Origin of the sequence: Brachybacterium sp. SW0106-09 (genome assembly GCF_001293905.1) — a bacterium.
GTDB lineage: Bacteria > Actinomycetota > Actinomycetes > Actinomycetales > Dermabacteraceae > Brachybacterium > Brachybacterium conglomeratum.
The window spans coordinates 1-112,629 of the sequence record NZ_BCAK01000008.1 but is presented as its reverse complement, the minus strand read 5'-3'; the positions used below and the strand labels follow the sequence as shown (position 1 = coordinate 112,629).

General features: G+C 72.5%; 106 protein-coding genes, 4 tRNA genes and 1 pseudogene (1 of these 111 only partly in view). 74 read left to right on the top strand and 37 right to left on the bottom strand.

The annotated features are described in order from the left end of the window. The 5 genes from narH to Y09_RS05890 form a co-directional block, all read left to right on the top strand. On the top strand, window positions 1-1,181 hold the 3' portion of the coding sequence (gene narH / locus Y09_RS05910) for a nitrate reductase subunit beta (protein ID WP_053916816.1). The gene continues 454 nt to the left of window position 1, outside the view; only the last 1,181 of its 1,635 coding nucleotides appear in the window; its start codon lies beyond the left edge, outside the window; the stop codon is at window positions 1,179-1,181. Further along, complete coding sequence (gene narJ / locus Y09_RS05905) at window positions 1,181-2,026, top strand: nitrate reductase molybdenum cofactor assembly chaperone (protein WP_053916814.1); 846 nt, start codon at window positions 1,181-1,183, stop codon at window positions 2,024-2,026. Before narH ends, narJ begins: the two co-directional genes overlap by 1 nt. Then, entirely contained in the window at window positions 2,023-2,754 is a 732-nt protein-coding gene (narI, locus tag Y09_RS05900) for a respiratory nitrate reductase subunit gamma (protein WP_053916811.1), read from the top strand. The genes narJ and narI overlap by 4 nt, the downstream gene beginning before the upstream one ends. Beyond that, a complete protein-coding gene (locus Y09_RS05895; RefSeq protein WP_053916809.1) occupies window positions 2,754-3,038 on the top strand; it encodes a DUF6457 domain-containing protein in 285 nt (94 codons plus the stop codon). The genes narI and Y09_RS05895 overlap by 1 nt, the downstream gene beginning before the upstream one ends. Window positions 3,039-3,138: 100 nt before the next feature. Then, the gene (locus tag Y09_RS05890) at window positions 3,139-3,468 is read left to right on the top strand and encodes a hypothetical protein (RefSeq protein WP_053916806.1); all 330 of its coding nucleotides are present in this window, start codon (window positions 3,139-3,141) and stop codon (window positions 3,466-3,468) included. 111 nt (window positions 3,469-3,579) lie between these two features. Here Y09_RS05890 and Y09_RS05885 read toward each other — a convergent pair whose 3' ends face one another. After that, the gene (locus Y09_RS05885; protein ID WP_053916804.1) at window positions 3,580-6,135 is read right to left on the bottom strand and encodes an RNA helicase; all 2,556 of its coding nucleotides are present in this window, start codon (window positions 6,133-6,135) and stop codon (window positions 3,580-3,582) included. Window positions 6,136-6,213: 78 nt separating this feature from the next. Here Y09_RS05885 and Y09_RS05880 point away from each other — a divergent pair, with 78 nt between their 5' ends. Beyond that, entirely contained in the window at window positions 6,214-6,471 is a 258-nt protein-coding gene (locus Y09_RS05880; protein ID WP_053916802.1) for a hypothetical protein, read from the top strand. 146 nt (window positions 6,472-6,617) lie between these two features. After that, window positions 6,618-7,556 carry a serine protease gene (locus tag Y09_RS05875; RefSeq protein ID WP_053916800.1) on the top strand — a complete coding sequence of 313 codons (939 nt, stop codon included), beginning with the start codon at window positions 6,618-6,620 and terminating at the stop codon, window positions 7,554-7,556. Between the two features lie 60 nt (window positions 7,557-7,616). Here the strand turns inward: Y09_RS05875 and Y09_RS05870 are convergent, their stop codons facing one another. Together Y09_RS05870 and Y09_RS05865 are read right to left on the bottom strand one after the other, a co-directional pair. Continuing rightward, window positions 7,617-8,549, bottom strand: coding sequence for a hypothetical protein (locus Y09_RS05870; RefSeq protein WP_053916798.1), 933 nt, complete (start codon window positions 8,547-8,549; stop codon window positions 7,617-7,619). After that, entirely contained in the window at window positions 8,546-9,064 is a 519-nt protein-coding gene (locus Y09_RS05865; protein ID WP_148639545.1) for a hypothetical protein, read from the bottom strand. Before Y09_RS05865 ends, Y09_RS05870 begins: the two co-directional genes overlap by 4 nt. Before the next feature lie 160 nt (window positions 9,065-9,224). On the opposite strand from Y09_RS05865, the gene Y09_RS05860 reads away from it, so the two are divergent. Beyond that, window positions 9,225-10,271: a WXG100 family type VII secretion target gene (locus Y09_RS05860; RefSeq protein WP_053916795.1), complete on the top strand. Its 1,047-nt coding sequence runs from the start codon at window positions 9,225-9,227 to the stop codon at window positions 10,269-10,271. Here the strand turns inward: Y09_RS05860 and Y09_RS05855 are convergent. Further along, entirely contained in the window at window positions 10,264-11,022 is a 759-nt protein-coding gene (locus Y09_RS05855; protein ID WP_053916793.1) for a hypothetical protein, read from the bottom strand. The genes Y09_RS05860 and Y09_RS05855 overlap by 8 nt on opposite strands. A 475-nt stretch (window positions 11,023-11,497) precedes the next feature. Here Y09_RS05855 and Y09_RS17465 point away from each other — a divergent pair, with 475 nt between their 5' ends. Beyond that, window positions 11,498-12,028, top strand: coding sequence for a DUF2199 domain-containing protein (locus Y09_RS17465; protein WP_053916791.1), 531 nt, complete (start codon window positions 11,498-11,500; stop codon window positions 12,026-12,028). Between the two features lie 24 nt (window positions 12,029-12,052). Here Y09_RS17465 and Y09_RS05845 read toward each other — a convergent pair whose 3' ends face one another. The 3 genes from Y09_RS05845 to Y09_RS05835 form a co-directional block, all read right to left on the bottom strand. Further along, window positions 12,053-13,129 carry an LLM class flavin-dependent oxidoreductase gene (locus tag Y09_RS05845; protein WP_053916789.1) on the bottom strand — a complete coding sequence of 359 codons (1,077 nt, stop codon included), beginning with the start codon at window positions 13,127-13,129 and terminating at the stop codon, window positions 12,053-12,055. A gap of 122 nt (window positions 13,130-13,251) precedes the next feature. Next, window positions 13,252-14,037 (bottom strand): enoyl-CoA hydratase-related protein, encoded by a 786-nt coding sequence (locus Y09_RS05840; protein WP_053916786.1) that lies wholly within the window; start codon window positions 14,035-14,037, stop codon window positions 13,252-13,254. Next, on the bottom strand, window positions 14,034-14,795 hold the full coding sequence (locus Y09_RS05835) for an SDR family NAD(P)-dependent oxidoreductase (RefSeq protein ID WP_053916785.1): 762 nt from the start codon (window positions 14,793-14,795) through the stop codon (window positions 14,034-14,036). Before Y09_RS05835 ends, Y09_RS05840 begins: the two co-directional genes overlap by 4 nt. Before the next feature lie 110 nt (window positions 14,796-14,905). Between Y09_RS05835 and Y09_RS05830 the strand changes: the two genes are divergently transcribed. The 6 genes from Y09_RS05830 (at window position 14,906) to Y09_RS05805 (ending at window position 18,622) form a co-directional block, all read left to right on the top strand. Further along, a complete protein-coding gene (locus tag Y09_RS05830) occupies window positions 14,906-15,685 on the top strand; it encodes a fumarylacetoacetate hydrolase family protein (protein WP_053916783.1) in 780 nt (259 codons plus the stop codon). A 32-nt stretch (window positions 15,686-15,717) separates the two neighbouring features. Continuing rightward, window positions 15,718-17,235 (top strand): glutamate--tRNA ligase, encoded by a 1,518-nt coding sequence (gene gltX, locus Y09_RS05825; RefSeq protein WP_053916781.1) that lies wholly within the window; start codon window positions 15,718-15,720, stop codon window positions 17,233-17,235. Between the two features lie 189 nt (window positions 17,236-17,424). Then, a tRNA-Gln gene (locus Y09_RS05820) sits at window positions 17,425-17,496 on the top strand. Window positions 17,497-17,529: 33 nt separating this feature from the next. Continuing rightward, window positions 17,530-17,602 (top strand) — tRNA-Glu (locus Y09_RS05815). Window positions 17,603-17,631: 29 nt separating this feature from the next. Further along, a tRNA-Glu gene (locus Y09_RS05810) sits at window positions 17,632-17,704 on the top strand. A 99-nt stretch (window positions 17,705-17,803) separates the two neighbouring features. Then, window positions 17,804-18,622: a universal stress protein gene (locus tag Y09_RS05805; RefSeq protein ID WP_053916779.1), complete on the top strand. Its 819-nt coding sequence runs from the start codon at window positions 17,804-17,806 to the stop codon at window positions 18,620-18,622. A gap of 11 nt (window positions 18,623-18,633) precedes the next feature. Here Y09_RS05805 and Y09_RS05800 read toward each other — a convergent pair whose 3' ends face one another. Next, on the bottom strand, window positions 18,634-19,368 hold the full coding sequence (locus Y09_RS05800; protein WP_053916777.1) for an IclR family transcriptional regulator: 735 nt from the start codon (window positions 19,366-19,368) through the stop codon (window positions 18,634-18,636). A 138-nt stretch (window positions 19,369-19,506) separates the two neighbouring features. Here Y09_RS05800 and leuC point away from each other — a divergent pair, with 138 nt between their 5' ends. From leuC to Y09_RS05765, 7 genes are all read left to right on the top strand, one after another. Further along, the gene (gene leuC / locus Y09_RS05795) at window positions 19,507-20,919 is read left to right on the top strand and encodes a 3-isopropylmalate dehydratase large subunit (protein WP_053916775.1); all 1,413 of its coding nucleotides are present in this window, start codon (window positions 19,507-19,509) and stop codon (window positions 20,917-20,919) included. Between the two features lie 11 nt (window positions 20,920-20,930). Beyond that, entirely contained in the window at window positions 20,931-21,545 is a 615-nt protein-coding gene (gene leuD, locus Y09_RS05790; RefSeq protein ID WP_053916773.1) for a 3-isopropylmalate dehydratase small subunit, read from the top strand. Between the two features lie 119 nt (window positions 21,546-21,664). After that, the gene (gene murA / locus Y09_RS05785; RefSeq protein WP_053916771.1) at window positions 21,665-22,987 is read left to right on the top strand and encodes a UDP-N-acetylglucosamine 1-carboxyvinyltransferase; all 1,323 of its coding nucleotides are present in this window, start codon (window positions 21,665-21,667) and stop codon (window positions 22,985-22,987) included. Then, window positions 22,984-23,565 carry a hypothetical protein gene (locus Y09_RS05780; protein WP_053916769.1) on the top strand — a complete coding sequence of 194 codons (582 nt, stop codon included), beginning with the start codon at window positions 22,984-22,986 and terminating at the stop codon, window positions 23,563-23,565. The genes murA and Y09_RS05780 overlap by 4 nt, the downstream gene beginning before the upstream one ends. Continuing rightward, the gene (locus Y09_RS05775; protein ID WP_053916767.1) at window positions 23,565-24,368 is read left to right on the top strand and encodes a 1-acyl-sn-glycerol-3-phosphate acyltransferase; all 804 of its coding nucleotides are present in this window, start codon (window positions 23,565-23,567) and stop codon (window positions 24,366-24,368) included. The genes Y09_RS05780 and Y09_RS05775 overlap by 1 nt, the downstream gene beginning before the upstream one ends. Continuing rightward, the gene (locus Y09_RS05770; protein WP_053916765.1) at window positions 24,365-25,372 is read left to right on the top strand and encodes an NAD(P)H-dependent glycerol-3-phosphate dehydrogenase; all 1,008 of its coding nucleotides are present in this window, start codon (window positions 24,365-24,367) and stop codon (window positions 25,370-25,372) included. Before Y09_RS05775 ends, Y09_RS05770 begins: the two co-directional genes overlap by 4 nt. 14 nt (window positions 25,373-25,386) lie before the next feature. After that, the gene (locus Y09_RS05765; protein WP_053916763.1) at window positions 25,387-26,502 is read left to right on the top strand and encodes a D-alanine--D-alanine ligase family protein; all 1,116 of its coding nucleotides are present in this window, start codon (window positions 25,387-25,389) and stop codon (window positions 26,500-26,502) included. A gap of 23 nt (window positions 26,503-26,525) precedes the next feature. On the opposite strand, the gene Y09_RS05760 is transcribed toward Y09_RS05765, so the two are convergent. Further along, window positions 26,526-27,026 (bottom strand): DUF3515 family protein, encoded by a 501-nt coding sequence (locus Y09_RS05760; protein ID WP_010552245.1) that lies wholly within the window; start codon window positions 27,024-27,026, stop codon window positions 26,526-26,528. Window positions 27,027-27,079: 53 nt separating this feature from the next. On the opposite strand from Y09_RS05760, the gene thiL reads away from it, so the two are divergent. Both thiL and Y09_RS05750 read left to right on the top strand, forming a co-directional pair. Next, complete coding sequence (gene thiL / locus Y09_RS05755) at window positions 27,080-28,084, top strand: thiamine-phosphate kinase (RefSeq protein WP_053916761.1); 1,005 nt, start codon at window positions 27,080-27,082, stop codon at window positions 28,082-28,084. A gap of 81 nt (window positions 28,085-28,165) precedes the next feature. Next, complete coding sequence (locus Y09_RS05750) at window positions 28,166-29,242, top strand: NAD(P)-dependent alcohol dehydrogenase (protein WP_053916759.1); 1,077 nt, start codon at window positions 28,166-28,168, stop codon at window positions 29,240-29,242. A gap of 287 nt (window positions 29,243-29,529) precedes the next feature. Here Y09_RS05750 and rpmB read toward each other — a convergent pair whose 3' ends face one another. Continuing rightward, the gene (rpmB, locus tag Y09_RS16790) at window positions 29,530-29,727 is read right to left on the bottom strand and encodes a 50S ribosomal protein L28 (protein ID WP_082358657.1); all 198 of its coding nucleotides are present in this window, start codon (window positions 29,725-29,727) and stop codon (window positions 29,530-29,532) included. 193 nt (window positions 29,728-29,920) lie between these two features. Here rpmB and Y09_RS05740 point away from each other — a divergent pair, with 193 nt between their 5' ends. From Y09_RS05740 to Y09_RS05725, 4 genes are all read left to right on the top strand, one after another. Further along, the gene (locus Y09_RS05740; protein ID WP_234695648.1) at window positions 29,921-32,203 is read left to right on the top strand and encodes an ATP-dependent DNA helicase RecG; all 2,283 of its coding nucleotides are present in this window, start codon (window positions 29,921-29,923) and stop codon (window positions 32,201-32,203) included. Window position 32,204: 1 nt separating this feature from the next. Next, entirely contained in the window at window positions 32,205-32,801 is a 597-nt protein-coding gene (rsmD, locus tag Y09_RS05735) for a 16S rRNA (guanine(966)-N(2))-methyltransferase RsmD (RefSeq protein ID WP_053916755.1), read from the top strand. A 661-nt stretch (window positions 32,802-33,462) separates the two neighbouring features. Further along, complete coding sequence (locus Y09_RS05730; RefSeq protein WP_053916886.1) at window positions 33,463-35,019, top strand: HNH endonuclease signature motif containing protein; 1,557 nt, start codon at window positions 33,463-33,465, stop codon at window positions 35,017-35,019. 19 nt (window positions 35,020-35,038) lie between these two features. Next, window positions 35,039-35,599 (top strand): GNAT family N-acetyltransferase, encoded by a 561-nt coding sequence (locus Y09_RS05725; protein WP_053916753.1) that lies wholly within the window; start codon window positions 35,039-35,041, stop codon window positions 35,597-35,599. 4 nt (window positions 35,600-35,603) lie between these two features. Here the strand turns inward: Y09_RS05725 and Y09_RS05720 are convergent, their stop codons facing one another. Next, window positions 35,604-36,023 carry a VOC family protein gene (locus Y09_RS05720; protein WP_053916751.1) on the bottom strand — a complete coding sequence of 140 codons (420 nt, stop codon included), beginning with the start codon at window positions 36,021-36,023 and terminating at the stop codon, window positions 35,604-35,606. An 81-nt stretch (window positions 36,024-36,104) separates the two neighbouring features. Between Y09_RS05720 and Y09_RS05715 the strand changes: the two genes are divergently transcribed. The 7 genes from Y09_RS05715 to Y09_RS05685 all read left to right on the top strand — a co-directional run bounded on the left by Y09_RS05715 (window position 36,105) and on the right by Y09_RS05685 (window position 40,827). Further along, window positions 36,105-36,947, top strand: coding sequence for a helix-turn-helix domain-containing protein (locus Y09_RS05715; protein ID WP_148639542.1), 843 nt, complete (start codon window positions 36,105-36,107; stop codon window positions 36,945-36,947). After that, entirely contained in the window at window positions 36,944-37,324 is a 381-nt protein-coding gene (locus Y09_RS05710; RefSeq protein ID WP_053916745.1) for a DUF3224 domain-containing protein, read from the top strand. Before Y09_RS05715 ends, Y09_RS05710 begins: the two co-directional genes overlap by 4 nt. 31 nt (window positions 37,325-37,355) lie before the next feature. Beyond that, a complete protein-coding gene (gene coaD, locus Y09_RS05705) occupies window positions 37,356-37,847 on the top strand; it encodes a pantetheine-phosphate adenylyltransferase (RefSeq protein ID WP_053916742.1) in 492 nt (163 codons plus the stop codon). 4 nt (window positions 37,848-37,851) lie between these two features. After that, window positions 37,852-38,439, top strand: a complete 588-nt coding sequence (locus tag Y09_RS05700) for a DUF177 domain-containing protein (RefSeq protein WP_053916740.1) — start codon at window positions 37,852-37,854, stop codon at window positions 38,437-38,439. Continuing rightward, a complete protein-coding gene (rnc, locus tag Y09_RS05695) occupies window positions 38,439-39,191 on the top strand; it encodes a ribonuclease III (protein ID WP_053916737.1) in 753 nt (250 codons plus the stop codon). The genes Y09_RS05700 and rnc overlap by 1 nt, the downstream gene beginning before the upstream one ends. A 4-nt stretch (window positions 39,192-39,195) precedes the next feature. Beyond that, the gene (gene mutM / locus Y09_RS05690) at window positions 39,196-40,134 is read left to right on the top strand and encodes a bifunctional DNA-formamidopyrimidine glycosylase/DNA-(apurinic or apyrimidinic site) lyase (protein ID WP_053916735.1); all 939 of its coding nucleotides are present in this window, start codon (window positions 39,196-39,198) and stop codon (window positions 40,132-40,134) included. A gap of 63 nt (window positions 40,135-40,197) precedes the next feature. Next, on the top strand, window positions 40,198-40,827 hold the full coding sequence (locus Y09_RS05685) for a response regulator transcription factor (RefSeq protein WP_053916733.1): 630 nt from the start codon (window positions 40,198-40,200) through the stop codon (window positions 40,825-40,827). 16 nt (window positions 40,828-40,843) lie between these two features. Here the strand turns inward: Y09_RS05685 and Y09_RS05680 are convergent, their stop codons facing one another. From Y09_RS05680 to Y09_RS05660, 5 genes are read right to left on the bottom strand one after another with little or no spacing between them, the layout of a single operon-like run. Further along, window positions 40,844-41,953 carry a sensor histidine kinase gene (locus tag Y09_RS05680; RefSeq protein ID WP_053916731.1) on the bottom strand — a complete coding sequence of 370 codons (1,110 nt, stop codon included), beginning with the start codon at window positions 41,951-41,953 and terminating at the stop codon, window positions 40,844-40,846. Next, window positions 41,950-43,599, bottom strand: coding sequence for a thiol reductant ABC exporter subunit CydC (cydC, locus tag Y09_RS05675; protein ID WP_053916729.1), 1,650 nt, complete (start codon window positions 43,597-43,599; stop codon window positions 41,950-41,952). Before cydC ends, Y09_RS05680 begins: the two co-directional genes overlap by 4 nt. Beyond that, on the bottom strand, window positions 43,596-45,221 hold the full coding sequence (cydD, locus tag Y09_RS05670) for a thiol reductant ABC exporter subunit CydD (protein ID WP_345742685.1): 1,626 nt from the start codon (window positions 45,219-45,221) through the stop codon (window positions 43,596-43,598). Before cydD ends, cydC begins: the two co-directional genes overlap by 4 nt. A gap of 53 nt (window positions 45,222-45,274) precedes the next feature. Then, window positions 45,275-46,357: a cytochrome d ubiquinol oxidase subunit II gene (gene cydB / locus Y09_RS05665; RefSeq protein ID WP_053916727.1), complete on the bottom strand. Its 1,083-nt coding sequence runs from the start codon at window positions 46,355-46,357 to the stop codon at window positions 45,275-45,277. A gap of 18 nt (window positions 46,358-46,375) precedes the next feature. Beyond that, on the bottom strand, window positions 46,376-47,932 hold the full coding sequence (locus tag Y09_RS05660) for a cytochrome ubiquinol oxidase subunit I (RefSeq protein WP_053916725.1): 1,557 nt from the start codon (window positions 47,930-47,932) through the stop codon (window positions 46,376-46,378). A 335-nt stretch (window positions 47,933-48,267) separates the two neighbouring features. Between Y09_RS05660 and Y09_RS05655 the strand changes: the two genes are divergently transcribed. The 5 genes from Y09_RS05655 to proB all read left to right on the top strand — a co-directional run bounded on the left by Y09_RS05655 (window position 48,268) and on the right by proB (window position 54,597). Continuing rightward, entirely contained in the window at window positions 48,268-50,961 is a 2,694-nt protein-coding gene (locus Y09_RS05655; protein ID WP_053916723.1) for an Rne/Rng family ribonuclease, read from the top strand. A gap of 249 nt (window positions 50,962-51,210) precedes the next feature. Continuing rightward, entirely contained in the window at window positions 51,211-51,519 is a 309-nt protein-coding gene (gene rplU / locus Y09_RS05650; protein ID WP_053916721.1) for a 50S ribosomal protein L21, read from the top strand. 34 nt (window positions 51,520-51,553) lie between these two features. Continuing rightward, window positions 51,554-51,808 (top strand): 50S ribosomal protein L27, encoded by a 255-nt coding sequence (rpmA, locus tag Y09_RS05645; RefSeq protein ID WP_010551799.1) that lies wholly within the window; start codon window positions 51,554-51,556, stop codon window positions 51,806-51,808. Window positions 51,809-51,919: 111 nt separating this feature from the next. Then, window positions 51,920-53,455: a GTPase ObgE gene (gene obgE / locus Y09_RS05640; RefSeq protein ID WP_053916719.1), complete on the top strand. Its 1,536-nt coding sequence runs from the start codon at window positions 51,920-51,922 to the stop codon at window positions 53,453-53,455. Next, entirely contained in the window at window positions 53,452-54,597 is a 1,146-nt protein-coding gene (gene proB, locus Y09_RS05635; protein ID WP_053916717.1) for a glutamate 5-kinase, read from the top strand. Before obgE ends, proB begins: the two co-directional genes overlap by 4 nt. Here the strand turns inward: proB and Y09_RS05630 are convergent. Further along, window positions 54,579-55,199 carry a DedA family protein gene (locus Y09_RS05630; protein WP_053916715.1) on the bottom strand — a complete coding sequence of 207 codons (621 nt, stop codon included), beginning with the start codon at window positions 55,197-55,199 and terminating at the stop codon, window positions 54,579-54,581. The genes proB and Y09_RS05630 overlap by 19 nt on opposite strands. 120 nt (window positions 55,200-55,319) lie before the next feature. Here Y09_RS05630 and Y09_RS05625 point away from each other — a divergent pair, with 120 nt between their 5' ends. The 7 genes from Y09_RS05625 to Y09_RS05595 all read left to right on the top strand — a co-directional run bounded on the left by Y09_RS05625 (window position 55,320) and on the right by Y09_RS05595 (window position 59,153). Beyond that, window positions 55,320-56,600: a glutamate-5-semialdehyde dehydrogenase gene (locus Y09_RS05625; protein ID WP_053916713.1), complete on the top strand. Its 1,281-nt coding sequence runs from the start codon at window positions 55,320-55,322 to the stop codon at window positions 56,598-56,600. Window positions 56,601-56,688: 88 nt separating this feature from the next. Continuing rightward, complete coding sequence (locus Y09_RS05620; protein ID WP_010551794.1) at window positions 56,689-56,883, top strand: hypothetical protein; 195 nt, start codon at window positions 56,689-56,691, stop codon at window positions 56,881-56,883. Window positions 56,884-56,918: 35 nt separating this feature from the next. Then, the gene (nadD, locus tag Y09_RS05615; protein ID WP_053916882.1) at window positions 56,919-57,494 is read left to right on the top strand and encodes a nicotinate-nucleotide adenylyltransferase; all 576 of its coding nucleotides are present in this window, start codon (window positions 56,919-56,921) and stop codon (window positions 57,492-57,494) included. After that, on the top strand, window positions 57,491-58,021 hold the full coding sequence (locus Y09_RS05610; protein ID WP_053916712.1) for a hypothetical protein: 531 nt from the start codon (window positions 57,491-57,493) through the stop codon (window positions 58,019-58,021). Before nadD ends, Y09_RS05610 begins: the two co-directional genes overlap by 4 nt. After that, complete coding sequence (gene rsfS, locus Y09_RS05605; RefSeq protein ID WP_010551791.1) at window positions 58,018-58,395, top strand: ribosome silencing factor; 378 nt, start codon at window positions 58,018-58,020, stop codon at window positions 58,393-58,395. The genes Y09_RS05610 and rsfS overlap by 4 nt, the downstream gene beginning before the upstream one ends. Further along, window positions 58,392-59,027, top strand: coding sequence for a histidine phosphatase family protein (locus tag Y09_RS05600; RefSeq protein WP_053916709.1), 636 nt, complete (start codon window positions 58,392-58,394; stop codon window positions 59,025-59,027). Before rsfS ends, Y09_RS05600 begins: the two co-directional genes overlap by 4 nt. Window positions 59,028-59,080: 53 nt before the next feature. Next, window positions 59,081-59,153 (top strand) — tRNA-Ala (locus Y09_RS05595). 266 nt (window positions 59,154-59,419) lie between these two features. Here Y09_RS05595 and Y09_RS05590 read toward each other — a convergent pair. The 6 genes from Y09_RS05590 to Y09_RS05565 are packed head-to-tail and all read right to left on the bottom strand — an operon-like array spanning window position 59,420 to window position 64,076. After that, on the bottom strand, window positions 59,420-60,034 hold the full coding sequence (locus Y09_RS05590) for an endonuclease III (protein ID WP_053916707.1): 615 nt from the start codon (window positions 60,032-60,034) through the stop codon (window positions 59,420-59,422). Then, window positions 60,031-61,038: a sulfate/molybdate ABC transporter ATP-binding protein gene (locus Y09_RS05585; protein ID WP_053916705.1), complete on the bottom strand. Its 1,008-nt coding sequence runs from the start codon at window positions 61,036-61,038 to the stop codon at window positions 60,031-60,033. The genes Y09_RS05590 and Y09_RS05585 overlap by 4 nt, the downstream gene beginning before the upstream one ends. After that, window positions 61,035-61,805, bottom strand: coding sequence for an ABC transporter permease (locus Y09_RS05580; protein ID WP_053916703.1), 771 nt, complete (start codon window positions 61,803-61,805; stop codon window positions 61,035-61,037). Before Y09_RS05580 ends, Y09_RS05585 begins: the two co-directional genes overlap by 4 nt. Next, on the bottom strand, window positions 61,802-62,572 hold the full coding sequence (gene modA / locus Y09_RS05575; protein ID WP_053916701.1) for a molybdate ABC transporter substrate-binding protein: 771 nt from the start codon (window positions 62,570-62,572) through the stop codon (window positions 61,802-61,804). Before modA ends, Y09_RS05580 begins: the two co-directional genes overlap by 4 nt. After that, a complete protein-coding gene (locus tag Y09_RS05570) occupies window positions 62,569-62,967 on the bottom strand; it encodes a molybdopterin-binding protein (RefSeq protein WP_053916880.1) in 399 nt (132 codons plus the stop codon). The genes modA and Y09_RS05570 overlap by 4 nt, the downstream gene beginning before the upstream one ends. A 47-nt stretch (window positions 62,968-63,014) precedes the next feature. Then, entirely contained in the window at window positions 63,015-64,076 is a 1,062-nt protein-coding gene (locus tag Y09_RS05565; RefSeq protein WP_082358654.1) for a YeiH family protein, read from the bottom strand. Between the two features lie 62 nt (window positions 64,077-64,138). Between Y09_RS05565 and Y09_RS05560 the strand changes: the two genes are divergently transcribed. Beyond that, window positions 64,139-65,047 (top strand): LysR substrate-binding domain-containing protein, encoded by a 909-nt coding sequence (locus Y09_RS05560; protein WP_053916697.1) that lies wholly within the window; start codon window positions 64,139-64,141, stop codon window positions 65,045-65,047. Between the two features lie 87 nt (window positions 65,048-65,134). Beyond that, window positions 65,135-65,479 carry a cupin domain-containing protein gene (locus tag Y09_RS05555; protein WP_053916695.1) on the top strand — a complete coding sequence of 115 codons (345 nt, stop codon included), beginning with the start codon at window positions 65,135-65,137 and terminating at the stop codon, window positions 65,477-65,479. A 43-nt stretch (window positions 65,480-65,522) separates the two neighbouring features. Here the strand turns inward: Y09_RS05555 and Y09_RS05550 are convergent, their stop codons facing one another. After that, on the bottom strand, window positions 65,523-67,157 hold the full coding sequence (locus Y09_RS05550; protein ID WP_053916693.1) for an HNH endonuclease signature motif containing protein: 1,635 nt from the start codon (window positions 67,155-67,157) through the stop codon (window positions 65,523-65,525). A gap of 524 nt (window positions 67,158-67,681) precedes the next feature. On the opposite strand from Y09_RS05550, the gene Y09_RS05545 reads away from it, so the two are divergent. Genes Y09_RS05545 through Y09_RS05535 form a run of 3 tightly spaced genes read left to right on the top strand, consistent with a single transcriptional unit; the run spans window position 67,682 to window position 70,055 of the window. Further along, window positions 67,682-68,779: an NYN domain-containing protein gene (locus tag Y09_RS05545; RefSeq protein WP_053916690.1), complete on the top strand. Its 1,098-nt coding sequence runs from the start codon at window positions 67,682-67,684 to the stop codon at window positions 68,777-68,779. A gap of 16 nt (window positions 68,780-68,795) precedes the next feature. Next, window positions 68,796-69,626, top strand: coding sequence for a uroporphyrinogen-III synthase (locus tag Y09_RS05540; protein WP_053916688.1), 831 nt, complete (start codon window positions 68,796-68,798; stop codon window positions 69,624-69,626). 54 nt (window positions 69,627-69,680) lie between these two features. Further along, window positions 69,681-70,055 carry a DoxX family protein gene (locus tag Y09_RS05535; RefSeq protein ID WP_010551775.1) on the top strand — a complete coding sequence of 125 codons (375 nt, stop codon included), beginning with the start codon at window positions 69,681-69,683 and terminating at the stop codon, window positions 70,053-70,055. Window positions 70,056-70,059: 4 nt separating this feature from the next. Here Y09_RS05535 and Y09_RS05530 read toward each other — a convergent pair whose 3' ends face one another. Continuing rightward, on the bottom strand, window positions 70,060-71,106 hold the full coding sequence (locus Y09_RS05530; RefSeq protein WP_345742683.1) for a benzoate/H(+) symporter BenE family transporter: 1,047 nt from the start codon (window positions 71,104-71,106) through the stop codon (window positions 70,060-70,062). Window positions 71,107-71,294: 188 nt separating this feature from the next. Here Y09_RS05530 and Y09_RS05525 point away from each other — a divergent pair, with 188 nt between their 5' ends. From Y09_RS05525 to Y09_RS05500, 6 genes are all read left to right on the top strand, one after another. Next, entirely contained in the window at window positions 71,295-72,257 is a 963-nt protein-coding gene (locus tag Y09_RS05525; RefSeq protein ID WP_053916687.1) for a hypothetical protein, read from the top strand. 176 nt (window positions 72,258-72,433) lie between these two features. After that, entirely contained in the window at window positions 72,434-74,080 is a 1,647-nt protein-coding gene (locus tag Y09_RS05520) for an ABC transporter substrate-binding protein (RefSeq protein WP_082358653.1), read from the top strand. Then, window positions 74,077-75,162, top strand: a complete 1,086-nt coding sequence (locus Y09_RS05515; protein ID WP_053916684.1) for an ABC transporter permease — start codon at window positions 74,077-74,079, stop codon at window positions 75,160-75,162. Before Y09_RS05520 ends, Y09_RS05515 begins: the two co-directional genes overlap by 4 nt. 1 nt (window position 75,163) lies before the next feature. Beyond that, window positions 75,164-76,189, top strand: coding sequence for an ABC transporter permease (locus Y09_RS05510; protein WP_053916683.1), 1,026 nt, complete (start codon window positions 75,164-75,166; stop codon window positions 76,187-76,189). After that, the gene (locus tag Y09_RS05505) at window positions 76,186-77,877 is read left to right on the top strand and encodes an ABC transporter ATP-binding protein (RefSeq protein WP_053916680.1); all 1,692 of its coding nucleotides are present in this window, start codon (window positions 76,186-76,188) and stop codon (window positions 77,875-77,877) included. The genes Y09_RS05510 and Y09_RS05505 overlap by 4 nt, the downstream gene beginning before the upstream one ends. Before the next feature lie 120 nt (window positions 77,878-77,997). Then, window positions 77,998-79,191: a metallophosphoesterase family protein gene (locus Y09_RS05500; RefSeq protein WP_053916678.1), complete on the top strand. Its 1,194-nt coding sequence runs from the start codon at window positions 77,998-78,000 to the stop codon at window positions 79,189-79,191. 3 nt (window positions 79,192-79,194) lie between these two features. On the opposite strand, the gene Y09_RS05495 is transcribed toward Y09_RS05500, so the two are convergent. After that, window positions 79,195-80,334 (bottom strand): hypothetical protein, encoded by a 1,140-nt coding sequence (locus tag Y09_RS05495; protein WP_053916677.1) that lies wholly within the window; start codon window positions 80,332-80,334, stop codon window positions 79,195-79,197. 57 nt (window positions 80,335-80,391) lie between these two features. Further along, window positions 80,392-82,281 carry a DNA helicase RecQ gene (recQ, locus tag Y09_RS05490; RefSeq protein WP_148639541.1) on the bottom strand — a complete coding sequence of 630 codons (1,890 nt, stop codon included), beginning with the start codon at window positions 82,279-82,281 and terminating at the stop codon, window positions 80,392-80,394. A gap of 155 nt (window positions 82,282-82,436) precedes the next feature. Here recQ and Y09_RS05485 point away from each other — a divergent pair, with 155 nt between their 5' ends. From Y09_RS05485 to Y09_RS05475, 3 genes are read left to right on the top strand one after another with little or no spacing between them, the layout of a single operon-like run. Continuing rightward, on the top strand, window positions 82,437-83,462 hold the full coding sequence (locus Y09_RS05485; protein WP_053916674.1) for a hypothetical protein: 1,026 nt from the start codon (window positions 82,437-82,439) through the stop codon (window positions 83,460-83,462). 46 nt (window positions 83,463-83,508) lie between these two features. After that, window positions 83,509-84,342 (top strand): hypothetical protein, encoded by an 834-nt coding sequence (locus tag Y09_RS05480; RefSeq protein WP_053916672.1) that lies wholly within the window; start codon window positions 83,509-83,511, stop codon window positions 84,340-84,342. Further along, window positions 84,339-85,049 carry a hypothetical protein gene (locus tag Y09_RS05475; RefSeq protein ID WP_053916669.1) on the top strand — a complete coding sequence of 237 codons (711 nt, stop codon included), beginning with the start codon at window positions 84,339-84,341 and terminating at the stop codon, window positions 85,047-85,049. Before Y09_RS05480 ends, Y09_RS05475 begins: the two co-directional genes overlap by 4 nt. A gap of 4 nt (window positions 85,050-85,053) precedes the next feature. On the opposite strand, the gene Y09_RS05470 is transcribed toward Y09_RS05475, so the two are convergent. Then, entirely contained in the window at window positions 85,054-86,595 is a 1,542-nt protein-coding gene (locus tag Y09_RS05470; protein WP_053916667.1) for a DHA2 family efflux MFS transporter permease subunit, read from the bottom strand. Window positions 86,596-86,795: 200 nt separating this feature from the next. Here Y09_RS05470 and Y09_RS05465 point away from each other — a divergent pair, with 200 nt between their 5' ends. Both Y09_RS05465 and Y09_RS05460 read left to right on the top strand, forming a co-directional pair. Continuing rightward, complete coding sequence (locus tag Y09_RS05465) at window positions 86,796-88,178, top strand: short-chain fatty acid transporter (RefSeq protein WP_053916666.1); 1,383 nt, start codon at window positions 86,796-86,798, stop codon at window positions 88,176-88,178. 19 nt (window positions 88,179-88,197) lie between these two features. Beyond that, window positions 88,198-89,061 carry a CorA family divalent cation transporter gene (locus tag Y09_RS05460; RefSeq protein ID WP_053916664.1) on the top strand — a complete coding sequence of 288 codons (864 nt, stop codon included), beginning with the start codon at window positions 88,198-88,200 and terminating at the stop codon, window positions 89,059-89,061. Here the strand turns inward: Y09_RS05460 and Y09_RS05455 are convergent. After that, window positions 89,045-90,697: a nuclease-related domain-containing DEAD/DEAH box helicase gene (locus tag Y09_RS05455; RefSeq protein WP_053916663.1), complete on the bottom strand. Its 1,653-nt coding sequence runs from the start codon at window positions 90,695-90,697 to the stop codon at window positions 89,045-89,047. The two genes, Y09_RS05460 and Y09_RS05455, sit on opposite strands and share 17 nt — an antisense overlap. Before the next feature lie 108 nt (window positions 90,698-90,805). Here Y09_RS05455 and Y09_RS05450 point away from each other — a divergent pair, with 108 nt between their 5' ends. The 4 genes and pseudogenes from Y09_RS05450 to Y09_RS05435 all read left to right on the top strand — a co-directional run bounded on the left by Y09_RS05450 (window position 90,806) and on the right by Y09_RS05435 (window position 94,645). Then, on the top strand, window positions 90,806-92,050 hold the full coding sequence (locus Y09_RS05450; RefSeq protein ID WP_053916661.1) for an ATP/GTP-binding protein: 1,245 nt from the start codon (window positions 90,806-90,808) through the stop codon (window positions 92,048-92,050). Next, a complete protein-coding gene (locus tag Y09_RS05445) occupies window positions 92,047-92,388 on the top strand; it encodes a hypothetical protein (RefSeq protein WP_053916659.1) in 342 nt (113 codons plus the stop codon). The genes Y09_RS05450 and Y09_RS05445 overlap by 4 nt, the downstream gene beginning before the upstream one ends. Window positions 92,389-92,724: 336 nt before the next feature. After that, a pseudogene (locus tag Y09_RS05440) lies at window positions 92,725-93,474 on the top strand (Ltp family lipoprotein). Window positions 93,475-93,691: 217 nt separating this feature from the next. Then, window positions 93,692-94,645, top strand: coding sequence for an endonuclease/exonuclease/phosphatase family protein (locus Y09_RS05435; RefSeq protein ID WP_053916657.1), 954 nt, complete (start codon window positions 93,692-93,694; stop codon window positions 94,643-94,645). 49 nt (window positions 94,646-94,694) lie between these two features. Here the strand turns inward: Y09_RS05435 and Y09_RS05430 are convergent, their stop codons facing one another. From Y09_RS05430 to Y09_RS05420, 3 genes are all read right to left on the bottom strand, one after another. Further along, window positions 94,695-95,039, bottom strand: a complete 345-nt coding sequence (locus Y09_RS05430; RefSeq protein ID WP_053916656.1) for a hypothetical protein — start codon at window positions 95,037-95,039, stop codon at window positions 94,695-94,697. 49 nt (window positions 95,040-95,088) lie between these two features. Next, a complete protein-coding gene (locus Y09_RS05425) occupies window positions 95,089-95,841 on the bottom strand; it encodes an alpha/beta hydrolase (RefSeq protein WP_053916654.1) in 753 nt (250 codons plus the stop codon). 204 nt (window positions 95,842-96,045) lie between these two features. After that, entirely contained in the window at window positions 96,046-97,596 is a 1,551-nt protein-coding gene (locus Y09_RS05420) for a DUF1846 domain-containing protein (protein ID WP_148639539.1), read from the bottom strand. Between the two features lie 472 nt (window positions 97,597-98,068). Here Y09_RS05420 and Y09_RS05415 point away from each other — a divergent pair, with 472 nt between their 5' ends. Further along, the gene (locus Y09_RS05415; RefSeq protein ID WP_053916652.1) at window positions 98,069-98,536 is read left to right on the top strand and encodes a hypothetical protein; all 468 of its coding nucleotides are present in this window, start codon (window positions 98,069-98,071) and stop codon (window positions 98,534-98,536) included. Next, window positions 98,533-100,428: an FAD/NAD(P)-binding domain-containing protein gene (locus Y09_RS05410; RefSeq protein WP_053916650.1), complete on the top strand. Its 1,896-nt coding sequence runs from the start codon at window positions 98,533-98,535 to the stop codon at window positions 100,426-100,428. Before Y09_RS05415 ends, Y09_RS05410 begins: the two co-directional genes overlap by 4 nt. 212 nt (window positions 100,429-100,640) lie before the next feature. Here the strand turns inward: Y09_RS05410 and Y09_RS05405 are convergent, their stop codons facing one another. From Y09_RS05405 to Y09_RS05395, 3 genes are all read right to left on the bottom strand, one after another. Next, window positions 100,641-101,258, bottom strand: a complete 618-nt coding sequence (locus Y09_RS05405) for a TetR/AcrR family transcriptional regulator (RefSeq protein ID WP_053916648.1) — start codon at window positions 101,256-101,258, stop codon at window positions 100,641-100,643. Window positions 101,259-101,332: 74 nt separating this feature from the next. Then, a complete protein-coding gene (locus tag Y09_RS05400) occupies window positions 101,333-102,868 on the bottom strand; it encodes a UDP-N-acetylglucosamine 1-carboxyvinyltransferase (RefSeq protein WP_053916646.1) in 1,536 nt (511 codons plus the stop codon). Between the two features lie 83 nt (window positions 102,869-102,951). After that, entirely contained in the window at window positions 102,952-103,479 is a 528-nt protein-coding gene (locus Y09_RS05395) for an HNH endonuclease (RefSeq protein ID WP_053916645.1), read from the bottom strand. A 257-nt stretch (window positions 103,480-103,736) separates the two neighbouring features. Between Y09_RS05395 and Y09_RS05390 the strand changes: the two genes are divergently transcribed. After that, window positions 103,737-104,267, top strand: coding sequence for a hypothetical protein (locus Y09_RS05390; protein ID WP_053916643.1), 531 nt, complete (start codon window positions 103,737-103,739; stop codon window positions 104,265-104,267). Between the two features lie 39 nt (window positions 104,268-104,306). Then, complete coding sequence (locus Y09_RS05385) at window positions 104,307-105,623, top strand: hypothetical protein (protein WP_234695646.1); 1,317 nt, start codon at window positions 104,307-104,309, stop codon at window positions 105,621-105,623. 201 nt (window positions 105,624-105,824) lie between these two features. On the opposite strand, the gene Y09_RS05380 is transcribed toward Y09_RS05385, so the two are convergent. Continuing rightward, window positions 105,825-107,369 (bottom strand): peptide MFS transporter, encoded by a 1,545-nt coding sequence (locus tag Y09_RS05380; RefSeq protein ID WP_371440347.1) that lies wholly within the window; start codon window positions 107,367-107,369, stop codon window positions 105,825-105,827. A 96-nt stretch (window positions 107,370-107,465) separates the two neighbouring features. Next, a complete protein-coding gene (locus Y09_RS05375) occupies window positions 107,466-108,983 on the bottom strand; it encodes an NAD(P)/FAD-dependent oxidoreductase (RefSeq protein WP_053916639.1) in 1,518 nt (505 codons plus the stop codon). Between the two features lie 111 nt (window positions 108,984-109,094). On the opposite strand from Y09_RS05375, the gene Y09_RS05370 reads away from it, so the two are divergent. From Y09_RS05370 to Y09_RS05360, 3 genes are all read left to right on the top strand, one after another. Then, window positions 109,095-109,958 (top strand): siderophore-interacting protein, encoded by an 864-nt coding sequence (locus tag Y09_RS05370; RefSeq protein WP_053916638.1) that lies wholly within the window; start codon window positions 109,095-109,097, stop codon window positions 109,956-109,958. 166 nt (window positions 109,959-110,124) lie between these two features. Beyond that, window positions 110,125-111,429, top strand: coding sequence for an O-acetylhomoserine aminocarboxypropyltransferase/cysteine synthase family protein (locus Y09_RS05365; protein WP_053916636.1), 1,305 nt, complete (start codon window positions 110,125-110,127; stop codon window positions 111,427-111,429). 50 nt (window positions 111,430-111,479) lie between these two features. After that, window positions 111,480-112,595 carry an FAD-dependent oxidoreductase gene (locus Y09_RS05360; RefSeq protein ID WP_053916634.1) on the top strand — a complete coding sequence of 372 codons (1,116 nt, stop codon included), beginning with the start codon at window positions 111,480-111,482 and terminating at the stop codon, window positions 112,593-112,595. Window positions 112,596-112,629 lie beyond the last annotated feature (34 nt).

Below are 112,629 nucleotides of genomic sequence, written 5' to 3'. Positions count from 1 at the left end.
TCCACAAGGACAAGGACCCGATGCTCAAGGGCATCGAGGACAAGGTGCAGTTCGAGTTCGACCAGACCTTCATGTTCTACCTGCCCCGCATCTGCGAGCACTGCCTGAACCCCACCTGCGTGGCCTCCTGCCCCTCCGGCGCGATCTACAAGCGTGAGGAGGACGGGATCGTGCTGGTGGACCAGGACGGTTGCCGCGGCTGGCGGATGTGCATCACCGGCTGCCCGTACAAGAAGATCTACTTCAACCACCGCACCGGCAAGGCCGAGAAGTGCACCTTCTGCTACCCCCGCATCGAGCAGGGGGAGCCGACGGTGTGCGCGGAGACCTGCGTGGGCCGCCTGCGCTACATCGGCCTGGTCCTCTACGACGCCGACCGCGTCACCGAGGCCGCCTCGACCCGGGACGAGAAGGAGCTCTACCGCGCCCAGCGCGACATCATCCTCGACCCCCACGACCCCGAGGTGATCGCCGGGGCGAAGGCCGCGGGGATCCCGCACGACTGGCTGCTGGCCGCGCAGAGGTCCCCGACCTACAAGCTCATCAAGGACTACGAGGTCGCACTCCCGCTGCACCCCGAGTACCGCACGATGCCGATGGTCTGGTACATCCCCCCGCTCTCGCCCGTGGTCGACGTCGTCCGCGACACCGGCTACGACGCGGAGGACGCCGAGAACCTCTTCGCCGCGATCGACGCGCTGCGCATCCCGGTGGAGTACCTCGCGAACCTCTTCACCGCCGGGGACGTCCCCACCGTGGAGCGGGTGCTGTACCGGATGGCGGCGATGCGCTCCTACATGCGCGACATCAACCTCGGACGCGAGCCCCGGGAGGGGATCGCGAACGCCGTCGGGATGGACGGCGAGACGATGCAGGAGATGTACCGCCTGCTCGCGATCGCGAAGTACGAGGACCGCTACGTCATCCCCGTCGGGCACCACGAGTCCGCGCACGACCTGGAGGGCGTCGGCACAGACTGCCCGCTGAACGCCCCCGGCGGCCCGGGTATGAGCATGTCCCTGCCGGAGGAGTCGATGGGGATGTCCGGGCCCGGCTACGCCACCAAGCGTCAGCAGAACGGGCCCGAGCGCCCCGAGGGCGTGCGCATCAACCTGCTGAACTGGGACGGCCGCGGCCGCCCCGACGGGCTCTTCCCCGAGCCGGCGACAGGAGGTGCCTGATGGGCGCCCTCGCCCGCCTGCTCGGCAGGCGCTCGGCCGACGGCGCGACCGCGGCGGACGGCGGGGGAGCGGGCACCGCGACCCTCGCCCCGAAGCGGGTGCGCTCGCCGAAGCACCTGCTGCACGCCTCCGGCCTCACGACCCCGCAGCTGCGCGCCACCTGGCTCGCGGTCTCCTGGCTGCTGACCTACCCCGACGAGGCGACCGTCTCGCGGCTCGGGCAGGTGGCCGAGCTCGTGGAGCACCTGCCCGAACCGGGCCGCACCCAGCTGCGCAGCACCCTCCACGCCCTGCGGGAGGCGGACCCCGTCCTCGTGCAGGAGCAGTACGTCGACACCTTCGACACCCGCCGCCGGGGATGCCTGCACCTGACCTACTTCAGCCACGGCGACACCCGCCGCCGCGGGATGGCGCTGCTGCGCATCAAGCAGGACTTCCGCACCGCAGGGGTCGAGGTCGGCGAGCAGGAGCTGCCCGACCATCTGCCGCTCGTGCTCGAGTTCGCCGCGGGCCACGACCCGGAGCGCGGCGCGAAGATCCTGCGCGGCAACCGCCCGGGCGTGGAGCTGCTGCGCCTCCACCTGGAGGAGATCTCCTCGCCCTGGCACGGTGCGCTGCTCGCCCTGTGCGGGACGCTGCCGCCGCTGGACGCCGACGACCGCGCCGCCGTGCTCCGCCTGGCCGAGGAGGGCCCCGAGGAGGAGACCGTGGGCCTGGACGGTTACGGCCTCGACGCCGACGCCGGGGCGCTGGCCGGTCAGACCTTCGCCGCGAACGGCTGCGACTCCCGTGCCACAGCCCCCGGACCCGTCCCGCTGGACCTGCTGAGAGGACGCCCCTCATGAACGACACCTCGACCCTCGACCTGCTGCTGTGGGTGGTGCTGCCCTACATGGTGCTGGCGGTCTTCGTGCTGGGGCACGTGTGGCGCTTCCGCGCCGACCGCTTCGGCTGGACCACCCGCTCCAGCCAGATCTACGAGTCGAAGCTGCTCTCGATCGGCTCGCCGATGTTCCACTTCGGGATCATCGGGATCTTCGTCGGCCACGTGGTGGGGCTCGGGATCCCGAAGTCCTGGACCCGCTTCGTCGGCATCTCCGATCACGTCTACCACCTCATGGCGGTCACGATCGGCCTCGCCGCGGCGGTCGCCTGCGTCGGCGGGCTGCTGATCCTGATCTACCGGCGGCGCACGAACACGCGCGTCTTCGGCGCGACGACCGTCGGCGACAAGATCATGTACCTGCTGCTCTCCCTCGTGATCGCCTTCGGCGTGCTGGCCACCCTCGTGCACACCACCTTCGGCGACTACGACTACCGCGAGGGCGTCTCGATCTGGTTCCGGCAGTTCTGGACCCTGCAGCCCTCGACGGAGCTGATGGGCCAGGCGCCGATCTTCTTCCAGCTCCATGTGCTCAGCGCTCTGCTGCTGTTCGCGGTCTGGCCGTTCACGCGCCTCGTGCACGTCTTCGCGGCACCGGTCGGCTACCTGACCCGTCCCTACATCGTCTACCGGAGCAAGGACCCGCGCCGCGAGTCCGAGCGCCGCGGCTGGGAGAAGGTGGACTTCTGATGTCGACGAGAGAACCGGTGACGCTGCAGAGCGACTGGGAGACGACGCTGCTGCCGTGGATGCGGGACATCGCCGCGCACCTCGAGGTGGGTGGCGTGGACCTCGACGTGGACCGGGTCCACGTGATGACGGGAGTGGTCGCCGACGGGGTGCAGCGCTCGATGGCGCCGATCTCCGCGTTCCTCGTCGGCGCCGCGGTCGCGCGCGGCGCCGGGCTCGAGGAGGCCTGCGCGGCGGTCGAGTCGCTCACGCGGATGAGGGCCGGGCAGCGCCGGCCCGGATGACACGCATGTCACCTCTTGTGATCGCGTTCACAGACGGTAGTCTGGTACCTGCGGGCTCCCCCATCCAGCCGCCCCCGTCACCACCGAGAGGACCTGTCCGGTGATCAGCTTCCGTCCTTCGCAGTCCAAGAACACCCTTCACGCCGGCCGTGCGGCGAGGTTCGCCGCCGGCCTCATGCTCGCCGGCGCGCTCGGCGTCGCCGGTGCCGGCGCCGCCGGCGCCATCGAGGCCAATCCGCAGAAGATCGAGGCCAACCCCCAGGCCGCGGTCTCCGTGCAGAAGATCGAGACCAACCCGCTGAAGCGGATCGAGACCAATCCGCTGAAGATCGAGACGAACCCTCTGATCGAGACGAACCCTCTGATCGAGACCAACCCTCAGATCGAGACCAACCCGCAGAAGCGGATCGAGACGAACCCGCAGTACTGAGCGTCTCCGCTGCAGGTCGCTGCTGACCACGACGACGGCCGATGCCCCGCACGGGGCATCGGCCGTCGTCGTCCCTGGTCGTCGACTGGGGCGGCGCGCCGGGGCGGGTCCTCAGCGGTCCGCGATGTCGCCGACGTGGGTGATCGTGAGCACCGGCTCGCCGGCCTCGTCGGTCGCCTCCAGGTCGAGCTCCGCCTCGATCGCCCAGTCGTGGTTCCCCTCAGGGTCGTCGAGCACCTGCCGGATCCGCCACAGCCGGGACTCCTCGGTGATCTGCAGCAGCTGCGGGGAGCGGGCGGGGCCGTCGATGCCGACCTCGTCATAGGTGTCGTAGTAGGCGTCCATCGCCTCCGCCCAGCGCTTCCGGTCCCAGCCGGAGGCGCCGTCGAGCTCGGCGAGCCGCTCCTCGCGCTCGAAGGCGAAGTGCTCAACGCGCTGCCACAGGGCGGCCCGCACCATCGTGCGCAGCACCTTCGTCTGGGCGGAGAGGCCGCGGGGGCTCGTCGGCCGGATCTCCGAGGCCCCGTCGCCCAGGTCCTCCGGATGGGTCAGCGCCTCCCACTCGTCCAGCAGCGAGGAGTCGATCCCGCGCACCAGCACCCCGAGCCACTCGATCATGTCCTCGAGCTCCTCGGTGCGCAGGTCCTGCGGGACCGTGCGCCGCATCGCCTGGTAGGCGTCGGAGAGATAGCGCAGCACGATCCCCTCGGAGCGCTGCAGGCCGTAGCGCTGCACGAACTCGCTGAAGGTCTGCCCGGTCTCGTGGATCTCGCGCACCACGGACTTGGGGGAGAGGTCCTCGGCCCGCACCCAGGGCCGGCTGCGGGCGTAGATCTCGAGCGCGGCCTCGAGGTCCTCCTCGAGCGGCTTCGGCCAGGTGACCTCGTCCAGGCGGGCCATCCGCTCGGTGTACTCGACCCCGTCGGCCTTGAGCTCGGCGAGCAGCTCGCCGCGGGCGGCGTTCTGCTGGGCGAGCAGGATCTGGCGCGGATCCTCTAGGATCGCCTCGAGGATCGAGACGGTGTCCAGGGTGAGCGTCTCGGACTCCTCGTCCAGCGAGTCGATCATCGCGATCGCGAAGGGGGCCAGCGGCTGGTTCATCGTGAAGTCGAGCTGGAGGTCCTCGACCAGGGAGAAGCGACGCCCCAGATGGTCCACCTCCTCGAGCACTTCGATGATCTCCGCGTCCCGCAGGCCGCGGAAGATCTCCACCGCCTCGCGCACCAGCTTCAGCTTCTGGGCGCGGGTCTGGTGGCTGGTCATGATCAGGTGGCGCCCGGCGGCGACCGCATCGCCCGGCCGCGCGATCAGCGCGAGCACCATCGAGGCGGTGATCCGCAGGTGCGGGCGCAGCGCCTCGGGCGGGTTCTCGACGAGCTTGGTGAGGTTCTCCTCGGACCAGCTCACGGCGCCCTCGGGGATGCGGGGCTTCGGCTCCTTCTTCCGCTTCTTCGCGCTGTTGGGGGCCTTGCCGGCCTCCTCGCGGGCCCGCTGCTTGGCGCGCTCCCGCTCGAACTCGATGGTCCACGTCGGCGCCTGCACCACGACGTGACCGACGGTGTCGTAGCCGGCTCGTCCCGCCCGCCCGGCGATCTGGTGGAACTCGCGGGCGTTGAGCAGGCGCATCCGCTTGCCGTCGAACTTCGCCAGCCCCGTCAGCAGCACGGTGCGGATCGGCACGTTGATGCCCACGCCGAGGGTGTCGGTGCCGCAGATGATCTTCAGCAGCCCGGACTGGGCGAGCTTCTCCACCAGGCGCCGGTACTTCGGGAGCATGCCGGCGTGGTGCACGCCGATGCCCTCGCGCACCAGGCGGGAGAGGATCTGTCCGAAGCCCTTGGAGAAGCGGAAGTCGCCGATCAGCTCGCGGATCCGCTCCTTCTCCTCGGCGCTGAGGATCTTCCCGCCCTGCAGCGCCTGCGCCTGCTCGAGGGCCTCCTTCTGGGTGAAGTGGACGATGTACACCGGGGCGTCGCGGTCCTCGAGGATCGTCGTGATCGTGTCCGGCAGCGGTGTGAGCGACCAGCGGAAGTCCAGCGGCACGGGCCGCGGCGCATCGGCCACCACCGTCACGGCGCGCTCGGTGCGCTCCTCGAGGTCCTCCACGAAGAAGGAGACGTCGCCGAGGGTCGCGCTCATCAGCACGAACTGGCAGCGGGGCAGCTCCACGAGCGGCACCTGCCAGGCCCAGCCGCGCTGCGAGTCGCCGTAGAAGTGGAACTCGTCCATCACCGCGAGCCCCACCTCGGAGCCGGGACCGTCGCGCAGGGCGTGGTTGGCGAAGATCTCGGCGGTGCACACGATGATCGGCGCATCGTGGTTCACCGCGGAGTCGCCGGTCATCATGCCCACGTTCTCGGCGCCGAACTGCGCGACGAGGTCGAAGAACTTCTCGCTCACCAGCGCCTTGATGGGGGCGGTGTAGTACGAGCGCTCACCGCGGGCCATCGCGGCGAAGATCGCGGCGTAGGCGATCGTGGTCTTGCCCGAGCCGGTGGGGGTCGCGGCGATCACGTGGTCCCCGGCCGCGATGGCGAGCAGCGCCTCCTCCTGGTGGGGGTAGAGGGTGCGGCCGACCGATTCCTGCGCGGAGACGAACCCGTCGACGATGGCGTCCTGAGCGTTCTCGGCGGTGCGCGGGGGGAGGAAGGGCGTCAGGCTCGGCATGGGCCCAGTCTGCCAGGGTGCTCCGCAGGCGGACGGCGCTACGCTCGACGCGCACGCCCCGCCGACGGAAGGACGACGATGCCTGCACGACGCTCCGAGGACCCCTCCCTCACCGATGCCGAGAAGCGCAGCGAGGGGGCGCGGGAGCACTGGGACGAGGCCGCCCGCGCCGCCGCCCGCCCCACCCCGCTCCAGCGATCGTTACCTGATCGTGACAATGCTGCGGATGACACCTCCGGGGCCCTGTCGGCCGACGATGCCGAATCCGCCGCGGCCTGCGAGGACGACGGGGACGCCCTGGGAGCTTCCAGCGGTCAGGAAGCTACCGACCAGTAGTAAGCGTCCCGGACGTCGAACCGGACAGAAGCGGACGACCGGGAACTCTCGGGCGGAGTGACCTCGCTCACGTCGCGTAGCGTGCCGTCACGGCCCTGCAGGGTCGTCATCCCACCCTCGTTGTCCCGCTGTCGAAAGGCACTCTCGTGACGCACTCCACCGTTCTCCGTCGCTGCACCAGACTCCTGGGCGGTGCCGCCCTCGTCGCGGGCCTCGCCGTCGGCGGCGCCGGCGCCGCCACCGCGGACGGCTCCGACGTCGAGCGCACCGAGCTCTCCGGTACCGCGCAGACCGACGCGCACGGCTACTGGACCTCCGAGCGCATGGAGGCCGCGATCCCCGCCGGCGACCTCGCGCCCGAGGACGCCCCGTCGCACGCGGACGTCGAGAAGGGCGAGCCCACCACCGTCCAGGGCCGCAGCGCCGAGGCGCCGGGCAAGAACAAGAAGGCCGCCGAGTCGAAGGACACCGTCGGCAAGGTCTTCTTCACCCAGGGCGGCCAGGACTACGTCTGCTCCGGCAACTCCGTCGCCTCCTCGAACGGCTCGACCGTCTCGACCGCCGGGCACTGCGTCAACGACGCCGGCACCTGGGCCACCAACTGGGTCTTCGTGCCCGGCTACGACCACGGCGACGCCCCCTACGGCACCTGGGCCGCGACCGATCTCGTCTCCACCGACGAGTGGGTCTCCGGCGAGGACATCAGCTACGACGTCGCCTTCGCGACCGTGAGCCCCGAGAGCGGCAGCGGCACCCTCGAGGACGCCGTCGGCTCCACCTCGATCGCCTTCAACCGCGAGCGGGGCGCCGACTACGACGCCTACGGCTACCCGGCCGCCGCGCCCTTCGACGGCGAGTCCCTCGAGAGCTGCTCCGGCACCGCGAGCGACGACACCATCGGCGGCACCCTCTCCCAGGGCATCTCCTGCGACATGACCGGCGGCTCCTCCGGCGGTCCCTGGTTCCTCGGCGACGGGGCGCAGAACTCCGTGAACAGCTTCGGCTACAACGGCCAGGCGAACGTGATGTACGGCCCGTACTTCGGCGCCGAGGCGCAGGCCGCCTACGACGAGGCAGCCGCCTGAGCGCAGCCCCACTCCTGAGGAGGGCCGGCACCCCGCGAGGGTGCCGGCCCTTCCGGCGTCTCAGCGCCCGACGGGCGCGCTCGCCTCGAGCCCCTCGAGCTCGGCGAGGATCCGCTCACGCAGCGCGTCGGCCCCGGCGGCCAGCTCCCGCTGGCGCCGCACGTACTCCGCCTTGCCGCGCGGGGTCTCGATCGGCACCACCCCGTAGCCCAGCGGCCGCACGTCGTACGGGCTCGCCTCCATGTCCAGCACCCGCGTGGCGCGGGCGTGCTCGAAGCAGTCCAGCACCAGGCCCGAGGGCAGCAGCGGCGTGAGCTTCATGGCCCACTTGTACAGGTCCATCCCCACATGCAGGCAGGCCGGGTTGTCGTGGTCGACCTGCGTCGCACGGGTCGGCTCCATGGAGTTGCGCGGCGCGGCCGACGGGGTGAAGAAGCGGAACGCGTCCAGGTGCGAGCAGATCAGGTTCTCCCGCTCCACGACAGCGTCGGTCTCGGCCTGCGTGAGGCGCAGGGGCAGGTCCTCATGGCGCTGCTGCCCCTCGGTCAGGCCGTGCACCATCGCCCACTCGTGCAGCCCGAAGCAGCCGAACTCCGGCCGGCGCCGCGTGAGCGTCGAGGCCCGCAGCAGGCGCGTCATGAAGGTGAAGGCAGAGGCCCGCTCGGCCAGATAGCGCTCGACATCCGCCCGCCGCACCGCCTTCGGACCGGGCGACTCCACGTACCAGGACCGCCTCCCCGCCTCGTCCACATCGGCGATGACCGGGTTCCCGTCGGCATCGAGATCGGCCGACGCCTCGTATCCCACCCGCCATCCGGGGTGCCAGCGCCGCAGCCGAGCGGGGGAGAAGGGGTAGTAGGTGAACAGGAAGTCCTCCACCGCATGCTTCTCGCCGCGCTGCTTCCGCTGCCGATGTGCGGCGGTCAGCGCATCGGCCCGCTCCTCGTGCGCCGTGCGCGCAGCAGCGGCCTCGGCGGCCGTCAGCACCGTCACCGCCCGAACTCCCCGGCCAGATAGCGCCGATGCGCGTCGATCGCGGCATGAGCAGGGCGTCCGCCGGACCGCAGATCTTCGCCGTGATCCCGGAAGCTCTCACCGCGCCACATCGCGTAGTTCGCTGTCGTCACGAGTGCTGTGAGCGAGCGCCCGTCCCGAGTCTGCACGGTCGTCGCCCCTCGGAGGAAGAAGTCAGGGGAGGTTCTGATGACCTGCACCTCGTGCCAGGCCAGTCGATGGGTGACGAGGAAGTTGACGATCGTCAGACCTGAGGTGCTCACGGTGAACCGTAGGCGCGTGAGAACCACGGCAGCCGCAATGGTGAGGAGGGAGGGAGGGGTTATCAGCACGAGCAGCGCTGGATTCTTGGAGTGCCCGACGAGCAGAAGCAGTCCAATGCCGAGAACGAGGAGGATGGGGAGCCCCAAGAAGACCAGCACCGCGATCCGAGCCACGTTCACATGAGGCGCGTGGTAGAGGACGGAGCCGGAGGTGCTGGACGTGGAGGGCATCGTGTCTTCCTGGAGGCGGTGAACGAAAGGGGACATGGGGAGTGCTCCCCATGGTCGTCGTCGGTGCCCGATACTACGGTCGACCGTGGCGGCTGCGCGTACGGCTTCGTCGGTCGAGCCGCGTGATTCTGAGGGGTGATATGGAGGGTGGGGACTGGGGATGGGGTTCTACGGAGCGGACACCGAGCAGCTGCGCGAACATGCCGAGGCTGTGCGTCTGGGGGAGCAGAGCCTGGCGGAGCTGTTCGAGTCACTGGACTCCGTCGTGCGCACGGTCTCCTGGGACGGCCCGGACGCGGAAGGCTTCCGCTCCCAGTGGGGATCGCTGATCTCCGGTAGTGCACGGGACGTATGCGACAGCCTCCGTCGCCGGTCCGAAGAGGCTGATCGCGAAGCCGACGAGCAGGACGGCGCAAGCCAGGAGGAGGGGGGAACCGGCTTGCCCTGGGGGCCCTTGCCGATGCCGTGGGACGGGGTGCTGAGAAGTCTCAAGGAGGACACGTCGCAGGAGAGCGATGGCTTCTTCGGTGACCTTCTAGGGGGGCCGGAGTCCGGGTATCACGGCTCCTTGCTGTGGAACGTCCGGAGCATCGGTGTCGATGCGATGGGCTTCGTCCCCGACCCGACCGGCATCACGAACATTCTGCAGCTCCCAGACGATATTGCGAACGTCAACATCGGCTTGTATGACGCATCGCAGAGCTTCCAGGATGGAGATCTGTTCGGAACGATGGATGGGCTGATCACGGCCGGAATCAACGGTGCGGATGCTGCTTTCAACGTGATCGGGGCTATTCCCACCCCGGTGACGAAGGTCGTGGGCGAATTCGGTGGCATGATCACGGGCGGATTGGACATGGAGTGGTCTGCGGCCACCGCTGCGGCGCAGGGCTCGGCGATCGCGGGAGGACCGGGCGAGGGGTCCACGACCAGATTCCTGGTCGAGACGCCCTTCGCACTCTTCGATCAGGTGACCGGGACCACCAAGGGAGGCGACCTCATCGGAACGGCCACCGAGACCGCGGACTCCAACTACGCCCGGTTGACCGAATCCGTGCGTGAGAACGTTCCGTTCATCGATCCGGTGCTCGATGCGCAGCAGGAGGCGGTCCAGGCCGGTGCCGATCACCTCTGGGGAGATGCGGTCGAAGGAACGGCGACGAGAGTCAACGACGGGGTCCGGGACATCGTCGATCTCTTCACGTGACGCGGTAGATCCCCGCTTCCACGACCGATGCCAGGACACTGGAAACCTCGTGGTCCATCAGCGAGATCGCGTCAGCGCGGAGAGGATCGTCCTCCGACTCCTGGATCAGGGCCAGCGCGCGGGTCCCGGTGAGTATCCACAGCGTGCCGACGTTCTCGCCCGTGCTCTGGATGCGCACGCATGCCGTGTACTCGCCGACCGAGTTCTGCAGGTCCTCGTCGTCGAGGAAGTCGTCTGCAGGTCCTTCCCAGAGAGCTCTCTGGCTGTCCTCCTCGGGGGCGGTGTACCGCTCCTTCGCGTCGTGCACGGGCACGCAGAACGCGCGAAGCACCCCGAGAGCACTCTCCTGCTCAGTCATGACGAAGTGGTGGATGCCCTCGGCGGACACCTGCTCCTGCAGGATCGATCCGTCGCTGTCGACGAAGAGCTGGACTGCCCCGCGAGGACGAAGTTCGTCCACTGCATCCACAGTGACCACTGCATGCCGCCGTCGGACGATGATCCCGGTCACCAGGGCATTTGGTGTCGGCCGCCCCGTATCCGTGCGAGGGGTACGTCCTTCGATCTGGGCGACGGCGAACTCGGGCGCCAGGATGCCCCGAGCGAAGAGCGAGCGAGCGGATGAGAGCCGTGCCTGCAGACGGGAGAAACCCTGATCGGAGCCCTCCTGAGCGCTGACCCAGGGGAGATGCACCGCCTCCTGCTCGGGATCGTCCACCAGGGCGAGGACTTCCTCGTCCGTCAGGCTCAACAGAGATGTCGGTCCTTCGAGGCCGTGTCGTGATAGCGCACCAGCGCTCATCACTTCTCGCTCACCGGGCGCGGGAGCTGGTTGAATCACGTGGGTTCTCCTCCGCGTCGAGCACCGGGTGTTGCTTGCGGTGCTGAGACCTCTCTCGATCCTGGGCATCGTATCCAGGAGGGGGGCAGTCGCATTCATGCCCGCTCTCGTCCATGTCGTGAAGCCGTCGCGGAGCGAACATTTCGCGCGGGGCGGCGTCGGTCGCGGCGACGTGGCCGGGAGAGGTGACGCCGACTCCGGCGTCATCCCCGCACGAGCAGCGGCCGAGAGCCGTGAGGGTCGCCTCCAGTCGGGAGGCCCGCCGGTCACCTCTCCTCCTCACCACCCGCTCATCCACATCAGGGATCGCGTCGTCGCAGAGGCGGCCGGTCGGCCCCTAGCGTGCCGGGCATCCCCTCGACCGACCCCACCCAAGGAGCCCCCGATGACCGGCATCGACTTCGACTGCCACGCCTGCGCGGCGACCCACCTCGGCGCCGACGGCACCAGGGACCGGCCCTGGCCGGTGCTGTCGTTCGCGGTCCCGGACCCCGTGCTCCGGCTCGCCCCGCACGAGCTCCGTGATGTCGAGATCACCGAGGACCTGTGCTTGATCGAGCGCCCCGAGGGGGCCGAGCAGTACGTGCGGGTGTCGATGCACGTGCCGATCCGCGACGACCCCGAGCGCCGCATGGAGTACGCGCCATGGGTGTCCCTGGCCGAGGACGACGTCCTCGACATCCTCGATCACCTCGGGGACGACGGCTACAGGACGTTCTACCCGGGCCGCCTCGCGAGCGCGCTGCCCGGCTACGAGACAGCGGGGCCCGTGCCGGTCCTCGTGCACTCCCGCGGGTACCTCCGCCCGTTGATCGGCCCCGATCCCACGAACGAGAACCCGATCGGGCGCGACCTCCTGGGCGGCATCACCCGGGAGGAGGCCGAGCTGCGCATCCGCGCCTTCCTGCTTCGGTGAGCCGCGGCGAAGGGGGAGGGGCGCTCAGGCCTCGTCGAAGGCCGATCCTTCGGGAGCCTGCGCCTCGGCCAGCAGCTCCCGGACCCGCGGGATCACCTCGGTGCCGTAGAGGCGGATCGACTCCATCAGCTGCTCATGCGGCATAGGGCCGTTGGCGTACTTGAGGTCGAAGCGGTCGATGCCGAGCGAGGTGATCGTCCGCGCGATCTTCTGCGCGACGGTCTCCGGGGAGCCGACGTACAGCGCGCCGTGATCCGCCTCCGCCTCGAACTCTCCGATCCCCGAGGGGCCCCAGCCGCGCTCGCGCCCGATCTCGTTGCGATTGTGGATCCAGTGCGGGGCGAGCTGCTCGCGCGCGGCGGCGTCGGTCGCGGCGACGTGCCCGGGGGAGTGGACGCCGACGGGACGGCGCTGCCCGCCGAGCTTCGCGGTCGCCTCGTGGAAGAGGTCGACATAGGGCGCGAAGCGCTGCGCGGGCCCGCCGATGATCGCGAGCATCAGCGGCAGTCCGTGGCGGGCGGTGCGGATGACCGAGTTCGGGCTCCCGCCGACGGCGACCCAGGTGGGCAGCTCCCGCTCCAGCGCGGGGTGCAGCGACTGCTCCTTCAGCGGCGCGCGGGTGGTGCCGGACCAGGTGATCGGCTCGCCGGCGAGCGCCGTCACCAGTAGGTCGAGCTTCTCCTCGAAGAGGGTCTCGTAGTCCTGCATCGCGAAGCCGAACAGCGGGAAGGACTCGGTGAAGGAGCCTCGGCCCACGGTGAGCTCGGCCCGGCCCTGCGAGAGCGCGTCGAGCGTGGAGAAGCGCTCGACCACCCGCAGCGGGTCGTCGGAGCTGAGCACGATCACGGCGGTCCCCAGCGTGATCCGTTCGGTGCGTTGCGCTAGCGAGGCGAGCACCATGTCCGGCGCGCTGACCGCGAAGTCGGGCCGGTGGTGCTCGCCGATCGAGAAGTGGTCGATGCCGACCTGATCGGCGAGCTCGCCCTGGGCGACGATGTCGCGGATCACCTGCGCCGGCGCGACGGGATCTCCCGCGCCGTCCACGGTGACGTCCCCGAAGGTGTCCAGGCCGAAGGTGATGGATCCAGGATCGATGCTCATCTGACTGCGCTCCCCGCTAGAATGATTGACGATTCAAGCATAGGGCAGTGCGGCGACCGGGTCCAGTCGGGGGCGGCGTCCGCCCGGACGGCGCCGGCCCCGACGGTGTCCGTCCCGACCGGTCACCGCTCCTCCCACCGCGGCTCCCGCTTCTCGGCGAAGGCCGCCGCGCCCTCGGCGGCATCCTCGCTCGAGAGCACGCGCTGCTGGGCCTCCCGGATCCGCCGCCACGCCGGCCGCCCCCAGCTGTCCTCGTGCACCGTCGAGTGCACGAGATCCTTCGTGGCCCGCACCGCGAGCGGCGCGTTCGCGGCGATCCGCTCCGCCAGCGCGAGCGCCTCCACGAGGACCGCACCGGGCGCGCTCACGGAGTTGACCAGCCCCCACTCCAGGGCCTCCTGCGGCGAGATCCGGTCCCCGGTCAGCAGCTTCTCGAGCGCGAGCTTGGGCGGCACCTGCTGCGGGAGGCGCATCGCCCCGCCCGCCACCGCGATCAGCCCGCGACGCACCTCGGGCAGCGCCAGATGCGCCGCCGAATCGATCAGCGCCTGGTCGCTCGCGAGCACCAGCTCCGCCCCGAGTCCGACCGCCGGACCGTTCACCGCCGCGATCACGGGCACGGAGACCAGATGCCCCGCGATCCCCGCGAAGCCCCGCTCGGGCCGGGTGCGGGAGTGGGCGCTCTCCCCGCGGGCGAAGGCCTTGAGGTCCATCCCGGCGCAGAACGCCCGGCCCGCCCCGGTCAGCACGATCACCCGCGTCGCCGGATCCGTCTCGGCCCCCGCGACCGCGTCGCCGAGCGCGGTGGCGAGGGCGTCGTCGACCGCGTTCAGCGCCTCTGGGCGGTGCAGCGTCAGCACACGGACATGCTCGTGCTGTGCGGTCAGCACCAGCTCCCCTCCGATCATCGCGGACCCATCCTGATCGCCCCGTCGAGACGGATCACCTCGCCGTTGAGCATCGGGTTCTCCACGATGTGCCGCACCAGCGCCGCGTACTCCGCGGGCCGGCCCAGCCGGCTCGGATGCGGGACCTGCGCCGCGAGGGAGTCGCGCACCTCCTCGGACAGCCCCGCCATCATTGGCGTCTCGAAGGTGCCCGGCGCGATCGCCATCACCCGGATCCTCGAGGCGGCGAGCTCCCGGGCGGCGGGCAGCGTGAGCGAGGCGACGGCGCCCTTGGAGGCCGCATAGGCCGTCTGCCCGATCTGCCCGTCGAAGGCGGCCACCGACGCCGTGTTCACGACGACCCCGCGCTCCTCGCCCAGCTGCGGCACCGACTGCATCGCCTCGGCGGCGACGCCCATCACCGTCACCGTGCCCAGCAGGTTCACGCGCACCACCTGCTCGAAGCCCGTCAGCGGCATCAGTCCGTCGCGACCCACCAGCCGCTTCGCCTGCACGATCCCGGCGCAGCTGACGACCACTCGCAGCGGACCGAGCGATACAGCGAGCTCCACGGCCTCCCGCACCTGCGCTTCGTCGGTCACGTCGGCCGCGACGAAGCGCGCCCCGCCGCCGAGCCGCTCGGCGACGACCTCGCCGTCTGAGCCCGGCAGGTCCACGAGCACCACGTGGGCGCCGGCCGCGGCCAGTGCCTCCCCGGTCGCGAGCCCCAGGCCCGAGGCGCCCCCGGTCACGAGTGCGACATTCCCTGCGACATCCATCGGTCTGCCGCCTTCCTCGCGCTCCGTCGCGCGATCGGTCCGTCTGCGCGCGAGCCTATCCCGCCGCCCCCGCTCCGGGCCGGGCGAGGCGAGCGCCTAGACTGGCGCGCATGCGCATCGCCCGATTCACCACCGGCGAAGACCCGATGTTCGGCATCGTCCAGGAGAAGGACGGCCAGGACATGGTCTACGGCATCACCGGTGATCCCCTGTACACAGAGATCCGCCCCACCGGGAAGATCCTCCCGCTCGAGGACGTGCGGCTGCTCGCCCCCGTCATCCCGCGCTCGAAGGTGGTGTGCGTCGGCCGGAACTACGCCGCCCACGCCGCCGAGCTCGGCAACGAGGTGCCCGACCAGGCCCTGTACTTCCTCAAGCCCAACACCGCCGTCGTCGGCCCCGGCGACCCCGTGGTCGTCCCCTCCTACAGCCAGGAGGTGAGCCTCGAGGCGGAGCTGGCCGTGGTCATCAAGCGGATGGCCAAGGACCTCGCGCCCGAGCAGGTCGCCGACCACGTGCTGGGATACACCTGCGCGAACGACCTCACAGCCCGGGACTCCCAGCGCGCCGAGGACCAGTGGTTCCGCGCCAAGGCCTTCGACACCTCCTGCCCGATCGGGCCCTGGATCGAGACCGATCTCGATCCTGCCGCAGGACTGGCGATCTCCTCCCGCGTCGACGACGAGACCGCCCAGTCCGGCTCCACGGCCGACATGGTGCGCGGCGTGCCCGAGCTGATCGCCGAGATCTCCTCCGTCGTGACCCTCCTGCCCGGCGACATCGTGCTCACCGGCACCCCCGCCGGCGTCCGCACCGTCGAGCCCGGCGCCCGGATCGACGTCGAGATCGAGGGGATCGGGACCCTGTCCAACCCCCTCGTGCGCCGCTGAGCCCGCCCCCGAACCTCCAGGGAGAACCCTTCGTGACCACCACCCCCGCCGCTGCCTCGACCCCCGACGAGGTCCGCGTCCGCTTCTGCCCCAGCCCCACCGGCACCCCGCACGTCGGCATGGTGCGCACCGCCCTGTTCAACTGGGCCCACGCCCGCCACCACGGCGGCAAGCTCGTCTTCCGCATCGAGGACACCGACGCCGCCCGCGACAGCGAGGAGTCCTACCACCAGCTGCTCGACGCCATGCGCTGGCTCGGCATCGACTGGGACGAGGGCGTCGAGGTCGGCGGCCCGGACGGCCCCTACCGCCAGTCCCAGCGCGGCGAGATCTACCAGGACGTGATCGCCAAGCTGAAGGAGTCCGGGCACATCTACGAGTCCTTCTCCACCGCGGAGGAGATCGCCGAGCGCCACCGCGCCGCCGGCCGCGACCCGCAGCTCGGCTACGACGGCCACGACCGCGACCTCACCGAGGAGCAGAAGGCCGCCTTCCGCGCCGAGGGCCGCGAGCCCACCTGGCGCCTGCGCATGCCGCAGGAGGACATCACCTTCACCGACATGGTGCGCGGCGAGATCACCTTCAAGGCCGGCTCCACGCCCGACTTCGTCGTCGTGCGCGCGAACGGCCAGCCGCTCTACACCCTGGTCAACCCCGTGGACGACGCCCTCATGCGCATCACCCATGTGCTGCGCGGCGAGGACATCCTCTCCTCCACCCCGCGCCAGATCGCGCTCTACCGGGCGCTGATCGAGATCGGCGTCGCCGAGCGCGTGCCGGAGTTCGGCCACCTCCCTTATGTGATGGGGGAGGGGAACAAGAAGCTCTCCAAGCGCGACCCGCAGGCGGACCTCTTCCTCTACCGGGAGCAGGGCTTCATCCCCGAGGGCATGGTCAACTACCTCGCCCTGCTCGGCTGGGGCTTCAGCGCCGACGAGGACATCTTCAGCCGCGAGCAGCTCGTCGAGCGCTTCGACGCCTCCGACGTGAACCCGAACCCGGCGCGCGTGGACCTCAAGAAGGCCACCGCCATCAACGCCGACCACATCCGCCTGCTCCCCGAGGACGTCTTCGTCGAGCGGCTCATCCCGTACCTGCAGTCCGGGGGAGTGCTCGGCGAGACCGTCACCGAGGAGCAGCGCGCCCTCGTCGTCGCCGCCGCGCCGCTGGTGCAGACCCGCATGAACCTCCTCGGCGAGGCGAGCGACCTGATGGGCTTCCTCTTCGTGGCCGACGAGGACCTCGTGATCCAGGACGACGCGACCAAGAAGCTCGGCGACGACCCCGTCGCGGTGCTCGACCGCGCGATCTTGGAGGTCGAGGCGATCGCGGAGGACGCGTTCACGGCCGCGGCGCTCGAGCCCGCCCTGCGCGGCGCGATCGTGGACGACATGGGCATCAAGCCCCGGCTCGCCTTCGGGCCGCTGCGCGCCGCGATCTCCGGCCGGCGCATCTCCCCGCCCCTGTTCGAGTCCATGGAGCTGCTGGGCCGCTCCTCGAGCCTCGTGCGCCTGCGCGCCCTGCGCGAGCGCCTCGCGACGGAGGCCTGAGCGGCAGGGCTGTGGGGCCCGGCAGGACAGCGTGCCGAGCCTCACAGCCCGAAAGGGCCCTCTCGCTTTGTGCTCCGCGGGAGAAGCCGGTAGAGTCTTCACTCGGTACGGCACGCAGAACAGCGCGGGAAGTCCACGGAAACCACCGGGGAACGGAACGTGAAGGGCTGCGGAAAGTGCTTCTCACCATGGGGTATGGTGTAATTGGCAACACAACGGTTTCTGGTACCGTCATTCTAGGTTCGAGTCCTGGTACCCCAGCGCTTCGCAGCGATCATCCGCTGCGCGGTCCGCGCCCCGTTCGTCTAGCGGCCTAGGACGTCGCCCTCTCACGGCGGTAACACCGGTTCAAATCCGGTACGGGGTACGAGGCGAGATCCACTGGATCTCGCACCCGCCCCGTTCGTCTAGCGGCCCAGGACGTCGCCCTCTCACGGCGGTAACACCGGTTCAAATCCGGTACGGGGTACGAGCAGGAGCCGGCACCACTGGTGCCGGCTCCTTCTGCATTCCGAGGTCCTGTCCGAGGTCCTGTCGGCGGCCGGCCCCGACAGAGTATCGTCGTGACATGGCGCACACAGAAGCTCCGAAGATCACGGTCGGCGTCTTCGACGCGGACGAGTCCGATCAGGCGGTCCGCTGGGCCGCACGCCATGCCGCCACCGTCGGCGGCGCCCTCCATCTCGTCCACGCCTTCGTGTGGACCGAGCTCGACGTCAACGTCGACCCGATCTCCGGGATGCCGGGCTCCGGCTTCCGCAGTGCGTCCGACACCCTGCTGCGCGAGGCCGCCGAGCTCGCGCGGGAGCGGGCCCCCGAGGTCGAGACCACCACCGAGGTGATCGACGGCAACTCCGTGCCGGTCCTGGTCCACGCCAGCCAGGGCTCGGACCTGCTGGTCCTCGGCGGGCGGGGGCTGGGCCGGCTGATGACCCTCATCGTCGGCTCCAAGAGTCTCGCCCTCGCCGCCCGCGCCCACTGCCCCGTCGTGGTGGTGCGGGGGAACATCGACGGCGACGGCCCCGTCGGTCTCGTGCACCACGAGACCTCGACCGAGGTGGTGGCCCGCGCCGCCGACCTCGCGGAGGCCTACGGACGCGACATCCATCTCGTGGTGCGACCGGGCACCTCGCCCGAGCAGGCCCAGGAGATCCTCGCCGCCACGGCGCAGCGGATCGCGCTCAGCCACCCCTCGGTCTTCGTGAAGGACGTGGCCGTGGCGACCTCCGACAACGCCAAGCAGCTGGTCGAGGCCAGCGAGAACGCGAGCGTCATGGTCGTGGCGGGGGAGCGGGACGAGGGCGGCTCCGGGAAGATCGCCGCGCCGCGCCAGCTCGTGAACGTGCTGCGCTACGCCAACACGCCCGTGTGGATCGAGCGGGAGTGAGGCGCGGGTGATCAGGCGCCGGCGCGGCGCAGCAGCTCGGTGAGATGGTTCGCCGAACTCATCACGGACGGGGCATGGAGCCGGCCCGGCTGACGGGTGATCCGCTCGATCGGCCCGGAGATGCTCAGCGCCGCGACCACGCGTCCGTTCGGCCCGCGCACCGGCGCGGAGACGGAGCCGACGCCCGGCTCGCGCTCACCGATCGACTGCGCCCAGCCGCGACGGCGCACCGCCGAGAGCTGGGTCGCGGTGAAGCGCGCCCCGAGCAGGCCCCGGTGGAGCCGGTCCGGCTCCTCCCAGGCCAGCAGGATCTGCGCGGCGGAGCCCGCCCGCATCGTCAGCGCCTCCCCGAGCGGGACCGAGTCGCGCAGGCCGATCGGCCGCTCGGCGGCGGCCACGCAGATGCGGTGGTCGCCCTGGCGGCGGTACAGCTGCGCGGACTCCCCGGTGTGGTCCCGCAGGGCCGCGAGCACGGGCCCGGCCGAGGCCAGCAGCCGGTCCTCGCCGGCGGCCGCGGCGAGCTCGCCGAGGCGCGGACCGAGGATGAAGCGGCCCTGCATGTCACGGGCCACCAGATGGTGGTACTCGAGCGCCACCGCGAGGCGGTGCGCGGTGGGGCGGGCCAGTCCCGTCGACTGCACGAGCTGGGCGAGGGTGGCAGGGCCGGCCTCGAGGGCGCCGAGCACGACGGCGGCCTTGTCGAGCACGCCGACGCCGCTTCCGTTCTCCTCCGGGGTGTTGTCCATGCTCCGATATTGCCGTCTTATTGAGTGAGACGCAAGTGCATCGGATCGTGGACCCGCCCACGATGAGTGCAGCGCCCGAGACCGGGCGCGACTGCGCATCAGCACGCATCCCCACGAAGGATGCAGGGAAGGATCGACATGGCGGGGACCCTCGCGGAGAAGGTGTGGGCGGATCACGTGGTCCGCCGCGGTGAGAACGGCGAGCCGGATCTGCTCTACATCGACCTCCAGCTCCTGCACGAGGTCACGAGCCCGCAGGCCTTCGACGGCCTGCGCCAGGAGGGGCGCGAGCCCCGCCGCATCGACCAGACCCTCGCGACCGAGGACCACAACACCCCCACGATCGACATCGACAAGCCGATCGCGGACATCACCTCGCGCACCCAGATCGACACGCTGCGCCGCAACGCCGAGGAGTTCGGCGTGCGCATCCACTCCCTCGGTGACAAGGATCAGGGCATCGTCCACGTCGTGGGACCGCAGCTGGGGCTGACCATGCCCGGCATCACCGTCGTGTGCGGCGACTCGCACACCTCCACCCACGGCGCCTTCGGCGCGCTGGCCTTCGGCATCGGCACCTCCGAGGTGGAGCACGTGCTGGCCACCCAGACCCTGCCGCTGACCCCCTTCAAGACCATGGCGGTCACCGTTACCGGCTCCCTGAAGCCGGGCGTCACCGCGAAGGACATCATCCTCGCCGTGATCGCGAAGATCGGCACCGGCGGCGGCGCGGGCTACGTGCTCGAGTACCGCGGCGAGGCGATCCGCGAGCTCTCCATGGAGGGCCGCATGACGATCTGCAACATGTCCATCGAGGCCGGTGCCCGCGCCGGCATGATCGCGCCCGACGAGACCACCTTCGAGTACGTCAAGGGCCGTCCCCACGCCCCGCAGGGGAAGGACTGGGACGAGGCCGTCGAGTACTGGAGGACGCTGCGCACCGACGACGACGCGACCTTCGACGCCGAGGTCGTCATCGACGCCGACGAGCTCGAGCCCTTCGTCACCTGGGGCACCAACCCCGGCCAGGGCCTGCCGCTGTCCGCCGCGGTCCCCGCCCCGGAGGACTTCGTCGACGAGACCGACCGCTACGCTGCCGAGCGGGCGCTGGAGTACATGGACCTGGTCCCCGGCACGGCGCTGAAGGACATCAAGGTCGACACCGTCTTCATGGGCTCGTGCACCAACGGCCGCATCGAGGACCTGCGCGCCTTCGCCTCCGTGCTCGAGGGCCGCACCAAGCACCCCGACGTGCGCGTCCTGGTCGTGCCGGGCTCCGCCCGCGTGCGCCTCCAGGCCGAGCAGGAGGGCCTGGACGAGGTGTTCCTCGACTTCGGCGCCGAGTGGCGCCAGGCCGGCTGCTCGATGTGCCTGGGCATGAACCCCGACCAGCTCGCCCCCGGCGAGCGGGCCGCCTCCACCTCCAACCGCAACTTCGAGGGCCGGCAGGGCAAGGGCGGGCGCACCCACCTCGTCTCGCCCGTCGTCGCCGCCGCCACCGCTGTGCGCGGCACCCTGTCCTCCCCGTCCGACCTGCTGACCCACGCCTGAGGAGCCCCGCCATGGAAGCCCTCACCACGCACACCGGCATCGGCGTCCCGCTGCGTCGCAGCAACGTCGACACCGACCAGATCATCCCCGCCGTCTACCTCAAGCGCGTCACCAAGACCGGCTTCGACGACGGCCTGTTCCACGCCTGGCGCACCAACGACCCCGAGTTCGTGCTGAACAAGCCCGCCTACGCGCAGGGCTCCGTGCTCGTGGCCGGCCCTGACTTCGGCACCGGCTCCTCCCGCGAGCACGCCGTGTGGGCGCTGCGCGACTACGGCTTCAAGGCGGTGCTCTCGACCCGCTTCGCGGAGATCTTCCGCGGCAACTCCGGCAAGCAGGGCCTGGTCGCCGGGATCCTCACGCAGGACGACATCGAGCAGCTGTGGAAGATCCTCGAGGAGAACCCCGGCGCCGAGGTGACCGTGGACCTCGAGAACCGTCAGGTCAGCGCGGGCGACTCGACGTTCCGCTTCGAGATCGACGACTACACCCGCTGGCGCCTGATGGAGGGCCTGGACGACATCGGCCTCACCCTCCGCCACGAGGAGGACATCACCGCCTTCGAGCAGAAGCGCCCCTCCTGGATGCCGAAGACGCTGCCGGCCCGCACCGCCGACACGCACTGAGGAACCACCTGCACCCTCGCGGCCTGCCCACCCCTCCCGTGGGGCGGGCAGGCCGCTCCGGTATGGTGAGCCGGTCAGATATGGGCGTGCTGACGTCCGTCCCTCCAGGCAAGGACACCATGAGCTCCACATTCCACGTGCGCGGCGGGCGCCCGCTCGACGGCGAGATCACCGTCCGCGGCGCCAAGAACCTGGTCTCCAAGGCGATGGTCGCCGCGCTGCTGGGCACCTCGCCGAGCGTGCTCCGCTCCGTCCCCGACATCTCCGACGTCCGGATCGTCTCGAACCTGCTGTCGATCCACGGCGTGAAGATCGAGCACGATGTCGCCGGCGGCGAGCTGCGCCTGGACCCCTCGAACGTCGAGCGGGCCCACGTGGCCGACATCGACGCCCACGCCGGCAGCTCCCGCATCCCGATCCTCTTCTGCGGCCCGCTGCTGCACCGCCTGGGCGAGGCGATCATCCCCGACCTCGGCGGCTGCCGCATCGGCGACCGGCCGATCAACTACCACCTCGACGTGCTGCGCAGCTTCGGCGCCCACGTCGACAAGCGCGAGATGGGCATCCACATCACCGCGCCGAACGGCCTGAAGGGCACGAAGATCCACCTCGAGTACCCGAGCGTCGGTGCAACCGAGCAGGTGCTGCTCACCGCGGTGCGCGCCCAGGGCGTCACCGAGCTGACGAACGCCGCGGTCGAGCCCGAGATCGAGGACCTCATCGCAGTGCTGCAGAAGATGGGCGCGATCATCTCCCTGCAGACCGACCGCACCATCACCATCGAGGGCGTCGACGAGCTCGGCGGCTATGAGCACGTCGCCCTCGCGGACCGGATCGAGGCGGGGTCCTGGGCCTGCGCGGCTCTGGTCACCAAGGGCTCGGTCTTCGTGCGCGGCGCGCAGCAGAAGCCGATGTCGACCTTCCTGAACATCTACCGCAAGGTCGGCGGCGGGATCGAGATCCGCGAGGACGGCATCCGCTTCTACCACCCCGGCACCCCGCTGAAGGCGATCGCGCTCGAGACCGACGTGCACCCCGGCTTCATGACCGACTGGCAGCAGCCGCTCGTGGTCGCCCTCACCCAGGCCGACGGCATCTCGATCCTCCACGAGACGGTCTACGAGAACCGTCTGGGCTTCACCCGTGCGCTGAACGACATGGGCGCCCGGATCCAGGTCTACCGCGAGTGCCTCGGCGGCTCCTCCTGCCGCTTCGGCCGCTCCAACTACAACCACTCCGCCGTCGTCTCGGGCCCGAGGGAGCTGCACGGCGCCGACATCACCGTGCCCGACCTGCGCGGCGGCTTCTCGTACCTCATCGCGGCGCTCGGTGCCGAGGGGGTCTCCACGATCCGCGGCATCGGCCTGATCGATCGCGGCTACGAGTCCTTCCGCGACAAGCTCACCGCCCTCGGGGCCGAGTACTGGGAGGGGGAGGAGTGAGCGAGGAGCGCGCGGAGCTCGGGACCGGGGGCACCCCGATCGCCGGCGCGGCCGGCTCCCTCGCCCTGCGGGACATCCCGATCCCGGACTACTGCGACGTCGTGATCGTCCCGACCGGCGGGGTCGAGGAGTCGGATCCGCGGGTGTGGGCCGAGGCGATCTTCGCCCACGAGAACACCCCGCTCGGCTCCCGCGGCCTGCGCGCCCTGCGCGACGAGGCGGTGCGGCTGTTCGACATGGTCCCGCCGCCGCAGAAGGAGTTCGTGGCCGACGAGGTGGTGGGCTCGGAGGCCCTCATCGTCGACGACGACGACAAGCTCGCCGTCCGCATCGGCGTGGCGCTCCTGCCTGGCGGGGACCTGCTGCAGGTGACCACGGCGGTGAAGTACAAGACCGTGCGGGGACGGCTCGCCTTCGCGCCGCGCCGCCTGATGCACGCCGCGGCCGTGAACACCCTCGCCCGTCGGGCGCCGACGACGCTCCGCCGCCGGGCTCTGACCGGCGACCGGCGTGCGGCCTCCCTCACCTCGCAGGTCTCCCGCCGCGCACTGGGCCGCGGCCCGTCCTCGAACCGCTGATGCCGCTCCTGCGCAGCTGGGACGTGGGCACCGCCCGCGAGCCCGCCCGTCGTGCCGGGCTCGTGATCGGCCTCGCGCAGCTCCCGCTGCGCCCCCTGGTCACGCTGCTCTCCCGCCCGCAGTGGCAGGGCGCCGAGAACTTCCCGGCCAGCGGCGCCGTGATCGCCTGCGGCAACCATCTCAGCGCCTTCGACCCCTTCGGCTACGGGCACCTCCTGCAGGCCTCCGGGATCGCGCCCCGCTTCCTGGCCAAGGAGTCGCTGTTCCGCGTGCCGCTGCTCGGCGCCCTGCTGCGCTCGGCCCGGCAGATCCCGGTGCTGCGCGGTACGAGCCGCTCCGGGGACGCCCTGGACGCCGCCCGGGAGGCGCTCGCCCGGGGCGAGCTGCTGATGGTCTTCCCCGAGGGCACCTACACCCGCGATCCGGAGCTCTGGCCGATGCAGGCCCGGCTCGGCGCGGCCCGCCTCGCCCTGTCCACCGGCGCGCCGCTGCTGCCGATCGCGACCTGGGGCGGTCGCGGGCTGTGGCCCGTCGGCTCCCCGCTCCCGCGCCCCGGCCGGGGTCGACGCGTGCGCATGCGCGTCGGCGCGCCCTTCACCGCAGCCGTCGGCCAGGGCGAGACGGAGCACGAGGCCGCCCTGCGCGTCACCGAGGAGCTGATGGCGCGCATCGCCGCGCTGCTCGGCGAGCTGCGCGGCCTCACCCCGCCCGCTCACCTCCACGACCCGCGCACGGACTCCCACCGCCCCGAGATCGGCCGCACCGATCCCGGCTTCCGCGCCCCGACGGAGCCGCGACGATGAGCGCGCCGCGCAGGGCCTCGCGCCTCACCGTCCTCGGCGCCGGCAGCTGGGGGACCACCTTCGCGCAGGTCCTCGCCGACGGCGGCGCCGAGGTGGCCCTCTGGGCGCGCCGCGAGGAGGTCGCCCGCGAGATCGGGACGCAGCACCGCAACAGCGCCTATCTCGGCGACCGCGAGCTCCCCGCGACCCTCCGCGCCACCGCCGATGTCGCCGCCGCGCTCGAGGGCGCCGACGGCGTCGTCGTCGCGATCCCCGCCCAGTCGATGCGCGCGACCCTCGCCCCCTGGCCCGCCCTCCCCGCCGTCCCGGTGCTCTCCCTCACCAAGGGCATCGAGCGCGGCACCGACGCCCGGATCAGCGAGATCCTCGCCCAGGCCGGGGGAGCGGACCCCTCGCTGGTCGGCGTGCTCTCCGGCCCGAACCTCTCCGGCGAGATCGCCGAGCGCCGCCCCTGCGCGAGCGTCGTCGCCGCCCCGGACGAGGCGCTCGCCGAGACCTTCGCCTCCTGGTGCTCCGCGCCCTACCTGCGCGCCTACACCTCGACCGACGTGGTCGGGGTCGAGGTCGCCGGCGCCGTGAAGAACGTCATCGCGATCGCCGTCGGCGCCGCGACGGGGCTCGGCCACGGCCACAACACCACCGCCTCCCTGATCACGCGGGGACTGGCGGAGATCACCCGTCTCGGCGTCGCGCTCGGCGGGCGCCGCGAGACCTTCCCGGGCCTCGCCGGCATGGGCGACCTCGTCGCGACCTGCTCCTCGCCGCTCAGCCGCAACCACCGCCTCGGCCTCGCGCTCGGCCGCGGGCTCGACGTCGCCGCGGCGGCGGCGGAGGTGGGCCAGACCGCCGAGGGCGTCGCCACCGCCCGCGCCGTCGCGGACATCGCCGCACGCCACGGCGTCGACATGCCGATCACCCGGTCGGTGGTCGCGGTCGTGGACCACGGCGCGAGGATCGACGAGGTCACCACGGCCCTGCTGTCACGCTCGGTCCGCCCGGAGTGATTACCCTCGACCCCATGAGCACCACCGTCGCCCTCCTGTTCGGCGGCCGCAGCGGCGAGCACGGCATCTCGTGCATCACCGCCGGCGGCATCCTCGCCGCGATCGACCGCACCCGCTTCGACGTCGTCGCGATCGGCATCACCCCCGAGGGCCGCTGGGTCCACGTCTCCGACGACCCCTCGGACTGGACGATGGTCGACGGCCGGGCGCCCGAGGTCGCCGCCGACGGCGACGAGGTGCTGCTGCCCTCCTCCCGCCACCGTCCGGGGGAGCGGACCGCGCTGCGCGTGCTGCGCGAGGGGCGCGTCGAGCCGCTCGCCGAGATCGACGTCGTCTGGCCGCTGCTGCACGGCCCCTACGGCGAGGACGGTACCGTCCAGGGCATGCTCGAGATGCTCGACATCCCCTACGTCGGCTCCGGCGTCCTCGCCTCGGCCACCGCGATGGACAAGGCCGCGACGAAGGTCGCGCTGCGCGCCGCCGGCATCGAGTGCGCCCCCGGCATCGTCGTGCACGAGGACCGCTGGGCCGACGGCGCCGGCCGCGTCCTCGCCCATCTCGAGCAGCATCATCCGCGTCCCTGGTTCGTCAAGCCGGCCCGTGCCGGCTCCAGCCTCGGAGTCAGCCGCGTCGAGGAGGCCGCGCAGCTGGAGCACGCGATGAAGACCGCCTTCCGCGAGGATCCCAAGGTCCTCATCGAGGAGGGCCTCGTCGGCCGCGAGATCGAGTGCGGCGTGCTCGCCGCGCGCGACGGCGGCGAGCCCCGCACCACGCTGCCCGGCGAGGTGAAGGTCGGCGCCGACCTCGACTTCTACGACTACGAGGCGAAGTACTTCGGCAAGGGCACCGTGAGCATCGACGTGCCCGCGGGCCTGCCCGACGGGGTGCTCGAGGAGGCCCGCGAGATCGCCCGCCGCGCCTTCGGGGCGCTCGGCCTCGAGGGCCTCGCCCGGGTCGACATGTTCGTCACCACCGATCACCGCGTGATCGTCAACGAGGTCAACACCATGCCGGGCTTCACCCCGTACTCGATGTTCCCGGTGCTGTGGGAGTCGATGGGGCTGAGCTACGCCGAGCTGATCGCGGATCTCGTGGACCAGGCCGCCTCGCGCCGCCTCGGCCAGCGCTGAGCCTCCACCGGCGCTGAGGCCGCTCAGCCCTCGTAGCCCTCGTCCCCGGGGCCGATGCAGCGGGCGGTCGCCTCGATGTTCCGGGTGATCACCTGGGTGAGGTCGAGCGCGGCGGCGGAGGGCTGGTCCGGTGCCGCCGAGCGCGGCACGGACACGTCGATCGCGGGCTCGCGGCCGTAGGTCGTGTACAGGAAGGTGTCGCCCTCGATCTCCTTGACGACCCAGTCGACCTCGATCTCGTTCTCGTCGGCGAGGGTGGTGCACTGGTCGGTGGTCGGGCCGGGCGGGGTCACGCCGCAGCGCATCACCACCGTGTCCTCCCCGCTGCCCCAGGCGGCGGTGCCCTGGCTCGAGGTCTCCACCCGGTCCATGCCGAGCACCTGCGGCGGGGCGGCGAGCACGATGTCGGCGCACACCGGGTCCGCGGCGGCCTCCCCGGCGGGCACCTGCACGGTGCCGCAGGCGGCGAGGCCGAGGGCGAGCAGCCCGGTGAGGGAGAGGGCGGCGGCACGTCGAGGAAGCACGTACCGAGGGTACCGGTGGGATCGGGGAGCCGGGGATCGGGCAGACTGGTGCGATGACCGCGCAGCCCCGCCCCGGCCTCTCCGAGGCCTCGATCCTCGCCGCCGTGCTCCCGCAGCTCCCCACGGGCGAGCAGGTCGAGGTCGGCCCGGGCGATGACGCCGCGGTGGTGCGGCTTCCCTCGGACCGTCTCGTGGTCACCACCGATGCGCTGGTCGAGGGGCACGACTTCCTGCCGGGCGCGACGCTCCCGCGCTGGATCGGCCGGAAGGCCGCGGTGCAGAACCTCGCCGACGTCGCCGCGATGGGTGCCCGTCCGCTCGCTCTCGTCGTCGCGTTCTCGGCCCCGGCCGGAACGGACCCGTCCGTCTTCGAGGAGCTCAGCGTCGGCCTCGCCGAGCGCGCCGCGGCCGACGGCGCGGTGATCGTCGGCGGCGACCTGGGCCGCGCCGACCGCCTCGCCCTCGCCGTCACCGCGATGGGTGCGATGGCGCCCGGCGACGCGCCCGTGCTGCGCTCCGGCGCCCGCCCCGGCGACGTGCTCACGATCGGCACGGAGCGCCTGGGCCGCTCTGCCGCGGGCCTCGCCCTGGTCCTCGGCGACCGGGTGCGCGTCGACCCCGACGGCGCGATCTCGCTCGACGGCATCCGGACCCCCGACGCCGCGGCGCTCGTGCGCCACCACGACGCCCCCGAGGTCGACCTGTCCCTCGGCTGGAGTGCCGGCCGCACCGCGCGGGCCATGATGGATCTCTCCGACGGGCTGGTCCGCGACGGCGGCCGCCTCGCCGCCGCCTCGCGGGTGCGGATCGACCTCGACCGCGCCGCCCTCGCCCCGGACGCCGAGGCCCTCGCCGCCCTCGCCGAGGAGCTCGGCGAGGACCCCTGGGCCTGGGTCCTCCACGGCGCCGAGGAGCACGCGATGCTCGCCGCCTTCGCCCCGGACGAGGTGCCGACCGGCTTCCGCCCCATCGGCCGGCTCCACGAGGCGGGGGACGGACCGGTCGTGACCCTCGACGGCACCCCGATCCCCGGCGAGGGCTTCGACCACTTCGCCTGAGCACGCCGCGCCCCGCCCGGACTAGGCTGGTCGGCGGCGCGACCGCGCCCGACCCGCACGCCACGGAGGAGCACCACCACCATGCCGATCACCGTCAAGGCCCTGCAGAAGACCGGCCCGGACCAGCCGTTCCGCGTCACCACGATCGAGCGCCGCGACCCCCGCCCGGACGATGTGGTCATCGACATCGAGGCCGCCGGCATCTGCCACAGCGACATCCACACCATCCGCAACGAGTGGGGCGAGGCGCACTTCCCGCTCACCGTCGGCCACGAGATCGCCGGCACCGTCTCCGCCGTCGGCAGCGACGTCACCGACTGGAAGGTCGGCGACCGCGTGGGTGTGGGCTGCCTCGTGAACTCGTGCGGGACCTGCGAGGAGTGCCTCGCCGACCAGGAGCAGAACTGCCTGACCGGCAACGTCGGCACCTACAACGCGACCGACGTCGACGGCACGATCACCCAGGGCGGCTACGCGGAGAAGGTCGTCGTCAACGAGCGCTTCGTGCTGAGGATCCCGGACGAGATCCCCTTCGACCAGGCCGCCCCGCTGCTGTGCGCCGGCATCACCACCTACTCCCCGCTGCGCCGCTGGGGCGCCGGTGAGCAGGTCTCCGGCCGCGCCAAGCGCGTGGCCGTCCTCGGCCTCGGCGGGCTCGGCCACATGGGCGTGCAGATCGCCGCCGCCATGGGCGCCGAGGTCACCGTCCTCACCCGCACCCTGCGCAAGAAGGAGGACGCCCTCGCCCTCGGTGCGACGCGCGTCCTCGCCACCTCCGACGAGGACTTCTTCCGCGACCACCGCGGCGGGTTCGACCTGATCCTCAACACGATCAGCGCCGACATCCCCGTGGACCGCTACCTGCGCCTGCTCGCCCCTCGCGGCGTCATGGCCGTCGTCGGCCTCCCGCCGGAGAAGCAGGCGCTGAGCTTCGGCTCCCTGATCGGCGGCGCCAAGGTGCTCGCCGGCTCCAACATCGGCGGCATCGCCGAGACCCAGGAGATGCTCGACTTCTGCGCCGAGCACGGCATCGCCGCGAAGATCGAGACGATCTCGGTCGACGAGGCCGACGCGACCTACGAGCGCGTGGTCGCCGGCGACGTCCGCTTCCGCGCCGTCATCGACACCGCCACCTTCGCGGGCGCCGCGGCGGAGTGACGGTCAGGGCGGCGGTCCGCCTCGCCCCCGAGACGGATCGCCGCCCCGACCCGCGGTACAGCGCCGGTGGGCGATATCGCTCAATACAGCGATAAACATTTGAGAGCGACGGCGGGTGCGCCCGCGTTCGACACCTCCGAGGGAGCCCGCACGGCCCCCTTCCGCCGTCTCCCACCGCGCTCTCGCCCGCGACCCACCCCGTACGGTCCGGAGCCTCCCCCGGACGCACGAGAGCCCCCACCCGATCGGGTGGGGGCTCTCGTGGAATTGAGTCCTTGCGGTCTCGCTCAGGCACCGAGCGTGCTGACCTTGCCTGCCTTGAGGCAGGAGGTGCACACGTTCACGCGCTTGCTGGTGCCGTTGATCACAGTGCGGACCGACTGGATGTTCGGGTTCCAGCGACGCGAGGTGCGGCGGTGCGAGTGGGACACGGCCTTGCCGAAGCGCGGGCTCTTGGCGCAGATGTCACACGTGGAAGCAGCCACTGTCGTCTCCTGGTACGTCGATGTTCTGATCGCGGTGCCCGCTCCAGCCCCCGCGCCGGAACGGCGGGGTCGGTGACCTGGGTGAGCACGGAGGTGCGAGCCCCCGGCGGTCAGGGCAACCACGGAATCATAGCCCAGATGCCCCGACGCCTGAAGGGGAGAGGCTGTCCACAGTGCTGTGGAGTCCCTCACGATGTCGCAGGGCAATGGCACGATGGGCACCGCACCAGCACTCTACCGGGACGGAAGGGACGCCACGATGGCCAGGAGGACCAGCCCCACGCGCGGCTCGATGCCGCTGCCGGAGCTGCTGGTCTCCAAGGAGTCCAAGGCGATGGCCTCCTTCGGCGTGCGCGATCTCGACGCCATGCTCCGCTTCGTCCCGCGCCGCTACGTCGAGCCCGCCCCGCTGCGTGCTCTGCGCGAGATCTCCGAGGGGCAGGAGGTCAGCGCCATCGTGCAGGTCGAGTCGTTCCGTTCGCGGCAGATGAGGTCCCGCTACGGCTTCATCGTCGAGGCCACCGTCTCCGACGGCTCCGACGAGCTGCCGCTGACCTTCTTCCTGCCGAAGCAGCACCACGTCGAGTGGTACGCGAAGCGCCTCCCCGTCGGCGCCACCATCGGTGTGCACGGCGCGGTGGGCCGGGACGACTACCGCGGCGGCCTCCAGCTCACCCATCCCGACTTCGAGCCTGTCGAGGACACCGAGGAGGGCCGCGCCTGGGCGCAGCGCCCCCGCCCCGTCTACCCCCTGAAGCAGAACATCTCGCTCGCGACGATGCGCTCCGCGATGGAGAAGGGCCTCGAGTTCGCCGGCTCCGCGACCAGCGCCGTCCCCGCACAGATCCTGCGCCGGCGGGGCCTGCCCGACCTCGCCGAGGCCGCCCGTCTCGTCCACACCCCGCTGACCATGGACGACACCCTCCGCGGCATGGCTCACCTCCGCTTCGAGGAGGCCTTCGTCCTCCAGGCGATCTTCGCCCAGCGCCGCGCCCAGGACGAGCGCACGCCCGCCCCGCAGCTGCGCGCCGAGGGCCCGCTCCAGCAGCTCTTCGACGAGCGTCTGCCGTTCTCCCTCACCGACGGCCAGCGCGAGATCGGCGACCTGCTCGCCGAGCGCATCGGCAACGGCCACCCCACCAGCGCCCTCCTCCAGGGCGACGTCGGCTCCGGCAAGACCGTCATCGCCCTGCGCGCCATGCTCCGCGCCGTGGACTCCGGCCACCAGGCCGTGATGCTCGCCCCCACCGAGGTCCTCGCCGAGCAGCACCACCGCACCGTGCTCGAGCTCCTCGGCGAGCTCGGCCGCACCGGCCAGCTCGACGGTGCGCCTGAGGCGACCCGGGTGCGCCTGCTCACCGGCTCCCAGCGGACCTCCGCCCGCCGCGAGACCCTGCTCGACGTGACCTCCGGCCAGGCCGGGATCGTGGTCGGCACCCACGCCCTGCTCACCGAGGGCGTCGAGTTCGCCTCCCTCGGCCTCGTCGTCATCGACGAGCAGCACCGCTTCGGCGTCGACCACCGTCGGCGGCTGCGCGCCAAGGGCCCGCAGGGCATGAGCCCCCACGTCGTGGTCATGACCGCGACCCCGATCCCGCGCACCGCGGCGCTCGCGACCGTCGGCGACCTCGACGTGCTCACCCTCGCCGAGAGCCCCGGCCGCCGCGCCGGCGTCGAGAGCTTCGTGGTCCACGAGAAGCTCCCCGCCTGGGAGCAGCGCATGTGGCAGCGCGCCGGCGAGGAGATCCGCGCGGGCCGACAGGTCTTCGTCGTCTGCGCCCGGATCGACGAGGCCGAGGCCGACGACACCCCCGCGCAGCCCGTCCTCGACGAGAACGGCAAGGAGAAGTCCCCCGCCCTCGACCCCGCCCGCGGCGTCGTCCAGACCGCCGAGCGCCTCGCCTCCCGCCCCGAGCTCGCGGGCGCCCGCATCGGCGTGCTCCACGGCCGGCTCAGCGGTGAGGAGAAGCAGCAGGTCATGGAGCAGATGGTGCACGGCGAGCTCGACCTGCTCGTCTCCACCACCGTGATCGAGGTCGGGGTCGACATCCCCAACGCCTCGGTGATGATCGTGCTGGACGCGGAGCGCTTCGGCGTCTCACAGCTCCACCAGCTGCGCGGCCGGGTGGGCCGCGGCGAGCATCCCGGCCTCGCCTTCTTCGACACCAGCGCGGTCGTGGACGAGGTGCACTCGCGGCACCTGCGCGCGATCGCCGATGCGCCCGACGGCTTCGCCCTGGCCGAGCTCGACCTGCGCCGACGCGGCGCCGGCGACCTGGTGGGGGAGGAGCAGTCGGGCCTGCAGCGCACCCTGAAGCACCTGGACGTGCTGCGCGACGCCCGCTGGATCGAGGCCGCCCGCGAGGACGCCTTCTCCCTCGTCGCCGAGGACCCCGAGCTCGACGGCCACCCCGAACTGGCCGCCGCCGTCGCCGCGCGACTGCGCGATGCCGACCCCGACGTGGAGAGGAGCTGACATGCCGCGGATCATCTCCGGCGCTCTCGGAGGTCGCACCATCCCCGGCCCGCCCGGGAAGGGCACCCGCCCCACCTCGGACCGCGTGCGCGAGGCCCTGTTCAGCCGCCTCGACGGCTGGGGCGCGCTCGCGGGTGCCCGCGTGCTCGACCTGTATGCGGGCACCGGCGCGCTCGCCCTCGAGTCCCTCTCCCGCGGCGCCGCCCATGCGGTCCTCGTCGAGGTCCACGGGCCGACGGCCCGCCAGCTGCGCCGCACCGCCGCGGACCTCGGGCTCTCCGACCGGGTCGACGTGCGCGCCGGGAAGGCCGCCACGGTCGCCGCAGGCCTCGCAGGCCACGGTGCGACCCTCGTCTTCCTCGACCCGCCCTACGACGTCTCCACCGACGAGCTCGAGCAGCTCCTCGTGACGCTCCGCCCCGCGCTCACCGACGACGCCCTGGTCGTCCTCGAGCGCTCCTCCCGCAGTCGCCCCGTCGACTGGCCCGACGGCTGGGCCGACGACGGCACGAAGTCCTACGGCGAGACCGTGCTGCAGTTCGGAGGGCCGCTGGTCGAGGACGAGCCCGCGGCGGACGGCGCTCCCGCCGCGGACTGACCGCCGCCCCGTCGGGATCGCGACGCTCGCGTCTCCCGCGGCCCCGCATCATGCCCGCAGTCGCCTCGGCTCTCGTCGGCCGCGCCTCGAGGCGCACATGCACTCCGTCCACATCGATCTGCCCGCAATTCTCGGTCCGGCAGAGCTCCATCCACAATTCAGGACCACGCCTTGCGTTCGTCGCGCATTTGTGTATTCCGACGACGGTCAACAATGTTCCTGGTGGGGCGTGTGAGATGTCGTGAGGCTGGCTCCTGGTTGTGCGCCTGGCGTTCGCGCGTCACGCACGATGAGCCGCGACCTGTGCAGGTGACCCACGAGTATCCACACAATGTGGAATGGCTGTGCATTTCCGCGCAATGTTTCCTCCCCACGTCCCGGTTATCCACAAATTCGGGCGAGATGGCGGCGCCTCTGGAGAATGCCGGATATCAGTCGTAGAATGAGGAGCACGGAGCGGTCGACGAAGAACGCTCATCAAGACGCGGGGGGAGGAAGAGCGATGGGAGACGAGCCACGCCTCGATGTGCCGCCGCGACCCGCATCTGCCCGCCCCGACGACCCTGTTGCCTCCGTCCCCGCCGCCTCCGTCCGCCCCGACGACCCTGTTGCCTCCATCCCTGCCGCCTCCGTCCGTCCGGGCGAGCCGCCGCGTCGCCCCGTGCGGGCCCGCCGGCCCCTCACCCCGCAGTCCCTCGTCGAGCGCGCCGACGTCGCACCCCGCACCGCCGAGGCGGAGACGGTGCTGCGCATCTACCGCCGGCGGCGCGAGCAGCAGGCCGCCTTCTACGTCGCCGAGATGCAGGACCTCGCCTCCCTCTGGACCGAGGAGGACGAGGGCGACGAGAAGGCCCTGCACGCACTCACCGCCGCGGTCGGACTGCGCACGAAGCTCGGCCGGGGCGAGAACCGCCTGCGCGACGCGCACGTCGCCGTCACCGACCTGCCCGCCTGCTTCGCCCGCGTCGGCGCCGGGGAGCTGCCGGTGGATTGGTTCGAGTGGCTGCTGCGCAGCGTGCTGCGGTTGACCTCCCACCAGCGCCGCCAGGTCGACGAACGCGTCGCCGCCTGGCAGCTCGACGCGATCGACGTCGAGCGCTTCTACCGCGAGCTGCGCCTGCTCATCGACTGGTACGGCCGCGCCGCCGTGCAGGAGACGCCCCGCGAGCAGCGCGCCGTCCACCTCACCCCCTCCCCGGACGGCGACGGTACCGGCTGCCTCACCGTCGTCGGCCCGATCCCCGAGCTCCTCGCGCTCGGCCGCCGTCTCGACTCCGCCGCCCGCGCCGTCCAGGACGCCCAGCGCCAGGCGCTCGAGACCGGAGCACCGATCCCCTTCGACCTCGACGGCGACGTCGCCCGCGAGGGCCGGCCCATGCCGCTTCCCGCGCTGCGCTACGCGGTGATGACACGCTCCCCGCTAGCGACCGGCGGCGTCGAGGTGCCCGAGCCCGCCTTCCGGATCTCCGTCGTCGTGCCGATCCTGACCCTGCTGGGCCGCTCGCACGCGCCCGCGACGCTCGACGGCACCATCCCGATCCCCGCGCGCATGGCCCGCGAGCTCGCCGCGAAGGCGCCGGCCTTCGAACGCGTCCTCGCCGACCCGGCCAGGGGCGGCTACGCCCCCGCCGCCTCGAGGACCTACCGGGTCAGCCGCGCGATGGCCGAGAACCTGCGCCTCATCGACCCCGTCTGCGCCGTCCCCGGCTGCGACTGCAACGTCATGACCGTCGGCGAGAGCGACCACATCGAGGAGTTCGACCTCGAGCACCCCGCCCGCGGCGGCCCCACCACGATCGAGAACCTGCACCGCCTCTGCCGCCGCCACCACCGCATGAAGACCGCGGGCCTCCTCGACCCGGTCCGGGACGAGACCACGGGCGTGACCCGGTGGAGGATCGGCGAGCTCGCCGTCTGCGACTCCCGGCCCGACGGCGACCTCGTCACCCGCGAGCTCGGCCAGCATCTCCGCCGCGCCTGGGAGCAGTACGAGGCCGATCTCGAGTTCGAGGCGATCCTGCACAGCGGCGCTCTCGACGAATCGCCGCAGGAGCGTCTCGACGCGATCGAGGAGCAGCGCTGGGGCGAGCATCTCCTGGAGTACTGGTCCCGACCTGATACCGGCGGCGGAGTCGACCCCGCCCGCTCCGGCGCCCCCGACGACCCCGGCCCGCCCGGCCTCGATCCCCGCGACGGCTGCGGCCCGCCGCCCTTCTGAGCCCGCGTACCCTGGCGCGATGACCCGCACCCTCGACGAGCTCGACTGGCCGCTGCGCACCGACCTGCTCACCCTCCGCCGCGGCCGGAGCGAGGACGCCGAGGCGGTGTGGCCCTGGTACCGCCTGCCCGAGGTGCAGGAGTGGACCACCACCCTCAGCCCCACCCTCGCCGACCATCAGGAGTGGTGGGACCGCACCCTCGACACCTGCGTCGTCGGCCTCCTGGACGGCCGGATCGTCGCCGCCGGGAAGATCGAGCGGCAGGACGCCTGGTCCCAGGCCGACATGCGCGAGCAGGCCGCCGGCCAGCAGGCCGAGATCGGCTGGGTGCTCGACCCGGCCGTGCAGGGCCGCGGACTCGGCACCGCCTTCGCCGCCGCGCTGCGCGACATCGCCGTGGACGGGCTCGGCGTGCGCCGCGTCGAGGCATCCTGCTTCGCCGAGAACCTCGCCTCCCGCCGCGTCATGGAGAAGATCGGCATGCGCCTCGAGGGAACCTTCCGCGAGGAGTCCCTCCACCGCAGCGGACGCTGGCTCGACGGGATGAGCTACGCCCAGCTCGCGAGCGAGGAGCGCTGACCGCTCAGCCCCAGCTCGCGGCGTCGGTCAGGCAGAACGGGTGTCCCGCCGGATCGCGCAGCACGATCCACGTCGACCCCGGCTGCTCCTCCACGCGCTCCGCGCCGAGCTCCACGCAGCGCGCCGCCGCGGCCTCCAAGTCCTCGACCGCGAGATCGAAGTGGAACTGCTTCGCGCCGCTGTCCGGCCAGGACGGCGGCCGATGGTCCGGCACCGCGCCGATGCCGAGCGCATGCGAAGGGCCGGCGAGCATCGCGTACTCCTTCTCAAGGTGCACGATCGGCCAGCCGAGCACCTCCGACCAGAACCGCGCCAGCGGCTCGGTCTCGAGCGCATCGAGGGTGATCATCGCCAGGCGCGCGACGGCGGCCTGCGAGCGGTCGGGGGCGGAATCGGGGGCGGAGTCGGGGTGCGTCGTCGTCATGCCTGCCACACTGCCCCCATGGCGTCGGACGGCGATAGGACGAACGCGACGGGACCGACCGACGCGCGATCCCACCCGCACATGCCCCACCCGCACATGTACGGCCATGTGCTGCGGCCCGAGGAGTTCCTGCGTCGTGCCCGCTACGACCACGCCCTGCCCGCCGCGGACCTGCGCCGCTGGGTGGACCGCTACTGGTCCGTGAGCTGGGACCTCGACCCCGGAGAGGTCCACCGCGCCGCGACCCTCGACGAGCCCGCGATCCACCTGACCCGCGAATGGGGCGGCGTCCGGCGCGCGGGGGCCGACGGCGGCGGCACCTGGGTCACGGGCCCCGTCACCCGGGGCCGCTTCGACGTCGTCCAGACCGGCACCGGGGGAGTGGTCGGCATCCGCTTCCGGCTCGGCGGCACGCGGGCGTTCACCCGCGGCGAGCCGGTGGCGGTGCGGGATCGGTCGCTCCCGGCCGCGGAGTGGTTCGGGGCGGAGATGCCGGGGAGCGTCGGCGCAGGCGGCGCGGCGACCGCGACCGAGGCGGCGCCGCTGCTCGACGACTGGCTGTGCGCGCTGGAGCCGGCCGACGCCCCGGGCTTCGAGGATCTCCGTAAGGTGCTGGACGTCCTCGCCGACCCCTCCGTCACCTCCGTCGCCGCGCTCGAGCGGCGCACCGCCCGCTCCGCACGCTCGCTCCAGCGCCTATTCCGCCACCACCTCGGCGTCGGCCCCAAGCGGATCCTGCTGCGCGCCCGCGTGCAGGACGCGATCGCCGCGATCGACCGCGGCGACTCCCGCCCCCTCCCGGACCTCGCCCACGACCTCGGCTGGTTCGACCAGTCCCACTTCATCCGCGACGTCCGCGCCGTCACCGGCATGACGCCTTCGTCCTACGCCCGCCGCGCCGGCGGCGACATACTGGAGCCATGACCAGCCACACCGCCTCCTTCACCGTGCAGATGGCCCCGGGCGCCCCGATCGACGGCGCCGCCGACCGCTTCTCCCTGGCCAAGACCTGGACCGGCGAGGCCGAGGGCACTTCCCGCGGCACCATGCTCACCGCCGGCGACCCCGAGACCGGCAGCGCCGGCTACGTCGTCTCCGAGATCTTCGAGGGCAGCCTCGGCGGACGCACCGGCACCCTCGCCCTCCAGCAGCTCGGCACCATGACGGGCGGCGCGCCCGCCCTGCAGTACGTGATCGTCCCCGGCTCCGGCACCGGCGACCTCGCCGGCGCCACCGGCACCCTCGAGATCGGCGAGATCCACGACGACGGCCGCCACGAGGTGCGCTTCACGCTGGGCTGAGCCGTTCCCCGTCCGCACTAGAGTGACCGCCATGACCACCGTCGTCCTGCCCGGCTCCTTCGACCCTTTCACCCTGGGCCACCTCGACCTCACACGGCGCGCGACGGCGCTCGGCCACCACGTGATCGTCGCCGTCTCCCACAACCCCTCCAAGAAGGGCCTGCTGGACCTCGAGCAGCGCACCGCAGCGATCCGCGCCGCTCTCGCCGACGAGGGCCTCGCCGAGCAGGCCGAGGTGCGCACCCTGCCCCGCGGCCTGCTCGTCGACTTCTGCCGCGAGGTCGGCGCGGGCGCCGTCGTGCGCGGGCTGCGCTCCCAGCTCGACCTCTCCTACGAGGAGCCGATGGCGCGGATGAACCACCACCTCGCCGGGACCGACACCGTCTTCCTTCTCACCGACCAGTCCCTCGCCCACATCTCCTCCTCCCTCGTCCGCGAGGTGCACGCCCTCGGCGGTGACGTCTCCGACATGCTCCCCGCCGCCTCGCTGGAGGCGCTCCGCACCGCCTCTGACCTACGCTGAGCAGATGACCACCGACGCCATCCCCACCTCGCCGCTCGACGACGCCCTGCGCTTCGACGCCGTCGACCTCGTCGGCCGCACCGGCACGCACCGCCGCGTCGAGCACACCGTCCCCGCCCCGGCCCGCGAGGCCGGCGGCCTCGCCATGCAGGTCTCCGAGGGCGAGCCCATCGCGATCGAGCTCGAGCTCGAATCCGTGGTCGAGGGCATCTACGCCCACGGCACCGTCACCGCCCACCTCGAGGGCGAGTGCTCGCGCTGCCTCGACCCCGTCGACCAGGACATCGCCACCCGCTTCGACGAGCTGTTCCTCTACCCCGAGAAGGTCAAGGCCGAGGAGCGCGAGGACTCCGTCCTGCTCGTCGACGACGAGGTGCGCCTCGGCCCCGTGGTGCGCGACACCCTCGCGATGGAGGCCGACGAGCGACCCCTGTGCCGCGAGGACTGCCCGGGCCTGTGCGCCCAGTGCGGCTTCCGCATGGAGGACGACCCCGACCACCACCACGAGGTCATCGACGAGCGCTTCGCCGCGCTGAAGGGCCTGTTCGACGAGGACCCGAAGGACGACGACGCGCAGGACGGGAAGGCCTGATGGCGCGCAGGCGCCGCGCCGCAGAGGCCGCCGCCCCGCAGGGCCTGCTGGACACGCTGCCGCTGGACGCCGGGCAGGCCGCGGACCTCACGGACTCCGGGCTGCTCGATCTCGCGCTCACGCACCGCTCCTACTCCTACGAGCATGACGGCCTCCCGCACAACGAGCGGCTCGAGTTCCTGGGCGATGCCGTGCTGCAGCTCGCCGTCACCGAGCACCTCTACGCCGCCCACCCCACGCTGCCCGAGGGCGACCTGGCCCGGCGCCGCGCCGCGACCGTCTCGACCCGGGCGCTCGCCGTGATCGCCTCCCGCCTCGACCTCGGCGCCTACGTGCGCCTGGGCCGCGGGGAGGACCTCACCGGCGGCCGTGCCAAGGCCTCGATCCTCGCCGACACCACCGAGGCCGTGATCGGCGCGGTCCACCTCGCGCTCGGCCAGGACGTCTCGCGTCGCTTCGTGCTGGACCTGCTCAGCCCGATGCTCGACTCCGACGAGTTCCTCGAGGCGGGCTACGACTTCAAGTCCCGCCTGCAGGAGATCGCCGCCGCGGAGGGCAAGGACGTGGTCTACGCGCTCACCGAATCGGGCCTCGAGCACCAGAAGACCTTCACCGCGACCGTCGCCGTCGAAGGGGTCGTCACCGCCCGCGGCGACGGCGCCTCGAAGAAGGACGCCGAGCTCGCCGCCGCCCAGAACGCGGTGCGCGGCGTCCTCGCCGAGCGCGGCGAGTCCCTCATCCCCAGGGGCTGACCCGGTGCCCGAGCTGCCCGAGGTCGAGGTGGTGCGGCGCGGCCTCGAGCCCCGCACCGTCGGCCGCACCATCACCGCGCTCGAGGTGCTCGAGCCCCGCTCCCTGCGCCGCCAGAGCGGGGGAGAGGACCGCCTGCGCGCGGCCCTGGTCGGCTCCCGGCTCACCGCCGTGGTGCGGCGCGGGAAGTTCCTGTGGTGGCGCCTCGCGGAGCCGGGCGGGGCCGAGGCCGGGGAGGCGCTGATGGCGCACCTCGGCATGAGCGGACAGCTGCGGATGAGCACGCCCGGCGCGACGGCCGCGCCGTCGGTGGAGCTGTCCGAGGGGCCGGCGTCCGACCCGCTGCGGCACCGCCGCGTGAGCCTGCACCTGGACGACGGGGCGCGGCTCGACTTCGTCGACCAGCGGATCTTCGGCGGGCTGTGGACGAGTCCGCTCCTCGAGGCGGAGGGCGGGGCCCTCGCCGGCGTGGGCAGCCCCGACGCCCTGCTGCCGGAGGACGCCTCGCACATCGCCCGTGATCTGCTCGACCCGGCCGCGGACCTGCACGGTATCGCCGACGCCCTGCGCGCCCGGCGCAGCGCCGTGAAGTCCCTGCTGCTGAACCAGGAGATCGTCTCCGGGATCGGAAACATCTACGCCGACGAGGCCCTGTGGGCGGCGCGGATCCGGTACGACACCCCGGGCGCGGCGCTCGGCCCCCGCCAGGCGCCGGCGCTGCTGCGCGCCGCCCGCGACGTGATGGAGCGGGCGCTCGAGGTGGGCGGGACGAGCTTCGACGCGCTGTACGTGAACGTCGACGGGCGCAGCGGGTACTTCGCCCGGAGCTTGAACGCGTACGGCAAGGAGGGCGAGCCGTGCCCGCGCTGCGGCGCCGTGATGCGGCGCGTGATGCACGCGAACCGCTCCTCGCACTTCTGCCCGCGGTGCCAGCGGGGACGCTGAGACCCGCGTCGTCCCCGGTGCGATAGATTTTGACGTGCCCGCCGAGATGAGGAAGGACGCCACGTGACAGCGACCCAGCAGGACGGCCCGATCCGCGTGATGCTCGTCGACGACCACGAGGTGGTCCGCCGCGGCATCGTCACCGCGATCGATGCGAGTCCCGCCCTCACCGTGATCGGCGAGGCGTCCTCCGTCGCCGAGGCGACCCGGCGCCTCCCCGCCATCCGCCCTCAGGTGCTGCTGGTCGACCTCCAGCTTCCCGATGGCACCGGCATCGACGTCATGAAGGTCGCCCGCGAGCTCGACCCCGAGCAGAGGATGCTGGTGCTGACCAGCTTCGACGACGACGCGGCGCTGCGCGAGTCGCGCGCTGCGGGCGCCGCGGGCCTGATGCTGAAGTCCGCCCGCTCCCAGGAGATCGTCGAGGCGATCCAGGCCGTGCACGCCGGTCGCCCCGTCTGGCCCGCCGATCACGTCGAGGACGGTCCGGACCTGTCCGAGTCCGATCAGCGGATCGTCGAGCTGATCGGCGACGGGCACTCCAACCGCGAGATCGCGGGCGCCCTCGGCATCGCGGAGAAGACCGTGAAGAACCGCGTCACCGTCATCCTGCAGACCCTCGGCATGCAGCGACGCACCCAGGTCGCGGCGATGGTCGCGGCCCGTCGCCGGGCGGGCTGGAAGCCGCAATGATCCTCGCGCGCTGAGCTCAGGCGGGGGGCAGCGTCACCCGCCACGAGATCATCGTGCCGGGCTCGAGGGTGATCGCGTCCACCCAGCCCGAATGGCGCCGGGCCCGCGAGGACATGTTCGCGAGCCCCGAGCGGCGCCGCACCGTCGGGTCGATCCCGCGGCCGTTGTCCGAGACGTTCACCTGCACCACCCGGTCCACGCCCTCGGAGAACACGCTCACGGAGACCGCGACCGCGGTGGCATGCGCGTGACGGGCGGCGTTGGCGAGGCACTCCCGCACCACCGCGACCACGTCGTCGGCGATCTCCGGCGGCAGCTCCGCATCCATCTCCGCAGGATGCGGGGGCAGGCGCAGCGAGGGCACGAAGCCGAGGCCGGCGGTCGCGAGCCCCACCTCGCGGCGCAGCTGCTCGGTGAGCGTCGCCTCCGCCCGCTCCCGGCGCAGGGACTGCACGATCAGCCGGATCTGCGCGACCGCGTTCTCGACCCCCTGCACGGAGGCCGCGACCGAGGAGCGGATCCGCGCCTTCGACGGGGTCACGTCCGGGGAGCCGAGGGAGTCCACCAGCCCCTCGAGCTCCATCCCCACCGCGAACAGTTCCTGGATCGCGAGGTCGTGCAGATCGCGTGCGATCCGTCCGCGCTCGTCGTCGATCTCGGAGTCGGCCTGCAGGGTCGGGACGCGCAGGGTGAGGCCGACGAGCCCTGCGAGCGCGTCGAGCCGCTCGCGGTCCGCGGAGGTGAAGTCCTCGGAGCCCTCCGGGCGCAGCACCCCGAGCAGCCCGGTGCCGTACTGGGCCGCATCGATCGCGGCGAGCATCGCGCGGCAGCTCTCCTCGCCGAGGGCGAAGGTCTCGATCCGCTCGAGCGCATCGGCGTCGGCGTGCTCGAGCGCCGCCCCGATCGGATGCGCGGCGGGCACCTGCTCGCCGAGCAGGGCGGGGGCGTCGGGCCCGTGGACCATCTCGATCGTCCACGCCTCGCGGGTCAGGGGCATCACGAGCACGGCGCTGCGGGCGCCGAGGTCGGTGCGGGCCGAGCGGAGCATCAGGTCCAGCAGGTCCTCGGTCTCCCCGCCGGCGAGGACGGCGCCGGCGAGGTCCTGGATGCGGGGGCGGTCTCTCATCGGGGCTCTCCGATCCTGAGGACGGGCGTGTCGGCGGGGATCGCCTCGGGGCGATGGGTGACGACGACGACCGTGGTCGAGGCCGGGACGAGGGACTCGTCGCCCGGGGTGAGCAGCGCGGCGAGCAGGGCGTCGCCGCGGGCGGTGTCCAGGTGCTCGGTCGGCTCGTCCAGCAGCAGCACCGGTCCGCGACGCACCACGGCGCGGGCCAGGAGCAGGCGACGCCGCTCGCCGCCGGAGACCGTGGTCCCGTCCGGGCCGAGCATCGTGTCGAGTCCGTGGGGGAGGGTCGCGAGCCAGTCGTCGAGGCCGACGGCCGAGAGCGCGGCGAGCGCCTCGTCGTCGGCGAGGTCTCCGCGCACCACGCGCAGGTTCTCCCGCAGCGTGGTCGCGAAGACGTGCCCGTCCTCGGCGAACAACGTCACCGCTTCGCGCAGGGAGGCGGCATCGCTCGAGACCTCGCCGCCCAGCGGGGCGAGGAGCCCGGCGAGGGTCGCCAGCAGGGTCGACTTCCCGCTGCCGGAGGGGCCGACGACCGCGAGGCGGGAGCCGGGGGCGAGGTCGAGGTCGAGGCCGCGGACGCACGGGGCCTCAGCGCTCCAGCCCGCGGTGAGGTCGCGGGCGGTCAGGGTCGCCGTGGCGGGACGCTCGGCGGGGACGGGGGCGGAGTCGTCGCCTTCGCCGCCCTCGCCGATCAGGGCGTCGAGGCGCTCCGCGGCGGCGCGGGAGCGGGCGTGCTGGGTCGCCGCGGCGGGCAGGGCGGTCGCCGCCTCGAAGGAGGACAGGGGCAGCAGGAGCAGGATCCCGATCTGCCCGGCGGAGAGGTCCCCGGCGGTCCAGGCGGCGCCCGCGGCGAGCAGCGAGCCGGTCACCGCGAGGACCATGCTCGCGGGCACCGCGGCGGCGGCGAGCGCGGCGGGGCGGGCGGCCCGGTCGATCGCGGCGTCGTGCGCGGACTGCGCGGCGGCGAGGCGGGCGAGGGCCCCGTCGAGCCGGCCGTCCACCCGCAGCGAGGTCGCGTCGTCGAGGATCTCCAGGGAGTGGGAGGTGACGTCCCCGCGGGTGGTGAGCACGGCCTGCTCGGTGAGCGCGGCGGCGCGGTGCGCGAACCGGGGTGCGGCCACCGCCGCCAGCAGCAGCGAGGCCGCCATCGCGGCCGTCGCGGGCAGGGACAGCGGTGCGAAGGTCGCCAGCACCACGACGAGCATCACGGCCGCGACCAGGGCGGGCACGATCGCCTTGATGACGTGGTCGCCGAGCTCCTGCGCGTCATCGCCCAGCCGGGAGAGCAGCTCGCCGCGCCGCAGCCGCGTCAGGGCGTCGTCGGTGCGGGAGGCGAGCGCCGTGAACAGCGAGGTCCGCAGCGAGACCACGCCCCGCAGCGCCACGTCGTGGGTGAGCATCCGCTCCAGCCAGCGGAACACGCCGCGGGAGACGCCGAGGGCGCGCACCATCACCACGGTGACGGTCAGGTCGAGCACGGGCGGCATGGTCCAGGCGCGGGTGACGAGATAGGCGGAGACCGCGGCGAGCGCGAAGGCGGAGGCGAGGGTCGCGACCGCGGCGAGGACCGCGGCGAGGAGCCGCGCGGGCGGGATCGCGAGGGCGCGCTCGGCGCGGCGCAGCGGGGCGGCCTGGGCGGTCATGCGGCGACCTCCGCTCGCGAGTCGACGGAGACGAGGTCGTCGGCCGCCTCGACGAGGCGGGAGCGGTGGGCGACGACGAGCACGGTGCGGCCCTGTGCGCGCAGCTCGCCCAGCAGGTCCAGCACGATCTGCTCGGCGGCGCCGTCGAGATGGGCGGTCGGTTCGTCGAGCACGACCAGCGGGGCGGGGGAGAGCAGGGCGCGGGCGAGCGCCAGGCGCTGCCGCTCGCCGAGGGAGAGTCCCTGCCCGCGGCGGCCCAGGTCCGCGTCGAGGCCGCGGTGCGCGATGACGGCGTCGAGGCCGACGGCGGCCGCGGCGGCCCCGAGCTCGTCGTCGTCCGCGTCCGGGCGGGCGGCGGCGAGGACCTCGCGCAGGGTGCCGGGCGGGAGCACGGGCCGCTGGGGGAGCAGCGCGATCTGGTCCCAGAGGCTGCGACGCTCCAGCTCGCGCACGTCGGTCGCGGTGCCGTCGGCGGCGATCACCTCGGCGCGGCCCTGCTCGGGCTCCAGCAGGCCCAGCAGCACCTGCACGGCGGTGGTCTTCCCGGCTCCGGAGGGGCCGGTCAGCGCGGTGATGCGGCCGGGGTGGACCTCGAGCTCGGCCGCGTGCGGGGCGAGCCCGTCGCGCGAGGCGACGCTCACGCCGCGCAGGGCGAGGGTCGCGCCGGCGAGGTCGGGGGCGGGACGGGTCCCGTCGGCCGGGGCGTGCTCGTCGAGCACCTCGAAGGCCGCGCCGACCGCGGCGAGTCCGTCGGTGGAGGAGTGGTACTGGGAGCCGACATTGCGCAGCGGCTGGTACACCTCGGGGGCGAGGACCAGCACCGCGAGCGCCGGGGCGAGGTCCATCTCGCCGTAGACGAGCCGCATGCCGATCGTGACGGCGACCAGCGCCACGCACAGGGTCGCGAGCAGCTCGAGCACCATCGAGGAGAGGAAGGCGAACTTCAGCGAGCCCATGGCGGAGGAGCGGTGACGGTCGCCGAGGGTCTCCACCACCCGCTCCGGGCCGTGCTCGCGGCCGAGGGCGCGCAGGGTGGGCAGGCCCTCGACGAGGTCCAGCAGCTGGGACCACAGGGAGCGCATGTCCGCCAGCAGCTTCTCGGAGCGACCCACGGTCATCTTCCCCACCAGGATCATGAACAGCGGCACCAGCGGCAGCGTGACCAGGGCGATCACGGCGCTGAGCGGATCGAGCAGCCCGATTGTCAGCAGGCACAGCGGGGTGACCGTCGCCGAGAGCATCAGCTGGGGGACGTAGCCCACCAGATAGGGGCGCAGCTTCTCCAGCCCCGTCGTCGCCAGCGCCGTCACGTCCGCGCCCCGGCCGGCCCCGGCCCGCGGGCCGAGCCGGGCGGCGTGGGCGAGGACGCGGGCGCGCAGATCGCTGATCGCGGCGGTCGCGGCGCGGTGCGCGGTCGCCTCCTCGACCAGCACCGCCCCCGCCCGCACGGCGAGTGCGAGGACCAGCAGGGCGAGCATCCCCGGGGCGCCCGCGGGGACGTCCCGCTCGACGAGCAGCCGCGCGCCGAGGTGCGCGATCACCAGCGCCGTGACGATCACGGACGCGGCCTGGACGAGCCCGAGGACCACGGTCCGTGCGACATGGGCGCGCGCGGCGCGCACCTCCCGGACCAGACGGGGGTCCAGAGGTGCTCGCCGCGCGCGCGTGGGGGTGCTCACTCCTGGCCGAACGCTTCCCGGTAGCCCGCCCGCGCCTTCTCGACGAGGCCCTCGCCGGGGGCGGGGGAGTCCTCGTCGGTGATCCGATGGCGGAAGACCCGGTAGGTCCAGATCGTGTACGCGATGACGATCGGCAGCAGGATCGCGAGGGCGATCAGCATCACCGTCAGCGTGTGCTCGGTCGAGGAGGCGTTCGCGACGGTGAGCGAGTTCGCCGGGTCGTTCGAGGCCGGCATGACGTACGGGAACAGGCCGCCGAACAGGGTGATCGTCGCCGCGGCGATCGCGGTGGTGGTCGCTCCGAAGGCGAGGCCCTCACGACGGGCACGGCCCAGCGGCACCACCGCGATCAGCGCCGCCGCCGCGATCGCGAGCGGGATCAGGGTCCACGGCGTGTTCGAGTGCGCGAGCTGGAACCACAGCAGGTAGGCGGCGCCGGCCACGATCGTCGGCCACACGAGCCGGCTCGCGAGGCGGTGGGCGTCCTGGCGCAGCGGGCCCTCGATCTTCAGGGTCAGGTACAGGGTGCCGTGCAGCCAGAACAGCAGCACGAACACGAGCCCGCCCAGCAGCGCGAAGGGGTTCAGCAGACCGAGCAGGGAGGTGGTCACCCAGCGGTTCTGGTCGATCGCGACGCCGGCGACGATGTTCGAGAAGGCCACGCCCCACAGCAGGGCCGGGGCGAAGCCGCCGATCACGTGCACGACGTCCCAGGAGGTGCGCCAGCGGTCGTCCTCGTGCTTCTCGCGCCACTTGAAGGCGCACACCCGCACGATCAGCACCAGCAGCAGGAGCAGCAGGGCGAGGTAGAAGCCCGAGAACAGGGTGGCGTACCACTCGGGGAAGGCCGCGAAGAGCAGCGCGCCGCCGGTGATCACCCACACCTCGTTGCCGTCCCAGACGGGGCCGATCGTGCGCAGGATCGTGCCGCGTGTGCCGGGGCCGCGGCGCCAGAAGACGGCGACGTTCATCTGCACGCCGAAGTCGAAGCCCTCGAGCACGAAGTAGCCCAGGAAGAAGAAGCCGATCAGCGCGAACCAGAGGGTCTGCAGGACCGTGGGGTCGAGCATGGTGTCCATGAGCAGGTGGGTCCCTTCTCAGTAGTCGAAGGAGAGGGTGGGCGTGTCGAGCTCCTCGGTCCTCGGGTCCCGCTGCGGCAGCGGCGCGCCCTTCAGCGCGGCCTTCTGCATCATCCGGAACCAGATCACGGCGAGCACGCCGTAGACGAGGGTGAAGGCGACCAGCGAGGTGAGCACCATCCACGAGGGGTGGGCGGAGACGCCCTGCAGCGTCATCAGCCGCACCGTCGGGTCGTCGGGATTGGGATGGACGACCCAGGGCTGACGCCCGATCTCGGTGAACACCCAGCCGGAGGAGTTGGCGAGGAACGGCATCGGGATCGCGAGCACGGCGAACCACTGGAAGGCCTTCGAGCCCGTCGTGCGGGCGTTCTCGCCCTTGCCGCGGGTGACCCACAGCGCCCAGAGGGCGAGGATCCCGCTGAACGCCGCGAGGCCCATCATCAGGCGGAAGGACCAGTAGGTGACGAAGAGGTTCGGGCGGTAGTCGACCTCGACCTCCTCGCCGTGGATGTTCGTCGCGGTCTCGCCGAACTCCTCCTTGTACTGGGCGTTGAGGTCGTCGACGCCCTGCAGCGTCGCATCGAAGGTGTGGGTGGCGAGGAACGAGGTCATGTACGGCACCTCGATGAGGTGGGTGACGTCCCCGCACTGCTCGGCGAAGGCGTCGGGGCCGCCGATGGTGAGGATCGAGAAGCTCGCACCGGTCTCCGTCTCGCACAGCGCCTCGGCCGACGCCATCTTCATCGGCTGCTGCTTGAACATGAGCTGGGCCTGGAAGTCGCCGGAGATCACCAGCACGATCGCGGAGACGAACATCGCCACCACGCCGAAGCGGACGGTGGGCCGGTAGAGGTCACGGGCGGCGCGGTGCTGCTCCTGGCCCTCCTCGGTCTCCAGCCCCATCTCGCGGGCGGCCCGGTGGTGCTTCACCATGTGCCAGGAGGCGACGCCGGTGAGGAACGCGCCGGCGACGAGCCAGGCGCCGGAGACGACGTGGGGGAAGGCCGCCATCGCCGTGACGTTCGTGAGCACGGCGAGGAGCGAGCCCTGCGAGGGGTCGAGCTCGGCCCGCCCCGTCTCGGGGTTCAGCAGCGCGCCGACGGGATGCTGCATGAACGAGTTCGCGGCGATGATGAAGTAGGCCGAGAGCGTGGTGCCCAGCGCCACCGCCCAGATCGTCAGCAGGTGGATCTTCTCGGGCATCTTCCCCCAGCCGAAGATCCACAGCCCCAGGAAGACGGACTCGAGGAAGAAGGCGGCGAGGCCCTCCAGCGCCAGCGGCGCCCCGAAGACGTCGCCGACGAAGCGGGCGTACTCGGACCAGTTCATCCCGAACTGGAACTCCTGCACGATGCCGGTGGCGATGCCGATGCCGAAGTTCACGATCAGCATCGACCCGAAGAACTTCGTCATCCGGGTCCATGCGTCCTTGCGCACGGGATCCTTCGCGAACACGGCACGGGTGTTCATGATCGCGACGAGCAGGGACAGCCCGATCGTCAGCGGCACGAAGATGAAGTGGTACACGGTGGTGATGCCGAACTGCCACCGTGCCAGGTCGAGGGCTTCCATGGATCCTCCCGAGTGGACGACACGCTGTCATGAAAACTAGAGCGGCCGCGCGCACCGCCCCGGGGACCATGGTCCCCCTTCCGCGGCGGCAGATGCACGCTGTGCCATACTGGCCGAGGCACTCTCCTGCTCCGTACCGGGCGGGGGAACCTCCCGGCGTCGTGACGTCGAGCACCGGCCACGCGGAACTCACCGCGACCGCAGTGCTCCCCGCGATCGGCATCGCAGCGCTCCCGCGTGGAGCTGCGCGACGGCGAGGGCCAGAGACTTCCGTCCCCAGGGACGATGACCAGACGGGGCCAGGGTGCGCTGGCCCTCCAGAAGGAGACGGCCGCATGGCTGACAGCACCCAGAATCCCGAGAACGACGCGTCGAACGACGGAGCACCCCCGGCGCGGCGACGCCGCCGCGCGGGAGCCCCGGCCGGCGCCCCCGCCGTGACCCCGGAGCCCGCTGCGGCGCCGGAGGACGCCGCGCCGCGCACCGTCGTCGCCCCCCAGTCCGAGGAGCCGCTCGAGCCCGCGCCCGCCGCGCCGACGCGCCGTCGCCGCCGGGCCGGGGCGCCGGCGGGAGCGCCGACCTTCCAAGCGCCGACGGCGCAGCCGACGCCGGAGCCCGAGGTCGACGAGGAGCAGGAGCAGGCGCAGGAGGCCGGGGCGAATCCCGTCCTGGACGATCTGAAGGCCCTCGCCTCCGCGACCGGGACCGCGACCGAGACGTCCTCCGCCGCCGAGCCCGAGGGCGACGAGGACCGGGCGCGCCGCCGCGAGCAGGTCCAGATGGACTTCGCCTCCCTCCTCTTCCAGGCGCCGACCCCGCAGCCCCGCACCACCGTCGCCCCGCAGGACGAGGACGACGAGGACTCCCGCGACGAGGCGGAGGCCGAGGAGACCCGCGACGAGGACGCCCAGCCCTCGCGCCGCAGCCGGTCCCGCAGCCGCTCCCGCCGCTCCTCCTCCCGCGAGCAGGACGCGCCGCAGGACGAGGACACGGACCAGGACGACTCCGAGGACACCGACTCCGAGGGCGAGGACGACAGCGCCGACGGCTCCGCCGAGAGCGGCTCGGGCTCCTCGCGCCGGCGCCGGCGTCGCGGGGGCCGCGGCCGTCGCGGCCGCGGACGCGGGGAGGACGACTCCCCGAGCGGCGACCGCAGCGCCGAGGACAGCGCGCAGGAGGACTCCTCCGAGGACGAGGAGACCGAGGACGGCTCGGGCGAGGAGGGCTCCGGCTCCTCCTCGGGCGGCTCGAGCTCCAGCTCGCGCCGTCGCCGCCGTCGCCGCCGCTCGGGAAGCAGCGGGGACGACGGCTCCTCCCCGGACGATCCGCCGAACACCGTGGTCAAGGTGCGCGAGGCGCGCGACGAGGTCAAGGCCGTCAAGGGCTCGACCCGGCTCGAGGCCAAGCGCCAGCGCCGCCGCGAGGGCCGTGACGCCGGCCGTCGCCGCAGCGTCATCACCGAGGCCGAGTTCCTCGCCCGCCGCGAGTCCGTCAAGCGCTCGATGGTGGTGCGCGAGCGCCAGGGCAGCACCCAGATCGCGGTGCTCGAGGACGACGTGCTCGTCGAGCACTACGTCGCCCAGAAGTCGCAGACCTCGATGGTCGGCAACGTGTACGTCGGCAAGGTCCAGAACGTGCTGCCCTCCATGGAGGCCGCCTTCGTGGACATCGGCAAGGGCCGCAACGCCGTGCTCTACGCCGGCGAGGTCAACTGGGACGCGGTGGGCCTCGAGGGCCAGCCGCGCCGCATCGAGCTCGCGCTGAAGAGCGGCGACCCCGTGCTGGTCCAGGTCACCAAGGACCCGATCGGCCACAAGGGCGCGCGGCTGACCAGCCAGATCTCCCTGCCCGGCCGCTATGTCGTGTTCGTGCCCGGCGGGTCCATGACCGGCATCTCCCGGAAGCTGCCCGACACCGAGCGCAACCGGCTGAAGAAGATCATGCGGCAGATCATCCCCGAGGACGCGGGCGTGATCGTGCGCACCGCCGCCGAGGGCGCGAGCGAGGAGGAGCTCACCCGCGACGTCGAGCGCCTCACCGCCCAGTGGGAGAAGATCCAGAAGTCCCAGAAGTCGCGGTCCGCGCCCGTGGCCCTCTCGCAGGAGCCCGACATCGCCATCAAGGTGGTGCGCGACGTCTTCAACGAGGACTTCACCTCCCTGGTCGTCGAGGGCGGCAAGGTCTACGACGACGTCCACTCCTACGTCTCCGAAGTCGCCCCCGACCTGCTCGAGCGCGTCACCCGCCATGTCGGCGAGAAGGACGTCTTCGCCAAGCACCGCATCGACGAGCAGCTGCTGAAGGCGATGGACCGCAAGGTGTACCTGCCCTCCGGCGGCTCCCTCGTCATCGACCGCACCGAGGCGATGACCGTCGTCGACGTGAACACCGGCAAGTTCACCGGCTCCGGCGGCTCCCTCGAGGAGACCGTCACCAAGAACAACCTCGAGGCGGCCGAGGAGATCGTGCGCCAGCTGCGGCTGCGCGACATCGGCGGCATCATCGTCATCGACTTCATCGACATGGTCCTCGAGGCCAACCGCGACCTCGTGCTGCGCCGCCTCGTGGAGTGCCTGGGCCGGGACCGCACCAAGCACCAGGTCGCCGAGGTGACCTCGCTGGGCCTGGTGCAGATGACCCGCAAGCGCGTGGGCCAGGGCCTGGTGGAGACCTTCTCCACCACCTGCGAGCACTGCCACGGCCGCGGCATGACGGTCGACATGGACGCCGACGGCGGCCACAGCCACCCCCAGGGCGGCGGCAGCGGCGGAGGCGGCGAGGACGGCTCCAAGGGCTCCTCGCGCCGGCGCGGCCGGCGCGGCCGCGGCGGGGCGAAGGACGAGGACGAGCACGGCGGCGACGCCGGCGGCTCCGAGGAGTCCGGCGACGTCCACCGCCTCGCCGACGACGAGGACAGCCGTGCGCTGACCCGCGCGACGATCGCCTCGATCGCCGCCGCCTCGGGCAGCCACAGCCAGCCCGAGGTCGTCGTCGACGGCCAGGTGGTCGATCCCGACGGGGACCAGTGACCTGTTCCACACGGTGTGACGGCGTTCTCGCTGGTCGGGGCGTGTCCCATGGTTGACCGGCTGTTCACGGGATCGTAAGCTGTCCCCTGGCGCAAACGCGTCGCAGTCGTCGTCCGGTGGACATCGCGCGACCGCATCTCCCGCCCGGCTCCCCGGCCGGGAACGGTTGACGGTCGCAGGTCCGCGGTGGTCACCCGAGTGGGCGCTCGACTCGAAGACTAGATCCGAATCACAAGATGGAGACGTGACGTGGTGTACGCAATCGTCCGCGCAGGCGGTCGTCAGGAGAAGGTGTCGGTCGGTGACACCATCGTGATCAACCGCGTGGCAGGCGAGGCGGGCGACAGCATCGATCTCGCTCCCGTGCTGCTGGTCGACGGTGACAAGGTCACCTCCGCCCAGGCCGAGCTCGCGAAGGTCAAGATCACCGCCGAGAAGGTCGAGGACCTCCGCGGCGAGAAGATCCGCATCCTCCGCTACAAGAACAAGACCGGTTACAAGAAGCGCCAGGGCCACCGCCAGGAGCTCACCCGGCTGAAGATCACGGGCATCGCCTGAGCGATCCCTCGACCAGACAAAGGATTGATCCCAGATGGCATCTAAGAAGGGCGTCAGCTCCTCCAAGAACGGCCGTGACTCCAACGCCCAGCGCCTCGGCGTGAAGCGCTTCGGCGGCCAGGTCGTCGGCGCCGGCGAGATCCTCGTCCGCCAGCGCGGCACCAAGATCCACCCCGGCGACGGCGTGGGCCGCGGCAACGACGACACCCTGTTCGCGCTCACCGCGGGCACCGTCGAGTTCGGCCGCAAGCGCGACCGTCGCGTGGTCAGCGTCGTCGAGACCGTCTGACACGCCGCCCCGGACCCGGGGCACCCAGCGTCCTTCGAGGGGCGGAGCCGATCGCTCCGCCCCTCGTCGCTTATCCACCCCCACGGCACCCTCGACCCTCGGAGAGCACCCATGGCTACATTCGTCGACCGCGTCCGACTGCAGGTCGTCGGAGGATCCGGCGGGCACGGCGCCGCCTCCATCCGGCGCGAGAAGTTCAAGCCCCTCGCGGGCCCCGACGGCGCCGACGGCGGCCGCGGCGGCGACGTGATCCTCGAGGTCGACGCCTCGACCACGACGCTGCTGGAGTACCACCACAAGCCGCACCAGCGCGCGACCGGCGGCGGCTTCGGCAAGGGCGACCTGCGCCACGGCGCGAACGGCGAGGACCTCGTGCTGCCCGTGCCCGACGGCACAGTGGTCACCGAGGAGGACGGCACCGTGATCGCCGACCTCGTGGGCATCGGCACCCGCTACGTCGCCGCGCGCGGCGGCAACGGCGGCCTCGGCAACGCGGCCCTCGCCTCGAAGCAGCGCAAGGCCCCCGGCTTCGCGCTGCTCGGCGAGCCGGGCCAGGAGCGCACCCTCGTGCTCGAGCTGAAGACCGTCGCGGACGTGGCGCTGGTGGGCTACCCCAGCGCCGGCAAGTCCTCGCTCATCGCGGCGATGAGCGCCGCCCGCCCGAAGATCGCCGACTACCCGTTCACGACCCTGGTGCCGAACCTCGGCGTGGTCGAGGCGGGAGAGCACCGGTACACGATCGCCGACGTGCCGGGGCTGATCCCCGGCGCCAGCCAGGGCAAGGGCCTCGGGCTGGACTTCCTGCGCCACATCGAGCGCTGCCACGTGCTGGTGCACGTGCTGGACGCCGCCGCGCTCGAGTCCGACCGCGACCCCGTCAGCGACCTCGAGATCATCGAGTCCGAGCTCGCCGCCTATGCCGCGAGCCTGGACGAGGAGGCGGAGACCCGCGTGCCGCTCATGGAGCGGCCCGCCGTGGTCGTGCTGAACAAGACCGACCTGCCCGACGGCGCCGACATGGCCGACCTCGTCCGCGAGCGGCTGGGGGAGCGGGAGATGCCGATCCTCGACGTCTCCGCGGTCTCCCGCAAGGGGCTGCGGGAGCTGTCCTTCCTGCTCGGCGAGCTCGTCGAGCAGGCGCGCGCCGCCCTGCCCGCTCCTGAGCCGGCGCCGGTCGTCCTCACCCCGCGCGGCGCGGATCGGGCCTCCTTCGAGGTCGTCACGGAGCAGTACGACGGCGGCACCGCCTTCCGCGTCCGCGGCGACAAGCCCGAGCGCTGGGTGCGCCAGACCGACTTCACCAACGACGAGGCCGTCGGCTTCCTCGCCGACCGCCTCGCGAAGCTCGGCGTCGAGGACGGACTGTTCTCCGCCGGGGCCGTCGCCGGCTCCACCGTGCTCATCGGCCCCGGGGACGACGCGGTCGTCTTCGACTGGGAGCCGACGATGGTGGGCGGCGCCGAGATGCTCGGCCGCCGCGGCACCGACGACCGGCTCGAGGACCACCACCGCCCCACCCGCGAGCAGAAGCGCGAGGAGCAGAAGGCCCGCACCGCCGCCCGCATGGACCGTCTCGCCTCGATGGAGGCGGAGCGGAGGTCCGGCCACTGGGCCGATCCCTCGAGCGACGGGGACGGTCGCCGGTGAGCGTGGCGGAGCTGCGTCAGCCCGCCCGTCTCACCGCCCGTGAGGAGCTCGTCGGCGCCCGCCGCATCGTCGTGAAGATCGGCTCCTCGAGCCTGACCGACGCACGGGGGAGGCTGGACCAGTCCCGCCTCGACGGCGTCGCGGAGGTCGCCGCGACGCTCGCGGCGCGCGGCACGGAGCTGGTGATCGTCTCCTCCGGGGCGATCGCGGCCGCGCTCGGCCCGCTGGGACTGCCGGAGCGGCCCACCTCGGTGCCGCTGCAGCAGGCCGCCGCGAGCGTGGGCCAGGCCCTGCTCGCCACCGCCTGGTCCCGCGCCTTCGCCGTGCACGAGCGGACCACCGGGCAGGTCCTGCTCACCGAGTCCGACGTGATCCGCCCCCAGACCTATCGCAACGTGCGCAGCGCCCTGGAGGCCCTGCTCGAGCTCGGCACCGTGCCGGTGGTCAACGAGAACGACACCACCGCCACCCACGAGATCCGCTTCGGGGACAACGACCGCCTCGCGGCGCTCGTCGCGCAGCTGCTCGGCGCCGACGCGCTGATCCTGCTCACCGACGTCGACGCCCTCTACACCGCCCCGCCCCGCGAACCCGGTGCGGAGCGGATCGGCGTGGTCGAGGACGTGGCGCGCCTGGCCGGGGTGAGCATCGGCTCGGTCGGCTCGAAGGTCGGCACCGGCGGCATGGTCACGAAGCTGTCGGCCGCCCAGCTCGCCTCCACCACCGGCACCGCGGCGCTGATGACCTCCGCGGAGCGCTTCGCCGAGGCGGTGGAGGGCCGGGACGTCGGCACCTTCTTCCGCGCACATCACGGCCGTCGCCGCTCGCGCCTGGTGTGGCTGCGCTTCGCGACCCGGGGCGCGGGGACGCTGCACCTGGACGAGGGCGCGGCCGGCGCCGTGCGCTCGCGCCGTCGCTCGCTGCTCGCCGTCGGCGTCACCCGGGTGGAGGGGACCTTCCCCGCGGGGGTGCCCGTGGACGTCGCCGCCCCGGACGGCACCGTGATCGGCCGCGGCCTGACCTCCTTCAGCTCCGACGAGCTGCGGGCCATGGCGGGGCGCGGCACCGACGAGGCGCGGGAGCTGCTGGGGGAGCGGTACCGCCGCCCCGCGATCCACCGCGATCAGCTGGTGGTGCTCTGAAGGACGCGGGACCGCGTCTCCCGGCCGGAGCGGATCCGCTCGATCAGCCAGCTCAGCACGAGTGCGAGCGCGATGCCGAGCACCACGCCCAGCAGCGGCCGCTCGCGGAACAGCAGCCCGCCGGCCATCCCGATCCCGACGTTGTACAGCGCCCAGGCGGTCGCGGCCAGCAGGGCGAAGCCCGCGAAGAGGGGCCGCGGGTAGCGGATCATGCCCGAGGCGATCGAGGTGGCGGTGCGCCCGCCGGGGATGAACCGGGCGGTGACGATGAGGGCGCCGCCGCGCGTGTTCAGGCCGTTCTCCGCCCAGGTCAGGAGCTTGTCGCCGGCACGTCGCGCGCGGAGCAGTCTGGTCACCGGCCCGGCGCCGCGGCCCACGTGATGGGCGATCAGGTCACCGCTCAGCGCCGCGGCCATCGTCACCGGGATCAGCACCAGCGCGTGCGGCGACTCCTGCGCGACCGCATAGGCGCCGGCGGTGATCACCACCGTCTCCCCGGGGAAGACCGGGAAGACCGAGTCCGCCGCGACGACCGCGAAGAGCAGGACGTACAGCCACGGCGAGGCCATGACCACCTCGACCAGGTGGAGTACGGCGTCCATGCAGGCGATCACCTCGGGGCTCGGGAGAGGGGCTGACCGACCCAGGCTAGGGTCCCCTGCCGCATGTTCCCTGGGCGGACGCCCCGGGCTCCCTGGACGTCCCGCTCGTAGACTCGGGCCATGGACGATCAGCTGCTTTCCGTCGAGTCGGCCGTCCGCGGCGCCGTCCGCGCCGCGAAGGACGCCCAGCCCGTGCTCGCCCGCCTCCGCCGCGCCGAGAAGGACGCGTTGCTGCACGCCATGGCCGAGGCGCTCGTCGCCCGCGCCGACGAGATCGTCGCCGCCAACGCCCAGGACCTCGCCGCCGCCGACGAGTCCGGCATGGCCGCCGGTCTGCGCGACCGGCTCGCCCTGGACCCGCAGCGGATCGCGTCGATCGCGCAGCAGCTGCGCGACGCCGCCGCGCTGCCCGACCCCGTCGGCGAGGTGGTGCGAGGCTCTGTGCTCGCCAACGGCCTCGAGCTGCGCCAGGTGCGGGTGCCGATGTGCGTGATCGGGATGGTCTACGAGGCGCGCCCGAACGTGACGGTCGACGCCGCCGGCCTCGCGCTGAAGGCCGGCAGCGCCGTCGTGCTGCGCGGCGGCTCCGCGGCCCTGCACTCCAACACCGCGCTGATCGCGGTGCTGCGGGACGTGCTCGCCGAGCGCGGGCTGCCGGAGGATCTCGTCGTCGGGATCGATGCGCACGGCCGCGAGGGCGCCGACGTGCTCATGCGTGCCCGCGGGCTGGTCGACGTGCTGATCCCGCGCGGCGGCGCTGGCCTGATCCGCCGCGTGGTCGAGAACGCCCAGGTGCCCGTCATCGAGACCGGCACCGGCACCACCCACGTGCTGGTGGACGCGAGCGCCGACCTCGACCAGGCCGAGCAGATCGTGCTCAACGCCAAGACCCAGCGGGTCGGGGTGTGCAACGCGCTGGAGACGCTGCTGGTCCACCAGGACGTCGCCGCCGAGGCGCTGCCGCGGCTCGGCACCGCTCTGGCGGAGGCCGGCGTGCGCCTGCACGTGGACGAGCGGGCGGCCGCGCTGCTGCCGGCGGGCGTCGAGCATGTCCCCGCGACGGAGGAGGACTGGGACGTGGAGTATCTCGCCCTCGAGCTCGCCGTCGCCGTCGTCGACGACCTCGACGCGGCGCTCGCGCACATCCGGGTCCACTCCTCGGGCCACACCGAGTCGATCCTCACCCGCGACCTCGTCTCCCAGCAGCGCTTCCTCGCCGAGGTCGACTCCGCCGTGGTCATGGCCAACGCCTCCACCCGCTTCTCCGACGGCGGAGAGTTCGGATTCGGCGCCGAGATCGGGATCTCCACCCAGAAGCTCCACGCCCGCGGCCCGATGGGGCTGAGCGAGATCTCCGCCACGAAGTGGCTCGTGGTCGGTCAGGGCCACGTGCGCCCGTGACCCCACTCCCACCCGGCGGGTTCCGGCCGGCACCCCGCCCGCGTTGTGGGATGATGGGCCGGTCACTCGAGGAAAGGCCTTCTAGAACATGATCGACCAGCTCATGATCCTCGCCGAGTCCGGCGCCGGCGCGAGCGAGGGCATCCCCGCACCCTTCATCGGGATCGGTGCGTTCGCGATCCTGATGACCATGCTGGCCATCACCTGGCTCACCGGAGGTGCGCACCACCGCAGCCTCGACAAGAAGCACGACGCGGACACCGACTCCGACACCGACCGCTGAGACCGGTGGAGCTGCAGCGACGACGGATCGGCGTGATGGGCGGGACCTTCGATCCCATCCATCACGGCCACCTCGTCGCCGCCAGCGAGGTGCAGAGCGTCTTCGCGCTCGACGAGGTCGTGTTCGTGCCCACGGGCCGGCCCTGGCAGAAGGCGTCGCAGGAGATCTCCGACCCGGAGCACCGTTACCTGATGACCGTCGTCGCGACCGCCGCGAACCCGGTCTTCACCGTCTCGCGCGTGGACGTCGACCGTCCCGGCGCGACCTACACGATCGACACGCTGCGCGAGCTGCACGCCGAGGACCCCGACGCGGACCTCTTCTTCATCACCGGCGCGGACGCGCTCCAGAACATCCTGACCTGGAAGGACACCGAGGAGATCTTCCAGCTCGCGCACTTCGTCGGCGTCACCCGGCCGGGGCACGAGCTGGACACCTCGGGACTGCCGGACGACGGCGTCACCCTGATCGAGGTGCCCGCCATGGCGATCAGCTCGACCGACTGCCGCACCCGCGTCGCCGCCGGCGCCCCCGTCTGGTACCTGGTGCCTGACGGGGTCGTGCAATACATCAACAAGTACGCGCTCTACACAGGAGGTGACGGCCGATGACCGAGCCGGAGACCACCCCGCGGCGCGGCCGCCGCGCCCGCGCGCTGAGCCCCGAGGAGCTCACCGGCGCCGAGCCGAGCCCCGAGGCCCCGGGACGCCGCGGTGCCGTGCCCCCGCCCGACGCCGACGCGCCCGTGCCCGCCCTGCGCAAGTTCGGTCGCCGCGCCCGCATCATCGAGCTCAGCGACCAGCCCGCCCCGGAGCCCGTCGGCGCCCCCGCGCCCCGCGCCGCGGAGGCGGAGATCGTCCGCGACAGCGACGGCGTCGAGCTCGGCGAGCTCTCCGTCACCGACGCGCCCGATCCGCGCCCCGCACCGCGCTTCGACGGCAAGGTGCTCCACCGGCCCGAGAGCGCGGGCGGCCGCCGCCTGCTGTGGCTGGTGTGGGTGCTGATCGCGCTCGCGCTGACCGCGCTGGTCGCCCTGCTGCTGACCGGCGTGCTCTCGCCCTCGGAGGCCTCGGCCTCCGCCACCGCCCTGCTCGACACGACTCCCGCCCACCTCGTCCTGGAGGACCCCGCAGCGTGACCGCTCCCGAAGAATCCCTCGACCTCGCCCGGGTGGCCGGCCAGGCCGCCGCCGACAAGCTCGCCGAGGAGGTCATCGGCCTGGACGTCTCGGAGCTGGTGGTCATCACCGACGTCTTCCTGGTGTGCAGCGGGGACTCCGAGCGCCAGGTCTCCGCGATCGTCGACGGCGTGGAGGAGGCGCTGCTGACCCAGCGGCGACGCAAGCCGCTGCGCCGCGAAGGCGAGCGCGACGCGCGCTGGGTGCTGCTGGACTACGGCGACATCGTCGTGCACGTCCAGCACGCCGAGGACCGCGCCTTCTACGCTCTCGAGCGGCTGTGGCGAGACGCGCCCGTGCTCGACCTGCGGATCGACGAGGGCCGCCCCGAGTGAGGCCCGCCCATCGCACCCGGCTCGTCCTCGTGCGTCACGGCCAGACCGAGCACAACAGGGAGGGCCGCCTGCAGGGGCAGGTCGACATCCCCCTGAACGAGAACGGTCGGCACCAGGCCGAGACGCTCGCCCGCACCGTCGCCGCCTCCCCGCCCGACGTCATCGTCTCCTCGCCGCTGTCGCGCGCCCGCGACACCGCCGGGGCGATGGCGCGCGCCTGCGGGCTCCAGGTCACCACCGATGAGGCCTTCCTCGAGCGCAGCTTCGGGCGGTGGGAGGGTCTGCGCGGGGAGGACATCCGCAGCCGCTGGCCCTCCGAGCACGCCGACTGGCGCGCCCATCGGCCGATCACGGGCCTCGACATCGAGGACCGCCCCGAGGTGGGCGAGCGCGTCGCCGCCGGCTGCCGCCGCCTGCTGGAGGAGAACCCCGAGAAGACCGTCATGGTCGTCGCCCACGGCGCGGCGATCACGCTCGGGATCACCGCCCTGCTGGGTCTGGACATGCGCGGATTCCGCGGCATCGCCGGGCTCGAGAACTGCCACCGCTCGGTGCTCGAGCCGCTCCATGCGGAGCCGACGGAGGGCCTGATGAGGTTGCTGTCACACAACCTGCCTCCCGATTTCACCTGAGCGGGGAAGCGGGGTAGTCTCGACGAGTCGCCTGACGGGGCGGCACCCGATACGGGGCTATGGCGCAGTTGGTAGCGCGCTTCCATGGCATGGAAGAGGTCAGGGGTTCGAATCCCCTTAGCTCCACTCGAGAATCTCGTGAGACAGTGACTCGTCAGAAGGGCCCCGGCAGAGCCGGGGCCCTTCTGCTGTGTCGGGAGGTTCAGCGCACCGGCTGGCGCAGGATCGTGCGCAGGCGCTCGGGCGGCGCGATGCGTGCGCTCGAGCGCGGGCCCTGCTGGTTATGGGGACCGGGACCAAAGGGGGTTTCCTCTGCACCCGCATCCGCTGTCTGCCGGCGACCGGGGCCGGGGAGCGCGTCGGAGATCTGCACACTCAGGATCTGGATCCGTTCAACCTCGCCGTGCGGGAGCTGCTGGACGCGCTCTGAGCTTCCCCTCCTCGACGATCAGGCCGTGCAGCTCCGCCAGCTCCGGCACGGTGAAGGCCGCCTCCTCGAGCGCCGGGACGAGCGCACGGGCGAAGGCCCGGTAGGTGCCCGGGACCTCGGCGCCGCGCTCGCGCAGGGCCCGCCGCGCGTACTCGTCGCAGAGGAAGGCGGGCCGGGCGAAGCAGTACAGCGAGATCGCATCGGCCGTCTCCTCGCCGACGCCCTCGACGGAGAGGAGCTCTCGGCGGAGGGCGGTGTCGTCCAGCTCGTCGGCGGCCGCGGCACGGCCGGCCCACCACGCCGCGAGCGCCTGCACGCGCCGCGGCTTCGTGCGCGGGAAGCCGGCCGGGCGGACCAGCTCCCGCACGTGCTCCTCGTCGGCCGACGCGAGCCGGGCGGGCTCGCGCAGTCCGGCGGCGGTGAGTGCGGCGAGGGCCTGCGCCGCCTGCTCCCACCGGGAGCGCTGGACCAGCACCGCGCCGAGCGCGATCTCGAAGGGCTCCTCGCCGGGCCACCACCAGCCCTGCGGGCCGTGCCGGTCGAGCAGCTCGCGGTGCAGGGCGCGCAGGTCGATCATGCGAGGTAGGTTGTCACGTCCTCAGGGGCGACCGCGAGATGCACCACCGTGCCGGGGGCGAGATGCCGGGCGGCGGCGTCCTGCGGGGACAGGTCCGCGGCGAGATCCTCGGTGCGCACCCGGACCAGGTCGCCGTGCGGGGTCAGGGAGCGGACGGTGCGGGGGAGCCCCTGCTCGGCGAGGCGCACCGCGGCGGGGCGGAAGGCGGCGAGCACCGCGGTGCCGGGGACGAGGGGGCTCTTCGCCGAGAGGCGGCCGCCGCCCTCGAGCTCGATCCGGTGCCCGTCCCATCGGCCCGCGACGAGGTTCAGCCCCGCCAGCCGTGCCGCGAAGCCCGAGCGCGGTCGGGCGAGGACCTCGGTCGTCGGCCCCGCGTCGACCTGCCGGCCCTGCTCGAGCACCACGACGCGTTCGGCGAGCGAGAGCGCGTCCAGGACGTCGTGGGTGACGACGATCGCCGTGCGGCCTGCGAGGAATCCGCGCAGCTGCTCGCGCAGCGCGGGCGCGACGTCGACGTCCAGCGCAGCCATCGGCTCGTCCAGCAGCAGCAGCCGGGGATCCGCCGCGAGCGCCCTCGCGATCGCGACCCGCTGCGCCTGTCCGCCGGAGAGCTGGGCGGGGCGGCGGGCGGCGAGTTCGGCGAGACCCATCTGCTCGAGATGCACCTCGGCCCGTCGACGCGCCTCCCGGCGCGGGACGCCCTGGGCCCGCAGCGGGAACATCACGTTGCCGAGCACGGTGAGGTGCGGGAAGAGCACCGGGTCCTGGCTCAGGGTGGTGACGCGGCGGTCGTGCGGCGGCACCCAGGTCCGCCCGTCGACCAGGATCCGTCCGTCGAGGGAGACCGAGCCGGAGCTGGGGCGCAGGTCCCCGGAGATCAGCGACAGCGCGGTCGACTTCCCGGCGCCGTTCGGGCCGACGACCGCGAGGGTCTCGCCGTGTCCGACCTCGAGGTCGAGCTCGACGTCGCGCTCGGCGACGGCGGCGCGCAGCACCAGGCTCATGCGCTCCGCCTCCGGTGCGCCAGGGCGATCACCGCGATCGCGACGAGCATCAGCACGAAGGAGAGCGCCACCGCGGCCTCCGGATCGCTCTCGCGCTGCAGGTAGATCTCCAGCGGCAGGGTGCGGGTGGTGCCCTGCAGGGAGCCGGCGAAGGTGATCGTCGCGCCGAACTCGCCGAGCGCACGGGCGAAGGAGAGCACGGTGCCGGAGAGCAGAGCGGGCAGCACCAGCGGCAGCGTGACGTGGGTGAGGACGCGGGAGGGGCACGCCCCGAGGGAGGCGGCGGCCCGCTCGTAGCGGGTGCCGGCCGTGCGCAGCGCCCCCTCCAGGCTGAGCACCAGGAAGGGCAGGGCCACGAAGGTCTGCGCGAGCACCACCGCGGTGGTCGAGAAGGCGATCTGCACCCCGAGCAGCTCCAGATGCCGACCCAGCAGGCCCTGCCGCCCGAAGGTGTACAGCAGCGCGATGCCCCCGACCACCGGCGGCAGGACCAGCGGGATCAGCACCAGCGAGCGCACCAGCGACATGCCGCGGCCGTCCGTGCGGGCGAGCAGCAGCGCCATCGGCACGCCCAGCAGCACGCAGAGCGCGGCGCTGGTCAGCGAGGTCTGCAGGCTCAGCCGCAGCGCCGCGAGCGAGGACTCCGAGGTGATCAGGTCCCAGAAGTCGCTCCACTCGACCCGCAGCGCCATCGCCACGAGCGGCAGGACGACCAGCAGCGCGCCGAGCCCGGCGGGCAGCAGGATCCAGCGGGGGAGGGTCCTCATGCGCCGCGGAAGCCGTATCCGGCGAGGACCTTCTGGCCCTCCTCGCCGGTGACGAGGTCGACGAACTCCTGGCCCAGCTGCGGGTTCGCCGAGCCGTCGACGGTGGTGATGGGGTAGGTGTTCACGGCCTCCTGCGCCTCGGGGAAGTCGATCCCCTCGACGGCATCGCCGGCCTTCTCCACATCGGTGACGTAGACCAGGCCCGCATCGGCCTCGCCGCTGGTGACCTTGTTCAGCACGTCCGTGACGGACTGCTCCTCGCTGACGGGGGCGAACTCGAGTCCCGCCGCCTCCTCCACCGTCTCGGTCGCCGCGCCGCAGGGCACCTCCGGCGCGCAGACGACGAGATTCAGCTCGCCAGTGAGGGAGGCGAGGTCCGTGACGCCCGCGGGGTTCCCGGCCGGCACCGCGATCCTCAGCGTGTTCGTGGTGAAGGCGACGGGATCCGCCTCCTCGAGGCCGGCGTCGGTGAGCTTGTCCATGTTCTTCGTGTCCGCGGAGGCGAAGACGTCGGCCGGGGCGCCCTGCTGGATCTGCTCGACCAGCGTGGAGGAGCCGGCGAAGCTGAACTCGACCGTGACGCCCTCGTGCTCGGACTCGAACTGCTCGCCGAGCTCCTCGAAGGGCTCCTGCAGGGAGGCGGCGGCGAAGACGCGGAGGGTGACCGGTGCGGCGGCCGGGTCCTCGGCGGAGCCGCCGGAGCCGCACGCGGCGGCGGTCAGCGCGATCGCCGCGGCGGCGGCCGCGGAGCGGAGCAGGGTCTTCATGACGGCTCCGCCTCGATCACGACCTGCGTGGCCTTCACGACGGCGCTGGCGACCCTGCCGGCCTCCAGCCCGAGCTCCCGGGCGGCCTCGCTGCTCATCAGCGAGACGACGCGGAAAGGACCGCACTGCAGCTCGACCTGCGCCATCACGGTGTCCGTCACGACCCGGGTGACCAGCCCCGTGAAGCGGTTCCGGGCGGAGGAGGCGGTCGTGCCGTGCAGCTCGGGCGTCACCGCCAGCTCCCGGGCGAGGCGCGCGACCTCGACCCCCTCGAGCACCTTCCGGCCGCTCGCGTCGTGGGTCGCCTCGAGGGTCCCCTTCTCGATCCACCGTCGCACGGTGTCCTCACTCACCCCGAGGAAGGTGGCGGCATCACGAACCCGCATCTGCGTCATGAGGACCACCATAGCGGCGCAGATGCGGGTTCATGGGGCGGAAGTCCTCAGGCGACGAGCAGCACCCCGCCGAGCGCGACCGAGGCGACGAGCGCGGTCGAGAGCGCGGCGAGGAGGAAGGGGCGCGGTCCCACCTGCTTCAGCAGCGAGATCCTCACCCCGGTGCCGAGCGCGAACATCGCCGCGGCGAGCAGGAGGGTCTGCAGCAGCGACCCGGCCTCGAGCACCGGCTCCGGGAGCGGCACGAAGGAGCGCACGAGCACCATGGCGAGGAAGCCGACCACGAACAGCTGCACCAGCGGCGGCTGCTTCCCGTCCTTCGCGCCGTGCCGGCGCTGCTGCATCGACATCACCGCCATCACCGGCGCGAGCATCAGCACGCGGGCGAGCTTCACGATCACGGCGACGGTGAGCGCCGCGCCCCCGCCGATCGCGCCGCCCGCGGCGACGACCTGGGCGACCTCGTGGATGGAGGCGCCCGCCCAGAGACCGGCGGTCTCGCCGTGCAGGCCCATCAGCGCGGCGGCCGCGGGCACCAGCACGATCATCAGCGAACCGCACAGCACCACCAGCGCCACGGCCGTGACCGTGTCCTCCTCGCGCTCGTCGTCCGGATCCGTGACGCCCGCGGCCGCCGCGACCGCCGCCGCGCCGCAGATCGAGAACCCGCAGGCGATCAGCACGGTGAGGTGACGGCCGACGCCGACGAGCCGGCCCAGCAGCACGGTCCCGAGGATGCCGACCCCCACCACCGCGACCACGACCAGCAGCATCCCGATGCCGAGGGAGGCCAGGTCGCCGAGTGCGACCTGGAGTCCCAGCAGCACGATCCCGGCGCGCAGCAGCTTCTTCGAGGCGATCGCGAGACCCGGCGCCGCGGCCCGGGGGAGCGGGACGACGTTCGCGAGCACCACGCCGACGACGATCGCGAGGACCAGGGCGCTGATCCCCGGCAGCAGCGGTGCGACGAGCATCGAGACGACCGCGACGCCGAGGGCGAGCGCGAGGCCCGGCAGGATCGAGGGGGCCGGGGACGCCGAGGGCGTCGGCGTCGAGGGGGCGGCGCCGGAGGAGAGGGCGTGCGAGGGGGTGGAGGGCATGACGTCCACGGTTCCATCGCCTCTGACCTGCCGGTAGTCGGCAGTTCACGAGCAGGGCATATATTTCTGATATGCCAGCCTCTCTGCCGAACCTGTCGGCCCTCGCCCTGTTCGTGGCCGTGGTGGACGAGGGCGGGCTCGGCGCCGGCGCCCGGCGCGCCGGGATCCATCAGCCCAATGCGAGCCGGATGATCGCCCAGCTCGAGGCGCAGGCGGGCACCGCCCTGCTCGAGCGGGACCCGCGAGGCTCCCGCCCCACCTCCGCCGGGCTGCTGTACGCGGCGCAGGCACGGCAGCTGCTGGAGGCGGCCGAGCAGTTCTCCGACTGGCTGCGGCACAGCCGCGAGGAGGGCGTGCACGAGCTGCGCGTGGGGGTGTCGATGACGATCGCGGAGCACCTGATGCCCGCCTGGCTGGCCGAGCTGCGCCGCCGCAGCCCGCGCACCCGGGTGGACCTCGAGGTGCTCAACTCCACCCAGGTCCTCGCCGGGGTGCACGACGGGCACCTGCGGCTCGGCTTCGTCGAGACGCCCCGCCTCCCGCGGGACGTGCACGCGCTGACGCTGCGCGAGGACGAGCTCGTGGTGGTCGTCGCCCCGGAGCATCCCTGGGCGCTGCGCGAGGGGCCGCTCGAGCTCGACGAGCTCGCCTCGACCCCGCTCGTGGTGCGCGAGGGAGGGTCCGGCACGCGCGACGCCTTCGAGGAGCTCGTCCCCGCGGCGGGCGGTACCCCGCCCGTCCAGGAGCTCGGCAGCAACGCCGCCGTCCGCATCGCCGTCGCCTCCGGCGCAGGGCCCGCGGTGCTCAGCATGCTCGCCGTCCGCTCCGGGCTCGAGAGCGGGCAGCTGCTGCGGGTGCCGCTGGCGGGCTCGCGTCTGCGCCGCCCGCTGACCGCGGTGTGGAACGGGCCCCGCCGGCTCAGCGGCCCGGCAGCGGATCTCGTCGCCGTCGCGACAGCAGCCACGCCGCCGCCCCGGTGATCGCGCCGAGCAGCGCGCCCGCCGCCCGGCCCGAGGACGCGGCCGGGGTACGTTCGGAGGCGACATCGAGAGCAGGAAGGGTGCGACATGCCGATCCTCACCAACACCGCGGAGCAGCCCGAGCAGCCGCGCCGCGGCGCCGTCTGGTCCATCGCCGTGCCCGAGCGCGAGCTGGACTCCAACCTGATCCGACTGCCCGCCGGGGAGGAGATCCCCGCCCACATCGGCGCCGAGGTGGACACGCTCGTGCACGTGGTGCACGGCGAGGGCGTGCTCACGACGGAGGACGGCGAGGAGCCGCTGCGCGCCGGGGACGTCGCGCTGCTGCCCCGCCGCACGGTGCGCGGGTTCCGGGCGGGGGAGGACGGACTGGAGTACCTCACCGTGCACCGGCGCCGCCGGTCGCTGACGATCCAGGGGCCGCGAGACTGAGCGCGGTGCAGCGGTCACCCGCGTCCGGACGTGGCGCCGCAGGTCAGAAGGGTGGCGGATCCTCGTAGGGAGAACTGCCGGGCTCCTCATCTCGCGCAGCCGGCTCGCCCTGGGCGGGAGGCCCCTTCGGGATCGGCGATCTCGGCGGTGAGGTCGGCGGTGGTATCGGAGGCGGCGGCGCGGTGCGGCGGTCGACGAAGGCCCGCCAGGCACGTTCGAGGTCCTCGACCGCGAGTCGTGTGCCGAGGTCGATGTCGTCGGCCGCGATCACCTGCTCGCCGCGGGTACCGATCCGCCAGCGGGTGCGTCCCGGGCCGCGCCCCGCACCGGGCTCCGGCCCGCTGGCCGGGACGGGGAGCCTGGTCGGGTCGAGATCGCCGGCGGTCTTCGCCTGATGGTGCTGCCAGCACAGCAGGTGGAGGTTCTCGAGCTCGGTGCGACCACCTCGAGCGGGGTCGGCGTGGACGAACTCCTCGATGTGATCGGCCTCGGAGGCCCAGGAGACCGGTCGCGTGCAGCCGGGGACCGCACAGGTCGAGCTGCGCAGGCGGAGGTGCTCGAGCATGGCCTGCGTCGGCGGATAGCGGTCCGGGGGCAGCGGCAGGAAGGCTCCCGTGCACGCATCGGTGAGGATCCGGTACCAGACGCTCTCGCCGCCCGCGATCTCCCGCGCGACCGCAGGAGGGAGCGGGATCGTGCCCTCGAGCATGCCAGGAGCGTCGGAGAGGCCCAGCAGGGTGAACACCGGCACGGTGACGTTCAGGCGGAAGCGCGGCGCGGGCACCCTCACGCCGTCGGTGTCGAACTCGGCGTTCAGCATCAGGTCGTAGCGGAGCCGGTCGAGCGGCACGGGGCGCTGGGTCGCGCTCGCGATGCCGTCGAGGTCATAGGGGATCTCGGTCCCCTCCCGCAGGGCGTGACGCTGTGCGGCCTGGACCGCGTGCGCGGTCTCGTCCAGGCGCTTCCAGAACGCGAGGACCTCGGGGATCGGGCCGCGCAGCGATGCCGCTCCGGTCCCGGCGCGCCCGTCAGGGGTGAGCTCGACTTCCCGCGGCAGAGCCTCCTCCGGCGCTGAAGGCTCCTTCTCCCGCTCGGCGAGCAGCCTCACCAGGGCGCGCAGCAGAGTGAGGAAGCGCTCGACGGGGATGTCGGCGGGCCAGGCGGTGAGCGCCGCGTCCAGCAGCCTCCGGGACTCGTCGCCGAGATCCTCCGACTCGCGCAGCACCTTCTGGAACCACCAGCTGGGCAGCGCACCCGCCTCCAGGCGTGCGAGCGTGCGCGGCAGCTGGTCCACCGCGCGGTGCGCCGCCAGGAGCTCCCGGTGCGCGACGCCGTGCGTCACCCGCAGCGCCATCGCGGCGCGGAGGGTGTCCACGTCGTCCGCGCAGTCTCCACCCTCGGACTCGATCAGCGCGGCGAGGGCGCGGAGGCGCGCGGCCAGGGCGCGGGCGCTCGCCGTCTCGGCGTCCCAGACCCGCTGGGCCGCCTCGCCGAGCCGCATGTCCTCCTCGCAGCCCGAGCGTGCGGGGAGGTCCTCCCGCGTGCGCGCCGCGCGGGCCTGGACCACGCGCAGACGGGAGGGGATGGAGTCGAGGAAGGCGAGGGCGGCCGGGTCGAGGGCGGTGCCGTCGATGTCGTCGTCGCCGGCGCTCGCCGGTGTGCTCGTCGCGGTGCTCATGTCCCCACCTCCTCCGTCGGCCTTGAATATCTCGAGACTACGACGTCGGTGTGACAGAAGAAAGGTGTGTGGATGAGTTTCGGATGTTTCCCGGGGGTATCCACAGAATGGTGTGTGCGGGGTGTGGGCAAGTGAGGTGTGGGGAGGGGAGGTCGCGCGCGGGGAGGGGGGTCGGGGGCGTCATCCACATTCTGAGCTGGGAGTGCGTCGTCCGTCGGGGGTGGGGTGTAGGGCGTGTCGTGTGTGGGGCGTGGATCGAGTCTTCTTGCTGTTCCTTCAGCGTGCATTAGGCGGAATCGCTCTCGAGGTTCCATTGTAAAATGCACTCGATCTCTTTCGGGGAATAGTTGTCGAGTAGCGCGGGAAGGTGCCACGCCATATTGCGCGGCCCCTCGTCGAGTCGCGCGCAACGGCCCCCGCTCGCGCATCTTCCCGCCCTCCGTTCTCGTGTCCTCCCGTCGTCCACCCGCCGCGGCGCACCCCGCAGTTCGCGCGTCCTCCCCGCGACCAGGCAGACTGGGGGCATGGCTGACCCACAGGATCCCCGCGTCGCGGTATATCTCGATTTCGACAACATCGTCATGTCCTGGTACGACCGGGTGCACGGACGGCAGGCGTACAGCCGCGACCGCCACCGCATCGCGGAGGACCCCACCGAGCCCGAGATCGCCGAGCGGCTCGCGAAGGCGACCGTCGACGTCGGCGCCGTGATCGACTTCGCCGCCTCCTTCGGGTCCCTCACCCTCACCCGCGCCTACGCGGACTGGTCCTCGCCGGTCAACGCCGTCTACCGCAGCCAGCTCGTGGCCCGCGCCGTCGACCTGGTCCAGCTGTTCCCCGCCGCGGCCTACGCCAAGAACGGCGCCGACATCCGCCTCGCCGTCGACACCGTCGAGGATCTCTACCTCCTGCCCGACCTCACCCACGTCGTGATCGTCGCCGGGGACTCCGACTACGTCCCCCTCGCCCAGCGCTGCCGCCGCCTCGGCCGCTACGTGATCGCGCTCGGCGTCGCCGGCTCCACCGCGAAGTCCCTCGCCGCCGCCTGCGACGAGTTCGAGTCCTACGAGAACCTCCCCGGCGTCGAGCGGCCCTCTGCCCCCGCACGCTTCCGCTCCCGGCGCCTCGGCGGCGGGGACGAGGAGGGACGCGGGACCACGCGCTCCCGCAGCCGGCGCGGCCAGGGCGGCGCTGACGGCACGGACGGCACCGACGGCGCAGAGAGCATCGAGAGCTCCACGAGCGCCGAGAGCACCGAGAGCAGCGGCGGCTCCGGCTCGCGCCGCGGCGGCCGCGGCCGGCACAGCGGCGCCGACAGCGACGTGGCCACCGCCTCGCAGGAGATCGAGGACCGCCTCGACGACACGCTCGAGGACGAGGGCGAGGAGGACCCCCGCGAGTCGGCCACCCGCCTGCTCGAGCGCGCCCTCCAGCTCGGCGGCCGCGGCGACAGCGAATGGCTGCACAGCTCGGCCGTGAAGTCCCACATGCGGCGCATGGACCCCTCCTTCAGCGAGAAGGCCCTCGGCTTCCGCTCCTTCTCCGAGTTCCTCAAGGCGAACTCCGACATCGCCGTGCTCGAGGAGACCGGGCACGAGCGTCTCGTGCGCGCCAAGGACTGACGGGGACCGGCGCGCCATGACGACCCTGCTCTCCGGCGCCCTGGCCGGACGCACCGTCATCACCGCCGTGGACCGGCGCTCCGAGGAGCTCGCCGCCGCCCTCGAACGGCACGGCGCGCGCGTCGTGCCCGCCGCTGCGATGTCCACGATCCCGCACGTCGACGACGAGACGCTGCTCGAGCGCACCCGCGCGCTGATCGCCGCGCCGCCGGACGCGACCGTCGTCCTCACCGGCGTCGGGCTGCGCGGCTGGCTCGAGGCGGCCGACGCCGCCGGTCTCGGCGCGGACCTCCGCGCCGCCCTCGGGGCCTCCCGCATCCACTCCCGCGGCACCAAGGCCCACGGCGCGGTGCGCGGGGCAGGCCTGGACAGCGTCTACGTCGCGACCTCCGAGACCGCGGCCGAGCTCGGTGACGAGCTGCTGTCCACGGGGGTGGACGGTCTGCGGATCGCCGTCCAGCACCACGGCTCCGGCGACGACGGGCTCGACGAGCTGCTCACCGCGCACGGCGCCGAGATGATCAGCCTGACCGTCTACCGCTGGGGGCCGCCGTCGGATCCCGCCGCCCTCACCCGCGCGGCCCGGCTCGCCGGCGCCGGAGGGGCCGACGCCGTGCTGTTCACCTCCGCGCCCGGCGCGACCGGCTGGCTCGACGCCGCCGCACGGGCCGGGACCCTGGACGCGGTGCGGGAGCGCGCCCGAGCGGGGGAGCTGGTGCTCGCGAGCGTCGGCCCCGTGACCTCCGCAGCGCTGAGAGCTCGTGACCTGCCCGTCCTGGAGGCGGAGCGGGCGAGGACGGGCTCCCTCGTGCGCACCGTCGTGCAGCACTTCGCCGCACTCTCCTGACAGCAGGAGGCGGAGAGGGGGATACTGGGGCGCCCGGGACAAGGAGGCAGTCCGATGAACACGTTCCTGTGGATCCTCGCCTTCGCCCTCGCCGCGGTCTTCGTGGCCAGCGGCGCGATGAAGCTCCTCGCGCCGCGCGAGCAGCAGATCGAGAAGACCCCCTACGCCGAGGACTTCCCCCACAGCGTCATCCAGGGGATCGGCGCCCTGGAGATCCTCGGCGCGCTCGGCCTCGTCGTCCCCGCGCTCACCGGCATCGCCACGGTCCTGGTGTCGCTGGCGGCCGCCGGCCTCGCGATCACCATGGTCTTCGCCGCGCTCGTGCACGCCCGACGCGGCGACCCGTTCCGCGCCATGCTCCCCTCGATGCTCCTGGCGCTCGGATCGGTGGTGGTGGCCTGGTCCCGCTTCGGGCCCTACCCGCTGTGAGCCCCTACCCGCTGTGAGCTGAGCCCGTCCGGCGCCCCGCCCACAGCAGCGCCCGCAGCGCGAGCCCGACCAGCAGCGCCCAGAACGCCGCGCTGATCCCCGCCGCCGCGATGCCCGAGGCGGCGATCAGCACCGTCACCCCGGCGGGGAGCTGCTCCTCGGACTCCGCGAGCGCGGAGCGCAGCGAGGCCACGAAGGTGCCCAGCAGCGCGAGCCCCGCCACCGCCGGGATCACGCCCTCCGGCGCGAGCGCGATCAGCTGTGCGAAGACGGTCGCTCCGAGACCGCACAGCACCAGCACCACGCCCGACGTGGTCGAGGCGATCCAGCGCCGCTCCCGATCCTCCCCGGCCTCCGGCCCGGCCGCGAGAGCGGCAGTGATCGCCGCGAGATTCACGCCGTGCCCGCCGAGCGGCGCGCCGATCATCGTGCCGAGACCGGTGGTCACCATCGACGCGCGCCACGGCACCTCATAGCCGAGGCTCCGCATCACCGCCACGCCCGGCACGTTCTGCGACGCCATCGTCACCAGGTACAGCGGGAGCGCGACCCCCACGACCGCGCCGACGGTCAGCGTCGGGACGGTGAGCTCCACCGCCGGGAGCAGCGGGGGAGCGGCCGACGGGGAGGGCGCCGCCGTCAGGGACACGACGATCACGACGCTCGCGGCGAGGAACGCGAGCGGGGAGGCCCAGCGCGGTGAGAGCCGCTGCGCGAGCGCCCACACCACGATCACCGGCGCCACCGCGAGCGGATTCGCGGCCACGCCGAGCACCGGGCCCAGGCACAGCTGGAACAGCACCCCGGCGAGCATCGCCTGCGCGATCGGGGTCGGGATCCGGGCCATCAGGGCGCCGAGCGCGGGCACCAGCCCCGTCAGCACGATCAGCACCCCGACCAGCACGAACGCACCGACTGCGGCGGGCCAGCCGCCGTCCACCGCGCCCGTCGCCGCGAGCAGCGCCGCGCCCGGGGTGGACCAGGCCACCGTGATCGGCAGACGGGTGCGCAGGGAGAACAGCATCGAGCACAGCCCCATCAGCACGCTCACCGCGAGCAGCCCGCTCGCCGCCTGCGCGGGCGAGGCGCCGACCCTCGAGGCCCGCGAGGACGACGACGAAGGAGCTCGTGAACGCGACGAGACCGGAGATGATCCCGGCCGAGACGGGGCGCAGCATGAGCGCAGACCAGGCGGCGGGCGGGGTTGCCCGCGCCGCGGTTCGCGGGGAGGATCCCAGGGTGGCTCCCACCGACGTCGTCTCCTGGCTCCTCGACACCGACCGCTCCCTGCGCTGGCAGGTCGAGCGCGATCTGCTGGACCAGCCGCCCGAGGTGTGGGAGGCGACCCGCGCGCGCATCCCCCACGAGGGCTTCGGGGCGAGGCTGCTGGACCACCAGGACCCGGAGACCGGGCTGTGGGCCGGGGGCGCGTTCTTCCCCGCCGGGTTCTTCGACGATCCCGAGAACCTCGAGCTGCCCGGCCAGCCCTGGACCGCGACCACCTGGTCCCTCACCACTCTGCGTGAATGGGGCATGGACCCCGCCCCGCTCATCGAGCGCGACACCGCCGCGAAGCTCGCCGAGCACGCGCACTGGGAGTACGACCCCTCCCTGCCCTACTGGGGCGGCGAGGTGGACTGCTGCATCAACGCGATGACGCTGGCCAACGGCCTCTGGCTCGGAGCCGACGTCTCCTCCCTGCCCCGCTGGTTCCTCGCCCACCGCATGGACGAGGGAGGCTGGAACTGCGAGTGGGAGGACGGCTCGACGCGCGCGAGCTTCCACTCGACCCTGAACGTGCTGCGGGCCCTGCACGTGCACGAGCAGGCCACGGGCGGCTCGCCCGTGCTGCGCGCCGCGAGGGGCGAGGCGGAGGAGTACCTCCTGCAGCGGCGCCTGATGCGCCGGGAGAGCACCGGGGAGATCGTCGGCCCCTGGGTGGAGCACTTCCTGTACCCGCCGCGGCACATCTACTCCGCGCTGCGGGCGCTCGACCACTTCCGCGAGCGGGATCTGCGCGATCCGCGGATGGCCGACGCCACCCAGTCCGTCCTCGACGCGCAGCAGGAGGACGGCACCTGGCTCCAGCAGCACCGCCTGCCCGGTGCGGTCTGGTTCGAGGTCGACGTCCCGGTGGGGGAGCCCTCGCCGTGGCTGACCCTGCAGGCACTGCGGGTGCTGCGCTGGTGGGGCGAGGGCTGAGGGCCGGGTCACAGTTCGATCACCGTGACGGCCGGCGTGCGCGAACCCGCCCCGGCCGCGCCGACGGGCCGATACAGTGCGGGCCACCCCTGTGCGGGTGCGCTGGATCACATCCCCGCCCGTCCCCTGCACGGCATCACCACCCCTGATGCCGACCGGCCTCCTGGAGGACCCCGATGTTCGACGCCGCCATGACCCCCACGCGACGCACCATGCTGCTGACGATGGCCGGGGTCCCCGTGCTGGTGACCGCCTGCGCCCAGACCACCGAGGACGGAGGGTCCGACGGCGGATCCGACGGCGGGGGCGGCGGCGCCCTCACCATCGGCACCACCGACAAGGTCACCGCGCTCGACCCCGCCGCCGCCTACGACAACGGCTCCTCGACGGTGTGGACCCAGTGCTACGCCTACCTGATGAACACCTCCGTCGGCTCCGAGGACGGCGTCCCCGAGCCGGACCTCGCCGAGACCGCGGAGTTCACCAGCGACAACGTGTACACCGTCACCCTCAAGGAGGGGCTGACCTTCGCGAACGGCAACGAGCTCACCAGCGAGGACGTCAAGCACACCTTCGACCGGCAGCTCGCGATCGCCGACCCCAACGGCCCCTCGAGCCTGCTGGGCAACCTCGAGAAGGTCGAGGCGGTCGACGAGCTCACCGTCGAGTTCCACCTCAAGGAGCCCGGCGACCAGACCTTCCCCTACGTGCTGTGCTCCCCGGCCGGCCCGATCGTCGACGCCGAGGTGTTCCCGGCCGATGCCGTGCTCTCCGACGCCGAGATCGTGGACGGGAACGCCTTCTGCGGCCCCTACGCGATCACCAGCTGGAAGATCAACGAGCTGGTCACCTTCGAGGCCTTCGACGGCTACAAGGGGCTGTTCGGCGCGCCGGCGACCGCGAGCGTGTCGATGTCGTACTACGCCGACCAGAACAACATGAAGCTGGACATCCAGCAGGGCAACATCGACTGCGTGTGGCGCTCCCTCTCCGCGACAGACATCGCCGACCTGCAGGGCGACGACGCGGTGACGGTCCACGAGGGCCCCGGCGGCGAGATCCGCTACATCGTCTTCAACTTCCACACCAACCCCTACGGCGAGAAGACCGAGGACCCGGATCCCGACAAGGCCCGCGCCGTCCGCCAGGCGGTCGCCGACCTCATCGACCGCCAGGCCATCGCCAGCTCCGTGTACAACGACACCTACACCCCGCTGTTCTCCTACATCCCCGAGGGCCTGCCCGGCGCCGGCACCCAGTTCAAGGACATGTACGGCGACGGCTCCGGCGGCCCCGACGCCGAACGGGCCCGCGGCCGGCTCGAGGACGCGGGCGTGGAGATCCCGGTGCAGCTGAGCCTGCAGTACAACCCCGACCACTACGGCAACTCCTCCGGCGACGAGTACGCGGCGGTCAAGGGCCAGCTCGAGGCCGACGGGCTGTTCGCGGTGGACCTGAAGTCCACCGAATGGGTGCAGTACAGCGACGACCGCGTCGCCGACGTCTATCCCGCCTACCAGCTGGGCTGGTTCCCCGACTACTCCGACGCCGACAACTACCTCTCGCCCTTCTTCGTCACCGAGAACTTCCTGGCCAACCACTACTCGAACCCCGAGGTCGACGAGCTGATCCAGAAGCAGCGCGGCACCGCGGACTCCGCCGAGCGCGAGGCGCTGTTCGTGCAGATCCAGGACGTCGTCGCCGAGGACATCTCGACCCTGCCGCTGCTGCAGGGCGCGCAGATCGCGGTATCCACGGCGGAGGTCCAGGGCGTCACGCTCGACTCCTCCTTCAAGTTCCGCATCTCGCCGCTGTCCAAGTGACCGCCGCCGCCGAGACCGAGGTCGAGCACGCCCCCCGACGCCCGCGCCGCCGGGTCTCGGGGGGCGGCCTCGGCCGCTACATCCTCCTGCGCTTCCTGCTGATCATCCCGACCGTCTTCATCCTGATGACGGTGGTGTTCTTCCTGATGCGGATCACGGGCGACCCGATCACCGCCGCGCTCGGCGGCCGGCTCACCCCGAGCGAGCTCGCCGCCCGCCGCGCCGAGGCCGGCTACGACCGGCCGCTGATCATCCAGTACTTCGACTACCTCGGCGGGGTGCTGCGCGGCGACTTCGGCACCACCTACACCGACCGCACCCCCGTCACCGAGATCCTCACCACCTACGGGGCGGCGACCTTCGAGCTGGTCGTCTACTCGGTCGTCGTCGCGCTCGTGATCGGGGTGCCGCTGGGGATGATCGCGGCCCGCACCCGCGACCGCTGGCCCGATGCGGTGCTGCGGATCGTGGCGATCCTCGGCTACGCCACCCCGGTGTTCTTCGTCGGCCTGCTGCTGAAGCTGGTGTTCTCCGTCGGGCTCGGCTGGCTGCCGGTCGCCGGGCGGATCTCCACCCGCGGCGAGATCACGATGAGCACCATCCTGAACCCCAGCCCGTTCTTCCTGCTGGACGCGCTGCGGCTGGGGGACCTGGAGCTGCTGCGCGACGTGGTCTCCCACGCGATCCTCCCCGCGATCGCGCTGGGGATCCTCACCGGCGGGATCTTCCTGCGCCTGGTGCGCACCAACATGATCGGCACGCTCGAGATGCAGTACATCGAGTCCGCCCGCTCCCGGGGCGTCGCCGAGTCGCGCCTGACCACCCGCCACGCCCTGCGCCCGGCGCTGATCCCGATCATCACTGTGATGGGCATGCAGATCGCGATGATGCTCGGCGGGGCCGTGCTCACCGAGACCACCTTCGAATGGAACGGCCTGGGATACATGCTCGCCGAGTACATGAAGGCCCGCGACTACGTCGCCGTGCAGGGCATCGTCATGATGCTCGCCGTGATCGTCGCGATCTCGAACTTCGTCGTCGACGTGATCGCCGCGCTCATCGACCCGAGGGTGAGGTACTGAGATGACGCTGTCGAACCCCGAGCCCGTCGGCGAGGGCGACGCCGCCGGCACCGACCTCGCCGCCGAGTCCGCGGTCGTCACCGCGACCGCCCGCGCGCCCTGGTACCTGCGCCTGCCGGTGGTCAGCCACCTGCGCCGCAGCGTCGGCCTCCAGCGCGGGATGCTGGTGGCCGGCGTGGTGCTGGTGGGCCTGCTGCTGCTGACCGCGCTGCTCGCCCCGCTGCTGGCCCCCTACGGCTTCGCCGACACCGCCGCCGACGGCGAGGCCTTCGGCACCCAGCGGCCCCCGTCGGCCGCCCACCCGCTGGGCACCACCGTCACCGGCTTCGACGTGCTCTCCCGCGTGATCTGGGGGACCCGCACCGCGGTCGCCGTGATGGTCTGCGCGGTCGCGGCCTCGCTGTTCCTCGGGGTCGCGCTCGGACTGCTCTCCGGCTACATGGGCGGCTGGCTGGACCGGGTGCTGGTGATGCTGGCCGATGCGATCTACGCCTTCCCCTCCCTGCTGCTCGCGATCGTGATGTCGATCGTGATCTCCGGCGGGCAGTCCGACGCCTGGGGCGGCATCCTCGCCGCCGCGCTGTCGATCACGGTGGTGTTCGTTCCGCAGTACTTCCGCGTGATCCGCGCCGAGGTGGTGCGGCTGAAGGCCGAGCCCTTCGTCGAGGCCGCGAAGGTGGTGGGCACCGGGCACCGCCGCATCATGGGCACCCACCTGCTGCGCAACGCCACCCGCACCCTCCCGCTGATCTTCACACTCAACGCCTCCGAGTCGATCCTGACCCTCGCGGCGCTGGGCTTCCTCGGCTTCGGCATCGAGCCGACCAGCGCCTCCGAATGGGGCTACGACCTCAACCGCGCCATGTCCGACGCGACCAGCGGCATCTGGTGGACGGGGCTGTTCCCGGGCCTCGCGATCGTGCTGGCCGTGCTCGGGGTGACGCTCGTGGGCGAATCCGTGAACGACCTCAACGACCCGCGGCTGCGCACCCGGCGCCGACGCAGCGAGAGGACGGTGGCCGCATGAACCAGGCCCCAGCACGTCTCGAGATCCGGGACCTCGACATCCGCTTCGCGACCGACGGCGGCGAGGTCCACGCCGTGGACGGCGTCAGCCTCGAGGTCGCCCCCGGGGAGATCCTCGCCGTCGTCGGCGAGTCCGGCTCCGGCAAGTCCGTCACCGCCCGGTCGGTGCTGGGGCTGCTGCCGGAGACGGCGGAGGCCCGCGGCACCGTCCTGGTCTCCGGCACCGACGTCGTGCGCCAGACCGCCGCGCAGATGCGCCGCCTGCGCGGCGAGGACGTCTCGATGATCTTCCAGGAGCCCTCCAGCGCCCTGAACCCTGTCTTCCCGATCTGGTGGCAGATCGGGGAGGGGCTGCGCGCCCATCGCGGGCGGATCTCCCGCAAGGAGATCCGGGCCGAGGCCGTCCGGGCGCTCGAGTCGGTGGGGATCCCCGACGCGGCCGAGCGCATCGACCGCTACCCGCACGAGTTCTCCGGCGGGCAGAAGCAGCGCATCATGATCGCGATGGCGCTCGCGCTCGGCGCCGAACTGATCGTCGCCGACGAGCCCACCACCGCACTCGACGTCACCGTCCAGGCCGAGATCCTCGACCTGCTGCGCGACGTGCGCGACCGCTTCGGCACCTCGATCATCCTGATCACCCACAACATGGGCGTGGTCGCGGATCTCGCCGACTCCGTCGCCGTGATGCACCACGGGCGCGTCGTCGAGCGGGCCACGGCGACGGAGCTCTTCGCGGACCCCCGCGAGGAGTACACGCAGAAGCTGCTCGCGGCCGTGCCGCACCTGGGCCGGGACTCCGCCTGGAGCGCGCTCGAGCCCGCCGCGCAGCAGGCGCTCGAGGAGGCGGAGCCGCTCGTCGTCGCCCGCGACCTCGTCGTCGAGTACCCGGGCCGGCTGGGCCGCGCCCCCTTCCGCGCCGTCAAGGGCGTGGACCTCACCATCCGCCGCGGCGAGGTGTACGGCCTGGTGGGGGAGTCCGGCTCCGGCAAGACCACCATCGGCCGCGCCATCGCGGGGCTCGAGCGCACCACCGGCGGGAGCCTCGCCGTGCTCGGGCACGAGATGCGCGGGATGCGGGAGCGGAGCTTCACCCCGCTGCGGCGGCGGATCGGCTTCGTCTTCCAGGACCCCGCCACCTCCTTCAACCCGCACCTGACGATCGAGCAGTGCATCGCCGAGCCGCTCGTCGTCCACGAGCAGCAGCTCGACGCCGCCGAGCGCGGCCGCCGCGTGCGCGAGCTGCTCGAGGCGGTGGAGCTGCCGGGCGACTACGCACGGCGCTACCCCCACGAGCTCTCCGGTGGGCAGCGCCAGCGGGTCTCCCTCGCCCGCGCGCTCGTCCTCGGCCCCGAGCTGCTCGTCGCCGACGAGCCGACCAGCGCCCTGGACGTCTCCGTGCAGGCGACCGTGCTGGCCCTGTTCCGTGAGCTGCAGCAGCGGCTCGGCTTCGCGGCGCTGTTCATCAGCCACGACCTCGCCGTCGTCGACTCCCTCGCCCACCGCATCGGGGTGCTCTACCGCGGCGAGCTCGTCGAGGAGGGTCACGGACCGGACGTGCTGCAGCGGCCCCAGCACCCGTACACACGCCGCCTCATCGCCTCCCTGCCCGTCCCGGACCCGGCCGAGCAGGCGCGGCGGCGCGAGGCGTACGCGCAGGAATGGGGGAGCGGGCGCGCGGAGAGCTGAGGAGGAGGGCCGGGCGAGTTCACCCGACGTTCAGACCCGCGTCCCGGAGCCGGGGGAAGGACGTCATGCCGGAGGGGTTCGGTAGAAGAGCCCTCATCCCTCCCCGAGACAAGGCACCCCATGACCCCCTCCTCCCTGTCCCCGTCCCGGCGCGGCCTGCTGCGCACCTCCACCGCCGCGGCGATGGCCGGACTCGCCACCGCCGGCGCGGCCGGCGCCGCGACCGCCGCGCCCTCGGCCCCCGCGGGGAAGGACGGCATCGTGCGCAACCGGCTCCGCTTCCGCGAGGACGGCACCTTCACCGTCGTCCAGTTCAACGACACCCAGGACGGCCCCCGCACCGACCGCCGCACGATCCAGCTGCAGGAGGCGGTGCTCGACGACGTGCAGCCGGACTTCGCCCTCATCAACGGCGACGTCATCAACGGCTCGCCCACCAGCGCCCTCGAGGCGAAGCAGGCGATCAACAACGTGGTGCGGCCGATGGAGGACCGCGGCATCCCATGGGCGCTGACCTTCGGCAACCACGACGAGGACTCCACCCCCGTCACGGGGCTCGACGAGAGCGCGTACATCGACTTCGTGCGCCAGTACCCCCACAACCTCAACACCCCCGGCGCCGCCGTCACCGGCACCGGCAACCAGGTCCTCACGATCCGGCCCCGCCGCGACAAGGGCGAGGCCTTCGCACTGTGGCTGCTGGACTCCGGCCGCTACGCCCCCGAGCAGATCGCCGGGCAGGACTTCGAGGGCTACCCCGACTGGGACTGGCTGCGCCCCGACCAGGTGCAGTGGTATCTCTCCACCTCCGCCGCGCTCGAGCGGCGCAATCGCGGCCTCGTCCCGGGGCTGGTCTTCCAGCACATCGCCCTGTGGGAGCACCGCTTCGCGTGGTTCGCGAGCGTCGACGCCCGCACCGAGGCCGATCACGCCCGCGCGGTCCAGAAGCACTCGATCGTCGGGGAGCGCAACGAGGACGAGTGCCCCGGCCCGTTCAACTCCGGCATGTTCGCCGCGATGCTGCAGCGCGGAGACGTGAAGGGCCTGTTCGTCGGCCACGACCACATCAACACCTATGTCGCCGACTACTACGGCATCCAGCTCGGCTACGCGCCGGGCACCGGCTTCGGCACCTACGGCCTCGGCGGCGCCGAGGACCACCGCCTGCGCGGCGCCCGCGTGTTCCGCCTCGACGAGAGCGTCGAGGGGCTCTACGCCGGGACCGAGCTGCGCCACGCCTCGGACTACGGCATCGATCTCACCGCCGGAACCCAGCCGGGCGAGCCGGCCGAGTTCCCGGGCGGGGTGAGCTGACCTTCAGCTCCAGGTGACGGGCAGCTCCGGATCGCCCATGTCCACGTTCGGGATGCCCATGCCGCCGCCCAGCCACATCTCGCACCGGCCCTTCTGGTCGTCCTTGGTGCACTCGATGGTGGTCGTGACCGAGCCGACCGAGGTGCCCTCGACGTAGGTCGGCTCGTCGGAGGAGGGAGTCGCCTCCATGGTGTCGATCGTGCGCTGCGTGTCCTCGGAGATGGAGCGCTCCACGGTGTTCTCCACCATGGTCCAGCCGTCATCGCTCGTCGTCGGCACCGGGGTCATCCCGCAGCCGGCCTCGAGGGTGGTCTGCTCCAGGCAGGCCTGCACCGCGTCGTCGACCGCGCCGCGGAAGGCCGTCAGCCCCTCCTCGGTGAGCGTCGCCTCCGGCCACTCGAGGGAACTGGCCAGCTCGCCGACGAGCAGCGGATCGGTCGAGGTCAGCGCGAAGTGCTCGGCCCCGAGGGCGACCTCGTAGCCGCCGGGCATCAGGGCGATGGGCTCGCCCGCGGTCACCTCGGCGCCGTTGACCGTCAGTCCCAGGCCGTCGAGGCCGTCCGGGACCTGGGCCATGGTGTGGCCGCCGGTCAGCTCCATCACGCCGTCGTCGTCGTAGTCGTGCACGCGATACGTGTCGGAGACGGTCTCGTCACCCACCGTGAAGGTCACCGGCACCTCGCCCTCGGCGAGGCCGCCGTCGTCGATGACCGGGGTGCCGAGCTCGACCCCGGTGATCGGCGCGGCCTCGAGGGCGGCTGTGTACGCCTCGACGGGCAGCGGCGCGGCGCCCATGTCCTCGTTCACCGGGTTCAGCTCCAGGGCGGTCGCCGCGTCTCCTGCGGCCAGGGCGTCGAAGTAGTCCGCCACCAGCGCTGTGGCCTGCTCCTCCGGGGGGAGGTCCGCCGCGCCGGTCTCCCCGCCGCCGCCCCCGGAGTCGCCGCCGCGCACTGCGAAGTAGATGATCAGCGCGATCACGACCAGGATCACCAGCAGGCAGCCGCCCCCGGCGAGCACGCCGGCGATGACCAGGTTCTTGCGGGCGGAGGACTGCGAGACCGGCTCCGCCGGCGGCGGGGCGAAGTGCTGAGGGCCCTGCGGCCCTCCCTGGGCAGGGCCCTGGGGCGGCGTCGGTGCGGTCATGGTGGTTCCCCCGGAGTCGTTCGTGGACGTGTGTCCACAGGGTAGTCGGGGCGGTGCTCAGCCGGCGTCGGAGCCCGAGAGCGCCTCGAGGACGTCCTCTCCGTACTCGGCGAGCTTCTTCGCGCCCACCCCGCTGACCGTGCCGAGCTGCTGGACGGATTGCGGCGCCGTCTCCACGATCCCGACCAGGGTCGCGTCGGAGAAGACCATGTAGGGCGGGATCTGCTTCTCCTTCGCGACCGAGGTGCGCCAGGCGCGCAGCGCCTCGAAGCGCTCCCGCTGGGCGGGTTCGAGGGTCTCGGCGGCGCGGGAGGCGCCGCCGGCGCGTCGGCCGCCGCCGCGCGCACCGCGCTGCGGGGCGCGGTCGACGGCGAGCTGCACGGTCTCCTCGGAGCGGAGCACGGGGCCGGCCTGCGGGCCGGGGACGAGCACGCCGTAGTCGCCCTCCGCCTCGAGGACCCCCCGTGCGAGCAGCTGCCGGATCGCGGTGCGCCACTCCTTCTCCGAGAGCTCCTCGCCGATGCCCCACACGCTCAGCTCGTGGTGGCGGGAGGCCAGGGAGCGCTCGGACTCGCGGCCCAGCAGCACGTCCACCACCTGCCCGGAGCCGAAGCGCTGGCCGCGCTCCCGGTCCAGGCGGATCACGGCGGAGAGGAGCTTCTGCGCCGCGACCGTCGCGTCCCAGGTCTGCGGAGGGTGCAGGCAGGTGTCGCAGTTCCCGCACGGGGAGGAGTCCTGGCCGAAGTAGCGCAGCAGCTGCACGCGCCGGCAGTCGACCGTCTCGCACAGGGCGAGCATCGCATCGAGGTGCGAGCGGGCGTTGCGCTTGAACTGCTCGGAGCCCTCGCCGCCCTCGATGAATTTCCGCTGGCTGACCACGTCGCCGAGGCCGTAGGCCATCCACGCGGTCGAGGGCAGGCCGTCGCGGCCCGCGCGGCCCGTCTCCTGGTAGTAGCCCTCGATGGACTTGGGCAGGTCGAGATGGGCGACGAAGCGCACGTCGGGCTTGTCGATCCCCATGCCGAAGGCGATCGTCGCGACCATGATCAGCCCGTCGGCGCGCAGGAACCGCTCCTGGTGGTCCTGGCGCACCTCCGGCGGCAGGCCCGCGTGATAGGGGAGCGCGGGGATGCCGCGGTCGGCGAGCCACTGCGCGGTGGTCTCCACCGACTTGCGGGAGAGGCAGTAGACGATCCCGGAGTCGCCCTCGTGCTCGGCGGTGATCAGGCGCAGCAGCTGCTCGCGCGGGGAGGCCTTCGGCTCGATGCGGTACTGGATGTTGGGTCGGTCGAAGCTCGAGACGAAGTGCCGGGCCTGCTGCATCTGCAGGCGCTCGGTGAGCTCGCGGTGCGTCGCCTCGGTCGCGGTCGCGGTCAGCGCGATGCGGGGCACGCCGGGGAAGGCGTCGGCGAGCATCGACAGGCCCAGGTAGTCGGGGCGGAAGTCGTGGCCCCACTGGGAGACGCAGTGCGCCTCGTCGATCGCGAACAGCGCGAGCTGCGCGCGCTGCAGCAGCTGGACGGTGCGGGGGAGGACCAGGCGCTCCGGCGCCATGTACAGCAGGTCCAACTCTCCGGCGAGCAGCTGCTGCTCGACGGCCTGCGCCTGGTGCATCTCGAGGGTGGAGTTGAGGTACGCGGCGCGGATGCCGACCGCCTCGAGCGCCGCGACCTGGTCCGCCATCAGCGCGATCAGCGGCGAGACGACGATTCCGGTGCCCTCCCGCAGCAGGGCGGGGATCTGGTAGCACAGCGACTTGCCGCCGCCGGTGGGCATCAGCACCACTGCGTCCCCGCCGCTCGCGACCTGGTCGATAATCGCGGCCTGCTCGCCCCGGAAGGAGTCGTAGCCGAAGACCCGCGAGAGTATCGCGAGCGCCTCCTCCGTCCGTCCGGCGTCCCCCTCGCGCAGGGCGGAGACGGGGTCGGCGGAAGGAGGGGTGCTCATGCCCGCCACTCTAGGCCGCGGGGTCGACGGGCCGCGAGCGGGACGGTGCGGCGGTGGACGGACATGGGGACCTCTCCCCATGGTGCCCATCGCACGGTGCTCCCTGTGCTTCCGTCAGCACGCGCAGCGGCTGTCGAGACGACGAAGAGGGGATCATGGCGTTCTACGGGGCAGACACGGAAGCGGTACGGGAGCTCGGAGAACGGTTCCGCGACGCAGGGGACCGGCTCGAGTCGATCCAGCGTCAGCTCGGCGTCGCCGTCATGAACCCGATCATCTGGCAGGGTCCGGATGCGGACCAGCTGCGAGAGACCTGGGCCGGAGACGTCGCACCGCATCTGGGGTCGATCGCTGAGCAGGTCTCCGGCCGTCGCGAGGAGCTCGAGACGCACGCCGAGGAGCAGGACGAAGCCTCCCATGAGAAGGGCGCCCTGGAGATGATCTGGGACGCGATCAAGATCGGTGTGAAGGGCTTCTCCCTGTTCAAGGCCGGAAAGACCATCCTCTCCGGCATCGACGACATGAAGCGGCTGTGGGACGCCCACAAGCTCGGCCCTGACGACTTCTCCAGGGTGTGGAACTCGCTGAAGAATCGGAACTACCTGCAGTGGGCTTCCGAGGGATACAGCAAGCTGTTCAGCTCGATCGCCGGTCACATCCCAGGTGCGAAGCATCTGGGACCCCTGTGGGATTCGATGGGGAAGTGGGTCGATGGCATACCCACCAAGCTCGCAGAGGGTGGGAAGATCGTCTCGGCGATCGGCGAGAAGCTCGGCCCGGACGGCCTGGCGAAGCTGGCCAAGGGCTCGAAGATTCTCGGGAAGATCGTGCCGGGCGTGGACATCCTCGTCGGCGGGGCCCAGATCATGACGGCGGACGACGGATACGGAAAGGTCTCCGGCGGGCTGGCTGTCGCCGGCGGTGCCCTCATGCTCGCCGGTGTCGCCTTTCCTCCGCTCGCCGTCGCGGGGGCTGTGCTCTCCGGCACGAGCCTCGCCATGGACCTCATCGACCTGGGCGGGGAGATGTTCGGCGTCGACCCGTCCAAGGCCGTCTCGGAGGCCGTCGGGAACGCCGCGAGCGCGACCGGGGACGCGATCAGCGGTGCGGCCGAGGCGGCCGGCGACGCGATCTCCGACGCCGCCGGCGGCATCAAGGAGGGACTGGGTAGCATCTTCTGAGTGACTCGCCCGACCCGCACCCCCGCCTCGATGACGGAGCCGCAGCATGACCACGACCACTGACAGCCCCCTGGACGAGCGCGAGCTCGCCTGCGCCGCCGGCCTGATCGAGCTGGGAAGCACACGGGTGGAGGACGTCGCCGTCCTCACCGATGAGGAGCTCATGGCGCTCGAGGGCGTCGCGACCTCGCAGATGACCGCGATGCCCTACGTGGTGGAGCACGCGGACGAGGACGACGCCCGCGTGCCCCTCGCGCGGACGGCGATGCGATCCCTGATGGCGCGACGGCTGGTCGTCAGCGAGATCGAGGCGTCCGAAGGGGAGGACCGACCGCTCTCCGATGAGAAGCTGCAGAGCGTCACGGCCGAGCCTCGCATCACGGGAGCGCTCGTCCTGCGACGCACCATCAGGATCCTGGTGTGGTTCGAGCGGGAGGTCCCCACGCAGATCCACCGCCTCTACTACTACCCCCACGTGGACGGCGTGGTCCTCGAGGAGGAGGTCACCGCCGACGGCGTGCACCTCTTCACGATCATGCCGCGGTCCGAGGTCGCCACGAGGGTCCGGCATCTGATCGACCAGCTCGAGGTCGGTGGCCAGGACGGTCCGGCGACCACCGTCGCGGCGTCAGCGGTGGAGGACGATCCCGAGATGGGGCCGCGACTCGCCGATACCCGCGCACTGACCGTCGGGACGATGATCTCCCGCACCTCCGACATCGCCAAGCGCGTGCTCTTCCATCTGACCTCCAGCGAGGTCATCGGGGGGCAGCCGTCTCCCGAAGGGGACGAGATCACCTACATGAGCATCTCTCCGGAGAAGGTCGAGCAGATCATCGAGGACCTCTTCTCCGAGGCTGATGAGGACGAGGCTCGATGATCCCGCTGCGAGCGCGCTTCATCGCAGGACGCCACAGTGAGCTCGTCGGGAAGCCGCTGCGGTCCTGGCGGGTCGGTGCCGGCCCGCTGCTTCCTCTGTTCCTGTCGGGTGTCGTGGTGCTGATCTGGTTGCTGCTGGTGCTCAGCCCGGGCGAAAGCCCTGCTCTGACCATCGGGTTCACACTCTTCCTCGCGCTGTTCATGCTCGGCATCTATCTGTTCACCATCGACGCGCGACTGGTCGTGTGCGAGCGCGGGATCCTCCTGGGCAGGCTCGTCCCCGGCCTCCCCTTCAGCCCCACCTACGTGATCGCCGGCCGGGAGATCGACCCGCGCACGGTCGCCGTGGTCACCGACGGTGCGAAGACCGCCGCGGAGCTCGGCATGCCGTTCTTCTTCTTCCAGTACAAGACGTTCCCCGGCGCGCTCGGGGTGCACGCCGTCGTGTTCAACGGGCCGTGGGGAGCCGACATCGAGGCGCCCCGACAGCCGCGTCACCGCCGCCCGGTGCGCAAGTCGCTGTTCCTGTTCTCCCACCGGAGCGCGACGAAGATCGCGGAGGAGATCCTCCACGCGATCGGCCGCGACGGGGCGATCCCGCCGGGGTTCGCCCCGCACGAGGGACTGCGGCCCATCCCCGTCACGGGGCGGCGCGAGGACGCGGTCGCCCAGATCCCGGGCGCCTGGCCGCCGGACGGCCACCGCTGAGCTCTCACTCGTCCTTCGCCCACACCCCGGTGTCGATCGGCCGGCCGATGGCGAGCGCGGCGAGCAGGCCGACCGCGGCGAGGCCGACGGGGAGCCACATGGCGTCGGCCATCGCCGCGGCGTACGGGGCGTGCAGGAACGGGGGCAGGGAGCCTGCTCCGGACTCCGCGCCCGCAGGGGCAGCGCCCTGGCCGCCGGTCGCCTCGCCGAGGCGGGCCGCGATCCGGTCGGCCATGAGCGTCGCGATGCCGGCCGAGCCGAGCGCCGAGCCGACCTGCCGCATCTCGTTGTAGACGCCGGAGCCGGCGCCGGCCTGCGAGGGCGGGAGGTTGCGGGTCGCGGTCAGGGACAGCGGCCCCCAGATGCAGGCGTTGCCGATCCCGATCAGCACGAACGGCAGCAGCAGGACCAGCACGGAGGCGTCCGGGGCCATCAGCAGGGCGAGCCACAGCAGTCCGCCAGCCAGCGAGGCGAAGCCGATCAGCGCCAGCGGTCGCGGGTCGTGGCTCGTCATCCAGCGGCCGACGAGCGGTGCGAGGACCAGCGAGAGCACCGCGGAGGGCGCCGTCATCAGCGCCGCCTGCGTCGGCGACATGCCGAGCACCTGCTGGAAGAACAGCGTGGTGGGGATCGCGAAGCTCAGCACCGTCGCGCCCATCATCGCGATCGCCACGTTCGCGACCGAGAAGTTGCGGTCGCGGAACAGCGACAGCGGCACCAGCGGCTCGCGCCGCATCACGGCCTGCCAGAGGACGAACACCGCCAGCAACAGCACCCCGGCGAGGATCATCCCGGGCGCCGACACGGGCACCCCCGTGTCCACGGGTCCGATCACGAGGGAGTCCGTGATCGTGCCCCAGTCGTAGCTGTCGCCCTCCTGGATCCCGAACACCAGCAGGAACAGGCCCGTCGCCGAGAGCGCCACGCCGAGCCAGTCGAAGGAGTGCGATCGGCGCGGGAAGCGCGGCACGTTGCGGAGCACCAGCGCGATCGCGAGCACTCCGACGGGCACGTTGACGAAGAAGATCCACTCCCAGCCCGGCCCGTCCACCAGCAGCCCGCCGAGCACCGGGCCGACGAGGCTCGCGACCCCTGCCGTCGCGCCCCACACGGCCATCGCCTGACCGCGCCGCCGCGGCGAGAACATGCGGGTGATCATCGACATGGTCTGCGGGGTCATCATCCCGGCACCGAGGCCCTGCACCACGCGCGCCACGATCAGCATCTCCACGCTCCCCGCGAGTCCGCACCACAGGCTCGAGGCGGTGAACACGACGAGCCCGACGAGATAGACGGACTTCAGCCCCAGCCGGTCCCCGAGCCGTCCCGTGATCAGCAGCGGCACCGCGTAGGCGAGCAGATAGGCGCTGGTCACCCACAGCAGTCCGGTCAGGTCCGCCCCCAGGTCCTCCTGCATCCGCGGGATCGCGACCGTGACGATCGTGGTGTCGACCAGGATCATGAAGAAGCCCAGCACGATCGACCACAGCGCGGGCCAGGGACGGTCCAGGCGGGGGTCGCGGGCGGGGGCGGAGCGCGCGGACATGCGATCCCTTCGACGGGCGGCATCGCACCGGCGAATGCGACGGACGAAGGCTACGCCCATGCTCGCGCCTCTCTCCGCCGCGTCCGGCCGCGTCGGAGGCGGTCGCGCCCCTACAGTGGACCGCGTCACATCCGCGACGGGGCTCGTGACCAGCACACCGCCGTGCTGCGGGGCCCTGTGTCCCCCGAGGAGATGCCGCAATGCCCAGTGCGCCCGAGTCCGCCACCCCGCACAAGGAGGGCACCCCGCTCTCGCGGGCGATGCGCCCCCTGAACAATCTGGTCGAGAGGTTCATCCCCTCGGCGCTCGTGTTCTCGATCGTGCTGACCTTCATCGTCGCGATCCTGGGCCTGGTCCTCACCCCGACCTCGCCCGCCGACCTCGTCGTCCACTGGGGCGACGGACTGGCCGGGCTCCTCGCCTTCATGACCCAGATGGCGCTGATCCTGCTGCTGGGGCACATCCTCGCCAACACCGGCCCCGTCCGCAGGCTGCTCGCCGCGCTCGCCTCGGTGCCGCGCACGGAGCTCGCGGCCTACGTCTTCGTGTTCGTCGTCGCGGCGGTCGCCTCGCTGATCACCTGGGGCCTGGGGCTCGTGGTCGGCGGGCTGCTCGCCCGCGAGGTCGCCCACCAGGGCCGCGAGCGCGGGCTGACGCTCCACTTCCCGATGCTGGTCGCGGCCGGCTTCGGCGGCTTCGTCGTGTGGCACATGGGCTACTCGGCCTCCGGACCGCTGACCGCCGCGACCGAGGGCTCCTTCCTCATGGACTCCCTCGGCGGGCAGACCGTGCCGATGTCCCAGACCGTCTTCTCGACCTGGAACATGCTCGCCGCCCTCGCCACCATCATCGTCGTGGCGCTCGCGCTGTACCTCGTCGCGCCGCGACGCGGCGACCGCGTGACCGAGCTGACCATTGACGCGCGCGAAGAGCTCGAGGACGGCCAGGAAGAGGTCGTCACCCCCGCGGACCGGCTGGACGCGAGCCGCCTGGTCACCCTGCTGACCGGTCTCGCGCTGGTGGCCTACCTGGTGCTGCACTTCTCCCGCGGCGGCACCCTCACCCTCGACACCGTGAACTGGTCCTTCCTCGCCCTCATCCTGCTGCTGGTGCGGAACCCCTTCGAGCTGATCCACCTCACCAAGAACGCCGCCTCCAACGTCGGCGAGATCCTGCTGCAGTTCCCGCTCTACGCCGGGATCCTCGGGATGATGGTCGGCTCGGGGCTCGTGCAGATCTTCTCCGACGCCTTCGTCTCGATCTCCACCCCCACCACCTTCGGCCTGTTCGCGCTGCTCGCGGCAGGGCTCGTGAACTTCTTCGTCCCCTCCGGCGGCGGCCAGTTCGCCGTGCAGGGGCCGATCATGCTCAGCGCCGGTGCGGAGCTCGGCGTGGACCCCGCGATCACGATCATGGCCGTCTCCTACGGCGACCAGTGGACCAACATGATCCAGCCCTTCTGGGCGATCCCGCTGCTGGCGATCGCCGGGCTGAAGATGCGTGACATCCTCGGATACACCACGATCGTGCTGATCGCCTCGGGGCTCGTCTTCGGGGCCACGCTCGTGATCGTCTCGCTCTGAGTCCGAGGAGGAGCTCCGCATGCAGGTCGTCGACACCGTCGCGGCGCTCGAGGCGCTCGGGGACACCCCCGGGTGCGCGTTCGCCCGAGACCTCCAGGACCCGGTCGTCGAGGCGGCCGTCCGGAGCTGGGACATCCAGGGTCCGCGCACCGACGAGCTCGCCCGTCGACCCTTCGCGCACCTGACGGGCGGGCGACTCGAGCTCGTGCTGCTCCTGCCGGACCACGGCGCGCAGCACCTGACCGTGCGGATCCACGCCGCCGCCGCAGGGGTGCTCGTCATGGGAGCGCCGGAGGCGCTGGAGGCGGTACGCGCGGAGGCGGGGGCCGCCGACGGCGTCCGCGAGGCGGTCGTCGGCATGCTGCTGGCCGTCGCGCGGCGCGGCGAGGAGGTGCTGGACGGGTTCGAGGACGAGAGCGAGCGGTTCGAGGACCGGGCCGACGGCTATGCCGCCTCGGCGCAGCGGCGCCTGCTGGGCAGGAGGCGGGCGGAGCTCTTCCGCATCCAGGAGGCCCAGGCCGCGATGCACCGGCTGTGCCTCCCCGAGGAGCAGCTCTCCCAGGAGCTCCCGGAGGAGCTGCGCCACCGGCTGCGCCGGGCCGCGGTCGAGTTCGAGGCGAACGGCTCCGCCGCCGCACGCCTCCACACGGTGCTCGGCGATCTGCTGGCGGAGCAGGGCGCCGTCGTCAACGAGCGGCTCACCCTGGTCGCGACGATCTTCCTGCCGCTCACGCTCGCGACCGGGTTCTTCGGCATGAACTTCGCCTGGATGCAGGAGCGGACCGGGAGCGCGGGCGCCTTCGTGCTGCTGGGGATCGTGCTGCCGGCGCTCGCGACCGTGATCACGCTCGTGGTGGTGCGCCGGCTCACCGGCTCCCGCTGATCCGCTCCCACACCACGGGCCCACCCGCGTCCCAGATCTCCCCGCCGTCCCCGACCACCACCAGCAGAGAGCGGGCCCGGGACAGGCCCACGTAGAGCAGCTGCCGCGCCCGCTCCGCGGCGCCGAAGCCGTTGACCGCGAGCACCACGACGGGACGCTCGAGCCCCTTGAAGCCCAGCACGTGCCCGTAGAACACGTCGGTCGCGGAGAAGAACCCGTCCCAGTAGCCGTCGTACCCCTCGTGCTCGATCTGCGTCCTCTGCTCCGGGTGGCGGCTGCCGGTGGTCAGCAGGGCGATCTGTCCCGGCTCCCAGCCCTCGTCCATCAGCTTCTCGACCGCGTCGTCGGCGGTCGCGACCGCGTCCTCGGTGGAGGAGGCGAGATAGCGCACGGGCGCGCCGGCCGGCAGGCGCGGGGTCTGCTCCACCGGGGTGAGCGGAGCGAAGGCGTGCGCGATCGTGCGGGTGCTGCGCAGGTTGTCGTCCAGCGGGAAGGGGTTCAGCGTGATCGGGGCGCGGCCCTCGCGGTCGAAGACGCTCTGGTGCTCGTCGGCGAACACGAACAGGACGCCCTCCGCGGGGTCGCGCAGGCAGGGCTGCAGCGCCTCCCACCAGGCGTCGGCGAAGTCCTGCGCCTCGTCGACGACGATCGCGTCGAAGAGCTCGTCCTCGTCGGTCTCGCCCGCGAGCTGCGCGAGACGGGCCGGGAGGTGCTCCTCGTAGTACTCGACCGGGGAGCCGCCGAACTCCTGCTCGGTCTCGGCGCCCCAGCCCACCGGCAGGTCGTGGAAGAGCCCCACATAGGCGGGACGCTCCTGCTCCGGCCAGGTCGCGGCGAGCAGCTGGAAGTGCCGGGCGAGGCCGCGGGAGTAGCACAGCAGCGCGGTGCGGAAGCCGTCCCGGGCGAGCGTGCGGGCCTTGATCATCGCCAGATGCGTCTTGCCGGAGCCGGCCCCGCCGATGATCTGCGCGCGGTGCTGGAAGCGCAGCAGGGCGATCGCGCGCTCCTGCTCGCGGGTGAGCTGGTTGCCCTCGTCGGCGATCTCCTTCGCGATCAGCTGGTGGTTCTCGATCGCGCGGTGGGTGCGGCGCAGCATCTTCACGACGTGCTCGCACTGCGCGGCCTCCAGCGGGGCATAGGCGTCCCGGGTCTGCGAGTTCAGGGCGTGCACGATCCGGTCCGCGAGGTGGGGCAGGTCGGTCGCGTCCAGCGCGAGGGTGCGCGGCGCCTCGGGCGGGTCCCAGTCCGCGGGCAGCTGCGTGTAGGGCAGCACCGCGAGGTGCACGGCGCGGCCGACCGGACGGGAGGAGGCGCCGTTGAGGTACTCCAGCAGGTGGTGCTTCGCGCGCTGGGCCTGATCGATCGGGGAGCGGGCGAGCTCCCGAGAGCCGGAGTGGTCCGCCTGCCGCCAGGCGCCGTCCTCCAGCGAGATCCGTCCGCCCTTCACCTCGATCACTGCGATCCCGATGCCCGGCCAGAGCACCAGCAGATCCGCCTCGACCTCCTCGCCGCGGGCGGTGACGCGCTGCCCGGTGATCAGCACCGCCTCGGCGGGCAGCTGCTCGGTCAGGTGCTCCCACACCTCCTGCTCGGCGGCGCTGGCGAAGTCCGGCTGCTCGGGAAGAGTGCGCGGCATGGTGCTCCTCGGTGCGGCGTGGGCGTCCTCGCTGGTGAGGCCGGGCTATCGGCCGACAGGGGTCGGGGAGACCCCCGACGAGCGGAGGTTATCCCCTAGTCTCGGGGCATGGCAGCTCGCGAGAAGAAGATCCGGCGGACCTCGCGACGTTCCGCGCCCCGCAGCAGGAAGCTCGAGCAGCACATCGCCGTGTTCGGGGAGAGCGGCAGCGGCAAGACGGTGCTGCTGTCCTCGTTCTACGGCGCGGCCCAGGACCAGGCCGGGCGGGAGGACTCGCAGGCCCCGCAACTCTACGACCTCGTCGCCGATGACACCACCCAGGGAGACCGGCTGCTGAAGAACTACTTCCGGATGGAGAACTCCGCCGAGGTGCCCGCCGGGAACCGCTTCCGCGCCGAGCCCTACCGCTTCACCCTCTCGCTGCGCAGCACCCCCAGCGCCGCCGAGCGCAAGGCGATGCCCGTCGACGCCGTGCAGCTGGTGTGGCACGACTACCCCGGGGAGTGGTTCGAGCGCTCCGTCAGCGGACCTGAGGAGGAGCGTCGACGCATCGAGGCCTTCCGCGCCCTGCTCGTCTCCGACGTCGCGCTGCTGATGGTCGACGGGCAGAAGCTGAAGGACGCGGCCGGTGAGGAGGAGCGCTACCTCAAGGCGCTCTTCCACACGCTGCGCACGGGCCTGGTGAGGCTGCGGGACGAGATCCTCGTCGGCGGGAAGGAACTGGTGCGCTTCCCCCGCATCTGGGTGCTCGCCCTGTCCAAGGCGGACCTGTTGCCGGAGATGGACGTGGACCGCTTCAAGGCGCTCGTGCTCGAGAAGGCCGCCGACGAGCTCGGCCAGCTGCGCGAGGCGATCGAGTCGATGGTCGTCGGCGACGAGGCGCTCGCCGTGGGGGAGGACGCGCTGCTGCTGTCCTCGGCACGGTTCACGCCGGGACGCATCGCCGTGCGCGAGCGGATCGGGGTGGACGTGATCCTCCCGCTCGCCGCGATGCTGCCCTTCGAACGGCATGTCACCTGGGCCAGGCGGCAGGAGATCCCCGCGAAGGTCGCCCGGGAGCTCGCCGAGAACGCCGGCACCATCGGCACCGGGGCGATGGCGCTGGCGATGTTCGGAGCCCGCCACCGCCTCCCGGGCCGGCTCGGCCTGATCTCCACGGCGCTCGCGACCGTGGTTCCGCTGCTCAGCAAGGACATGGTCCAGGACGCCGCCTCACTCGCGGGGGAGAAGCTCCGGGGCGTCCACGACCGGGCGCTCGAGAAGAAGCAGAGCCTCGCCGCGATCCTCACGGGCTTCAAGATCGATCTCGAGCGCGCCGAGCGCGAGGGCGTGCTGCGCCGGAGCAGGCGATGATCCTGCTCTGGGCGACCCGCGGCCGGACCTGGGGCTTCCGCTTCCTGCCCGTCGACGGCACCGGCCCCGACGCGGATCCGCTGCCGCTGTACGAACGGGCCTTCTCCGGACATGAGGACGAGGACGAGGGCTGCTGGAGGACGGACGGGCTGCTCGCCGTGCGGCTGCGGGATCCCGAGGGCCGCGCCGACGAGGCCGGACGCGTGATCCCGCACGAGCTCGTGCTCGACGGCGCGGGTGCGGACGGCATCACCTCGACGGCCGACGTCGTCCGGCAGATCTGGCCGCTGCTCGCCGAGCGCTACGCCGCGCTGTGGGACGGCCCGGCCCCGGACTGACCGGGTCGCCGAAGTGACCGAGATGCCATGACCTCTCTGTGACCTGGGGGATCGTGGTTACCCTGTGATCTGCCTTCCATTGCAGGTGTTCAGGACTTCGTCTGTCACACCGCTGGTGCAAGATTCAAATTGCAGGCCCCGCGCGGTCGATCAACGCACTCGGTCACGGAGCATCCGCACACCGCGGCAGGCCTCTCTTCCCAGCAGTACCCCTCGACGCCCCCGCGCCCGGGGGCCTCCGAACCCTGTCCAGAGAGGACACCCGCTGTGAACAGCACCCTCCCCCCGTCCCCGGAGCCCGGCGCTCCCGGTCCCTCCTCCGCGCCCCAGTTCGGCATGCCCGCCGGCGCCCCCGCCCCGGCCCCGCAGAAGAAGCGCGGCAAGTGGTTCATCGCCGGCGGATGCGGCTGCCTCGCGATCATCGCGCTGGTCGTCGCCAGCTGCTCCGCGATCGTCATGAACGGGTCCGACGACGGCGAGGACACCTCGACCACCACCGACTCCGCTCCCGCCGCGGTCGAGGAGGAGGCGCCCGCCGAGGAGGCCGCACCCGAGGAAGCGGCGATCGAGGAGGAGGCTCCTGCGGAGGAGGCCCCCGCCGAGGAGGAGGCACCGGCCGAGGGCGACGTCCCCGCGGAGTACACCTCGGCGCTGAACAGCGCGGAGTCCTACTCCGAGATGCTGCACATGTCCAAGCAGGGCATCTTCGACCAGCTCACCTCCGAGTACGGCGACCAGTTCTCCGAGGAGGCGGCGCAGTACGCGGTCGACAACCTCGAGGCCGACTGGAACGACAACGCGCTGAAGTCGGCGGAGTCCTACTCCGAGACGCTGCACATGTCCAAGCAGGGCATCTACGACCAGCTCACCTCCGAGTACGGCGAGCAGTTCACCGAGGAGCAGGCCCAGTACGCGATCGACACCATCGTCGCGGACTGGAACCAGAACGCCCTGGAGTCCGCGAAGTCCTACCGCGACACGATGGACATGTCGCCCGAGGCGATCCGCGACTAGCTCTCCTCCGAGTACGGGGACCAGTTCACCCAGGAGGAGGCCGACTACGCCGTCGAGAACCTCGACGGCTGAGGCCGCGGGCACCTGCCCGCCTTCCCCACGACGGGGCGTCCGCCGCACGGCGGGCGCCCCGTCGCGCATTCGCCGCACGGCGCCGGTGCCAGGACGACCATGGCCGTCGGGCATCGACTCGGTGAAGCCCTGCCCTGAAGCGGGCGAACCCCCTGGTCACCTCTGAATTCGGCGTTACGGTCGGTCGCGGTCCCGACCCCGAGCCCAGGAGAGCCCCATGGCCGTCGCCCCCGCCCGTCGCACCGTCCTCACCGGCCTCGGCGCCGCCGGAGGCGCCGCTCTCGCCGCGGCCGCCGCCCCGGCGGGCGCCGCACCCGTGCAGAACCCCTCCCGAGCGCTGATCGGCCGCGCGAAGCGCGACGAGCTCCACGTGATGAGCTTCAACATCCGCTACGACCGCTCCTCGGGCGGTGGCACCGTGGAGGGCGACCCCGATCACTGGCCGACCCGTCGGCCGCTGCTGATCGAGCTGCTCGAGCGGGAGAAGCCCACCCTGCTCGGCATCCAGGAGGCCCTGTACGGGCAGCTGACCGCGATCGAGTCCGCCCTGCCGCGCCACCGCAGCATCGGCTACGGCCGTGAGGGCGGCAGTGCCGGCGAGTACTCCGCGATCTTCTACGACAGCACCCGCCTCGAGGTGCTCCAGTGGGACCAGTTCTGGCTCTCCGACACCCCCGACGTGATCGGCTCGGCCACCTGGGGCAACACCGTCACCCGCATCGTGGTCTGGGCGCGGCTGCGCGACCTCGCCTCCGGCGCCGAGTTCGCGATGATCAACACCCACTTCGACCACCAGAGCGAGCCGGCCCGGATCCGCAGCGCCGACGCGATGATCGACCTCTTCCAGGGCGGCGAGCTCGACGAGCTCCCCACCATCGTCACCGGCGACTTCAACTCCCACGCCCACGACTCCGGCGCCTACACGACGCTGGTCACCGACGGTCCCACCGTCGACACCTGGGACTCCGCCGCCGAACGCGTCACCCCGGCGTGGGGGACCTTCCCCGCCTACGACGATCCTGTCGAGGACGGCGACCGCATCGACTGGGTGCTCACCACCGACGACCTGGTCACCCGCAAGGCGGCGATCAACGTGTGGCGCGACGCGAGCGGCGCCTACCCCTCCGACCACGCCCCCGTCCAGGCGCTGATCGAGCTGCCGACGGCATGATCGGCAGCGGGCGGCGCTCCCCGGAAGGGGGCACCGCCCGCCGACGTGGTCACACCACGAGATAGAGCAGCGCGGTGACGGCGAAGGCCGTCAGCGAGATCGCCGAGGTGAAGACGGTCCACAGGCGCAGGTTCGTGGCCGTGTCGACCTGGAGCAGGCCGCCGACGAGCCAGAACCCGGAGTCGTTCACGTGGGAGGCGAAGAACGAGCCCGCTCCCATCGCGACGATCAGCAGCGCGAGCTGCGCCGGGCTCGCCTCGGCCGCCATGACCGCCGGGCCGAGGAGGCCGGCCGTCGTCGTGATGGCGACGGTGGCCGAGCCCTGAGCGACCCGCAGGGCGAGCGAGATCAGGTAGGCGCTGACCAGCAGGGGAAGGTCGACGTCCCATCTCATGACATGGGACGTCGTCGTCGCCGATGGCTTGGTCGTCACCGCGGCCGAGTCAGGGCATCGTGCCGAGGAGCTCCGCGACGGCGTCCGCGACGGCGGCGTCCATCTCGGCGTCGTCGATGGTCGCCGTGCCGTCGCCGCTCTGCGGCCCGTAGTCCCCGAAGCTCGCATGCCTCGCTCCGGCGATCTCGACCATCTCGGCGCTGCCCGGCAGGGCGTCGCGGTGCTCGGCGATCTTCTCCGGCGTGGACAGTCCGTCCTCGCTGCCGGAGAGGCTCAGCACCGACACCTTCGACGTGGAGAGGTCCGTGGCGCAGTACGAGGCGAACAGCACCAGGGCATCCGCCTCCTCGGCGAGCTCGCAGGCCCGCACCCCGCCCATCGAATGCCCTTCGACCAGCCAGGTCTCGAGCTCCGGCGCGATCGTGGTGAACCGATCGGGAGTGCGCCGGTCGAACAGGGAGAGGTTCAGCGGCGGATCGACGACCACGACCGTCACGCCGAGCTCGGTGACCAGCTCGGAGAGCCGCGCCGCATAGGCCTCCGGCTCGACCTTCGCCCCTGGGTAGAAGAGAAGCCCCGTCCCTGCGGGCTCGGGCTCGCTCGGCCGCAGGACGAGTGCGACGTCGGTGCGCTCCTCCGCGATGCGCGGATCCTCCTGCACTCCCTGCCACGGCGCGGTCTCCGCGTCCATCACCCCGATCCGGCTCCACGCCACGAGGCTCGCCGCTGCAAGCAGCACGAGCGTCAGGAGCGCGGCGAGCAGACGGAGCAGTCGACGACGGAGCAGGGCGGGGCCGGGCACGCGCGGACGCTGGCAGACCCGCCCCGGAACCGGCGGTGACCGATCAGCTCCCGGCGAAGGTGACGGTCTCGGCGACGACCTCCTCGCGGGCGCCCTCGTCGACCGACCGCTGCACCCGCCTCGGTCTCCCCGGCGAGTGGGGCCGGTCGCCATCGGACCGATTCGCCCGATGCGGCGCAAGGGCGAGGGGGAGTGGCGCGTCGCTCAGCGCTTGTGGTAGAGCGCCTTGCGCAGGAAGCGCGGCTCGGAGGTCACCGAGATGCCGAGATTGCGGAAGATGTCCTCGTCCACCGTCCCGAGGATCGTGGTGGTGTGCACGTCGCAGCCGGCCAGGCTGCGCAGCTGGTCCACGGCGCGGCGCGCGTTCTCGTCGCTCGAGGCGGAGACCGACAGGGCGATCAGCACCTCATCGGTGTGCAGGCGGGGATTGCGCGAGCCGAGGTGCTCCGTCTTCAGGGTCTGGATCGGCTCGATCGAGGAGGGGGAGAGCAGCTGCACCGCATCGTCCAGCCCTGCCAGATGCTTCAGGGCGTTCAGCAGCATCGCCGCCGAGCAGCCGAGCAGAGCAGAGGTCTTGCCGGTGACGATCGTGCCGTCGGCCAGCTCGATCGCGGCGCCCGGCTCCCCGGTGCGCGCCTCGACCGCGAGTGCCGGCTCGACGACTGAGCGGTCGCTCGGCGAGCAGCCGGCCTTCGACATCACCATCCCGATCCGCTGCGAGACGACGTCGTCCTCGTCCTGGATCCGCTCGTGCATCAGCGCCTTGTAGTAGCGGCGGATGATCTCCTGGCGCGCCGCCTCCCGGCAGACCTCGTCGCCCGTGATGCAGGATCCGGCGAGGTTCACGCCCATGTCGGTGGGGGAGGCGTAGGGGGACGAGCCCGTGAGCTTCTCGAGCAGGGTGCGCAGCAGCGGGAAGACCTCGACGTCCCGGTTGTAGCTCGTGACCTGGGTGCCGTAGGCGGCGAGATGGAAGGGGTCGATGAGGTTCAGGTCGTCGAGATCCGCCGTCGCCGACTCGTAGGCGAGGTTCACCGGGTGCTCGAGCGGCAGGTCCCAGATCGGGAAGGTCTCGAACTTCGCATAGCCCGAGGGGATGCCGCGCTGGTGGTCGTGGTAGATCTGCGAGAGGCAGGTGGCGAGCTTGCCCGAGCCCGGGCCGGGCGCGGTGACCACGATGAGGTCGCGGCTGGTGATCGTGTACTCGTTCGCGCCGAAGCCCTGCTCCGAGACGATCCGGGCGGTGTCCTGCGGATAGCCGGGGATCACCCCGTGGCGCGCGACGGTGAGGCCCAGGCGCTGCAGGCGCTCGATGAAGGCGTGGGCGATGTGGTTCTTCTCCTCGAGCTGGGTGAGGACCACGTTCTCGACCAGGAAGCCGCGCTCGCGGAAGACGTCGATCAGCCGCAGCACGTCGTCCTCGTAGGTGATGCCCAGATCCGCGCGGACCTTCTGGCGCTCGAGGTCCTTCGCGTTCAGGCACACGAGGATCTCGAGCTCGTCCCGCAGCCGCTCGAGCATCGCGATCTTGTTGTCCGGCGTGAAGCCGGGCAGCACCCGGGAGGCGTGGTGGTCGTCGAAGAGCTTGCCGCCCATCTCGAGGTAGAGCTTCCCGCCGATCTCCTCGCGGCGCTGCTGGATGTGGCGGGACTGCAGCTCGATGTACTTCTCGCGATCGAACCCGATCCGTGCGCCGGGGTCCTCCGGGGAGGAGGAGGCGGGCGAGGCAGGGGAGCGGGGGTCCGAAGCGGTCACCCCGGCACGCTAGCACCGCGGGGCCCGACGCGGACTGTCACCGGGGGTCTTCCGGGAGCGGCAGGTGGGCGAGAGCACGAGAGCGTCTCGTCGCAGGTCATGAACGGGATCCGCCGCGCGACGAGCAGCGGGGTGCGCGAGGGCCTGATCCTGATGGAGCCGGACCGCATCGACGAGCGCCTCGCGCCCGTGATCGAGTCCGGGCTCCCCTTCGTCGCGATCGCCAAGCCCGAGGAGTTCCCGCAGGGCTTCGTGGTCGACTTCGAGATGCCCGGCCGGATGGTCGTCGAGCGGGCGCGGCAAGCGAGCTCGCGGTCCGGGTCCTCGTGTGCCTGCTGCGCTCGGAGGGCGCGACGTCGCGGATCGCGCTCGTGGAGCCGCGGTGGCTCGGGGGCTGAGCGGCCCGGCGAGGTGAGCCGATGCACAACCCGACGGCGAGAACTGACCCTTTGGGCACCCTTAAGCTCTCCATATGCCCTCGGAGACCGCGCCCCGCACCGCCCACGACCTCCTCGACGCGATCCTGGCCCCGACGGGCGAGGTGGCGCCGGGCGTGCTCCGGCCCGCGGTGCGCGAGCACACCCGCGATGCCTACAACGCCCTCTACCGCACGCCACAGGTGCTGCCCGCGCCCGTGCTCCATGCCCTCGCCGTCGTCACCGCGGAGTGGCAGGGCAGCGGCGCCCTCGCCGCCTGGCATCGCGCCCAGGGCGCCGATCCCTCGCTCGCCGCCGCCGACGGCAGTCCCGCCGAGGCGCTCCGCGCCCCCGCGCTGCGCAGCGTCTACGAGGTCGACGTCGAGGTCGACGCGCGCGAGGGCGCGGTCGAGGTGCGCCCCCGGGTCGACGCGGCCGGGTTCACCCGCACCGGCGCGCGCCTGGCCGAGCTCGACGAGCACGGCGGGATCCGCGCCGACGCCGTCGCCGCCGTGCCCCGATGAGCCCGGAGCGCTTCGACGCGGTGATCGTCGGGGGCGGACCCCGCGGCGTCGCCACCGTGCTGCGCCTGGTCGCGCGCGTCCGCGCCGAGGGAGCCGCGCCGCTGCGCGTCGCGCTCCTCGACGCCCTCGCGATCGGTCCCGGCGCGACCTGGCGCCTCGACCAGCCGGCGGCGTACCTCAACAACACGCAGGCCGACGCGACGACCGTCCACCCCGACGACTCGACCCGCATGAGCGGCCCGCCCGCCCCGGGGCCCGATCTCGTGGACTGGGCGCGGCGGGTCCGGGCCGAGGGCGCGCACCCGGCGGGGGATTGGGTGGTGGAGGAGGCGTCGGCGCTGACCGGCGCGACCTTCCCCACCCGGCGCCTGCAGGGCGTCTACTACCGCGACCAGCTCGAGGCCGCCGCAGGGACGGGCGCCGTCGAGCTCACCGAGGTCCTCGGCCGCGCCGTCGACCTCGAGGGCACGGGCGCGGAGCGCACCGTCGTGCTCGAGGACGGTCGCCGGCTGAGCGCGCCCGCCGTCGTCCTCGCCCAGGGGATGGTGCAGGGGCGGCGGAGCCGCGAGGTGGAGGAGCTGGCGGGCTTCGCCGCACGTCACGGCCTGCGCTACGTCGAGCCCGGCATGCCGGCGGAGCGCGACTTCACGGGCCTCCCCGCGGGGCAGGACGTGCTGGTGCGCGGGCTCGGCGCGAACCTCTTCGACGTCCTCGGACAGCTGGCCGCGGAGTGGGGCGGCGAGTTCGAGCCCGTTGAGGGGGACCCGCACGGCCGTCTGCGCTATCTGCCCAGCGGCCGAGAGCCGCGCCTGCTGGTCGGCTCGCGGCGCGGTGTCCCCTACCGCTCCAAGCCCGAGGGCGGGCGCTCCGTGCGCCCCTTCGTGCCGCGCTGGGCGAGCCCGGAGTGGTTCACGGCCCTCGCCGCCCGCGGCGGCATCGACTTCGCCGACGAGGTGTGGCCGGTGCTCGGACGCGAGTTCGCCCGCGTCTACCTCGAGGCGCTGGGCGAGCTGCGCCCGCAGGCCGTCGGCGGCGACTGGCTCGCCGGGCTCGAGGCCGCCTCGACCGTCGAGGAGATCGACGCGGTGCTCGAGGCCGCGATCGGTGAGGAGGAGTGGACCTGGGCCCTCGAGGAGCTGCATCGGCCCACCCGCGATGAGGAGGTCGGCCCGGACGGCTGGGCCCGCCTGGTGCGCCGTCTGATCCGCGACGAGCTCGGCTCCATGTCCGATCCCTGGCGCCACCCCCGCGCCGCGGTCAACGGGGCGATGGGGGCGCTGCGGCGTGAGGTCGGTCGCCTCACCGCCCGCGGCGCCTTCACGGGCGTCTCGCTGGCCCGAGACGTGCTGGGATGGTTCGACGGCGACTCGCTCGCCCGCGCCTCGGGCCCGCCGGCGGAGCGGGTGCGCCTGGTGCTGGCGCTGCTGGAGGCAGGGGTGGTCGAGCTGCTCGGACCCGGCACCGCGGTCGAGGCCGACGAGGACGCGGGGCTCTTCCGCGCCTCCTCCGCCGTGACCGGCCGGGAGGTCTCCTCCTCGGTGCTGCTCGAGACGCGGATGTCCAAGGGGAAGGTCCCGGACACGGACGATCCGCTGCTGCGCGCCCTGCTCGACTCCGGCCGCGCTCGGATCCACACCATGGACGGCGTGGAGACCCACTCGATGGAGGCGACCGGCGCGGAGATCGCCGAGGACGCCGAGGGCGGGCACAACCTGGTCTCCGCCGACGGTCAGGTCGATCCCGCCATCGTGGTGCTGGGCATCCCCGCGCAGTCCACCCAGCCGGGCTCCGCGATCGGGGCGACCCCGGGGGTGCCCTCGCCGCTGCTCGCGGGCGCGGACGTCGCGGCGCGACAGGTCATGGCCCGGGCACAGATGTCGGCGCGCCTCTGAGGACCGGTTTCGGGAGAAGGTCGCGCGCGTTCGACCGTACCTAGCAGTGACCGCGGCCACGGCCGTTGTCGGACCGTGACGCCTACCAATGGAGGGTTTCGCGTCCGGCGGGGTTCACTTCCTGCACGGGTGGACGGAGGAGGTCATCTTCGCGCCGCAGGCCGAGTACACCCGGCGTCTGCTCTCCGACGTCCCCGACCTGCGCGGCAGCCTCAGGACGTAGCCGGGGGAGCCAGCAGCACGGAGAAGGTCGCCAGGGTGCGCTCGAGCTCGACCGAGGGCTCGAGCAGCCACTGGATCTGCAGGCCGTCGGAGGCCGCGACGAGGAGGGCCGCCATGTCGGCGGGCTCGACGTCGTCGCGGACCGTTCCGGCGGCCTGCTCTGCGGCCAGGCGCTCGGTCAGCTCCGTGCGGATGCGCTCGAAGCGGTCGGTGAAGAACTCGTTCGAGGGCGTGCCGTCAGCGGCCAGCGCCGAGGCGACCAGCGTCGTGTACAGCTCGACCATGCCGGGCACGCCGATGTTGATCATCGCGGCCTTGACCAGCACGTCCATCGCCGACTCCGCGGCGTCGCCCGAGGTGTCGCGCTTCGCCTCGGCGTGCTCGTAGACCGCCACCAGCAGCTGCTCGCGGGAGTCGAAGTAGTGCAAAAGCGCCGCGTGGGACACCCCGATCGCCGTCGCGATCCGGCGCAGCGAGGTGCCGTCGGCCCCCCGCTCGCGGAACACCTCGGCGGCCCGCTCGAGGATCTCCTGCCGGCGGGCGACGCCCTTCTCGTACGAGCCGGCCCGGCCGATGACGGGCCGGGCGCGCTTCTCCTCGCTGGTCATCCGTCGATCCTATCCAGGCCGGGACCGCTCTCCCGCACGACCCACCGGGCGGTCGGCGGTGCGGGAGCGACCGCTCAGATGTCCCGGAAGGTCTCGATGCGTGCGCCGAGCTTGTTCAGGCGCTCGGCGAGGTCCTCGTAGCCGCGGTTGATGACGTAGACGTTGCGCAGCACGGAGGTGCCCTTCGCGGCGAGCATCGCCAGCAGGATCACGACCGCCGGACGCAGCGCGGGCGGGCACACCAGCTCCGCGCCGGACCAGCGGGTGGGCCCCTCGAGGAGCACGCGGTGCGGGTCCATGAGCTTCACGTTCGCGCCGAGCTTGGTGAGCTCGGTGAGGTAGATCGCGCGGTTCTCGTACACCCAGTCGTGCAGCAGCGTCTGCCCCTGCGCGGTCGCCCCGATCACGGCGAAGAAGGGCAGGTTGTCGATGTTCAGGCCCGGGAAGGGCATGGGGTGGATCTTGTCCGCCGGGGCGCGCAGGTCGCTGGGATGGGTGGTGATGTCCACCAGGCGGGTCTTGCCGTTCTCCGCCAGGTACTCCTCGGAGCGGTCGTAGCGCAGGCCCATCTCCTCCAGCAGGGCGAGCTCGATCTCCATGAACTCGATCGGCACGCGGCGCACGGTGATCGAGGAGCGGGTGACGATCGCGGCGGAGATCAGGCTCATCGCCTCGATCGGGTCCTCGCTCGGGGCGTAGTCGACGTCGGTCGAGATCGAGGAGGTGCCGTGGACGACCAGGGTGGTGGTGCCGACGCCCTGGATCCGCACGCCGAGCTTCTCGAGGAAGAAGCACAGGTCCTGGACCATGTAGTTCGGGCTCGCGTTGCGGATGATCGTCTCGCCCTCGTACAGGGCGGCGGCCAGCAGCGCGTTCTCCGTGACGGTGTCGCCGCGCTCGGTGAGCACGATCGGGCGGGTCGGGCCGGTGCCGACGGCGGTGGTCGCCTGGTAGTTGTGGTCGGTCGCGACGACGTCGAGGCCGAAGTGGCGCAGCGCCGTCATGTGCGGCTCGACGGTGCGGGTGCCCAGGTCGCAGCCCCCGGCATAGGGGAGCTGGAACTTCCCCGCGCGGTGCAGCAGCGGGCCCAGGAACATGATGATCGAGCGGGTGCGGCGCGCGGCGCCCTCGTCGATCGAGCTGAGGTCGAGGGTCGCGGGGACGCGCAGCTCGAGGTCACCCAGCTCGTTCAGCCAGGTGGCCTTCACGCCGATGGAGGTCAGCACCTCGAGCAGTCGGTTGACCTCCTCGATGCGCGCGACCTTGCGCAGCACGGTGGTGCCGGTGTTCAGCAGCGAGGCGCACAGCAGCGCGACGCCGGCGTTCTTGGAGCTCTTGACGTCGATCGCGCCGGAGAGCGTGGTCTCGCCGTGCACGCGCAGGTGGCTCGGGCCCGAGGTGCCCATGCCCACGATCTCCGAGTCCAGGGCCCTGCCGATCCGGGAGATCATCTCCAGGGTGAGGTTCTGCTGGCCCTTCTCGATGCGGTTGATCGCGCTCTGGCTGGTGCCGAGGGTCGTGGCGAGCTCGGCCTGCGTGAGACCGGACTGCTGGCGCGCGTCGCGCACCAGAGCGCCGATCCGGGGGAGGAACTCCGTGGTCTCAGTCATGCGCAGACAGTAACTCATAGATGAGATACGAGCAGGTCGCAGCCGGCGCGTTCCTGATCACGTCGGTGCGCGCCGTGCTCTGATCAGGCGCCGAGCAGCACCGGGAGGTCCTCGACGTGTCCTCCCACCCGGTAGGAGACGGCCGGATCGTAGGGCGCGAAGCGCAGCGGCATCCCGGCCTCCGCGGGGGTGCGGTCCGCCTTGCGGTTGTTGCACCCCTTGCATGCCGAGACGAGGTTCGTCCAGGAGGAGCGGCCGCCGCGGGAGACGGGCAGGATGTGGTCCACGGTGGCCAGCAGCGCCTCGCACGCCGGTGCGCGTGAGACGCTGCGGCCGCAGTACGCGCAGGTCCAGTGGTCCCGCTCGTGGACGGCGCGATAGCTGAAGCCGACGGAGCGGCGCCCCGCCCCCTCGACCCAGGCGCCGCTCAGCTCGCGGGTGAGCTCGAGGGCGAGGGGCACGATCCGCTCGTCGACCATCGTGAGCTCGACGGGCACGGCGACCTCGCGCCGGATCATCCCCATCGCGTGGCGCACGGTGGTGGTGTGCAGCAGCTCGCCGATCCCGGTCTCCGGGTCGTAGCCGAGGTTATAGACCCTGACCTGCGGCATCTCGTCACCTCCTGCCCGTCGTCGTCGAGGTGCGACGGCCCGGGAGCGCTGGAGGGGCTCGTGGACCGAGCACGTGCATCGTCCCCCGCCGGGGCGGGCGTGTCCAACGAATTCTCGCGGGCCCGCACGACGGGAGGGTGACGACCGCCTGCACAGCGCGCGAACACCACGTGCCGCTCTGCGATCGAGGCCCCACCACAGCGAGGAGCGGTCATGCGCGTAGAGCACCTGGAGCTGGTCGCGGTCGCGGCGGCGCGGTGCTGGCCTGGTCCGGGATGCGCGGCGTGGTCACCCTCGCCGCGGCCCAGTCCCTGCCGGTGGACTTCCCCTACCGCTCCCAGCTCGTGCTCATCGCCTTCGTCGTCGCGCTCGTGACCCTGGTGGTCCAGGGCGGGACCCTTCCGCTGCTGATCCGGGTGCTCGGCATCCGGGGGACCGACGAGGAGGCGGCCCGGCGCGAGCTGTCCCTGCTGATCGCGGAGCTGCAGGAGGCCGCGATCGGTCAGGTCCTGGACAACCCCGAACTGCGTCGTCGCGACGGAGGTCGCTTCGACGCCGAGGTGCTCGAGGAGGTGCGGGAGAGGTTCGGGCGGCCCCTGCCGGGCTCGTCCGGGGGCGCAGCCCCGGACCCCCGCACGGCGCAGCGCCCGGAGCTCGTCCAGCTGCTGGCCGAGGCGCAGCAGGACGCGCTCGACGAGGCGCGGTCCCTCGGCGCCTACGACTCCGGGACCATCGCCCGCGCGCAGAAGCTGCTGGACGCGGGGTCGCTCCGGCGCGGCGGCCTCTGAGTGCTGGAATCCCCGGCGGCGGGACGGCATGCTGGGGGAATGGCGCAGCAGGAGCAGGGACGGGAGGAGCGGGGCCGAGTGCTGTCCGAGTACGGGGCCTGGCGCCTGCGGACCGACGAGGACGCCCCCGCGCTGGAGGAGGTGCGCACCCTGGAGACCCTGCTGCGGCTGAAGGCCGAGCGGCTGGGGAGCCCGGAGGTGGGGCTGTGGACCGCCGCACTCACCCGGGAGCTGCTGACCGAGGTGGTGCCCCGCACCGTCGTCCAGCCGCGCGAGCAGCTGATGGACATGGTGCCGGTGCTGCGACGCCTGGTCGACTTCCTCGTCGAGACCGGTCGATGGGCGCCCGGCTCGATGCGAGGGGCCGAGGCGCCGGCGCTGCTGCACGATCTCGAGTTCGCCGCGCTCGAGGCCGCCGACGATCCCACCCGCCGCTCCTTCTCCACCAACGTGCTGGGCCACGGGCTCTCGCTCGGGGTGGACCTCGAGGACGAGGAGGCGCTCGCGGACTACCTGCACTGGTTCCACTCCCTGCCCGACGCGGAGCGCCTGGCCGTCTCCGGCACCGGCCGGCTCGCGCAGCCCTCGACGCCCTTCGACCCGCTGCTCGAGCGCGCGCTCCGCCGCCGCGACGAGGCGGAGGAGCGGGACTGGCCCTGGTTCCTGCCGGCGCTCGAGGACGACGGCGAGCCGCTCGGCGAGCTCGCCGAGCAGGAGGGCGTCGGCCCCTATCTCGGCTGCCCCCTGGTGCGGCGGGCCGTGGGCGTCCTGGAGGTGATCGGCGAGGGGCGGCGCGCGACCGCGACCGGCGCGCCGGGGAGGGAGACCACCGCGGAGCTGCTCGAGCACCTCGGCCTCGGCGGCGGCGCCCGCAGCCTCTGGGACCGGCCGGAGCTGGCCTCGGTATGGACCACGCTGCTGGACGGCGGCTGGCTCGAGCTCGCGGACGGCCGGGTCCGCGCCGCCGTCGGCCCGGTCCCGGCGGCAGCGCCGGAGGACGCCGAGGGCTTCGTCGAGTTCGGGCACGCCCTGATCACCGCCGCGCTGCTGGGCCGTCAGGCCCGGGGCGCCGAGGACGGCGGGTTCCGCGGCATGCCCGACACCATCGCGGCGCTCCTGGTGGCCTGCGGGGACGAGGGGCTGCGCCTCCCGCCCGGGCCGGAGCTGCCGCCCCCGGAGCACGAGCCCCGCGCCCTCGCGCGGCTGCTGCACGTCATGCACGACCTCGGCGACCTCGCCGACTGCGGGGTGCTCACCCACGAGGAGGGCGTGTTCCGCGGCGGCCCGGCGGTGATGCTCGCGCTCGTCGGCCTGCTGCGCCGCGACGGGGAGGCGGACCGGACCGACCGGCCCTGATGCCATACGGCGGCCGGGGATCCAGGACACGCGTCGTCGTCGCCGAGACCCCGCCGCTCTACGGTGACTCCATGGCAACCTCCGATGCGCGCCCCCGCCGGTCCTCGACAGCTGAGGACCGGGCGGACCGTCCCCGACAGCACGGGAGCCGCCCCACCCGGAGGTGGAGCGGCTCCCGGAGCTGCGCACGAGCGGGGTCGGTCAGCGCACCCCGCGCATGGCCCGGCCGACGGGCTTCGCGACCAGCAGCATGAGCACGCCGATCGCGATGGTCACGGCGCCGAGCACGCCGAAGTAGCCCACCTCGTTCTCCGCGGAGTAGAAGCCCGCCAGCGCGCCGGAGAGCGCGGTGCCGAGCGCCACGGAGAGGTTGTACAGCGCCATCATCATCACCGGGTACGACCGCGGCGCGAGCTTCGTGGCCAGCGAGAGGCCGACGGGGGAGAGCCACAGCTCGCCGACGGTCGCCACCAGCATGATCATCGCGATCCATAGCACCGGCACCGAGACGACGGCGGCCATCGGCAGGAACAGCAGGAAGGCCGAGCCCATCAGGATGATGCCCACGCCGAACTTGCGCGGGGTGATCGGCTGACGGGTGCCGAGCTTCGTCCACAGCGCCGCCATCACCGGGGCGAGCACGATGATGAAGAACGGGTTGAAGGACTGCACCCACGAGATCGGCATCTCCCAGCCGAGGATCTCGCGGTCCAGGCGGGTGTCGGAGTACAGGGTGATGACCGTGAACTGCTGCTGGAACAGCGCGAAGAACGCGGCCGTGCCGATGAACAGCGGGATGAAGGAGACCACGCGGGAACGCTCGTCGACATCGAGCTTCTTCGAGGCGAGCAGGATCGCGAAGATGACGACTGCGCCGACGATGGCCAGCGCCGCGACGACGGTCGCGAGGTTCTGGGCGTTCAGCACGCCGGTGGCGGCGAGCACTGCCACGAGGACCACGACGCCGACGGCGATCAGGGCCCACAGGGGTCGCTGCGCGCGGGGCAGCGGATCCGGGACGGTGTGCACGCTCGCAGGAAGCCCCTTCCGGGTCAGCACGTACTGCAGAAGGCCGATCGCCATGCCGACCGCGGCGAGGCCGAAGCCGAGGTGGAAGCCCCACTGCTGCTGGGCGATGCCCGTCACCAGCGGACCGAGCAGGCCGCCGATGTTGATGCCCATGTAGTAGATCGAGAAGCCGGCGTCGCGGCGCGGGTCGTCCCGCGTGTACAGCGCGCCGACGAGGGTCGCGGCCGTGGACTTCAGACCACCCGAGCCCACGCCCACCAGCAGCAGGCCGAGGCCGAGGCCGACCACGCCCGGGACCAGCGCCAGGGCGATGTGGCCGAACATGATCATCACGGCGGAGCCGAAGAGGGTCTTCTCCGGGCCGACCAGGCGGTCGGAGACGAGCGCGCCGAGGATCGAGAAGAGGTAGACGGAGCCGCCGTAGGCGCCGACGATGCCGAGGGCGGTGCCCTCGTCGATGCCGAGACCGCCGTCGGTCGCGGCGAAGTACATGTAGATCGCGAGGATGCCCTGCATGCCGTAGAAGCTGAAGCGCTCCCACAGCTCGACGCTGAACAGGTTCGCGAGCGGGCCGGGCTGGCCCATGAAGGTGCGGCCGCTGGGGTTGTGCGCCTCGGGCGTGTCGGCGGGGTCCACGGCGACCCCGGCGGCGTCGCCGGGCGTCCGCTCAGGGGGATGGACGGAGGGGTCTGGAGGTGTCGGAGAATTCACGGTCATTCATCCTGCGCCTCACCCGTTCACGGTGCAACGCAGGGACCGGGCGATGTGAGCAGTCCATCCCATCCCGCTGAGCAGAATGCGGGATCCGATCCCTCAGACTGATGGATCCTGTGCCCGCCCCGGGGCGGGGGCGAGGCTCGGCAGCTCCCGGATCCCGAACTCCGATCGCAGCACGCGGGAGGCCGCGTGCAGCCCCGCCATCCCGTGCACGCCCGGCCCCGGAGGCGTCGCCGAGGAGCACAGGTACCAACCGGTGCGGCCCAGGCGGTAGGGGTCCGGCAGCGGGGTGGGCCGCGCGACCATCCGCGCCATCGTCACCCTGCCCTGGGAGATGTCGCCGCCGACGAGGGCGGGGTTGTGGTCGATCATCTCCGCCGCGGGCACGGCGCGGGAGGCGACGACGAGGTCGCGGAAGCCGGGGGCGAAGCGCTCGATCTGCGCGGTGACGCGCTCGGTCGGGTCGGTGCGGTCCCCGGCCGGTGCATGCGCATAGGCCCACAGCGGTCGCAGCCCGTCTCGGACCCGGCCCGGGTCGACCACGGCCGGGTCGCTGACCAGGGTGAGAGGACGGTCGGGTAAGCGCCCGGAGGCGACCTCCGCCTCGGTGCGGGCCATCTCGGCGCGGGTGCCGCCCAGATGCTGGGTCCCGGCACGGCCGACGTCGGGATCCCGCCACGGCACCGGCCCGGACAGCACGAAGTCGACCTTCGCGGCGCCGTCCCCGTGGGGGACCCTCCGCAGCATCGCCTCAAGGGGGCGGGGGAGACGGTTGGTGAGGACGTCCGCGGCGGCGGGCGCGGGGATGTCCAGCAGCACGGCGCGGGCCGGGGGCACGTCCCGCCAGGTCCGCACATGGTGCCCGGAGGTCACGGTCCCGCCGTGGGCGCGCAGGTCCGCCACCAGCGCGTCGACGATCGCCTGAGAGCCGCCGACGGGGATCGGCCAGCCCACTCCGTGCGCGATGGTGCCCAGCAACGAGGCGGTGGCGCCGAGCGCGAGGGAGGGCAGCTGCCCGATCGCGTGCGCCGCCACCCCGGTGAGCAGGGCGCGAGCGCGCTCGGTGCGGAAGGGGAGGTCCCAGGCCGGGGTCCCCTGGAGGGCGAGCAGCGCACCGAACAGCGGGGCGGTGCGCAGGGTCCGCGGGGTCAGCAGCGCGGAGGGCACCGAGCGCTTGTCCCCGAGGGCGAGCTCGACGACGAGGTCCTGGTCGCGGGAGAGCGTGCCCAGCAGCGCGCGCCAGGCCGGCCCGTCGGCGCCGAGGCCGTCGGCGGTCCGCTCCACGTCCCGCCAGGCGATCGCGGCGGGGGCGTCGTCGAGCGGCTGCGCGTAGGAGGCCTCGGGAGCGATCGCGCGCACGCCGCGCGCGGCGAGGTCGAACTCCGCGAAGAAGGGGCTGGCGAGCGCGAGGGGGTGCACCGCGGAGCAGAGGTCGTGGACGATGCCGGGCGCGAGGCCCAGGTCGAGGGTGCGCGCCCCGCCGCCGATCGTCTCCTGCGACTCGAGGACACGGACCGTGAGGCCGGCCCGGGCCAGGGTGACCGCGGCCGCGAGTCCGTTCGGGCCGGAGCCCACGACGACGACGTCCGTCTCTGCGGCGGGCGAGGTGTTCATGCGTGCCAGCCTAGTGGGCCGCGCTGCGACAGGGCAGGGCGCACGTCCCGAGGCGCGGACGAGAGCCCGGCACGGATTTACGTAATGTGGAAGTAGCGTAATGTGGAGGGCATGCAGACCACCACTGCCCAGTCCCCGTCCGCCGAGGCGCCCGCCGCGCGCCGTCCCCGGGCGCCGCGCCCCCAGGCCGTGCTCGAGGTGCTGGGCAAGACCCGCATCTCCCCGCGCCTGCTGCGCCTCACCCTCGGCGGCGAGGGCTTCAGCACCCTGCACCGCAACGAGCAGACCGACGCGTACGTGAAGCTCCTCCTTCCCGCACCCGGCTCCGGTCTGCAGCCCCCGTACGACCTCGACGCCCTGCGCGCGGAGAGCCCCGAGCTGCTCCCGACCCGCCGCACCTACACCGTGCGCCGCTGGGACGATGCGGCGCAGACGATCGAGATCGACGTGGTCCTGCACGGCGAGTCCGGCGAGGACGACCACGGCGTCGCCGCCCGCTGGGCCGACGAGGCCCAGCCCGGCGACCTCATCGCCATGAACGGCGCCGGCGGCGGCTGGTCACCCGCGGCCGACGCGACGAGCCACCTGCTCATCGGCGACCACGCCGCGCTGCCCGCGATCGCCTCCGGCCTCGAGGCGATGACCCCGGACGCCCGAGGTCTGGCCCTGATCCACCTGGACCACGAGGAGGACCGCCTCGAGCTCGAGCACCCCGAGGGCGTCGAGCTGCGCTGGGTGCTCGGCGCGCGCGAGCAGCTGCTCGACGAGGTCGCGGCGCTGGACCTCTCGGACCACGAGGGCCTGGACGTCTTCTGCCACGTCGAGCGCGGCATCACGAAGCAGCTGCGTCGTCTGCTGGTCAAGGACGCCGGCATCCCCCGCGAGCAGATCTCGATCTCCGCCTACTGGGCGCTGGGACGCATCGAGGACCAGTTCCAGGCCGAGAAGCGCGAGCCGATCGGCGCTATCGACTGAGCGACGTACTGCGAGGGACGAGCGGTAGGAGCTCAGTCAGGTGAGCGGAGAGTGAGTCGGCGCGGCTGACACCGCGCCACACTTCGTCACGTTTCTCGCCGCGCCCGCCCGCGCCGCCGCACGATGGACCGCACAGGATGGACATCGAGCACGGCAGGGAGGCGCCATGAGCACCGCAGGCATCCACGCGGGCTGGACGCGGGCAGACACGCACCGCGCCCTCACCCCACCGATCTACGCCTCGAGCGCCTATGCGCAGACCAACCACTCGTCCCTGCGCGCCCTGTTCGAGCGACGGGCCGACGGCTTCGCCTACTCCCGCTCCGGGAACCCCACCACCGAGGTCCTCGAGCAGCGGATCACGGCGCTCGAGGGCGGGATCGGGGCGATCGCCGTCGCCTCCGGACAGGCCGCCACGACGATCGCGCTGTGCGCACTCGCGGCCCCCGGCGGGCACGTCGTCGCCTCCTCGCGCCTGTACGGCGGCACCACCGAGCTGCTCGACGACACCCTCGCCGACCTCGGCGTGACCACCACCGTGGCGGACCCCTGGGACCTCGAGGCGTGGGAGGCGGCGTTCACCCCGCGCACCCGCGCCGCGATCGTCGAGTCGATCGCGAACCCGGGAGCGCAGCTGCTGGACCTCGACGCCCTCACCTCCCTCGCGCACGCCCATGACGTCCCGGTGATCGTCGACTCGACCCTCGCCAGCCCCGCCCTCTACCGTCCCGGCGACCACGGCGCCGACGTCGTCGTCCACTCCGCCACGAAGTACCTGTGCGGCCACGGCACCACGATCGCGGGCCTGATCGTGGACACCGGACGCTTCGACCCGCGGCGATGTCCCGAGCGCTGGGAGCGCCTGACCACCCGCAACCGCCGCTTCGGCGTCACCTTCGCCGACGAGTACGCGCGCGGCGGCTCGGGGCTGCTCGCCTACGCCCGCGCCAAGTACGTCACCGATCTCGGGGCGACCCTGCCCGCGACCAGCGCCCAGCAGATCCTCGTCGGCATCGAGACGCTCGACCTGCGTCTGCGCAAGATCAGCATCGATGCGACCGCGCTCGCCGGACGTCTAGCGGCCGCCGACGAGGTGGCCGAGGTGCATCATCCCTCTCTCCCCGGCCGGCCCGACCGGCATCTCGTCGCCCGGGACTTCCCCCGCGGCACCTCGGGCGTGTTCTCGATCGACCTGCACGGCGGCGAGGACGCGGCGGCGGCCTTCTGCGACGCGCTGGAGCTGTGGTCCCTCGCCGTGAATCTGGGCGATGCCCGGTCGCTGGTCTGCCATCCGGCGAGCACCACCCACTCCCATCTCACCCCCGCCCAGCGGGAGGCCTGCGGGGTGAGCGAGGGGACCGTGCGCCTCAGCGTCGGCCTTGAGGACCTCGAGGACCTCTGGGCGGACCTCTCCCGCGGGCTCGACGCCGCCCGCGCCGTGCTGCCGGAGGCGCGCGCCGTCCCGGCGTGAGCCTGCTCGCCTCCGGGAACACCGCAGGCCGCAGCCGGGTTGAGCCGGACATGGAACTCCTCGACGCCGTCGTGATCGGGGCCGGGCAAGCAGGCCTCTCCGCCGCCTACCACCTGCGCCGACGCGGTATGGAGGACGTCGTCGTGCTCGACGCCGAGGACGGGCCCGGCGGGGCCTGGCGCCACCGCTGGGACAGCCTCACCATGGCCACCGTCAACGGGATCCGCGAGCTGCCCGACGCCCCGGCCCTGGGGGTCGGCGGCGACGTCCCCGCGAACATCGCGGTGCCCGACTACTTCGCCGAGTTCGAGGCGCGGACGGGGCTCGCGATCCGTCGGCCCGTGCGCGTCACCCGTGTCGAGGACGATCCGGCGGGTGCGGGGCAGCGGCAGGGGCCCCTCCTGGTCCGCGCGGTCGGGGCCGACGGACGGGCGCTGCCCGTGCTGCGCACCCGTGCGGTGCTGAACGCGACCGGCACCTGGACCCGGCCCTTCGTGCCCGCGGTCCCCGGCGCGGCGGAGTTCCGCGGCCGGCAGCTGCACACCGCCGAGTACGTCGCCGCGGACGAGTTCGCCGGGCAGCGGGTCGCGGTGGTCGGCGGCGGGATCAGCGCGCTCGGCCACCTGCAGGAGATCGCTGAGGTGGGCGAGACGCGCTGGTACACGCGCCGCGAGCCGATCTTCCGCGAGGCCGAGTTCACCGAGGAGGCCGGACGCGAGGCCGTCGCCGGGGTATGGGACGCGGTGCGGGAGGGGCGCCCGGTCGGCAGCGTCGTCTCCCACACGGGGCTGCTGTGGACCCGGGCGCTGCGCCGCGCCGCACGCCGCGGGATCCTGGACCGTCGTCCGATGTTCACCCGGATCGTGCCGGGCGGCGTGATCGAGGCCGATGGGACGCGCACCCCGGTGGACGCGATCCTCTGGGCCACCGGGTTCCGGCACGAGCTGCGCCACCTGCGACCGCTGGGACTGACCGGCCCGCTCGGCGGGATCGCGATGGACGGCACCGCCGCCGCCGTCGATCCACGTATCCATCTCGTCGGCCAAGGCCCGGGCGCCTCCACGATCGGGGCGAACCGTGCCGGGCGCGCGGCCGTGAACCGCCTGGTCAGCGACCTCGAGGCCGGGCTCGGCGCCTCCCTCGACCGGGAGCTCGTCCGCGCCTAGGTGTTGCGGGTCATGACGTTGTGGACGCTGGCCG

Coding starts and splice junctions, on each gene's coding strand:
- narJ (WP_053916814.1), top strand. CDS start 1,181: ATGGGCGCCCTCGCCCGCCTGCTCGGCAGGCGCTCGGCCGACGGCGCG.
- narI (WP_053916811.1), top strand. CDS start 2,023: ATGAACGACACCTCGACCCTCGACCTGCTGCTGTGGGTGGTGCTGCCC.
- Y09_RS05895 (WP_053916809.1), top strand. CDS start 2,754: ATGTCGACGAGAGAACCGGTGACGCTGCAGAGCGACTGGGAGACGACG.
- Y09_RS05885 (WP_053916804.1), bottom strand. CDS start 6,135: ATGCCGAGCCTGACGCCCTTCCTCCCCCCGCGCACCGCCGAGAACGCT.
- Y09_RS05880 (WP_053916802.1), top strand. CDS start 6,214: ATGCCTGCACGACGCTCCGAGGACCCCTCCCTCACCGATGCCGAGAAG.
- Y09_RS05865 (WP_148639545.1), bottom strand. CDS start 9,064: ATGCCCTCCACGTCCAGCACCTCCGGCTCCGTCCTCTACCACGCGCCT.
- Y09_RS05860 (WP_053916795.1), top strand. CDS start 9,225: ATGGGGTTCTACGGAGCGGACACCGAGCAGCTGCGCGAACATGCCGAG.
- Y09_RS17465 (WP_053916791.1), top strand. CDS start 11,498: ATGACCGGCATCGACTTCGACTGCCACGCCTGCGCGGCGACCCACCTC.
- Y09_RS05845 (WP_053916789.1), bottom strand. CDS start 13,129: ATGAGCATCGATCCTGGATCCATCACCTTCGGCCTGGACACCTTCGGG.
- Y09_RS05840 (WP_053916786.1), bottom strand. CDS start 14,037: ATGATCGGAGGGGAGCTGGTGCTGACCGCACAGCACGAGCATGTCCGT.
- Y09_RS05835 (WP_053916785.1), bottom strand. CDS start 14,795: ATGGATGTCGCAGGGAATGTCGCACTCGTGACCGGGGGCGCCTCGGGC.
- Y09_RS05830 (WP_053916783.1), top strand. CDS start 14,906: ATGCGCATCGCCCGATTCACCACCGGCGAAGACCCGATGTTCGGCATC.
- Y09_RS05805 (WP_053916779.1), top strand. CDS start 17,804: ATGGCGCACACAGAAGCTCCGAAGATCACGGTCGGCGTCTTCGACGCG.
- Y09_RS05800 (WP_053916777.1), bottom strand. CDS start 19,368: ATGGACAACACCCCGGAGGAGAACGGAAGCGGCGTCGGCGTGCTCGAC.
- leuC (WP_053916775.1), top strand. CDS start 19,507: ATGGCGGGGACCCTCGCGGAGAAGGTGTGGGCGGATCACGTGGTCCGC.
- leuD (WP_053916773.1), top strand. CDS start 20,931: ATGGAAGCCCTCACCACGCACACCGGCATCGGCGTCCCGCTGCGTCGC.
- murA (WP_053916771.1), top strand. CDS start 21,665: ATGAGCTCCACATTCCACGTGCGCGGCGGGCGCCCGCTCGACGGCGAG.
- Y09_RS05775 (WP_053916767.1), top strand. CDS start 23,565: ATGCCGCTCCTGCGCAGCTGGGACGTGGGCACCGCCCGCGAGCCCGCC.
- Y09_RS05770 (WP_053916765.1), top strand. CDS start 24,365: ATGAGCGCGCCGCGCAGGGCCTCGCGCCTCACCGTCCTCGGCGCCGGC.
- Y09_RS05765 (WP_053916763.1), top strand. CDS start 25,387: ATGAGCACCACCGTCGCCCTCCTGTTCGGCGGCCGCAGCGGCGAGCAC.
- thiL (WP_053916761.1), top strand. CDS start 27,080: ATGACCGCGCAGCCCCGCCCCGGCCTCTCCGAGGCCTCGATCCTCGCC.
- Y09_RS05750 (WP_053916759.1), top strand. CDS start 28,166: ATGCCGATCACCGTCAAGGCCCTGCAGAAGACCGGCCCGGACCAGCCG.
- Y09_RS05740 (WP_234695648.1), top strand. CDS start 29,921: ATGTCGCAGGGCAATGGCACGATGGGCACCGCACCAGCACTCTACCGG.
- rsmD (WP_053916755.1), top strand. CDS start 32,205: ATGCCGCGGATCATCTCCGGCGCTCTCGGAGGTCGCACCATCCCCGGC.
- Y09_RS05725 (WP_053916753.1), top strand. CDS start 35,039: ATGACCCGCACCCTCGACGAGCTCGACTGGCCGCTGCGCACCGACCTG.
- Y09_RS05720 (WP_053916751.1), bottom strand. CDS start 36,023: ATGACGACGACGCACCCCGACTCCGCCCCCGATTCCGCCCCCGACCGC.
- Y09_RS05715 (WP_148639542.1), top strand. CDS start 36,105: ATGCCCCACCCGCACATGTACGGCCATGTGCTGCGGCCCGAGGAGTTC.
- Y09_RS05710 (WP_053916745.1), top strand. CDS start 36,944: ATGACCAGCCACACCGCCTCCTTCACCGTGCAGATGGCCCCGGGCGCC.
- coaD (WP_053916742.1), top strand. CDS start 37,356: ATGACCACCGTCGTCCTGCCCGGCTCCTTCGACCCTTTCACCCTGGGC.
- Y09_RS05700 (WP_053916740.1), top strand. CDS start 37,852: ATGACCACCGACGCCATCCCCACCTCGCCGCTCGACGACGCCCTGCGC.
- rnc (WP_053916737.1), top strand. CDS start 38,439: ATGGCGCGCAGGCGCCGCGCCGCAGAGGCCGCCGCCCCGCAGGGCCTG.
- Y09_RS05680 (WP_053916731.1), bottom strand. CDS start 41,953: ATGAGAGACCGCCCCCGCATCCAGGACCTCGCCGGCGCCGTCCTCGCC.
- cydC (WP_053916729.1), bottom strand. CDS start 43,599: ATGACCGCCCAGGCCGCCCCGCTGCGCCGCGCCGAGCGCGCCCTCGCG.
- cydB (WP_053916727.1), bottom strand. CDS start 46,357: ATGGACACCATGCTCGACCCCACGGTCCTGCAGACCCTCTGGTTCGCG.
- Y09_RS05660 (WP_053916725.1), bottom strand. CDS start 47,932: ATGGAAGCCCTCGACCTGGCACGGTGGCAGTTCGGCATCACCACCGTG.
- Y09_RS05655 (WP_053916723.1), top strand. CDS start 48,268: ATGGCTGACAGCACCCAGAATCCCGAGAACGACGCGTCGAACGACGGA.
- rpmA (WP_010551799.1), top strand. CDS start 51,554: ATGGCATCTAAGAAGGGCGTCAGCTCCTCCAAGAACGGCCGTGACTCC.
- obgE (WP_053916719.1), top strand. CDS start 51,920: ATGGCTACATTCGTCGACCGCGTCCGACTGCAGGTCGTCGGAGGATCC.
- Y09_RS05630 (WP_053916715.1), bottom strand. CDS start 55,199: ATGGACGCCGTACTCCACCTGGTCGAGGTGGTCATGGCCTCGCCGTGG.
- Y09_RS05625 (WP_053916713.1), top strand. CDS start 55,320: ATGGACGATCAGCTGCTTTCCGTCGAGTCGGCCGTCCGCGGCGCCGTC.
- Y09_RS05620 (WP_010551794.1), top strand. CDS start 56,689: ATGATCGACCAGCTCATGATCCTCGCCGAGTCCGGCGCCGGCGCGAGC.
- nadD (WP_053916882.1), top strand. CDS start 56,919: ATGGGCGGGACCTTCGATCCCATCCATCACGGCCACCTCGTCGCCGCC.
- Y09_RS05610 (WP_053916712.1), top strand. CDS start 57,491: ATGACCGAGCCGGAGACCACCCCGCGGCGCGGCCGCCGCGCCCGCGCG.
- Y09_RS05590 (WP_053916707.1), bottom strand. CDS start 60,034: ATGATCGACCTGCGCGCCCTGCACCGCGAGCTGCTCGACCGGCACGGC.
- Y09_RS05585 (WP_053916705.1), bottom strand. CDS start 61,038: ATGAGCCTGGTGCTGCGCGCCGCCGTCGCCGAGCGCGACGTCGAGCTC.
- Y09_RS05580 (WP_053916703.1), bottom strand. CDS start 61,805: ATGAGGACCCTCCCCCGCTGGATCCTGCTGCCCGCCGGGCTCGGCGCG.
- modA (WP_053916701.1), bottom strand. CDS start 62,572: ATGAAGACCCTGCTCCGCTCCGCGGCCGCCGCCGCGGCGATCGCGCTG.
- Y09_RS05570 (WP_053916880.1), bottom strand. CDS start 62,967: ATGACGCAGATGCGGGTTCGTGATGCCGCCACCTTCCTCGGGGTGAGT.
- Y09_RS05560 (WP_053916697.1), top strand. CDS start 64,139: ATGCCAGCCTCTCTGCCGAACCTGTCGGCCCTCGCCCTGTTCGTGGCC.
- Y09_RS05555 (WP_053916695.1), top strand. CDS start 65,135: ATGCCGATCCTCACCAACACCGCGGAGCAGCCCGAGCAGCCGCGCCGC.
- Y09_RS05550 (WP_053916693.1), bottom strand. CDS start 67,157: ATGAGCACCGCGACGAGCACACCGGCGAGCGCCGGCGACGACGACATC.
- Y09_RS05545 (WP_053916690.1), top strand. CDS start 67,682: ATGGCTGACCCACAGGATCCCCGCGTCGCGGTATATCTCGATTTCGAC.
- Y09_RS05540 (WP_053916688.1), top strand. CDS start 68,796: ATGACGACCCTGCTCTCCGGCGCCCTGGCCGGACGCACCGTCATCACC.
- Y09_RS05535 (WP_010551775.1), top strand. CDS start 69,681: ATGAACACGTTCCTGTGGATCCTCGCCTTCGCCCTCGCCGCGGTCTTC.
- Y09_RS05520 (WP_082358653.1), top strand. CDS start 72,434: ATGTTCGACGCCGCCATGACCCCCACGCGACGCACCATGCTGCTGACG.
- Y09_RS05510 (WP_053916683.1), top strand. CDS start 75,164: ATGACGCTGTCGAACCCCGAGCCCGTCGGCGAGGGCGACGCCGCCGGC.
- Y09_RS05505 (WP_053916680.1), top strand. CDS start 76,186: ATGAACCAGGCCCCAGCACGTCTCGAGATCCGGGACCTCGACATCCGC.
- Y09_RS05500 (WP_053916678.1), top strand. CDS start 77,998: ATGACCCCCTCCTCCCTGTCCCCGTCCCGGCGCGGCCTGCTGCGCACC.
- Y09_RS05495 (WP_053916677.1), bottom strand. CDS start 80,334: ATGACCGCACCGACGCCGCCCCAGGGCCCTGCCCAGGGAGGGCCGCAG.
- recQ (WP_148639541.1), bottom strand. CDS start 82,281: ATGAGCACCCCTCCTTCCGCCGACCCCGTCTCCGCCCTGCGCGAGGGG.
- Y09_RS05485 (WP_053916674.1), top strand. CDS start 82,437: ATGGCGTTCTACGGGGCAGACACGGAAGCGGTACGGGAGCTCGGAGAA.
- Y09_RS05480 (WP_053916672.1), top strand. CDS start 83,509: ATGACCACGACCACTGACAGCCCCCTGGACGAGCGCGAGCTCGCCTGC.
- Y09_RS05475 (WP_053916669.1), top strand. CDS start 84,339: ATGATCCCGCTGCGAGCGCGCTTCATCGCAGGACGCCACAGTGAGCTC.
- Y09_RS05470 (WP_053916667.1), bottom strand. CDS start 86,595: ATGTCCGCGCGCTCCGCCCCCGCCCGCGACCCCCGCCTGGACCGTCCC.
- Y09_RS05465 (WP_053916666.1), top strand. CDS start 86,796: ATGCCCAGTGCGCCCGAGTCCGCCACCCCGCACAAGGAGGGCACCCCG.
- Y09_RS05460 (WP_053916664.1), top strand. CDS start 88,198: ATGCAGGTCGTCGACACCGTCGCGGCGCTCGAGGCGCTCGGGGACACC.
- Y09_RS05455 (WP_053916663.1), bottom strand. CDS start 90,697: ATGCCGCGCACTCTTCCCGAGCAGCCGGACTTCGCCAGCGCCGCCGAG.
- Y09_RS05450 (WP_053916661.1), top strand. CDS start 90,806: ATGGCAGCTCGCGAGAAGAAGATCCGGCGGACCTCGCGACGTTCCGCG.
- Y09_RS05445 (WP_053916659.1), top strand. CDS start 92,047: ATGATCCTGCTCTGGGCGACCCGCGGCCGGACCTGGGGCTTCCGCTTC.
- Y09_RS05435 (WP_053916657.1), top strand. CDS start 93,692: ATGGCCGTCGCCCCCGCCCGTCGCACCGTCCTCACCGGCCTCGGCGCC.
- Y09_RS05430 (WP_053916656.1), bottom strand. CDS start 95,039: ATGAGATGGGACGTCGACCTTCCCCTGCTGGTCAGCGCCTACCTGATC.
- Y09_RS05415 (WP_053916652.1), top strand. CDS start 98,069: ATGCCCTCGGAGACCGCGCCCCGCACCGCCCACGACCTCCTCGACGCG.
- Y09_RS05410 (WP_053916650.1), top strand. CDS start 98,533: ATGAGCCCGGAGCGCTTCGACGCGGTGATCGTCGGGGGCGGACCCCGC.
- Y09_RS05405 (WP_053916648.1), bottom strand. CDS start 101,258: ATGACCAGCGAGGAGAAGCGCGCCCGGCCCGTCATCGGCCGGGCCGGC.
- Y09_RS05400 (WP_053916646.1), bottom strand. CDS start 102,868: ATGACTGAGACCACGGAGTTCCTCCCCCGGATCGGCGCTCTGGTGCGC.
- Y09_RS05395 (WP_053916645.1), bottom strand. CDS start 103,479: ATGCCGCAGGTCAGGGTCTATAACCTCGGCTACGACCCGGAGACCGGG.
- Y09_RS05385 (WP_234695646.1), top strand. CDS start 104,307: ATGGCGCAGCAGGAGCAGGGACGGGAGGAGCGGGGCCGAGTGCTGTCC.
- Y09_RS05380 (WP_371440347.1), bottom strand. CDS start 107,369: ATGACCGTGAATTCTCCGACACCTCCAGACCCCTCCGTCCATCCCCCT.
- Y09_RS05375 (WP_053916639.1), bottom strand. CDS start 108,983: ATGAACACCTCGCCCGCCGCAGAGACGGACGTCGTCGTCGTGGGCTCC.
- Y09_RS05370 (WP_053916638.1), top strand. CDS start 109,095: ATGCAGACCACCACTGCCCAGTCCCCGTCCGCCGAGGCGCCCGCCGCG.
- Y09_RS05365 (WP_053916636.1), top strand. CDS start 110,125: ATGAGCACCGCAGGCATCCACGCGGGCTGGACGCGGGCAGACACGCAC.
- Y09_RS05360 (WP_053916634.1), top strand. CDS start 111,480: ATGGAACTCCTCGACGCCGTCGTGATCGGGGCCGGGCAAGCAGGCCTC.